At 40.6% G+C, this 114853-nt stretch carries 128 protein-coding genes and 5 pseudogenes (1 of these 133 cut by a window edge); 33 read left to right on the forward strand and 100 right to left on the reverse strand.

What is annotated here, in order from left to right:
- Positions 1-291: 291 nt before the first annotated feature.
- The 4 genes from comGB to D8792_RS04400 form a co-directional block, all read right to left on the reverse strand.
- On the reverse strand, positions 292-1308 hold the full coding sequence (comGB, locus tag D8792_RS04385) for a competence type IV pilus assembly protein ComGB (RefSeq protein ID WP_125373044.1): 1017 nt from the start codon (positions 1306-1308) through the stop codon (positions 292-294).
- The gene (gene comGA / locus D8792_RS04390; protein ID WP_125373045.1) at positions 1256-2197 is read right to left on the reverse strand and encodes a competence type IV pilus ATPase ComGA; all 942 of its coding nucleotides are present in this window, start codon (positions 2195-2197) and stop codon (positions 1256-1258) included. The genes comGB and comGA overlap by 53 nt, the downstream gene beginning before the upstream one ends.
- 85 nt (positions 2198-2282) lie before the next feature.
- Entirely contained in the window at positions 2283-2654 is a 372-nt protein-coding gene (locus D8792_RS04395) for a DUF1033 family protein (RefSeq protein WP_125373046.1), read from the reverse strand.
- 134 nt (positions 2655-2788) lie between these two features.
- Positions 2789-4057, reverse strand: a complete 1269-nt coding sequence (locus D8792_RS04400; protein ID WP_125373047.1) for a CapA family protein — start codon at positions 4055-4057, stop codon at positions 2789-2791.
- A gap of 103 nt (positions 4058-4160) precedes the next feature.
- Between D8792_RS04400 and D8792_RS11675 the strand changes: the two genes are divergently transcribed.
- A complete protein-coding gene (locus D8792_RS11675) occupies positions 4161-4343 on the forward strand; it encodes a hypothetical protein (protein ID WP_125373203.1) in 183 nt (60 codons plus the stop codon).
- On the opposite strand, the gene comW is transcribed toward D8792_RS11675, so the two are convergent.
- The 34 genes from comW to D8792_RS04570 all read right to left on the reverse strand — a co-directional run bounded on the left by comW (position 4301) and on the right by D8792_RS04570 (position 36186).
- Positions 4301-4528 (reverse strand): sigma(X)-activator ComW, encoded by a 228-nt coding sequence (gene comW / locus D8792_RS04410; protein ID WP_125373048.1) that lies wholly within the window; start codon positions 4526-4528, stop codon positions 4301-4303. The genes D8792_RS11675 and comW overlap by 43 nt on opposite strands.
- A 307-nt stretch (positions 4529-4835) precedes the next feature.
- Positions 4836-5858 carry a UDP-glucose 4-epimerase GalE gene (gene galE / locus D8792_RS04415; RefSeq protein ID WP_125373049.1) on the reverse strand — a complete coding sequence of 341 codons (1023 nt, stop codon included), beginning with the start codon at positions 5856-5858 and terminating at the stop codon, positions 4836-4838.
- A 31-nt stretch (positions 5859-5889) separates the two neighbouring features.
- Positions 5890-6942 carry a glycosyltransferase gene (locus tag D8792_RS04420; RefSeq protein ID WP_125373050.1) on the reverse strand — a complete coding sequence of 351 codons (1053 nt, stop codon included), beginning with the start codon at positions 6940-6942 and terminating at the stop codon, positions 5890-5892.
- A 27-nt stretch (positions 6943-6969) separates the two neighbouring features.
- Positions 6970-8073 (reverse strand): UDP-galactopyranose mutase, encoded by a 1104-nt coding sequence (gene glf, locus D8792_RS04425; protein ID WP_125373051.1) that lies wholly within the window; start codon positions 8071-8073, stop codon positions 6970-6972.
- A gap of 9 nt (positions 8074-8082) precedes the next feature.
- Positions 8083-9495: a flippase gene (locus D8792_RS04430; protein ID WP_125373052.1), complete on the reverse strand. Its 1413-nt coding sequence runs from the start codon at positions 9493-9495 to the stop codon at positions 8083-8085.
- On the reverse strand, positions 9492-10652 hold the full coding sequence (locus tag D8792_RS04435) for a polysaccharide polymerase (RefSeq protein ID WP_125373053.1): 1161 nt from the start codon (positions 10650-10652) through the stop codon (positions 9492-9494). The genes D8792_RS04430 and D8792_RS04435 overlap by 4 nt, the downstream gene beginning before the upstream one ends.
- A 45-nt stretch (positions 10653-10697) precedes the next feature.
- Entirely contained in the window at positions 10698-11660 is a 963-nt protein-coding gene (locus tag D8792_RS04440) for a glycosyltransferase family 2 protein (RefSeq protein ID WP_125373054.1), read from the reverse strand.
- Between the two features lie 33 nt (positions 11661-11693).
- A complete protein-coding gene (locus tag D8792_RS04445) occupies positions 11694-12692 on the reverse strand; it encodes a stealth family protein (RefSeq protein ID WP_125373055.1) in 999 nt (332 codons plus the stop codon).
- 12 nt (positions 12693-12704) lie between these two features.
- The gene (locus D8792_RS04450; RefSeq protein ID WP_125373056.1) at positions 12705-13853 is read right to left on the reverse strand and encodes a glycosyltransferase family 4 protein; all 1149 of its coding nucleotides are present in this window, start codon (positions 13851-13853) and stop codon (positions 12705-12707) included.
- A 3-nt stretch (positions 13854-13856) separates the two neighbouring features.
- The gene (gene cps2T, locus D8792_RS04455; protein WP_125373057.1) at positions 13857-15029 is read right to left on the reverse strand and encodes a beta 1-4 rhamnosyltransferase Cps2T; all 1173 of its coding nucleotides are present in this window, start codon (positions 15027-15029) and stop codon (positions 13857-13859) included.
- Positions 15030-15059: 30 nt separating this feature from the next.
- Positions 15060-16436 (reverse strand): sugar transferase, encoded by a 1377-nt coding sequence (locus D8792_RS04460; protein WP_125373058.1) that lies wholly within the window; start codon positions 16434-16436, stop codon positions 15060-15062.
- A gap of 21 nt (positions 16437-16457) precedes the next feature.
- Positions 16458-17156 (reverse strand): tyrosine-protein kinase, encoded by a 699-nt coding sequence (locus D8792_RS04465; RefSeq protein ID WP_125373059.1) that lies wholly within the window; start codon positions 17154-17156, stop codon positions 16458-16460.
- An 8-nt stretch (positions 17157-17164) separates the two neighbouring features.
- Positions 17165-17860 carry a CspC family polysaccharide chain length determinant protein gene (locus D8792_RS04470; protein ID WP_125373060.1) on the reverse strand — a complete coding sequence of 232 codons (696 nt, stop codon included), beginning with the start codon at positions 17858-17860 and terminating at the stop codon, positions 17165-17167.
- A 28-nt stretch (positions 17861-17888) separates the two neighbouring features.
- Positions 17889-18620, reverse strand: a complete 732-nt coding sequence (gene cps4B / locus D8792_RS04475; RefSeq protein ID WP_125373061.1) for a capsular polysaccharide biosynthesis protein Cps4B — start codon at positions 18618-18620, stop codon at positions 17889-17891.
- Positions 18621-18623: 3 nt separating this feature from the next.
- Positions 18624-20081 carry an LCP family glycopolymer transferase CpsA gene (gene cpsA / locus D8792_RS04480; RefSeq protein WP_125373062.1) on the reverse strand — a complete coding sequence of 486 codons (1458 nt, stop codon included), beginning with the start codon at positions 20079-20081 and terminating at the stop codon, positions 18624-18626.
- A gap of 332 nt (positions 20082-20413) precedes the next feature.
- Positions 20414-21013, reverse strand: coding sequence for an anaerobic ribonucleoside-triphosphate reductase activating protein (gene nrdG / locus D8792_RS04485; protein ID WP_185758397.1), 600 nt, complete (start codon positions 21011-21013; stop codon positions 20414-20416).
- A complete protein-coding gene (locus D8792_RS04490) occupies positions 20979-21524 on the reverse strand; it encodes a GNAT family N-acetyltransferase (protein WP_125373064.1) in 546 nt (181 codons plus the stop codon). Before D8792_RS04490 ends, nrdG begins: the two co-directional genes overlap by 35 nt.
- Positions 21525-21533: 9 nt before the next feature.
- Positions 21534-22040: a GNAT family N-acetyltransferase gene (locus tag D8792_RS04495; protein ID WP_125373065.1), complete on the reverse strand. Its 507-nt coding sequence runs from the start codon at positions 22038-22040 to the stop codon at positions 21534-21536.
- Positions 22041-22049: 9 nt separating this feature from the next.
- Positions 22050-22547 carry a GNAT family N-acetyltransferase gene (locus D8792_RS04500; RefSeq protein ID WP_125373066.1) on the reverse strand — a complete coding sequence of 166 codons (498 nt, stop codon included), beginning with the start codon at positions 22545-22547 and terminating at the stop codon, positions 22050-22052.
- Positions 22548-22602: 55 nt separating this feature from the next.
- Positions 22603-22740 (reverse strand): hypothetical protein, encoded by a 138-nt coding sequence (locus D8792_RS04505; RefSeq protein ID WP_005592063.1) that lies wholly within the window; start codon positions 22738-22740, stop codon positions 22603-22605.
- A 1-nt stretch (position 22741) separates the two neighbouring features.
- The gene (nrdD, locus tag D8792_RS04510; RefSeq protein ID WP_125373204.1) at positions 22742-24937 is read right to left on the reverse strand and encodes an anaerobic ribonucleoside-triphosphate reductase; all 2196 of its coding nucleotides are present in this window, start codon (positions 24935-24937) and stop codon (positions 22742-22744) included.
- A 121-nt stretch (positions 24938-25058) separates the two neighbouring features.
- Positions 25059-26570 carry a heme transporter CcmD gene (locus tag D8792_RS04515; protein WP_376739437.1) on the reverse strand — a complete coding sequence of 504 codons (1512 nt, stop codon included), beginning with the start codon at positions 26568-26570 and terminating at the stop codon, positions 25059-25061.
- Positions 26571-26650: 80 nt separating this feature from the next.
- Positions 26651-26797 (reverse strand): hypothetical protein, encoded by a 147-nt coding sequence (locus D8792_RS11415; RefSeq protein ID WP_185758398.1) that lies wholly within the window; start codon positions 26795-26797, stop codon positions 26651-26653.
- Between the two features lie 299 nt (positions 26798-27096).
- A complete protein-coding gene (gene cls, locus D8792_RS04520) occupies positions 27097-28632 on the reverse strand; it encodes a cardiolipin synthase (RefSeq protein ID WP_125373068.1) in 1536 nt (511 codons plus the stop codon).
- 181 nt (positions 28633-28813) lie between these two features.
- The gene (locus D8792_RS04525) at positions 28814-29311 is read right to left on the reverse strand and encodes an SP_0198 family lipoprotein (protein WP_125373069.1); all 498 of its coding nucleotides are present in this window, start codon (positions 29309-29311) and stop codon (positions 28814-28816) included.
- 60 nt (positions 29312-29371) lie between these two features.
- Positions 29372-30604 (reverse strand): bifunctional folylpolyglutamate synthase/dihydrofolate synthase, encoded by a 1233-nt coding sequence (locus D8792_RS04530; protein ID WP_125373070.1) that lies wholly within the window; start codon positions 30602-30604, stop codon positions 29372-29374.
- Positions 30605-30777: 173 nt separating this feature from the next.
- The gene (locus tag D8792_RS04535; RefSeq protein WP_048763552.1) at positions 30778-31089 is read right to left on the reverse strand and encodes a DUF1292 domain-containing protein; all 312 of its coding nucleotides are present in this window, start codon (positions 31087-31089) and stop codon (positions 30778-30780) included.
- Between the two features lie 20 nt (positions 31090-31109).
- Entirely contained in the window at positions 31110-31529 is a 420-nt protein-coding gene (gene ruvX / locus D8792_RS04540; protein ID WP_005591497.1) for a Holliday junction resolvase RuvX, read from the reverse strand.
- On the reverse strand, positions 31529-31795 hold the full coding sequence (locus D8792_RS04545; RefSeq protein WP_005592119.1) for an IreB family regulatory phosphoprotein: 267 nt from the start codon (positions 31793-31795) through the stop codon (positions 31529-31531). Before D8792_RS04545 ends, ruvX begins: the two co-directional genes overlap by 1 nt.
- Before the next feature lie 167 nt (positions 31796-31962).
- On the reverse strand, positions 31963-32520 hold the full coding sequence (locus tag D8792_RS04550) for an SP0191 family lipoprotein (RefSeq protein WP_045500214.1): 558 nt from the start codon (positions 32518-32520) through the stop codon (positions 31963-31965).
- A gap of 43 nt (positions 32521-32563) precedes the next feature.
- A complete protein-coding gene (locus D8792_RS04555; protein ID WP_125373071.1) occupies positions 32564-33130 on the reverse strand; it encodes an SP0191 family lipoprotein in 567 nt (188 codons plus the stop codon).
- A 108-nt stretch (positions 33131-33238) separates the two neighbouring features.
- On the reverse strand, positions 33239-33637 hold the full coding sequence (spx, locus tag D8792_RS04560) for a transcriptional regulator Spx (RefSeq protein ID WP_005591493.1): 399 nt from the start codon (positions 33635-33637) through the stop codon (positions 33239-33241).
- Positions 33638-33722: 85 nt separating this feature from the next.
- A complete protein-coding gene (gene recA, locus D8792_RS04565) occupies positions 33723-34871 on the reverse strand; it encodes a recombinase RecA (protein WP_015605951.1) in 1149 nt (382 codons plus the stop codon).
- Positions 34872-34929: 58 nt separating this feature from the next.
- Entirely contained in the window at positions 34930-36186 is a 1257-nt protein-coding gene (locus tag D8792_RS04570) for a competence/damage-inducible protein A (protein ID WP_185758399.1), read from the reverse strand.
- A 268-nt stretch (positions 36187-36454) separates the two neighbouring features.
- Between D8792_RS04570 and D8792_RS04575 the strand changes: the two genes are divergently transcribed.
- On the forward strand, positions 36455-36865 hold the full coding sequence (locus tag D8792_RS04575; protein WP_125373073.1) for a helix-turn-helix domain-containing protein: 411 nt from the start codon (positions 36455-36457) through the stop codon (positions 36863-36865).
- Positions 36866-37046: 181 nt separating this feature from the next.
- Here the strand turns inward: D8792_RS04575 and D8792_RS04580 are convergent, their stop codons facing one another.
- From D8792_RS04580 to ruvA, 3 genes are read right to left on the reverse strand one after another with little or no spacing between them, the layout of a single operon-like run.
- Complete coding sequence (locus D8792_RS04580; protein ID WP_125373074.1) at positions 37047-37706, reverse strand: CPBP family glutamic-type intramembrane protease; 660 nt, start codon at positions 37704-37706, stop codon at positions 37047-37049.
- 4 nt (positions 37707-37710) lie between these two features.
- Positions 37711-38265 carry a DNA-3-methyladenine glycosylase I gene (locus D8792_RS04585; RefSeq protein ID WP_125373075.1) on the reverse strand — a complete coding sequence of 185 codons (555 nt, stop codon included), beginning with the start codon at positions 38263-38265 and terminating at the stop codon, positions 37711-37713.
- Between the two features lie 9 nt (positions 38266-38274).
- The gene (gene ruvA, locus D8792_RS04590; RefSeq protein ID WP_125373076.1) at positions 38275-38868 is read right to left on the reverse strand and encodes a Holliday junction branch migration protein RuvA; all 594 of its coding nucleotides are present in this window, start codon (positions 38866-38868) and stop codon (positions 38275-38277) included.
- 169 nt (positions 38869-39037) lie between these two features.
- Between ruvA and D8792_RS04595 the strand changes: the two genes are divergently transcribed.
- Together D8792_RS04595 and D8792_RS04600 are read left to right on the forward strand one after the other, a co-directional pair.
- The gene (locus D8792_RS04595) at positions 39038-39541 is read left to right on the forward strand and encodes a helix-turn-helix domain-containing protein (protein WP_125373077.1); all 504 of its coding nucleotides are present in this window, start codon (positions 39038-39040) and stop codon (positions 39539-39541) included.
- Positions 39525-40046, forward strand: a complete 522-nt coding sequence (locus D8792_RS04600; protein ID WP_185758400.1) for an RDD family protein — start codon at positions 39525-39527, stop codon at positions 40044-40046. The genes D8792_RS04595 and D8792_RS04600 overlap by 17 nt, the downstream gene beginning before the upstream one ends.
- 35 nt (positions 40047-40081) lie before the next feature.
- Here the strand turns inward: D8792_RS04600 and mutL are convergent, their stop codons facing one another.
- On the reverse strand, positions 40082-42025 hold the full coding sequence (mutL, locus tag D8792_RS04605) for a DNA mismatch repair endonuclease MutL (RefSeq protein ID WP_125373080.1): 1944 nt from the start codon (positions 42023-42025) through the stop codon (positions 40082-40084).
- Positions 42026-42209: 184 nt separating this feature from the next.
- On the opposite strand from mutL, the gene D8792_RS04610 reads away from it, so the two are divergent.
- Both D8792_RS04610 and D8792_RS04615 read left to right on the forward strand, forming a co-directional pair.
- The gene (locus tag D8792_RS04610; RefSeq protein WP_125373081.1) at positions 42210-42650 is read left to right on the forward strand and encodes a LytTR family DNA-binding domain-containing protein; all 441 of its coding nucleotides are present in this window, start codon (positions 42210-42212) and stop codon (positions 42648-42650) included.
- Positions 42647-43117, forward strand: coding sequence for a DUF3021 family protein (locus D8792_RS04615; RefSeq protein ID WP_125373082.1), 471 nt, complete (start codon positions 42647-42649; stop codon positions 43115-43117). The genes D8792_RS04610 and D8792_RS04615 overlap by 4 nt, the downstream gene beginning before the upstream one ends.
- Positions 43118-43313: 196 nt before the next feature.
- Here D8792_RS04615 and mutS read toward each other — a convergent pair whose 3' ends face one another.
- Positions 43314-45863 carry a DNA mismatch repair protein MutS gene (gene mutS / locus D8792_RS04625; RefSeq protein WP_125373084.1) on the reverse strand — a complete coding sequence of 850 codons (2550 nt, stop codon included), beginning with the start codon at positions 45861-45863 and terminating at the stop codon, positions 43314-43316.
- 72 nt (positions 45864-45935) lie between these two features.
- Positions 45936-46376: an arginine repressor gene (gene argR, locus D8792_RS04630; protein WP_125373085.1), complete on the reverse strand. Its 441-nt coding sequence runs from the start codon at positions 46374-46376 to the stop codon at positions 45936-45938.
- A 125-nt stretch (positions 46377-46501) separates the two neighbouring features.
- Between argR and argS the strand changes: the two genes are divergently transcribed.
- Together argS and D8792_RS04640 are read left to right on the forward strand one after the other, a co-directional pair.
- Positions 46502-48190 (forward strand): arginine--tRNA ligase, encoded by a 1689-nt coding sequence (gene argS, locus D8792_RS04635; protein ID WP_125373086.1) that lies wholly within the window; start codon positions 46502-46504, stop codon positions 48188-48190.
- A gap of 51 nt (positions 48191-48241) precedes the next feature.
- Complete coding sequence (locus tag D8792_RS04640) at positions 48242-48508, forward strand: MarR family transcriptional regulator (RefSeq protein ID WP_125373087.1); 267 nt, start codon at positions 48242-48244, stop codon at positions 48506-48508.
- Between the two features lie 47 nt (positions 48509-48555).
- On the opposite strand, the gene nrdI is transcribed toward D8792_RS04640, so the two are convergent.
- The 4 genes from nrdI to malQ form a co-directional block, all read right to left on the reverse strand.
- Positions 48556-49032 (reverse strand): class Ib ribonucleoside-diphosphate reductase assembly flavoprotein NrdI, encoded by a 477-nt coding sequence (gene nrdI / locus D8792_RS04645; protein WP_376739435.1) that lies wholly within the window; start codon positions 49030-49032, stop codon positions 48556-48558.
- A gap of 63 nt (positions 49033-49095) precedes the next feature.
- The gene (locus tag D8792_RS04650) at positions 49096-49614 is read right to left on the reverse strand and encodes an ABC transporter permease (protein WP_125370809.1); all 519 of its coding nucleotides are present in this window, start codon (positions 49612-49614) and stop codon (positions 49096-49098) included.
- Between the two features lie 192 nt (positions 49615-49806).
- Positions 49807-52068, reverse strand: a complete 2262-nt coding sequence (glgP, locus tag D8792_RS04655) for a glycogen/starch/alpha-glucan family phosphorylase (protein ID WP_125373090.1) — start codon at positions 52066-52068, stop codon at positions 49807-49809.
- A 39-nt stretch (positions 52069-52107) separates the two neighbouring features.
- A complete protein-coding gene (gene malQ / locus D8792_RS04660; protein ID WP_260470224.1) occupies positions 52108-53625 on the reverse strand; it encodes a 4-alpha-glucanotransferase in 1518 nt (505 codons plus the stop codon).
- Positions 53626-53942: 317 nt separating this feature from the next.
- On the opposite strand from malQ, the gene D8792_RS04665 reads away from it, so the two are divergent.
- From D8792_RS04665 to pulA, 6 genes are all read left to right on the forward strand, one after another.
- Positions 53943-55202, forward strand: coding sequence for an extracellular solute-binding protein (locus D8792_RS04665; RefSeq protein ID WP_005591470.1), 1260 nt, complete (start codon positions 53943-53945; stop codon positions 55200-55202).
- A 145-nt stretch (positions 55203-55347) separates the two neighbouring features.
- Positions 55348-56637 carry a carbohydrate ABC transporter permease gene (locus D8792_RS04670; protein WP_125373092.1) on the forward strand — a complete coding sequence of 430 codons (1290 nt, stop codon included), beginning with the start codon at positions 55348-55350 and terminating at the stop codon, positions 56635-56637.
- Position 56638: 1 nt separating this feature from the next.
- Positions 56639-57481: a sugar ABC transporter permease gene (locus D8792_RS04675; protein WP_125373094.1), complete on the forward strand. Its 843-nt coding sequence runs from the start codon at positions 56639-56641 to the stop codon at positions 57479-57481.
- Positions 57482-57585: 104 nt separating this feature from the next.
- Positions 57586-58398 (forward strand): DUF1189 family protein, encoded by an 813-nt coding sequence (locus D8792_RS04680; RefSeq protein ID WP_125373095.1) that lies wholly within the window; start codon positions 57586-57588, stop codon positions 58396-58398.
- 9 nt (positions 58399-58407) lie between these two features.
- Positions 58408-59391 carry a LacI family DNA-binding transcriptional regulator gene (locus D8792_RS04685; RefSeq protein WP_125373096.1) on the forward strand — a complete coding sequence of 328 codons (984 nt, stop codon included), beginning with the start codon at positions 58408-58410 and terminating at the stop codon, positions 59389-59391.
- A 15-nt stretch (positions 59392-59406) separates the two neighbouring features.
- Positions 59407-61482: a type I pullulanase gene (gene pulA / locus D8792_RS04690; RefSeq protein ID WP_125373097.1), complete on the forward strand. Its 2076-nt coding sequence runs from the start codon at positions 59407-59409 to the stop codon at positions 61480-61482.
- Positions 61483-61611: 129 nt separating this feature from the next.
- Here pulA and D8792_RS04695 read toward each other — a convergent pair whose 3' ends face one another.
- The 30 genes and pseudogenes from D8792_RS04695 to hisS form a co-directional block, all read right to left on the reverse strand.
- Positions 61612-62547 (reverse strand): YitT family protein, encoded by a 936-nt coding sequence (locus D8792_RS04695; protein WP_125373099.1) that lies wholly within the window; start codon positions 62545-62547, stop codon positions 61612-61614.
- Entirely contained in the window at positions 62534-64288 is a 1755-nt protein-coding gene (gene aspS / locus D8792_RS04700) for an aspartate--tRNA ligase (protein ID WP_125373100.1), read from the reverse strand. Before aspS ends, D8792_RS04695 begins: the two co-directional genes overlap by 14 nt.
- A 167-nt stretch (positions 64289-64455) precedes the next feature.
- Positions 64456-64668: a hypothetical protein gene (locus D8792_RS04705; RefSeq protein WP_125373101.1), complete on the reverse strand. Its 213-nt coding sequence runs from the start codon at positions 64666-64668 to the stop codon at positions 64456-64458.
- A gap of 291 nt (positions 64669-64959) precedes the next feature.
- Complete coding sequence (locus D8792_RS04710; protein WP_125373102.1) at positions 64960-65691, reverse strand: hypothetical protein; 732 nt, start codon at positions 65689-65691, stop codon at positions 64960-64962.
- 154 nt (positions 65692-65845) lie between these two features.
- On the reverse strand, positions 65846-66895 hold the full coding sequence (locus tag D8792_RS04715; RefSeq protein ID WP_125373104.1) for a hypothetical protein: 1050 nt from the start codon (positions 66893-66895) through the stop codon (positions 65846-65848).
- The gene (locus D8792_RS04720; protein ID WP_125373105.1) at positions 66892-67920 is read right to left on the reverse strand and encodes a hypothetical protein; all 1029 of its coding nucleotides are present in this window, start codon (positions 67918-67920) and stop codon (positions 66892-66894) included. Before D8792_RS04720 ends, D8792_RS04715 begins: the two co-directional genes overlap by 4 nt.
- Before the next feature lie 146 nt (positions 67921-68066).
- A complete protein-coding gene (ifs, locus tag D8792_RS04725; RefSeq protein ID WP_125373106.1) occupies positions 68067-68954 on the reverse strand; it encodes an NAD glycohydrolase inhibitor in 888 nt (295 codons plus the stop codon).
- On the reverse strand, positions 68955-69122 hold the full coding sequence (locus D8792_RS11420; protein ID WP_446677391.1) for a hypothetical protein: 168 nt from the start codon (positions 69120-69122) through the stop codon (positions 68955-68957).
- A gap of 62 nt (positions 69123-69184) precedes the next feature.
- Positions 69185-69481 (reverse strand): annotated as a pseudogene (locus D8792_RS04730) (DUF6572 domain-containing protein); the annotation flags it as partial.
- Between the two features lie 179 nt (positions 69482-69660).
- Complete coding sequence (locus D8792_RS04735) at positions 69661-70215, reverse strand: alanine acetyltransferase (RefSeq protein ID WP_125373107.1); 555 nt, start codon at positions 70213-70215, stop codon at positions 69661-69663.
- A gap of 13 nt (positions 70216-70228) precedes the next feature.
- Positions 70229-70441 (reverse strand): hypothetical protein, encoded by a 213-nt coding sequence (locus D8792_RS04740; RefSeq protein WP_125373108.1) that lies wholly within the window; start codon positions 70439-70441, stop codon positions 70229-70231.
- 130 nt (positions 70442-70571) lie between these two features.
- The gene (locus tag D8792_RS04745; RefSeq protein WP_125373111.1) at positions 70572-70859 is read right to left on the reverse strand and encodes a hypothetical protein; all 288 of its coding nucleotides are present in this window, start codon (positions 70857-70859) and stop codon (positions 70572-70574) included.
- A 22-nt stretch (positions 70860-70881) separates the two neighbouring features.
- Positions 70882-71076, reverse strand: a complete 195-nt coding sequence (locus D8792_RS04750; RefSeq protein WP_015605984.1) for a hypothetical protein — start codon at positions 71074-71076, stop codon at positions 70882-70884.
- An 89-nt stretch (positions 71077-71165) separates the two neighbouring features.
- Positions 71166-72053 carry an NAD glycohydrolase inhibitor gene (ifs, locus tag D8792_RS04755; RefSeq protein WP_125373112.1) on the reverse strand — a complete coding sequence of 296 codons (888 nt, stop codon included), beginning with the start codon at positions 72051-72053 and terminating at the stop codon, positions 71166-71168.
- Between the two features lie 207 nt (positions 72054-72260).
- Positions 72261-73136, reverse strand: a complete 876-nt coding sequence (locus tag D8792_RS04760; protein WP_125373113.1) for a DUF4299 family protein — start codon at positions 73134-73136, stop codon at positions 72261-72263.
- Positions 73133-73600 carry a hypothetical protein gene (locus D8792_RS04765; RefSeq protein WP_125373115.1) on the reverse strand — a complete coding sequence of 156 codons (468 nt, stop codon included), beginning with the start codon at positions 73598-73600 and terminating at the stop codon, positions 73133-73135. Before D8792_RS04765 ends, D8792_RS04760 begins: the two co-directional genes overlap by 4 nt.
- Positions 73601-73824: 224 nt before the next feature.
- Positions 73825-73938, reverse strand: a pseudogene (locus tag D8792_RS11870) (DUF6572 domain-containing protein); the annotation flags it as partial.
- 58 nt (positions 73939-73996) lie between these two features.
- Positions 73997-74437 carry a DUF4304 domain-containing protein gene (locus tag D8792_RS04770; RefSeq protein ID WP_125373116.1) on the reverse strand — a complete coding sequence of 147 codons (441 nt, stop codon included), beginning with the start codon at positions 74435-74437 and terminating at the stop codon, positions 73997-73999.
- A gap of 68 nt (positions 74438-74505) precedes the next feature.
- On the reverse strand, positions 74506-74982 hold the full coding sequence (locus tag D8792_RS04775) for a DUF6278 family protein (protein ID WP_125373118.1): 477 nt from the start codon (positions 74980-74982) through the stop codon (positions 74506-74508).
- 119 nt (positions 74983-75101) lie between these two features.
- A complete protein-coding gene (locus D8792_RS04780) occupies positions 75102-75443 on the reverse strand; it encodes a DUF2185 domain-containing protein (RefSeq protein ID WP_125373119.1) in 342 nt (113 codons plus the stop codon).
- Positions 75430-75564: pseudogene (locus tag D8792_RS11800) on the reverse strand (ankyrin repeat domain-containing protein); the annotation flags it as partial. The gene D8792_RS04780 and the pseudogene D8792_RS11800, both read right to left, overlap by 14 nt.
- A 41-nt stretch (positions 75565-75605) precedes the next feature.
- A complete protein-coding gene (imm47, locus tag D8792_RS04790; protein WP_015606008.1) occupies positions 75606-76403 on the reverse strand; it encodes an Imm47 family immunity protein in 798 nt (265 codons plus the stop codon).
- 40 nt (positions 76404-76443) lie between these two features.
- Positions 76444-76743 (reverse strand): hypothetical protein, encoded by a 300-nt coding sequence (locus D8792_RS04795; protein WP_218837446.1) that lies wholly within the window; start codon positions 76741-76743, stop codon positions 76444-76446.
- A 160-nt stretch (positions 76744-76903) separates the two neighbouring features.
- The gene (locus tag D8792_RS04800; RefSeq protein WP_306416506.1) at positions 76904-77416 is read right to left on the reverse strand and encodes a hypothetical protein; all 513 of its coding nucleotides are present in this window, start codon (positions 77414-77416) and stop codon (positions 76904-76906) included.
- 199 nt (positions 77417-77615) lie between these two features.
- A complete protein-coding gene (locus D8792_RS04805; protein ID WP_376739436.1) occupies positions 77616-78350 on the reverse strand; it encodes a PoNe immunity protein domain-containing protein in 735 nt (244 codons plus the stop codon).
- A 233-nt stretch (positions 78351-78583) separates the two neighbouring features.
- On the reverse strand, positions 78584-79063 hold the full coding sequence (locus D8792_RS04810) for a hypothetical protein (RefSeq protein ID WP_125373124.1): 480 nt from the start codon (positions 79061-79063) through the stop codon (positions 78584-78586).
- Positions 79064-79124: 61 nt separating this feature from the next.
- Entirely contained in the window at positions 79125-79619 is a 495-nt protein-coding gene (locus D8792_RS04815) for a hypothetical protein (RefSeq protein WP_125373125.1), read from the reverse strand.
- Positions 79620-79810: 191 nt separating this feature from the next.
- Positions 79811-80470, reverse strand: coding sequence for a DUF6572 domain-containing protein (locus D8792_RS04820; protein ID WP_125373126.1), 660 nt, complete (start codon positions 80468-80470; stop codon positions 79811-79813).
- Positions 80471-80575: 105 nt separating this feature from the next.
- Positions 80576-81445 (reverse strand): hypothetical protein, encoded by an 870-nt coding sequence (locus D8792_RS04825; protein ID WP_062004527.1) that lies wholly within the window; start codon positions 81443-81445, stop codon positions 80576-80578.
- 144 nt (positions 81446-81589) lie between these two features.
- Complete coding sequence (hisS, locus tag D8792_RS04830; protein WP_125373127.1) at positions 81590-82870, reverse strand: histidine--tRNA ligase; 1281 nt, start codon at positions 82868-82870, stop codon at positions 81590-81592.
- A gap of 184 nt (positions 82871-83054) precedes the next feature.
- Here hisS and D8792_RS04835 point away from each other — a divergent pair, with 184 nt between their 5' ends.
- Positions 83055-83396: a metal-sulfur cluster assembly factor gene (locus tag D8792_RS04835; protein WP_005591447.1), complete on the forward strand. Its 342-nt coding sequence runs from the start codon at positions 83055-83057 to the stop codon at positions 83394-83396.
- A 69-nt stretch (positions 83397-83465) separates the two neighbouring features.
- Here the strand turns inward: D8792_RS04835 and ilvD are convergent, their stop codons facing one another.
- On the reverse strand, positions 83466-85187 hold the full coding sequence (ilvD, locus tag D8792_RS04840; RefSeq protein ID WP_376739438.1) for a dihydroxy-acid dehydratase: 1722 nt from the start codon (positions 85185-85187) through the stop codon (positions 83466-83468).
- Between the two features lie 252 nt (positions 85188-85439).
- On the opposite strand from ilvD, the gene rpmF reads away from it, so the two are divergent.
- Together rpmF and rpmG are read left to right on the forward strand one after the other, a co-directional pair.
- A complete protein-coding gene (gene rpmF, locus D8792_RS04845; RefSeq protein WP_000290416.1) occupies positions 85440-85622 on the forward strand; it encodes a 50S ribosomal protein L32 in 183 nt (60 codons plus the stop codon).
- Positions 85623-85637: 15 nt separating this feature from the next.
- Positions 85638-85787 carry a 50S ribosomal protein L33 gene (gene rpmG, locus D8792_RS04850; protein ID WP_001265622.1) on the forward strand — a complete coding sequence of 50 codons (150 nt, stop codon included), beginning with the start codon at positions 85638-85640 and terminating at the stop codon, positions 85785-85787.
- A 344-nt stretch (positions 85788-86131) separates the two neighbouring features.
- Here rpmG and D8792_RS04855 read toward each other — a convergent pair whose 3' ends face one another.
- Both D8792_RS04855 and D8792_RS04860 read right to left on the reverse strand, forming a co-directional pair.
- Positions 86132-86584, reverse strand: a complete 453-nt coding sequence (locus D8792_RS04855; protein ID WP_125373128.1) for a hypothetical protein — start codon at positions 86582-86584, stop codon at positions 86132-86134.
- A 6-nt stretch (positions 86585-86590) separates the two neighbouring features.
- Positions 86591-86836: a hypothetical protein gene (locus D8792_RS04860; RefSeq protein ID WP_125373129.1), complete on the reverse strand. Its 246-nt coding sequence runs from the start codon at positions 86834-86836 to the stop codon at positions 86591-86593.
- A gap of 144 nt (positions 86837-86980) precedes the next feature.
- On the opposite strand from D8792_RS04860, the gene D8792_RS04865 reads away from it, so the two are divergent.
- Complete coding sequence (locus D8792_RS04865) at positions 86981-87304, forward strand: helix-turn-helix domain-containing protein (protein WP_125373130.1); 324 nt, start codon at positions 86981-86983, stop codon at positions 87302-87304.
- A gap of 272 nt (positions 87305-87576) precedes the next feature.
- On the opposite strand, the gene D8792_RS04870 is transcribed toward D8792_RS04865, so the two are convergent.
- Positions 87577-88275: a hypothetical protein gene (locus D8792_RS04870; protein WP_125373131.1), complete on the reverse strand. Its 699-nt coding sequence runs from the start codon at positions 88273-88275 to the stop codon at positions 87577-87579.
- Between the two features lie 363 nt (positions 88276-88638).
- Here D8792_RS04870 and D8792_RS04875 point away from each other — a divergent pair, with 363 nt between their 5' ends.
- The 7 genes from D8792_RS04875 to D8792_RS04905 all read left to right on the forward strand — a co-directional run bounded on the left by D8792_RS04875 (position 88639) and on the right by D8792_RS04905 (position 93527).
- Positions 88639-89088 (forward strand): RNA polymerase sigma factor, encoded by a 450-nt coding sequence (locus tag D8792_RS04875; protein ID WP_125373132.1) that lies wholly within the window; start codon positions 88639-88641, stop codon positions 89086-89088.
- A 240-nt stretch (positions 89089-89328) separates the two neighbouring features.
- A complete protein-coding gene (locus D8792_RS04880) occupies positions 89329-89709 on the forward strand; it encodes a hypothetical protein (RefSeq protein WP_125373133.1) in 381 nt (126 codons plus the stop codon).
- A gap of 10 nt (positions 89710-89719) precedes the next feature.
- Positions 89720-90271: a hypothetical protein gene (locus D8792_RS04885; protein ID WP_125373134.1), complete on the forward strand. Its 552-nt coding sequence runs from the start codon at positions 89720-89722 to the stop codon at positions 90269-90271.
- A gap of 3 nt (positions 90272-90274) precedes the next feature.
- Entirely contained in the window at positions 90275-90997 is a 723-nt protein-coding gene (locus D8792_RS04890) for a P-loop NTPase family protein (RefSeq protein WP_125373135.1), read from the forward strand.
- Between the two features lie 337 nt (positions 90998-91334).
- Positions 91335-91919 (forward strand): replication protein, encoded by a 585-nt coding sequence (locus D8792_RS04895; protein WP_125373136.1) that lies wholly within the window; start codon positions 91335-91337, stop codon positions 91917-91919.
- Positions 91912-92172 (forward strand): MerR family transcriptional regulator, encoded by a 261-nt coding sequence (locus D8792_RS04900; protein WP_029178240.1) that lies wholly within the window; start codon positions 91912-91914, stop codon positions 92170-92172. The genes D8792_RS04895 and D8792_RS04900 overlap by 8 nt, the downstream gene beginning before the upstream one ends.
- 89 nt (positions 92173-92261) lie before the next feature.
- The gene (locus D8792_RS04905) at positions 92262-93527 is read left to right on the forward strand and encodes a tyrosine-type recombinase/integrase (protein WP_125373137.1); all 1266 of its coding nucleotides are present in this window, start codon (positions 92262-92264) and stop codon (positions 93525-93527) included.
- A gap of 226 nt (positions 93528-93753) precedes the next feature.
- On the opposite strand, the gene D8792_RS04910 is transcribed toward D8792_RS04905, so the two are convergent.
- The 6 genes from D8792_RS04910 to D8792_RS04935 form a co-directional block, all read right to left on the reverse strand.
- A complete protein-coding gene (locus tag D8792_RS04910) occupies positions 93754-94224 on the reverse strand; it encodes a hypothetical protein (protein WP_057489841.1) in 471 nt (156 codons plus the stop codon).
- A 118-nt stretch (positions 94225-94342) separates the two neighbouring features.
- Complete coding sequence (locus D8792_RS04915) at positions 94343-95461, reverse strand: site-specific integrase (protein WP_125373138.1); 1119 nt, start codon at positions 95459-95461, stop codon at positions 94343-94345.
- A complete protein-coding gene (locus D8792_RS04920) occupies positions 95454-95657 on the reverse strand; it encodes a DUF3173 domain-containing protein (protein ID WP_049508800.1) in 204 nt (67 codons plus the stop codon). The genes D8792_RS04915 and D8792_RS04920 overlap by 8 nt, the downstream gene beginning before the upstream one ends.
- Before the next feature lie 32 nt (positions 95658-95689).
- Positions 95690-95881, reverse strand: a complete 192-nt coding sequence (locus tag D8792_RS04925) for a hypothetical protein (RefSeq protein ID WP_057489843.1) — start codon at positions 95879-95881, stop codon at positions 95690-95692.
- Positions 95874-97202 (reverse strand): Rep family protein, encoded by a 1329-nt coding sequence (locus tag D8792_RS04930; protein ID WP_057489844.1) that lies wholly within the window; start codon positions 97200-97202, stop codon positions 95874-95876. Before D8792_RS04930 ends, D8792_RS04925 begins: the two co-directional genes overlap by 8 nt.
- A 445-nt stretch (positions 97203-97647) precedes the next feature.
- Positions 97648-98055, reverse strand: a complete 408-nt coding sequence (locus D8792_RS04935) for a hypothetical protein (protein WP_235499511.1) — start codon at positions 98053-98055, stop codon at positions 97648-97650.
- 236 nt (positions 98056-98291) lie between these two features.
- Between D8792_RS04935 and D8792_RS04940 the strand changes: the two genes are divergently transcribed.
- Complete coding sequence (locus D8792_RS04940; RefSeq protein WP_057489846.1) at positions 98292-98735, forward strand: helix-turn-helix transcriptional regulator; 444 nt, start codon at positions 98292-98294, stop codon at positions 98733-98735.
- Positions 98736-98941: 206 nt separating this feature from the next.
- Here D8792_RS04940 and D8792_RS11680 read toward each other — a convergent pair whose 3' ends face one another.
- On the reverse strand, positions 98942-99127 hold the full coding sequence (locus tag D8792_RS11680) for a FanG protein (RefSeq protein ID WP_125373139.1): 186 nt from the start codon (positions 99125-99127) through the stop codon (positions 98942-98944).
- Between the two features lie 28 nt (positions 99128-99155).
- On the opposite strand from D8792_RS11680, the gene D8792_RS04950 reads away from it, so the two are divergent.
- From D8792_RS04950 to D8792_RS11685, 3 genes and pseudogenes are all read left to right on the forward strand, one after another.
- The gene (locus D8792_RS04950; protein WP_006152989.1) at positions 99156-99770 is read left to right on the forward strand and encodes a CadD family cadmium resistance transporter; all 615 of its coding nucleotides are present in this window, start codon (positions 99156-99158) and stop codon (positions 99768-99770) included.
- 11 nt (positions 99771-99781) lie between these two features.
- A complete protein-coding gene (gene cadX / locus D8792_RS04955) occupies positions 99782-100120 on the forward strand; it encodes a Cd(II)/Zn(II)-sensing metalloregulatory transcriptional regulator CadX (RefSeq protein WP_125373140.1) in 339 nt (112 codons plus the stop codon).
- A gap of 50 nt (positions 100121-100170) precedes the next feature.
- A pseudogene (locus tag D8792_RS11685) lies at positions 100171-100260 on the forward strand (helix-turn-helix domain-containing protein); the annotation flags it as partial.
- Between the two features lie 463 nt (positions 100261-100723).
- Here D8792_RS11685 and D8792_RS04970 read toward each other — a convergent pair.
- Together D8792_RS04970 and D8792_RS04975 are read right to left on the reverse strand one after the other, a co-directional pair.
- Complete coding sequence (locus D8792_RS04970; RefSeq protein ID WP_125373142.1) at positions 100724-101341, reverse strand: SAP domain-containing protein; 618 nt, start codon at positions 101339-101341, stop codon at positions 100724-100726.
- A gap of 27 nt (positions 101342-101368) precedes the next feature.
- A pseudogene (locus tag D8792_RS04975) lies at positions 101369-101567 on the reverse strand (phosphomethylpyrimidine kinase); the annotation flags it as partial.
- 309 nt (positions 101568-101876) lie between these two features.
- Between D8792_RS04975 and D8792_RS04980 the strand changes: the two are divergent.
- Positions 101877-104663, forward strand: coding sequence for a hypothetical protein (locus D8792_RS04980; RefSeq protein ID WP_125373143.1), 2787 nt, complete (start codon positions 101877-101879; stop codon positions 104661-104663).
- 40 nt (positions 104664-104703) lie between these two features.
- Positions 104704-105876, forward strand: coding sequence for a family 1 glycosylhydrolase (locus tag D8792_RS04985; RefSeq protein WP_125373144.1), 1173 nt, complete (start codon positions 104704-104706; stop codon positions 105874-105876).
- 98 nt (positions 105877-105974) lie between these two features.
- Here D8792_RS04985 and D8792_RS04990 read toward each other — a convergent pair whose 3' ends face one another.
- From D8792_RS04990 to D8792_RS05005, 4 genes are all read right to left on the reverse strand, one after another.
- Positions 105975-106622 carry a Maf family protein gene (locus tag D8792_RS04990; RefSeq protein ID WP_125373145.1) on the reverse strand — a complete coding sequence of 216 codons (648 nt, stop codon included), beginning with the start codon at positions 106620-106622 and terminating at the stop codon, positions 105975-105977.
- The gene (locus tag D8792_RS04995; protein WP_125373146.1) at positions 106619-106846 is read right to left on the reverse strand and encodes a helix-turn-helix transcriptional regulator; all 228 of its coding nucleotides are present in this window, start codon (positions 106844-106846) and stop codon (positions 106619-106621) included. The genes D8792_RS04990 and D8792_RS04995 overlap by 4 nt, the downstream gene beginning before the upstream one ends.
- 2 nt (positions 106847-106848) lie before the next feature.
- On the reverse strand, positions 106849-107451 hold the full coding sequence (locus tag D8792_RS05000) for a DUF3796 domain-containing protein (RefSeq protein WP_125373147.1): 603 nt from the start codon (positions 107449-107451) through the stop codon (positions 106849-106851).
- A 151-nt stretch (positions 107452-107602) separates the two neighbouring features.
- Positions 107603-108463 carry a cation diffusion facilitator family transporter gene (locus D8792_RS05005; RefSeq protein WP_125373148.1) on the reverse strand — a complete coding sequence of 287 codons (861 nt, stop codon included), beginning with the start codon at positions 108461-108463 and terminating at the stop codon, positions 107603-107605.
- A 169-nt stretch (positions 108464-108632) separates the two neighbouring features.
- Between D8792_RS05005 and D8792_RS05010 the strand changes: the two genes are divergently transcribed.
- Together D8792_RS05010 and D8792_RS05015 are read left to right on the forward strand one after the other, a co-directional pair.
- Entirely contained in the window at positions 108633-109154 is a 522-nt protein-coding gene (locus D8792_RS05010; RefSeq protein ID WP_125373149.1) for a TetR/AcrR family transcriptional regulator, read from the forward strand.
- A gap of 76 nt (positions 109155-109230) precedes the next feature.
- Entirely contained in the window at positions 109231-110403 is a 1173-nt protein-coding gene (locus D8792_RS05015) for a CynX/NimT family MFS transporter (RefSeq protein ID WP_125373150.1), read from the forward strand.
- Between the two features lie 103 nt (positions 110404-110506).
- Here the strand turns inward: D8792_RS05015 and D8792_RS05020 are convergent, their stop codons facing one another.
- The 5 genes in view from D8792_RS05020 to dltA are tightly spaced (at most 24 nt apart) and all read right to left on the reverse strand, a layout consistent with a single transcriptional unit that may run on beyond the window.
- Positions 110507-110986: a GNAT family N-acetyltransferase gene (locus tag D8792_RS05020; RefSeq protein ID WP_125373151.1), complete on the reverse strand. Its 480-nt coding sequence runs from the start codon at positions 110984-110986 to the stop codon at positions 110507-110509.
- A gap of 24 nt (positions 110987-111010) precedes the next feature.
- Positions 111011-112282 carry a D-alanyl-lipoteichoic acid biosynthesis protein DltD gene (dltD, locus tag D8792_RS05025; RefSeq protein ID WP_125373152.1) on the reverse strand — a complete coding sequence of 424 codons (1272 nt, stop codon included), beginning with the start codon at positions 112280-112282 and terminating at the stop codon, positions 111011-111013.
- Complete coding sequence (dltC, locus tag D8792_RS05030) at positions 112275-112514, reverse strand: D-alanine--poly(phosphoribitol) ligase subunit DltC (RefSeq protein WP_005591431.1); 240 nt, start codon at positions 112512-112514, stop codon at positions 112275-112277. Before dltC ends, dltD begins: the two co-directional genes overlap by 8 nt.
- 21 nt (positions 112515-112535) lie before the next feature.
- Positions 112536-113780, reverse strand: a complete 1245-nt coding sequence (dltB, locus tag D8792_RS05035; RefSeq protein ID WP_125373153.1) for a D-alanyl-lipoteichoic acid biosynthesis protein DltB — start codon at positions 113778-113780, stop codon at positions 112536-112538.
- Positions 113777-114853: the 3' portion of a D-alanine--poly(phosphoribitol) ligase subunit DltA gene (gene dltA / locus D8792_RS05040; protein ID WP_125373154.1), read on the reverse strand. It continues 474 nt past the right edge of the window; only the last 1077 of its 1551 coding nucleotides appear in the window; its start codon lies beyond the right edge, outside the window — the gene reads right to left on this strand; it ends in the stop codon at positions 113777-113779. Before dltA ends, dltB begins: the two co-directional genes overlap by 4 nt.

Raw genomic sequence — 114853 nt, forward strand, 5'->3', positions numbered from 1 at the left:
AAGACAATGACCCTGCAATCAAACGGCAGAAAAGAAAAGAGGATATGAAGCAAGTCCTAAATACTGACGACATATTAACTATGGACTATGATCATCAAAAATTTATTGTTAGAACTTTGATTAACAAGGTCCAGGTTACAGCCGAGGACATTGTCATTAAGTGGAGAATTTAGAGAATTTTACTAACCATCATTCAAATCAAGGTGTCTTGTTATCTTACATATTGAAGAATTTTACTATCCATCATTTCCACCAGAGTGAAGGCTTTGACCTTCAAAGCTTTTAATTTTTTCATAATTGAATCTCCATATTTTGATAAATTGGCAGCAACATAGCTGCATAAAGTAAAACGATAACAAGGGCGACAAAGACAAAAACGAGAGGCTGAATCAAATTCATAGCACGATTGATTCTCAGGAAAAACTCTTCCCAAGTCTTTTCGGCATACAGCTCCAATTCATCACCCAATTTGGACTTGACCTCGCCGTATTCGATGATGAGAGCCAGCTCTTTCTTAAAGAAGGGATAGGTGCCGACCTTCTCGGCGTAGCCTTGACCCGCACCCAGAGCCGTCTCCAAGTCTCGTCCCAGCTCCTGAAAGAGCTGAGAAGGCTGGTCCTGCATGATGAGAAAGATCTGGCTCAATTCCAGCCCTTGCCCAATCATATTGCCCCATTCACGCGCATAGTAGGCCGTCAGATAGGCTCGCACTAAGGCGCCAACAAAAGGAAACTTGGCCAAACGACTGAAAAATCTCATCTTAGAGCTCTTGCGATAATAGAACCAGCCACCGCAAATCAGCAAGCAAATCACCAAAACGCATCCCAGAAAGATCTGCGGTAGGTAATGAATGAACTGAGTAGCCATATTTTGACTATCCAGCTGAGGCAGGAGATAGTTACGCAAGCCCAGCATAATCAGCACTAGAAACCCAAGCAGCATCAGGGGATAAGTCCCCACCTCAATCAATTTCTTACGGACCTTGGATAGATTTTCCAGATAATCTTCGATTTTACCCAAACTAAGATTTAGATTCCCATGCAACTCTGACAAAGATAGCTGGGTAACCACATTATCGGAAAAGCCCAAACGCTTCATAATCTGAGAAAATGACTGACCCGCAGCCAAACCCGAACGCATTTCTGCGACATAGGCCTCTTCTAAAAGGGCACTCCGCCGCAGGAAATCAACAATCTCCGCCAGATGAAAACCACTGGTAAAGAGATTGCGGAACAGCTCGATAATCTTCTTTTGCTTAGGCGTAGATAATTTTTTCCGCCTGCCTTTGATCAGCTGTGATATGTCCATCTGCAAAAAGCTGGTCAATCTGCTGGTTCCAGAGACTGGCTTCATGCTGTTGATAGTCTTGGTTGACAAAGTCGATCACACCTCCTCCCCCGATTAAGCGCTGATAACAGACGCCCTGTAACACCATGCGCAACTCATCCTCACTGACACCCAGCTCCAGCAGGCGCTCATACACTCCGCGAATGCTCTTAGCATGAATGGTCGAAAAGACCGTGGCTCCTGTCAAACTAGCTCTTACCACCGCACGAGCCGTTTCTTGGTCGCGGATTTCTCCGATAATCAAGAGATCCGGCCTGTGGCGCAGAGACAGCTTGATGAGGCTATCGTAGGTCATGCCGATGGTTTCATTCAGCTGAAGCTGGAGCATATTTTCCTGCTTGATTTCCACAGGGTCTTCGATAGACATGACCTGTTGCTGCCCAAATCTCATCTGGGCCAGCTGGTGCATCAGCGTCGTCTTTCCACTGCCAACTGGCCCTGAAAACAAATAAAGGCCACGAGAATTTACTTTTTTACGAAGATCAGGCAGATTGTCAAACCAGAAACGCAGCTCACGCTCCTCATCGTGTAGTAGACGAATAACCAGGCTCTCATAGCCACGGTAATCGCCGACAGTTGATAGACGAAGCGAGACCGTCACATCTCCACAATCATAATCGCAGGAGCCTAGCTGGCTACGCCTCTTCTCCCCGACATTCATCCCCGAGACAAACTTAAAATGGCTGATGACTGACGATAATAAATCAAAATCATAGGTCTGAATGAAGCGCCTCTCATCACCCACCCGCATATAGAGCTCGTAACAGGAGCTCTTGGGAATCAGATAGACATCTTGAGCTGCTTCCTGCCTGGCCAATTGAATCATTTCCTTTGCAATTTTTTGAACCATAAGTCCTCCTCACCTTACTATTCGCACAAAATGAGAAAAAATAAAAAAAGAATGAAGAAATTTTCTCCATTCTTTGACTTTTATCCTACCTAGCCCGCACTTTAATTTTGCAAATACGGTGTTTTTCAGTGGCATTTTGTTTGCGGTAGCCTGGACGATACTTGCTCTTGGGGATCTTACTTTCATTTTCTAACAAAAGCAGGGAGTGGTATTGCTGAATATCTTCATTGCACTCCTCACACCAACGTTGATCGGCCGGATCCCAGAAAATCGTCATAAGATCACTGCGGCTTTTATAAAGTGGCGATGCTTGAGACATCTCTAGCCAGCGGTATTTATAGTATTTGAGGGCGGTATAATAATCATCGAAATACCTTTTTTCAATGATATCGTCCTCCCAACCGTCTAAAAACCACCAGGGCTCATAATCGCCATACATTTCTATTACGCTGTACATACCTGTCCCCTTTTGTATCCTATATTATATATAAAATTCTTTGATAATGAAACTATTTTGCTCGTCGGCTCTATAATAGTTCGTTTTCCATCAAAGAAAAGCAAAGAAACAAAAGGGAGTGTCGCTTTTTGTGCTTATTTCCAATTCAGATGCACATGCTCTTTCATTTCCTTATAGGCCGTATCAATCCGATCTTTGGTCGCCTGATCCAGCTGATTGCGATATTTTCCACCCTCGATGAAATCTTCCAAGATCAGGGTTTGATAAGTGTAAAGCGGGTAACCCTCTGGTGAGTAAGTTCCCTTTTCCACACGGCTAACCCAGCTTGGATGTGCCTGAGCTGTTTTGATAATGGTCCCCTTATCCGTCTTTTCAATGGTCACATCCATCAAGACACCACGCTCGGTCCACTCAGCCGTATCCACACCAGCCATGGTTTCAATCCGCTGATTGGAGATAAAATTCCCCATGGAATAGATAATCAACTTCTTCTGCCCATCTTTTTCAAGAATTTCTGAAGGTTGCACCACGTGCGGATGCCCACCAAAAATGATGTCCGCTCCCCAGTCCACCATCTTGTGGTAGAGCTCTACCTGCTCCTCATTTGGCTCCAGCTGGTATTCGATTCCCGTCTGTGGCATGACTACTGTAATGTCCGCTTCTTTCTCCGCCTGCTCAATCTCTGCCTTCATCTTGTCCTCATCAAAGGTCGATAGGTGATGATCAATCTCCTTCTGACTGAGATTGGACTCCAGGCCATTAAAACCATAGGAGTAAGCCAGAATCGCAATCTTGATACCTTTTACCTCTTTGATCAGGATAGGCGATTTATCCCTATTCTTGTGAGTATAGACACCGACTGGGCTAATCCCGTGATCCTCAAAGGCTTTGGCAGTCGTAAAGACTCCCTCAAGCCCTGAGTCTAGGATGTGATTATGGGCCAGATCCACCACTTGGTAGCCAGCATCTTTGATGGCGGGCACAACAGCCTCTGGAGCATTGAAAAGCGGATAGCCTCCCAAAGGATAGTCTGAGCGAATGGTCCCTTCAAAATCTCCCAAGACCAAATCTCCTTGCTGGAGCCAGTCCTTGACATAGGTGAAATTTTCCGAAAAATCATAGCTACCATCAGCTTTTTGGGCACTCATATAAAGCCCATCATGGTACAAAAGGTCCCCATTAGCCATAATGCGAACCGTTTTCGAGTCGGTTTTCTTTCCTGATAGCGAGGAGGATTTAGGAGCATCTTTAGCAGCATTCCCACTGCTTCCCTTTGGCATCCCCATGATGCTTTGGAAGAATAAAATGACAGTCGCTGATACAAATACCGCTCCCAGCAGGGCAAGGATAAAGGCACGGTTACTTGGTGCTGCTTGTCGCTTGATTTCAGATCTTTTCTCCATTTTGCCAACCTCCGTATTACTTATATTTTATCATAAATTATTCCCCCAAGGGAATAAAAAAAGAGTCTGGGACAAAAGTCCTAGCCTCTCAATTGTCTTTGGGTTGTCGAGCAAGACGCAGTGGTCGAGTGGGCTCTACTACGCTGATTTCATCAGCTTTTACAGCCCTACTCAACTGTGCGGAGGTGGGACGACGAACTCGAATTCTAAGCAATTACCGATTTCTGTCCCACTCTCTAAATATCAGGCCGAGCTCGGCATCAAGGACTGCAAATACCAGCGGTAGGCCGCCCGATAATGATAGGCATTAAAAAACTTCATCTCCCCGATATCGTAGCGCATCAGGTAGTAAATCAGATAGCGCAGATGCAGGCTTTCCCACTCCGTGCTAGCCTTTTGACAATGAGCATACTCAGCCTCAAGCTCCCCATAGTAATCTCTGAATTGATTATAAATTGCTTGAATTTCCATTATAACTCCAATCTTTTTGCTTTAACACTAGTTTAACGCAAAAAGAAGAGTATTAGGGGCAAGAATCGTATCCTGTCTCATTTAAGAGCCAAAAGGTAGAGCACGTCACTAGGAAATGACATTTCAGGGAATATTTTTGACATTTGGGAGTTTTGGGAAGTAACCTTTTTGATAATCATTTACGATTAAATACTTTACTATGTTGAAATTTAGAAGTAGCTAATATTTTAGGGCGATAATGAAATACAATCGCTCTAACTCATAACTTGAAATAAGAATGACTTATTAGACAACCTAACCTCTCACTCTACTTTTTTACTTCATAACCATTTGGATTTAGTCTTTGCCATCTCCATGAGTCCCGTACCATATCCTGTAGATTTTTTTCGGCTTTCCATCCTAAGACAAGATATGCCTTATTAGGATCTGCATAACAAGTAGCCACATCTCCAGGACGACGTTCCTTGATTACATAAGGAATCTTGACTCCATTTTCACATTCAAAAGCCTTAACCATATCCAAAACGCTATAGCCAGTCCCAGTTCCAAGGTTGAAAACAGCTGTTCCCTTATGTTCTAAATTATGCTTCACAGCTAAAACATGACCTTTTGCTAAATCTAACACATGAATATAGTCTCGCACACCTGTACCATCATGTGTATCATAGTCATTACCAAAAATACTAAGTTCCTGCAATTTACCAACTGCAACCTGAGTGATATAGGGCATCAGATTATTAGGGATTCCATTTGGAGCCTCCCCAATTAAACCTGACTCATGGGCTCCAATAGGATTAAAATAACGAAGATTCGTCACAGACCAATCTGGATTTGCAGCAGCAACATCTGTTAGAATTTGCTCCATCATCAACTTCGTATATCCATAAGGATTTGTCGCTGAAGTCGGCAAATCCTCTGTCAATGGTGAAATATTATCCATTCCATAAACTGTAGCACTAGAACTAAAGATAATATGCTTTACATCATATTTCTTCATCACATTGAGAAGGGATATAGTACCACCAACATTATTGTCATAATATTTTAGTGGTTCTTGCACAGACTCACCAACCGCCTTATAAGCCGCAAAATGAATCACTGCATCAATATGATTTTGCTCAAATACCTGACTCATAAACTTTTTATCTGCAATAGAACCTTGATAAAAAGGAACCGTCACACCTGTAATAGTTTTTAATCTATCTAAGACCTGAAGCGAACTATTTGAAAAATCATCTACAACTACAACATCATAACCACTTTTTAATAACTCTACTACTGTGTGGCTACCGATATAACCTGTACCACCTGTGACTAAAATTTGTGTCATAAGTTTATCCCTTCCCTTCGTAATACCAATCTTACTTCAATTTTGATAATGCAACCCTCAAATATTGCCCTTGCCGAAGTCTACTACCAATCTGTTTAGCATTTTCTAACATTTCTTTGTATTGCTCTTCTGACAAGATATCTAAATTTTCTTTTAAATCAGAGAGAGAAGAAACAGCTAGACCACACTGTTTATCTATCACAAAGTGAGCCAGAGCTGACTCTTCCCAAACAACTACAGGGAAGCCTGCCGCCAAGTACAGCGAAGCCTTGTGTGAGTTGTTAAAACGCAGATAATTTCCGTAAGAACCTTGGCAGGTCTCAGAGCTATCCCCATCCCACACCAAACCAAAACTACCTTCAAGGGCAGCTGGAAGGTCATCTGGCATAAAGGAGCCATAGTAAGTGGTGTTTTCTAGAGCGCGACTTTCATCGTAGCCAACTCCGTACAAATTGTAGGCTGGCTGATCAGGCAAGTTATAAAGATAACCCGATTTTGTTGGGATCAAATTTCCAGCAACAATTATTGCTTGTTCTTTTTGAGGTGCTGCTTTTTCCTCAAAGTTTGGAATCAAATAGTCAAAAATCTCTAAACTGACCATCTTATCTGCTGGTATACCTTGGCTTGTCAAAGCCTTTTTCATGATATCGTTATGAACGATAATTCCATCTGCTGACATTAGAGCTCTCTTTTCTTGGAGAAAGTTTCTTAAACGATGTCTCCATTTTACATTCGAACCTGCTGCATGACGCAACGTTTCAACATCATGGATCAAAAGATAGAATTTGGCTCCTCTTTTTTGCGCATGCTTGATGAGTTGCGAAATGAAAAATGTATGGTGAATAATCGGGAACTGGATCACCAATTCATCCCCAGAGCTCAACTGATCAAACACAGCCTTGGTTGCAAAATATTTGTATTGCTGTGCTTTAAAGAAATTCATCTTATACCAATTTTCAACCTTGAGCTCCAATCCCTTATAACCTTCTGAAATCAGAATGGCTTCCACGTCATTTCGTGCCTTATTCCCTGCATTCTTTTCGTGTGCATTATGCAGAAATGAATCCTTCAGATAATACTTCACCTTTTCTCCCCTTTACCTGTGTTCTTCTTAGATACTCCCTAGTTCTTCTTCTACCACATCCAATGCACGTTCAACAGTAACATGCATATCGTAATATTTATAATCTGCCAAGCGGCCACAGAAGATAACGCGGCCATTTTTTTGGGCTTCTGCTAGATACTGCTCATAGGTCGCATTGTTTTTGGCATCATTAATTGGATAGTAAGGTTCATCGTCTCGTTTCCAATCTGCTGGATATTCTCTAGTAATAACGGTCTTGACCTGAGTCCCAAACTCAAAATGTTTGTGTTCGATGATACGAGTATAAGGAATATCACGCTCAGTATAGTTAACTACGGCATTTCCTTGATAATTCTCCTCATCCAGAATTTCATGCTCAAAGCGGAGACTGCGATACTCTAGTTCACCAAACTTATAGTTAAAGAACTGATCAATCATCCCTGTAAAGACGATTTTAGTTGCTGAAGCCTCCAAGTTCTCACGATCCGCAAAGAAATCTGTATTGAGCTCTACTTCGATTCCTTCCAACAACTTTTCAATGATAACATTGTAACCACCAATCGGTATTCCTTGGTAACGGTCATTGAAATAATTGTTGTCATAGGTCAATCGGACAGGCAAACGCTTAATGATAAAGGGTGGCAGTTCAGTGGCAGAACGCCCCCATTGTTTTTCGGTGTAGCCCTTGATCAGCTTTTCATAGACATCAGTACCAATCAACTTAATGGCTTGTTCCTCTAAGTTTTTTGGCTCAATATCTTGCATGTGAGTAGTCTGCTCAGCAATCTTTTCCTCGACTTCTTTTGGGGTCTTTGTCCCCCACAAGGCGTAGAAAGTGTTCATATTAAAAGGTAGATTGTAAAGATGGCCTTGATAGTTGGCAATCGGGGAATTGATATAATTGTTAAACTCTGCAAACTGATTAACATAATCCCAAACTTTTTTATTGGATGTATGGAAGATATGAGCCCCATACTTGTGAACATTGATTCCTTCAACAGATTGGCAATAGATATTCCCACCAATATGTTCTCGTTTATCAATCACCTTAACCTTCTTGCCGCGTTTGTTAGCTTCGTGGGCAAAGATTGCACCTGACAAACCAGCACCGACAATCAAATAATCGTACATAAATTCTCCTTACTTCTTTAAAACATTTTTTAGTTCTTGAAAATCCAAAACACGTAAAACTAGAACTAGCCCTCCATAAACCATGAATCCAAGTACAGCATAAATTAATACATTCACTACTGATGAGAAATTTATGAAGACTTGTATAGAATACAAGGCAACGTACATCAAGAGTGCTGCTATGGAGATTTTTACCATGGATGGCAGAATTTTGATCTCTTTTAGATAAGAACTAGTATAGTAGAGCTGAATTAACCAAACTAAACCTTCTGTTGCTACTGATACAATGGAGGCTCCTATATAGCCCAAAGGTGGAATCAGTAATAAGTTCAATCCAACACTACAAATAGCTGGGATAGTTGTTGATAACATAAATTCACGATTGCGATTATGAGGTATCAGAATCTGGATCCCCATAATATTGGTCCAACCGATGAAGAACATCCTAAATACCATGATAGCAATCGCATAGCGAGCATCTTGAAAGTCTTGCCCCAAGAAAAATTGAACAAAATCTTTGTTGACTATCAAAATCCCTGCAATCATTGGGAAGATAACTAAATTATAAACCAAGAAAGACATTTCATGGAGCTTGTTAACTGCTTTTTGATTTCCTGATGAGAGGAGATTGGAGACCCGAGGTAACATGACGCTACCTAGCGAAGTTACCAAGGTCAACAAAATATTCAATAATTTCAGGGCTTGATCGTAAATTCCTACATCCTTGGTCGAAGACAAGGCCCCCAACATAGTCCGGTCTAGTGTGATATAGAGTGAAATCGCAATCTGTGGAAGAAATAAGAGAATTACCGGTTTAATATGTTGCTTCACATAGGCTAGGTCCAGATGTGGTTTACTAATATGTTCTCGTGCAGGAATCCACATGCTCAATTGCCCTAATAAATCGTAAACGACTAAGAGAGTGATATACAAGTATAGGTCAGATGGTTTTTTTACAAATATAAATATGGAAGCCACGCCTACAAGTTTGACAACTGTATTGCGAGCTGTGATTTTTTTGAAATCTTCAAGGCCTTGAAAGAGCCAAGAAATATCAAAACCACGAGAAAGTAAACTTAAGCCTAGAATGTAGGCAATTGGGTTGTTCATAGAAGGAACAAACAAACATACAACTATATAAAGTGTAACCGCCAAACATGTTGCTAATACTTGTAAACTATATATCCCCCAGAATGTATTCCCAACATCCTTACGATGTCCTGAAATTTCCTTTGTTCCATAGTTAGCTACGCCAAGTGTTGCCAATAGAATAAAATATGTCACAATAGAATTATAGTAGCCATATGAACCCAAAGCCTCAGAAGAAAAAACTCGAGTCACATAGGGGGTTGTAATCACTGGTAGCACAATGACTAGCAACTGATAAGAAAGATTATATAAGTAATTTTTTAATACTCTCACATAGAATCCCTCATTTTAGCCTTCTTTGATTCAAATTCAACTGTAGGCACCAGCGCAAAAAGCACAAACATAAATATATTGTAGGAAGGCCGAAGCCAAAAAGCTTCAAACATACAGTTGGCAGCAATCAAAGACAAAGTAGTAAGTAATAGATAATTCTTTTCACGATAAAGAGTCCAAGATCTCATCATATATAAGCAGACCAATAAAAGTACTGGAAGTATCCCATAGGTAAACAACATCTGAACATAGGAAGAATCTACATAATCATAGCTCAAAACAGATTCTGTACGTCCTCCATAACCGACAAATGATATTCCTCGAGTTCCAAACAATTGCAAAGTGTATTTTTTTAATGCTTCATGTCCCAAATGCAACCGCATACTAAAAAAATTATTGAGCATAACATACATAGGACTCGACCATGTAAATTTGCTAGATAGATAAATCATAACCGAAGATGCCAAACCAGCTGATAAAGGAAGTATAGAAAAAAATCGCGACTCCTTATCTTTCTGGTAGTAAAAATAGAGATAAATTAGCGCCATGATAGCAATGGAAGCAGCATTAAGCCTAGCATCGCAATAGCGGATAATGAAATAGGATAATCCGAATCCAAAAAAAGTCCGTAAAATGATGAATCTATTCCTAAATATATAAGAAAATGCCGTATAAAGATAAAAACAGTGGGAGGCAAAATCGGTCGGATAAATAAAACCAAAAGAATTTCTCACTATAACCCCCGCAGAGCGAGACTGAACGAATTGCAAATTTGGAATGGCTCCAATAAAAGATAACAGGACAATCAGCACGACAAAAAACAGACTTACCCCCACATATATTTTAAGTATGCTTTCCATCTCAGCATTATAAAGAAAAAGAATCAACATTATATACATCAATGCATTGAGATTTCCTGTTTTATGATAAATCATAAATCCTATAAACAGGAAAATCGGTGCAACTATTAAATAAACGAAAGAGTAGTGTTGGATGTGAAAAAATCGTATTACTAATAACCCAACTGCAAAAAAAGGAATTAAACTTGGAACCTTTGGTAAAATAGGCGATAACATAGATGTATTGATCATATCTATAGAGATTACCAGTATTAGAACTGCTGCTATTAGCAGTTTATCGCGTTCTATCTTCAACATTTTCTTTTTCCTTTTCTAATCTCTGAATTTCTTTCATTCAGTTGCTTATTTCTTCCACTTTTTAAAGTAAAAATAAAGGCGAGGATGTTTACTTATCAATATATAGAGAATCTTACGCTTCTTACTAACTCTAGAATTCTTTAACACAAGTGACAAATAAGGTTTTGTCCTCTCCTGAATTCTCTTGAATTCTGCTATATTTCCATCTCGAATCATGGTAAAAATAAGGAGGCTTCCTGTAAAAAAGCGTGAAATGATTGCTTCTTGTAATTCTAAACTTTCTTGATAAGTCTCTTTCACTACCTCTTTTAAATGATCAATTGCTTCGTAAAACTCGTATTGTTTTGGCGTGAAAGCTGAGGCAGTAATGCTACCAGGTCTATGGTAATAATGGTAAATCGGAAGATGGTACAAGGCCACAGATTGGACTTGGTTGAGATGCTCACTGATAACATAGAGGTCTTCGTAGATGCGCCCCTTGGGGAAGGGAGCTTTCTCAAGAAGTTCTTTCCGATAGAGCTTACCACAAGCAGAGACCGTTACAAAGTCTCCGTAAAGCATCTCAGTCAGAGCCTTTGCCTTATCATAGACCTTAACCTGGTCTAAATCAAGCTGTTCCACGTGAAAATTTTGATAACGATGATAGTGAGCTGTTGGCTCTACTTTACCACTAACCATATCTGCTTGGTTACGATTTTGTAGCTCTGCTAGCAGTTCCAAGGCGCAAGGTTCCAAATAGTCGTCCGGATCAAGGAAGGTAATCCAATCACCCTTGGCTTTCGATACCCCATAGTTACGAGCATCAGACAAGCCACCATTCACCTTGTGGTAGCTAGTCACCCAATCATATTGCTGAGCATACTGGTCACACAAGAGTCCTGAACCATCACTTGATCCATCATCAATCAAGAGGACTTCCATATCCTTGTAAGTCTGACGTTCCAAACTCTCCATGGCATAATGAAGGTAGTCCTCCACATTGTAAACAGGCACAATTACCGAAATCATATTTTCTTTTCTTTCTCTTACTCAGTTAGATATTCAAAGCTCAAATGAACTTTTTTCTGGAAGCAGTTGGTCCATGGCCTTGATAAAGTCTGTCATCACCTGCTCCTCATCTTGGACATTAAATCCATCATTGATACACATAATTTGGTATTTGCCAGAATTTAGTATCTTCCAAAAATCTGGTCCGGCATTGTCCAAAGAAAAGAGTCCCCCCAACTTAGGATTTCCGATAGCATATTGACCACTGGCAATCTGCCAATACTTAAAGAGCCAAACATTGGTGTCAGATGGAGCTCTAAAACGGCTAGCTGAGGTTCTTTCCAAGACAGCTTTTTCCTTTTCCCATACCAAATCCATCGTTGATTTTAGTAGAGGATAGGGCAGATGACTCTCCCAGAAACCACAGATAAACTGACTATTTCTATATAGTAGCGACTTAACAATACTTTTTAATCCCTGCTTAGGATCAAAGAATTGGCCATTCTTCAAAATTTCATTTCGACTGAAATAGCTAGTGACAATCTCCATGTCATTTATCTGAAAATTTCCCGTCCCATATCTTTCAGGAATAATCGGTGAAAGAGCCGTATTATATTTGGGTAAACCATCCTCTGAGAAAAAATCTGTCGGCTCGACTGGAGCTGTCAAGTACATGTCGTCATTAAAAAAGACAAAGTGCTCAGAGAGTCCATGAATCCGATGGATATTGCTTTCGATAGGATTCGCAGAAAAAACTGGTAGGTAGTCGTTACAGATAATCTCTGTATGATCTACCAACACCAATTTTTCACTATTAATATCCAACCAAGCTGGTTTTTGCTGATCCGTAACGAGATAGACCTTGTTTACCCAAGGAGCAAACTTTTCAATTCCTCTAAACCAGTATTTGAAGGTTCCCCATTCTCGGTAAGCTTTGACCGAGTTCATACTTTGTTTAGAAGTATTGACCGAGCCATCATACCTTGATTTTTTTTCTTGCCATACAGGATCATTCCCATCGACCCAAGTAACAACAAAATCTATTTTATTCATAACTAATCTTTTCTATCTGTTTTTATACAATCCCGAGAAGTTTTTGATATAACTATCCAAAGAAAATAATTCTCTTTGTCTTTTTACCGATGCCTCACCAAATTGAAATCGTTTCGCTGAATCAGAAACCAACTCCAAAATCGCATCCGATAGTTTTTGTGCTTGTCCTGGGCTTGCCAGTAAGCCATTTGTACCTTCAGCAACCATTTCACAGACACCACCATGACGGTAGCCGACTATTGGCTTACCACAAGCCATAGCCTCTAGTACCACTGTTGGTAGTGGATCAGGATTGGTGCTTGGTAAGACAAAGATATCAAACATATTATAAAGCTCAGTCGTATGCTCATAATAGTCAATTCGTTTGATTTGTGAGACTACACTTGATTTGGCAATCTTAGACTCTAATTCTTCAACTCGCCACTCTTCACCAGCAAAAGCACTTCCCGCCAGAAAAGCTATGGCATTCGGATTATGCTCCAAAATCGGTGTCACAGCTTCTAGGAAATCTCCTTGCCCCTTCCAAGCGTTGACACGCCCAACCATACCAATGACGAGAGCGTCTTCTGGGATGCCAAATTTTTCACGCACTGCGCTTGCCTGCATCGGATGATAGACCGCATTATCCACTCCGTTATAGATAACCTGGATCTGACCCTCTTTGATGAAGGGAGACTGGTTGACATGACTAGCAACAGCTTGAGATACTGTTACAATCTTATCTGCATAACGCCCCATCAAGAAGTTGATAAAATCTGAAATAGCCTTGGGCTTAACAATAATCTCATGAACGTGCCAAATCAAGGGAAGTTTCACCTTTCTTTTGAGATATATTCCTTCCAAGACAGCTGTTGTATTGTTATGAACAAGATCTATCCCATTTTCACGCACATATTGGGCAATTTTTTGGGAGTAACAACGATAAGATTTCAGATATTCCACAATCCCCTTAGGATTAAAGTATTTTCTACGTAAAATCGGATAATGCAACACGCTAACCTGAGCGCCAACCTGGCGTAAGGCTTCGACTAAAACACCGTCATTAGGCAGGATAACATGAGCTTCAAATTCTTGGGGATTTAATCCTTTGACCAATTCCAGTAAAACCTTATCTGCTCCATACATTTCTGCACCAGCATGTAAATATAAAATCCGTTTCATTCTTTATCCTTTAAACACTTCCTCATAATCCGACACAATCTTTTCCCACGTAAATGCATCCGCAATTCGTTGGCTAGACTTTTCGTCTAATTCCAAAATAGCACTTTCATCAAATTGTTCCACTTCTTCGATTACATGCGCTAGCTCATCTTTTTTCCAATAAATGGCTCCATCCTCACCAACTTCACGGTTAAAGCCAACATCTAACAACAAATTAAGCTTTGTTGAAGCAAGAGCTTCTAAAAGCGATGGGTTTGTCCCACCAACTTCATGGCCATGGAAGTAAGCAAAAGCATTCTCTCGGATGTACTTGAGCAATTCTTGGTCATAGACAGTCCCAACAAATTTGACTCTCGGGTCTTTGTTGAAGCCTGTATCCTTGAGCAACCGATCATAAAACTTATTTTGTTCTACATTTGTAATGAGAACAAAGTCTTTTTTAGAATTAGACTTCATAAATTCACGAATCATGGTTTCATAGTTGTTTTCGGGAACGAATCGTCCCACAACTAGATAATATTCGTTTTCAGCAACGCCTTTTTCCCGATACCAATTACGAACTTTTTCGTCTTCAGATTTTAATACAGACTTACTTGTATCTGTCCCGTAGGCGATGTAAGTCGTCTTTGGCTGATACTGTTTATAGTCTTCTTGTATATATTTTTCGATATTTTTACTATCGCAAACCAATAAGTCCGCATGCTTGACCATAAGTTGCTCTGAGTATTTCCAATACTTACGGACAGGTAAACTCCATTTTGCTCGGAGCCACTCATGTCCATCAGGATTGACAAATAAACTGCCTCCGATGGCTTTGATTTTCTTCTTAAGTCCAGCGATAAAAGGTCCAATACGACAAGCTAAAATATAGAAAATAGGAGCTTCATCCTTATTTGCTTTAGCGATTTCAATCGCTCTATTTACAGCAGCAATATCATAGGCAATGGCTCTAGCTGGTCCAATATTAGGCACATCAATATTGAAACAAATTGCCCCATTATGCTCAAATTGGTCATCCGTGATTCCAGACTTAGCCGAATTTTCGCGCATACAGGCCACATAGTACTGTATATTCCTATCTTGCTGATATTCTGTTAATTTCTCAACAAAGGTTTCAAACCCCCCATACTTTGCAGGGATTCCTTTTGAGCCTATGACATAAACCGACTTCTTCATCTTTCTCCTATCAAGGGAGCGAAGTCTCACTTACTTCGCTCCATCTTTCATTAATACGACTTTAACAGTCTTTAGTAAAATTTTAATATCTGACCAGATAGTCCAATCATCAATATAGGACACATCTAGTTTTACAACATCATCAAAATTCGTGATTTCACTGCGGCCGCTGACTTGCCAGAGACCTGTGATACCTGGCTTGAAACTCAAACGTTTTTTCTGCTCAGGCGTGTATTTTTCATACTCATCCACAGTTGGCGGACGCGTACCGACCAGACTCATATCGCCTTTGAGGACATTCCAAAACTGAGGCAACTCATCCAGACTTGTCTTGCGAATAAAGTGTCCAATCGGCGTGATGCGAGGATCATTATCGACCTTAAACATACCATCTGACATCGTATTTTGCGCCATCAGCTCTTTTTTGCGCTCTTCAGCATCCACAGCCATAGAGCGGAATTTATAAAATTTAAAGATACGACCATTCTTCCCAACTCGATCTTGAGAAAAAATAGCTGGACCACCGTCTTTTTTGATCTGAGGCACTAGGAAAATAGCAGCTATCCCACAAAGCAGTAAGCCAAAGAGGGCACCAACAATGTCTAGAAGTCGTTTCAAAAGGACATGGTAATAACTATAGAAGCGGGTCGAAAACGTCACGATATTAAAACCAGCTACATTGCGAATGCGCTTCTCGCCATTGGTTGGAAAATCTAGGGCATTGATATTAACATTGACATCGATTCCCATATGCTCAAACTGAGAAATCAAATCTTCCAAACGATAAAGATCGCTAGGTAAGTTGATAAACACCTCATCCACTACTGACCGGGTTGCGTACTCGATCATATCTTTTTCCAGCACCACATCAAAAGCAGAGCTTGTAAAAGAAGGATCATCCACTACTGTAACCGCCACTATCTGACCGGCAAAGTCTTGGGCTTTTTCTATTTGAGCAAAAAACTTTTCTATCCTAGAACTTGTAGTAATGACAAAAACCTTTGTACTGTTTTTTGACCGAGCATGAATAGAAGAATAGTAGTTTTTAAACAAAATATTGGCCGCGTAAACTAGTAGACCATTTAGGAGAATAAAATAGATGAGCCCCCGGCGCGAGATAGAGAAGTGTTCCTCCATGATAAAGGAAGCAAAAGTGACAAAGAGAGCATAGAAGGCACTGTATTTTAAAGTTTGGATGAACTCTACAAAGTAACCTCTACGGAAAAAATGATGAAAATAATTGCTGATGTAAAAAGCAAGAATATGAAGCAAAGAGAGGATAAAGACACTTGTCCTTGTCAAGTCAGAATTAGAAATAAGGCTCACTAAAACCGCTGCTAGCATAGACACTAGCAGTTCCAATACAGCTACTCCTAACTCTTGGATTTCCCTTTGCTTCCTAAACATATATTCTTTCTCGCTTTTCTACTATTCTTTACTCAAATTATCCCCATAGTGTCCATAGGAACCATAGAAACCATATTTATCCGCTTCAACATTGTATTTATTTAAGACTACACCAAGGAACGGTGTAGATGATTGTTCTAACTGCATTTTAGATCTTTGAACCATCTTCCGCTTAACTTCTTTTGGTGCTACAACCAAAAGGCTAGCATCACAGACCCTAGAAATAAGAGTCGCGTCTACTACCATACCAATCGGTGGTGTATCCACAATAATATAATCATAGTGACGGCGTAAAACGTTCATCATCGTTGCAAATCGATCACTCTGAAGAAGTGCAGTCGGGTTAGGGGAGATTTGCCCCGAAGAGACGACGAAAAGATTTGGCTCATCAGTTTCGCACAATCCTTGAGATAGATCTGTAGTCCCAGACAGATATTCTGTCAACCCAGTGACTTTTCCATCACTCTTAAAGACCCCACCTAACATTTTAGAATTACGGATATCTGCATCAACCAAAAGTGTCTTGTGACCCGCCTTAGCAAAGGTCAGAGCGAGATTGGTTGAAGTTGTTGTCTTTCCTTCCCCTGGGAAAGTAGAACTAACAGCAATTACTCTGATATTCTCGCCGCTAAGCTGGATATTGGTTCGAAGAGCATTATAGTACTCCTCTACCCGTGAAATAGAAATCTTTTTCTTTTTTGCTAACTCTAGTATTGGCATTATATCTCCTAACCTACCTTACTCATATCTGGAACGACACCAAGCAAGGTCATTCCTAGGGTTTCTTCGATATCTTCTGGCTTCTTGACACGGTCATCAAGGATCTCAACAATTACGACTAAAATGACCATCAAGACACCACCCGCAAGCACTCCAATAATAGTATTGCGACGGATGTTCGGAGAAGACGGTGTTTTGGGCGTTTCTGCTTCTTCCAGCGTTGTAACATCGGATACCTTGGTAACAGCGATGATTTTCTCAGCAGCAACTTCACGTAAGGTATTGGCAATACGGCTAGCTTCTGCTGGATCCGCATGCGTAACCGTAATTGACACAATCCGAGTATCTGTCGGTACGGTCACAGTTACCTTAGATGCCAAGTCAGATGGCGAACCTGACAGTTTCAATTCTGAAATGACGGATGCCAAGACATCCTGAGATAGGATAATTTCCTTGTAGTCCTTTACCAAATAAGAACCAGCTTGTAAATCTTGGTTGGTCAAGGTAGGATTTTCACCCTGCTGGCGATTGACAACGTAGATACGTGTCGTACTCTTATAAGCAGGCTTAGCAATAAAAACGCTATAACCTAAGGCTAAAATACCTGTCAATAAGGCAGTTAAGATAATTAAAAATTTCCGTTTCCAAATTGTCTTCAACAGAGACAACACATCGATTTCGATCATTTGATTTTCTTGATTCATGTATTTACTTTCTCCAGAGTTTGATTGATTAAATAAACTCGTTACTTAATAAGATTTCTTGGTTTGTCTTAAAGAGTTCTTCCGCACGCGCAGCTCCATATTTTTTCGCGACAATCTGATAGGCCTTTTGCATATAAGGCGGTCTGTCATCGAGATTGTGCATGTCGCTGGCAACGAAATGAACTAAGTCCCGTTCCAGAAAGAACTGAACACGCTTTTTCATAAATTTGTAACGATCACCAAAGAGCTTGGGTTTCAAAACATTTGAACTATTGACCTGCATATAGCAGCCCATATTGATCAATTCGCTGACCCTGTCTTCATCATTTTCCAGACAGTGATAGCGCTCGATATGGGCCACTACCGGAGTCATACCGAGGCGAATGACATTACCCAAGGCGGAATGAATATCCTTGTAGGGTGTATTCATACTAAACTCGATTAAGACATACTTAGTGGCACCTAGACTGGGAAATGTCCCCTCTTCTAGCTTTTTCAAAATATCACTAGTATAGTAAATCTCCGCTCCATATAGCACGGTCAAGTCGTCAGCAACTTGCTTGGCCAAGTCCTGCACTTGCTTGAAGTTTGCTGCAATCTTTTCTTCAGGCGTTTCAAACATACCCTTTCGGCGATGAGAAGTAGAAATAATGGTGCGAACGCCCTGACGATAGCTTTCTTCGAGCAGACGTCGGCTATCCTCTAGTGTCTTAGGACCGTCATCCACATCAAAAATGATATGCGAGTGAATATCAATCATGCTTTACTTCCCTTCCATCACTTCTTGGATCGCTGCTTTGGCTGCTGCCAAGCTATTTTGATCAATTTCCATCATGTAGAGATTGGCTTCTGGCATCGCATGAGAAGGCAGACCTGTGTTTCCAGTTCCGGTCAAGGCCTGAGAAGTCACATTATAATTTCCGCCTGACTCCAACTGAGTATTGATCAGATTCATCATTGTTTCCAAACTCATATCGGTCTGAACAGAATCCTGCAGTCCTGAAAGAATGGCATTGTAATTCTTCAGTGCATCTGTCGAGGTCAGTTTCTTAATGACCGCTGCAATGACCTTTTCTTGGTTCTTACCACGATCATTATCTCCACCATTTAGGGAATAACGCTCACGGACGAAGCCTAGAGCTTGGTCAGAGTTAAGATGGACCTTACCTACAGGGAAATGGTAATTACCGTGCAGGCTGGTAAAGTCTTGGTCGTTCTCAATATCAATCCCACCCAGCAAATCAATCAACTTGAGGAAGGAAGTGAAATTTAGCCGGACATAGTAGTTTAAATCAATGCCGTAGAGATTTTCCAAGGTATGAACTGAAGCGTCCACTCCGTAAATACCTGCGTGAGTCAGCTTATCCGGCTGATTAAGACCGCCGTCCGCAATTGGAACATAGGCATCGCGTGGTGTCGTCGTCAGCAAGACTTTCTTGGTCTTACGATTGACTGTCATGATAATGTTAACATCCGAGCGTGACACAGAAGAAATCGGTCCATAAGTGTCAATACCACTGACATAAATATTGAAGACCTCTGCATTCGGATCTTGCTTGCCAATAGCTGTATCGATCTTCTTGCTTATCTTGTAAGTATAGATTTTTTTAATTTTTGAAGCATAGTCAGGATCTTCGCCACGAATCGTATCTTCAAAGACACTATTCAGAACTATAGCCTTGGCTTCACCAGAAGTCAACGACTTATAGGCAGCGAGATAAGAAGATGCTGTGTCCACTGTCAGTTCCTGTCCTTGTGTCTGACTGATATTTTTCATCAGCGCTTGGACATTGTCTTGATCATTGCCTGATGGTGCTAAGACATTTGTCAACTGCTTGAGGTCCTTAACATCACTATCTGCCGGCACCACGATACTCATCTCATACTCAGAGTAGTTGGAAGTGGAATTAACGCCAGCCGATAAGTCAACCAAGCCCTTTACAGCATACATAGACACAGACCCCACAAGCAGGGCTACTATTAGGATAGCACTAGTGGTTTTGCCTGCCTTACCCTTGAAAATCAGGAATCCTGATAGGACTGCCACTGCTAAGATGAGGGCTGTCACTAAGATATTCACATAGCGAAAAGCTAGAAAATGATAGCGGAAAATTGTGAAAATCAAGAAGGCTGCTAACAAAGTATAAACACCCAAGAGGGTGCTATTAACTATTTTTAATCGATCGCTTTTCTTTTTAGACTTTTTTGCTCTCTGATACATTCACCTTACTACTTTCTGTGCGAAATTACTCTAGTCTATTATAGCATAAAAATATGGCTTTTTTAAGAAATTCTTAAGAATATTACATAATTGTAAAAAAATCCTATTCTTTTGTCAACGACTTCAACTTTGAAATCGAATTCAAGCCAAAACACAGAAAAATAAAGCGATACCAAGGCATTGACACCACCTTATTCTGGTAGATAAGATAGATCTCCGCTCATGAAATTCAGAGAGCGGCTAGCACATAGTAAGGACATTTTAAGAATTGTGGACAAAGTTGGACTAAATGTTCTATTTTTATACTGAAAGTTTTGCTCCAATCTAGACGATTATAACAAGCCATCTCGATCAACTTGCTCATAGGCTTGCAAACCATCATTGAGCTTGTCCCAGATGACTACCTGGCCAGACTGAAGGGACTTCTGCACATCGATGATCCGCTGATTAGAAGAACCGCGGAATTGCAGCATGAGATTCTTCTTTGTGATATCAAAACGGCCATCCACTAGGATATCAATCAGACCCAACAACTCCAGCTTATCCTCCGTTTCCAGCATCATCTCCTCCCAGGTGTAGCCCGTCCAAGACCAGATATCCTTGTCCGGTAGCTCTCTCCGAATCCGCTTAACCAAGGGCAGGAGAATGCCTGTATTGAGAAAAGGCTCGCCGCCTAGGAGGGTCAGCCCCTGCACATAAGGCTCCGCCAAGTCTTTCATAATCTGCTCCTCCAACTCTTGCGTATAAGGAATGCCAGCGTTGAAGGACCAAGTTGCTGCATTATAGCAGCCCTCACAGTGAAACATACAGCCACTGACATAGAGGGAGTTACGGACACCTTCGCCATCCACAAAGTTAAAGGCCTTATAATCAATGATTTGCCCCTTACTCAGCTCCTCACTCTTCCATTCTTGAGGTTTGGGATTGTTCATCGTCATCCTCCAAATCTATCCAGTAGCGCTGACTTCTTTCGATTGTATTTTCGTAAACACCGCCAGCGGAGAGAATCGTGCGTCGGCTAGCTTCGTTGTCTTCATCGCAGGTAATCAGCACTCGTTCTAATCCTTGCTTGCGAGCCTCTGCTAGTCCTAGCTCTAGCTGCAACTTGGCCAAGCCCTTTCTGCGTTGACTGGGCCGGATAGAATAGCCAATATGCCCACCCTCCACAAATAATTTGTCATTTAAGGACAAGCGCAGAGCTAAAAAGCCCAGAGGCAAGCCAGTCTCATCAAAGGATAAAAATTTGATGGCAGGAACCCAGCCTACTGGTAGGTTGGCAGCATCCTCCTGCTGCTCTACAATTCGCAACCAATCCTCATAATCCTTTGCTTGCTTCCAAGCAGAGCCCATGCCACCGTGCATATAGGATTTTGCTGCATCGAACTCAGCAATCATCTCTAAAATTGCGTCTTTATCTTCCAAAGTTGGTCGTCTTAGATCCATGTTCCCTCCTTAATTGACATCAATCCAGTAGCGCTGACTTCTGTCGATCGTATTTTCGTAAATACCGCCAGCAGAGAGAATGGTGCGACGACTGGCTTCGTTGTCTTCATCGCAGGTAATCAGCACTCGTTCTAATCCTTGCTTTCTAGCTTCTGCTAGCCCTAGCTCCAGCTGCAACTTGGCCAAGCCCTTTCTGCGTTGACTGGGCCGGATAGAATAGCCAATGTGACCACCCTCCACAAATAATTTGTCATTTAAGGACAAGCGCAGGGCTAAAAAGCCCAGAGGCAAGCCAGTCTCATCAAAGGATAAAAATTGGATGGCGGGAACCCAACCTGCTGGCAGATTCTCTGTATCCTCCTGCTGCTCTACAATTCGCAACCAATCCTCATAATCCTTTGCTCGCTTCCAAGTTGAGCCCATGCCACCGTGCATATAGGATTTTGCTGCATCGAACTCAGCAATCATTTCTAAAATTGCATCTTTATCTTCCAAAGTTGGTCGTCGTAACTTCATAAACTATCCTCAATCTATATCAATCCAGTAACGCTCTTTACCAGCTCGAATATCCTCTAAAGCTCCGCCATTAGCCAAAATCACTGCTCGACTGGCAGCATTGTCACTATCGCAAGTCACTAAAGCACGTTTGATATTTTTACTTTTGGCTACTTGCAAGCCTTGTCGCAGCTGCTCTTTGGCCAATCCTTTCCCACGCGCAGACGGACGGATACTATAGCCGATATGCCCGCCTTCTTGGAGTAAATGGTCATTGAGCCGCAAGCGCAGATTGAGAAAGCCCACTGCCTGACCATCCGCAGCAAAAGAAACTAGTTGGATGTAAGGCACAAAACCTTGCGGCAAGCCTAGACCTGCCTCAGCTAGCTGAATCGTCTCCAGCCATTCCTCATAGACAAAATCCGCTCCGCCAAAGAAGCCGTCCTGTCGGCTACCAGCTGCTTCAAAGTCAGCCAGCATCTCTAAAATCTTTTCCTTGTCTTCTAGTTTCGGTCGTCTTAGCTCCATAGTGCCTCCTGATACGAAGAGAGTGAGACCGCCTTGCGCCCCACTCTGACTTCTATTATTTCTTGTTTTTTTCTAAAAATTGCTGACGCAGTTTGGCTAATCGCTCTTTTTTGCCATTGCCTCCCCGCGAATGTTTTTCATGGAAACGCTGCACCTGAGCCTTTCCTTTGTCGTCCAATTGATATTTTCCCATCTTAATTTCCTTCGTACTTAATAGTTGAGCCATTCATGTGCTTGACCCGAGCTGATATTTCCTTGTGTCGGCCATTGACCATCGGACGGGCTTGCGGATTCCCTAAGTAACCGCAGGTCCGCTTGACCACGTCGACCGTCTTGGGATCGCTGTTGCCACAGTTTGGACAGGTGAAGCCCCGCTCGGTTGGCGTAAAATCTCCCTCAAAGTTACACTTATAACAACGGTCAATCGGTGTATTGGTTCCCAGATAGCCGACCCGATCATAGGCATAGTCCCAGACAGCTTCCAGAGCCTTGGGATTTTGCTGCAGCACAGGATATTCACAGTAGTGGATAAAGCCGCCTGAGGCTCCTACTTCAGGATAAATCTTCTCAAAGTCCAGTTTCTCAAAAGGTGTTGGATTCTTACGCACATCGTAGTGGAAGGAGTTGGTATAATATTCCTTGTCAGTAATGTCTGGAACGACCCCAAACTTCTCTGTATCCAAGCGACAGAAACGGTCGGTCAGACTTTCAGATGGCGTCGAGTAAACAGAGAAATGATAGTCATACTGATCTGACCACTCTTCCACCCGGCGTTTCATATCTTTGACAATAGCAATCGTAAAGTCCTTGGCTTCAGGATTGGTCTCCCAGTCGCCGCCGTAAAAGACTGCTGCCACTTCATACAGACCGATATAGCCTAGGGAAACCGTGGCACGACGGTGAGTAAAGAGCTGGTCTACCTGATCATACTTACCCAAACGTTGGCCAAAAGCCCCATACTGATAAAGAATCGGCGCATTGGCTGGACTGGCTTCCTTGGTCCGCTCCACTCGGTAGACCAAAGCGTCCTCAGCGATATTCATCCGCTCATTAAAGAGTTCCCAGAATTTATCCAAATCCCCCTCGGACTCAAGCGCAATCCGCGGCAGATTGACAGTAACGACACCTAGATTCATACGGCCGGAGTTGACTTCCTGACCATTTTCATCCTTCCAGCCTTGTAGGAAAGAACGGCAGCCCATCGGTACCTTGAAGGATCCAGTCAAGTCGATAATCTTGTCATAGGAAAGGACATCTGGATACATGCGCTTAGTGGCACACTCCAGAGCTAGTTCTTTAATGTCATAGTTAGGCGTCCCTGGCTCGAGATTAAGCCCACGCTTCAGGGTGAAAATCAGCTTAGGGAAAATTGCTGTGCGGTGCTCGCTTCCCAGTCCCTTGATACGGATATTGAGGATGGCCTTTTGAATTTCCCGCTCAAAACGATTGGTCCCCAGACCAAAGCCCAGCGAGGTAAAAGGAGTTTGACCGTTAGAGGTAAAGAGAGTATTAATCTCATACTCCAGCGACTGCATGGCATCGTAGATGTCCTTCTTGGTCTTCGCCCAGGCGTATTCTTCCTGCTTATCCAGCAAAACCCACTGCTTCGCATCCTTGAGATGCTTTTGATAGTTAAGCTCAGCATAGGGCGCCAAGACTTCGTCAATTCGGTCGGCCGAGCAACCTCCATACTGACTGGAAGCTACATTGGCAATGATCTGCGAGATTTGCGCTGTCGCAGTCTGGATAGACTTGGGACTCTCTACTTCTGCATTGCCAATCTTGAAGCCATTTTTCAGCATGCCGTCAAAGTCAATCAGACAGCAGTTAGTCATCGGTGTATATGGGCTGTAGTCCAAATCATGGTAGTGGATGTCCCCCTTCTGGTGGGCATTGGCCACATGAGGCGGCAGCATCTTAAGCCCAATGGACTTGCCGACAATCCCTGCGGTCAAATCCCGTTGGGTATTGAAAACATCGCTGTCCTTATTGGCATTCTCGTTGACTACCGTGCGGTCTTTGTTGAGAAGCTTGTCAATGGTAAAGTTGATATCAGTCGCTTTTGAGCGCTCAAAATCCCGTTGGGTACGGTAAGTGATGTAGTTCTCCGCAATAGCGTATTCCTTGGCATTTAAAAGTTCATGCTCAACGATGTTCTGAATCTCATAGATTTTGACATACTTAGCGAAGCGACTGCTGATTTCTGCCACAATGCGGTCTGTGATAGCTTCTAGCTTGGCTTCCAGCATCGGATTCAGCGGACCGACTTCCTGAGCTGCCCGCACCATAGCCTTATAGATCTTAGTCACATCAAAAGCTACTCTCCGGCCGTCTCGCTTCTCAACGTAGATGGTAGGCGCTGTATCAAATTTTGCTTCTCTTAAAATCATCACAAACACTTCCTCTTCTCAATTAATCATCTACCAAACATTATATCACTCCAAAACAAAAAATCAATATGTTGTGGCAAAAATGTCATTTTTTTATTTTACACACAACATATTGATTTGATTACTTGATTTGATAAAGCTTGAAGTGATTGAGTTCTAGGTCCACTTCTTCATAATCTTGAGAAATTTTCTTTTTCACATCCGAAAAGAGTTTCACATCTTTATTGACTAAGATAAATTTTGGACTCGCTTCGTTTAAAGCATTACGCAAGAAAATGCGATTTTCCTCCGTTCCTGTATAAAGCGACGGACTCAGTAGAGAAACAGCGGATAAACGTTGCGCTTTTTTATAGAGGCTAGCTGTATTGTCCCAAGCATAAATGCTATCCTTGCTAGTGCTGTTTTCACGGATATGTTGAGCAGCCAGATTTCTCTCTGCTGAAACTCCGTTGGATAGAATATACTCATTTACAAACGGATAAGCTACGAGATAAAGCATCACAAGCAAAGGTAGAAAGAGTTGCTTACCCAAATAACGATTCCAGCTAGAAGTCTGGGTAGGCTTACGGTGGCGTCTTTCATGTCCATCCCTGTCTCCACCTGTATCCAGCCACAAGGCTAGTAACAGTAAAGCAAAAGGCAGAGTTGTCAACAATTGATAAGCGCCCTTCTCTGGCAGGCCTAGAACACCAACAAAGCTAATAGGGAGGCCTAGTAGCCCAATAAAGCGCATGCCACGCGCAGCAGTTGGCTCTTCTTTGAAAGCAAAAGCCGTCATCAGCGCTGTCACAAAACCTAAACCTAGGAAGAGCAAACCATAATAGAGCAAATGATCTAATAAATAGCTGCTATTGAGACGAAAAACCTCTAGAACATAAGTCACTTGGCTAATCGCCACACCAAAGGAACCATTCAAAACTGTATAGTAGCCCAGTGGATAAAAGACTAAAGAAAAACCTAATAGAACTGCTAGCAATTGATAAAAACCACGCGCTTTTCGCTTGTCAGCGATATTGTACAGAAGCAAAAACAGCGTCGTCAATGAGTAAAAGAGCAGACTAAAAGCTGGCTCGATTAGAAAAGCCAGAGCCCCAACCATCCCAAAACGAATAAAAGACTCATCGCGGACACGCCCTTGTAAGTACTTCACGAGATGGTACAGACTCCGAAAGATAAATGGGAAAGCAAAAATAATAGAATAGGTTCCGCCAAATCCCAGTGTCACTACAAACAAATAGAACAGGATTGTAATCTGGCGAGCTAGACCACTTCTAACCGTTATTTGTGAAATTGTCTGGAAGAGATATATTCCTGCCAAGGTCAAAGCCACTACTTGGAAAAGTAAAAACAATAGCTGACCCAAAAATAAATTCCCCAACCAGCTTACCAAATAGTAGAGGAGACCGCTGGTGCCATAAATATTTGCATAGGCAACTTCTCCCTGAGTCAAGGCCCAGCCAGCATATAGATTTTGCGATTGCAAATTGGTGGCTAAGTTGGTTAGTAGAGGATTGATGACACTGGTCAAACTGACCAAGACGCTCCAAAAAAATAGTTGTAAGGAGGGAACTGGCTCGATTATTTTCTCTAATCGCCGTCTCTCACTCGTATTTTGCCAGGTTTCTGCGGACATAGATACTAAAATTTCCACGTTTTCCTGCTGATTTCTTTCATTCATAAAAGTTCTCCTTGATTTCCATACTCTATAGTATATCAAAAAGCACTCTTTCTGTCAGCCTTATCTTGGCTCCCTTTCTTTTTCTGGCCCTTCTTTGCCAAACGCTCCAAATCGCGAAATCTCAGGTAAATTGGCCATTTTTCTGGACAAGGAAGCCGATAAATTATTTTTGCCATTTCCATCTTTAATCCTCCCTTGATTCTCTGCTCCCAATTTACTATTCGTAAAATAAAGGCGAGCGTCGTCAGAAAGTGTCATTTATAGCTTCTCCAGCGAATCCTCTCAGCAAAAAACAGAAAAAAGAGGCTGGAACAAAAGTCCTAGCCTCTCAATTGTCTTTGGATTGTCAAGCAAGACGCAGGGGTTGAGTGGGCTGCTCTACTAGGCTGATTTCATCAGCTTTTACAGCCCTACTCAACTGTGCAGGGGTGGGACGACGAAATCGAATTCTAACCAATTACCAATTTCTGTCCCACTCTCCTTAAAGTAGCGGAGCAAATAATTGCATGATTTCCTTCAGTAAACGCTGGTACCAGCTATTCTGAAGGGTTTCAAGGGAGATTTCTTTGGAAACGTCAAACAAGCCTTCAAAATCCTGCTTAATGTCCGCAATCGTTTCTGTCTGATACATAAGGACGGCATTTTCATAATGATGCACCAGACTACGGTAGTCAAAATTAATGGTTCCGACCACGGCTAACTCATCATCCGAAATAACGTTCTTACTGTGGATGAAACCAGGAGTGTACTCATAAATCTTAACACCAGCCTCCAACAAATCTGGATAGGCACCACGAGTGACTATCTGAATCAGCTTTTTATCAGGAATAAATGGCGTTACAATGCGAACATCCACCCCTCTCATGGCTGCGTTTTTGATATCCTCTGTCAAATCATAGTCAATAATCAAATAAGGAGTCGTAATATAAACGTAATCGATGGCTTGATTGATAATATTCTGGTAGACAGCCTTACCCACCTGTTCCTTATAAATCGGCTTGGGGCCACTACCATACGGAATATAAAGCCCTTTGCCTTCCACTCGCTGGCTATCAAAATGATAACGATCAAAGTCCGTAATTTCCCCACGATTGATGTACCAATTCATCAAGAAAAGACGTGTCAAAGCCTTCACTGCACTACCTTCCAGACGGACACCTCCATCTTTCCAATGCCCGAAACGCACGATATGGTTGATATACTCGTCTGCCAGATTAATTCCGCCTGTGTAGCCGACTTGTCCATCCACCACCAAAATCTTGCGGTGATCACGATTGTTATAGGCCACCGTCATCCGCGGAATCACTTTATTAAACTTATGGGCATCAATTCCCATTTTGCGCAGCCTTTTCGTATAATCTCCTGGTAGAGTCGCCATACAGCCAATGTCATCGTAGAGCAACTTGACCTCAACCCCTTGCTGGACTTTATCTACCAAAATCTCAAGGATACGATTCCACATCACACCTGGATCAATGATATAAAATTCCAGAAAAATGAATTTCTTGGCTGAGCGCAAATCATCCAGCATGGCCTCAAACATCTCTTCACCAAGGGAGAAATACTGCGAAGCCGTGCCATCGTAGACATCTGCATTGTGATCCATACTCAGCAAGGACTTGACAATGCCAAAGGCTGATTTGTTTTCCTGCTTGAGTTCGACTCGCAGGTCATAGCTGTTGTCCTCTCGAAACTTCATTGAGTCCATTTTTTCCAGCTGCTGAATTTCTTTTTTGGAAAGGCGCCGCTCACCAATCATCAGATAAAGCAAGAAGCCAAAAACGGGCACAACTGCAAACAAGAGCCAAGTCACCTTGCTTTCGGGAGGCATATTCCGATTGACAATCGCCAAGATAGTCCCAATATATAAAGAAACAATGACAAGGGCTGACAACCAGTTAGGCACCAACTGATTAAAATAGAAAAAGGCCGCAAAAACAAGAAATAATTCCAGTAACATGATAATGATGCTGAATCCATACTTGGACATCAGCAAACGAAACTTGCCTAGATTCATCCTAATCCTCCCTCGTCTCATATTTCATCTAGTATAACAATAATTAGCAGCAATTTCAAAACTTTTTCAAAGAAAATAGTCTCTAGTCCAAGATTAAAGAAAGCCCTAGCACTCCATTATCCAAACACACAAAAAGCTGGAGCATCTGTCCAGCCTTTTGTAGGATATTCCTTTTTGAAAATTATTGCTTGGTGAAGACGATTGTGTCGTCATCATCGTTTTCCTGCGATAAATCTTCCAGAGTCAATTGTTTTCCCTCTACTCGATAACGCTTAACGTCATCTCCAACGATCATGGTTTGATTAGTTGGATCAACTTGCACCTGTTCAATTTCCTGTTCACCGTCGCGTTCGACCTTGGTCAGTGTTCCTTTATTTCCAGAAACTTCTAGGGTTAAGGCATCGCCTTCATGAGTCGCCTTATAGGTCCCATCTAAGTCACTAGCAGCTGTTTGACTGGAAGTAGAAGCCTCTGAACTACTAGTATTTGTGCTATTGTTTGTATTGCTACTTGCCTTGCTATTTGATGACACTGTCTCAGATGACTGAGAAGCAGAGGAACTCGCTTGAGATTGAGCTGCCTGATTAGAGGGATTTTGACCAGAATTGCCACAAGCTACCAATACAAAAGCGGTCATAGCCGTAAGGGCTGAAAGAACTAATTTTTTTGAAACTTTCATTTTGTTTCTCCTTTCTTTGTTCCACTTCTATTTTACCAAACAGGGCTTTCTATGGTCAACTTATACACTCTGGAAGTAAGCTCGAACCTCTGCAATAAAATAAAGTGAGCCCGTTACAAAAAGAACTTGGTCGGCCGTCTGCTTTTGTTTGAAATTCTCGATAAAGGCTCTGTAATCCGCCACATAGTCAAAGTCCGCAGCTTCTGCCTGCCCCACAGATTCCCCGTAGTCAAAGCTGGTCACCGTCACCTGAACCTCCGGCAGAGCCTCCTGCAAATAGGCCAGCATACCGCTGTAATCCTTGCGCTTCAAAGCTCCAAACAGCAGGCTGCATGTCTTGCCCTTCTGCCCCTTGATAAACTCGACCAAACGCGCCAGAGCTGGCAAATTATGGGCACCGTCCAGATAGATATTCGGGCTAATTTCCTCTAGCCGCCCCGCCCAATGGGTCTTCTGCAAAGATGAAGGAAGCAGAGAAAAATCAATTTCCCAGCCCATTTGCTTCATAAAAAGCAGAAAAGCCTGCAAAGCCAGCGCTGCATTTTCTTCTTGGTAACTACCTTGTAATCCCAAGACCAAATGCGATAAAAGAAGGTCTATATTCTTAAAAGAACGATCCGAAAACCAAAAATCTCGCCCGTATTCATACAAATCCAAGTCCAAACTTGCTGCCCGCTGTTCACAGACCCGACGAGCCTCCTCCGGCAAGGGACCGATGACTGCGGAACAACCTTTTTTGAATATGCCAGCCTTCTGCTCTGCAATCGCTGTGAGGGTCTGCCCCAGCGTCTCCTGATGATCCAAGCCCACCGATGTCACCACTGCAACTTGCCCATCCAAGACATTGGTCGTGTCCAAGAGTCCGCCAATTCCCACTTCGATGAGAGCCAGATCAACCTGCTCCTCTCTGAAATAAAGAAAGGCTAGCAAGGTCAAGATTTCAAAATAGGATAGCTGGTCGTGCGTCTGAACCAATTCTCTCTCCATCTCCTGAATCTGCCGCCCCAAGCGAACAAAATCAGCATCCGAAATCGGCAGGCCATTGATACAAATACGGTCATGAACGCTGATCATATGCGGCGATGTAAAGCTGGCTACCTTTTTCCCCTGATCGGCAAATAGATTCCGCATAAAAGCAATGGTAGAGCCCTTGCCGTTCGTTCCCGTTACATGAATGACGGGGTAAGCCCCTTCAGGATTCCCCAGCAAGTCTACAGCTCTCTGCATCCGTTCCAGACCTGAACGAAAGTTCAGGCCAATGCGACCGTTCAACCATTTTTCAATTTCATTCATCACTTTTCCTACATAAAAAGAGAAGCGAAGCAGACTTCAAAGGTGAATCGCCACTCGCTTCTCGCTTTTCTATTCTTTGTAAAGAAACTAGCTATGTCCGATCTGAGATAAGTTCTCCAACTGGCTGATTTTCTAGTTTCTAGGTTCGGGCTAAAAAGGTCCCCCGGACCTTTTTACTCCTCCATAAAGCTGTTGAAGACTTCTTCAATCATATCCCACTCTGCATCAGAGTCTTCTGGGATTGGCTCCAATTCGCCTTCTGTTCCGTCTTCATTTTCTGTAAATGAGTAAGCTTGGATTTCAACTTCGCCGTTCTCATCTTCTTCAGCATTGACCGGTACCAAGAGTACATAATTTTTTCCAAACTCTTCTTTGCCATCAATGGTCAAAAGAATTTCAAACAAATTCTCGTTTCCTTGCTCATCTACCAAGGTAATCAACTCAGGTTTTTCCTGTTCGTGGTCATGGTTATGATCGTGTGCCATAATAATTTCCTCAATTCTTTCTAAAAGTTTCTATCTAGATAATTCTGTAAAATCAGCTGAGCCGCCAATTTATCAATCACTTTTTTGCGCTTGCTGCGGCTGACATCTGCCTGTTCAATCAGCATGCGCTCAGCAGCCACTGTCGTCAGACGCTCGTCCTGATACTCGACCGGAATTTGGAAAAGCTGGGCAATCTTCTCGCCATAAGCCTTACTCGCTTCCACTCGTGGACCGCTGGTATTGTTCATATTTTTAGGGAGGCCAAGCACAAACTTGTCCACCTTATATTGCTCGACAAGCTCCGTCAAACGCTCAAAACCGAACTGCTCTTTCTCTTCATCAATCTGAATGATTTCAAGTCCCTGAGCGGTGAAGCCAAGTGGATCGCTAATCGCAACGCCCACTGTTTTCGAGCCAACATCTAGTCCCATAATTCTCATCAGAGGTCAATACCTTGCCCTTTCAGATAATAACGCACCAGTTCTTCTACGATTTCATCGCGTTCGTATTTACGAATCTGATTTCGAGCATTATTATAACGAGGCACATAAGCAGGATCTCCACTCAGCACGTAACCTACGATTTGATTGATTGGATTATAGCCCTTATCATTGAGTGACTTGTAGACATCGGTCAAAGTCTCGCTAATTTCTTTTTTGTTTGAATCATCAAGATTAAAACGTACAGTTTCGTCTGTAAATCCCACAATTACACCCTCTTTCTCTAAGAATACCATCATTATAGCATAATTACAGCAGTTTCACAAACTTAATCCATGTAAATTTTCTACTTTTTCGACATTTTTTCAACTATTTACCGCTCCTTCCCATCAAAAAACTAGCCTTTTTCAAAGACTAGTTTTCATCAAAAATATTAGGACGGATTGCTAATTTCCTTGCCCCCTTCATCTTGGAAGGACTTGATAAATTCTTCTGGAGTCTGAGACTTCATTTGGCTAAAGATTGGCCCATAGGTCGGTACTTTAGAAGCCGCATCATAATCAAGATTTGTCGGATCGATAATAAAATCAATATCAACAGTGCCTTTTTCGGTTACTTTAACATTCACTTGAATACCTTTTACTTGTTCAAGTTTATCCACTCCTGAACTTTGCTTGAAGCTCTTGCTCACCTCTTCTTGCAGAGAGGACAAGTCTTGACCAGCTAAGGCAGACTTAGCTTCCTCTGGCAAATTTTGTGAAATAGCAATATTCACCTTTTCATACTTCTTGCCCGCGTAGGTAACTGTCAAGGTCATCGTTTGATCAAGGCCTTGTACCTTTTGATTTAACTGGTAAGACTTGGTAACCGATTTATCTTTTGCCTTGCTTTGGACAGACTGGTTGCTACCTGCTTTTCCACTATGTGATTGCTGTCCACAAGCTGTCAACACCGCCAAACTAGCCATTAAAAGTACTACTGATTTTTTCATTTCTTTCTCCTTTTTGGTTTTCTATGATTGACAAGAAGCTTCCTTACTGTTGCTCCTCAGCCCCGTTTATCAATAAATTATTGATATATTCTTCAGGTGGCATCTTTGTCATTTCTTTTAGATTGCTATTTTTAAAATAATTTAAAGTGAGTGCCTTTTCAATATCCAAATTGTCAAAATCGTAGGTTGAAGTGATTTTTAGTTCGTTTTCATTGAGAATCTGAACGGTTCCGGTGAAACCAGCAACCGTTTTTGCTTGAGTATAGTCCGTATCCTTTTGCATTGATTCATCCAAAAGTCGCTGAGTCTCCTCCAGCCCCACTTCTTTAATCGCATTTTTGATACTATCATCCGTTGGAGTAATTCTCTCCATAATCACCTTGATAAAACGTTTCCCTTGATAAGTGATAATTTGGCTAGATTGAATTCCTTGCTCATCTTTCGGGAAAACTAGTTTCTTGGTGATAACTTCCTGCTTTTCAGCCTGACTGATAATGGGAAGATTAGTTGTAATTTCCTCTTTTTTCCCCTTTGGCTTGTCCGCTTTCTTATGAGCGCAGCCAGTCAATATTACAGCTGCTAAGCCAAAAATTAGTAAAAATTTCTTCACGTTCCGTCCTCCTCAGAGATATTGTATCATAGTTTAACCGCTTGTCAATCATTTTTAGGTAATGATACAGAAAAAAGGCAGCCTAAAAGGCGCCTTTCCTTATCTAAATTATAGAGCTGCTCGTAAGCGAGCCTCTGTATTCTCAACATTGCGCACTGCACGAGGCAAGAAGGCACGGATATCGTCTTCCTTGTAACCAACTTGGAGACGCTTGTCATCCACCAAAATCGGACTTTTCAGAATCCGCGGTGTTTCCATGATGATGTCAATGACTTCGTTTACACTCAAATCTTCAATATCAACACCGAGTCCTTTTGCATAACGGTTTTTTGAAGATACAATGCTGGCAATGCCATTTTCAGTTTTTGCTAAAATATCAAGAATTTCTTCTTTGGTAATTCCTTCCTTACCAAGGTTTTGCTCCTTGTAAGTCAATTGATGGGCGTTTAGCCAGGTCTTTGCTTTTTTGCAGCTAGTACAACTTGAAACCGTATAAATTGTGATCATGCAAGTACTCCTTTCGCTACACGATACTACTATCGTAGTATATTATACCACAAAAACCATCGGTCTTGCGACCTATTTTGAAAAATTATTCCTCAATGTCAAAGGCATCGTCTAGATCAAGAGTCACTTCTTCCAACTTTTCAATAGGAGCCTCAGCCTTACCCTTGGCAGTTTCTGCTGCCTCATCATCTTCAATCAAGCCGTATCGTACACGGACTTGACGGTCGATTTCGTCAAAGACTTCTGGATGATCAGCCAAGTATTTCTTAGCATTCTCAGAACCCTGACCAATTTTTTCATCGTTGTAGGAGTACCAAGCACCCGCTTTTTTGATGATATCCAAGTCAGTTGCAATCTTAATCAGCTCGCCCGTCTTAGAAATACCTTCTCCGTACATGATTTCCACAAAGGCTTCCTTGAATGGTGGAGCCACCTTGTTTTTAACGACCTTGATTTTGGTTTCCTTACCGACATTGGTGTCCTTCGCATCGCCTGTACCCTTGATTTGAGTATTGCCACGGACATCCAAACGAACAGAAGCATAGAACTTCAAAGCACGTCCACCTGGTGTTGTTTCAGGATTTCCAAACATAACACCAACTTTTTCACGTAGCTGGTTAATGAAGATGGCAATCGTCTTGGTTTTGTTAATAGAAGCAGACAGTTTGCGCATGGCTTGGCTCATCATCCGAGCCTGCAAACCAACGTGGCTGTCACCGATATCTCCATCGATTTCTGCACGAGGTACTAGGGCCGCAACTGAGTCGATAACGACCAAATCAACTGCACCAGAGTCAATCAATTTTCCTGCAATTTCAAGACCTTGCTCGCCAGAGTCAGGCTGAGACAGCAGCAACTCATCAATGTTTACACCCAGAGCTGCAGCGTAGGACGGATCCAAAGCGTGCTCCGCATCGATAAAGGCTGCGATACCACCTTCTTTTTGGGCTTGAGCCACTGCGTGAAGAGCAACGGTTGTCTTACCAGAAGACTCTGGGCCGTAAATCTCAATAATCCGTCCCTTAGGATAGCCACCCGCACCGAGGGCGATGTCCAAAGCCAGAGAGCCTGAACTCATGACTTGAACTTTTTGCTCAGCTCGCTCGCCCAGACGCATAATAGCTCCCTTACCGAAGTCTTTTTCAATGTTTTTTAGGGCGTTGTCTAAAGCTTTTTGGCGTTCATCTCCAAATTTCTTTGTAATTTCATCCAAATTTTTCTGTTTTTTTGCCATTTATTTCTCCTGTTTTTTTCTAAAATGTCTTTTGGCCATCTGTTTATTATACCAAAAATCAGTCCTTTAATAAAGTTTTTCGTACGAGGTTGAAGGCGTGCATGACGGCAATCTTCCGCACATCCCGTCGGCTGCGACCAGCAATATTGACCTCAATCATTTCCGTTCCTGATTCACTCGCTAAGCCGATAAAAACAGTTCCAGCTGGATGGCCTTCCAGTGAATCTGGGCCAGCCACACCTGTCAGACTGACAGCCAAGTCGCTCTGAGTCAGCTTTCTAGCCTGCTCTGCCATTTTCCCAGCCGTAAAAGCGGAAACGACGCCATACTGCTCCAGATCTCCCAATGGAATATCCAGCATCCGACTCTTTTCCTCCATACTGTAAGTGACAAAGCCACCTGAAAAAATGGAGGACGCCCCAGCAAAATCCGCTAAGGTTGCTTGAAAAAGACCAGCTGTCAGACTCTCTGCCGCCGAAATTGTCTTCCCTTGACTCTTTAGCAACTCAAAAGCCACCTGTGCCAAGGAATTGTCATCCCCATAACCATAGAAAATCTCTGACAGTGACTGTCCTTCAAAAGTCTTATGTGCCAAAATTTCCTTTTCCACAGCCTCAAACTTAGCATCCGCTTCTGCCTGACTCAGAGCCTTAGTGGACAATCGCAAAGTCACTTCGCCCGTCTTTGCATAAGGTGCAATGGTCGGATCACTTTGTTGATCAATCATCTGAGCCAAAATAGTCACCAACTGACTCTCGCCAATATCGAAGAAGCGCAGCACCCGTGAATACAATTTCTGGCCTGTGGATAAGAGGGGAACCAGCTCGTTATTAACCATAGGCTTGAGCTCACTAGGCGGGCCTGGCAGGACCACATAGGTCGCTCCATCAACTTCTAGTAAGCCGCCAACGGCCAGGCCTGTCGCATTTGGTAGCGGAGTCGAGCCTGTAACCAGCTGGGCCTGACGCTCATTGTTGGGCGTTCGAGCATAATCTGGTCGACTGGCAAAAAAACGGTCCAACTTTTCCACAGCCGCTGGGTCGAAGCTCAAACCTCGACCTACAAACTTAGCCAAGGTCTGCTTGGTCAAATCATCCTCTGTTGGCCCCAGCCCCCCTGTCAGGATAATTAAATCACTGCGCTTTTTGGCAATTTCTAGGACAGAGAGAAGACGGTTTTCATTGTCCCCCACTGCTGTCTGAAAATAGACATCAATCCCTAGACTAGCTAGCTTTTCAGATAAAAATTGGGCATTGGTATTGACAATCTGACCTGTCAGAATCTCGGTGCCCACAGCAATAATTTCTGCTTTCATAGAACCTCCTACCTTACTATTCGGAATTGGCTTTATTTTATCACAAAAAAGGGCAAAAAAGTTGATTTTCATGTCATGAAATAAAAAGAACTGTCAACTTATTGACAAAGTTGTCAACATCCTGTGGATAACTTTTGGAATTCTGTTTGTTATGGAGAATAACTGGATCGTTAGGCAGATGCTATTGGCAAAGGAGACTTTTCTTTTTATAATAAACATGAAAAGGACGTAAAAGTAATTTATTCATTTCGTTAGAAAGGGAACCATCATGAAAATCTCTCAAGTTCTCAAAGACATTCGTCAACATCATCAGCTCACTCAGGAAGCCTTGGCTGAAAGACTCAAGGTTTCCCGCTCTGCCATTGCCCGCTGGGAAAGCGAAAAAGGTATCCCTGATATTGGAAATCTCATCGCCATTAGCCGCGAGTTTGATCTCAGCTTGGACCAGCTCATCAAGGAGGATGGGCGCTTGGAGAAAAAGGTCATCGAAGACAGCAAGGCCAAGAAATGGCACTATTTGGTCATTTTCTACCTCTTCTCCGTTTTGGTTGAAATCGCCATCTTTGCTTATTTACACCATATCTTTATGGCGGGCTTCCTCGTCTCAACTCTCTTTATGCTTTTCTTCGAGCTGCGCATCTTTATCAAGGAAAAGATTTGGATGCAGAAAGGGGAATAAGAGAGTAGAGATAACAAAAAGAGTTTGGGACAAAAAGATTTCAATTTTTAAAAATCTCAATTATTAAGCCCTTCAAATCTATAATTAAATGCGAAAAGCGAACAAAGCAGAATTCTGATTACCAGAAAACTAGTTTTGTTCGCTTTTTATATTTGAGGTCGGACTTTTGTCCCAGACTCTTTTATTGATTTATAGTCAATAAGGTAATCACAAAAGCAATGATATTGTTGCAACAATGGAGGACAATTGGATACCAGATATTTTTGTCCTTTCTCAGATATAGGAGCGAGAGAAGAAGACCCCCGGCAATGTAGGAAATAGCTGTCACCCACTCTGACAAGACCCAGCTGTGCATATGCAGGGTAGCAAATAGAAAGGTGGTTAACACAATACCAAGCCAGTTAGGGAATTTTGCCATGAAGCTGCCTAGGAAAAAGCGACGGAAGAAAAACTCTTCAACTATTGGCCCAATAAAGCAGCCGACCACCAAGATTAGAAAGGGATTTTTCAACAAGGCACCTTGAATATTGGCTTCATTCTGTCCCTGCAGTGGCAAGCCTAGACTGTGTTTAATCAGAGCTGAAAGCAAGTTGCAGGCAATGGACAGGAGGAAAACAAAGACCATATACAAGGAAATCGTTTTTAGAAATTCCTTCTTCTTGGTCAGAATCAAGGCTAGCTGCTCCTTTAATTCTTCACGATAAGCTAAGATTCCCAAGATAAATAAAAGGAAATAAACTGGGTAAATCAACCAATTTATCCCAATCAACTGCAAGCCTCTACCTAGGAATAAGATCGTATAGAGGGTGATAAAAATAAGGAGAAATTTTCTTGTTTTCATTGTTCTACTTCCAATCACAATCATTTTCATGGTCATTGATAAGGCCAGCTGCTTCTAAGAATGAATAGACACAAACTGGACCGACAAATTTGAAGCCTTGCTTTTTCAGCGCCTTGGACATAGTTTCTGACAGCTCTGTCTTAGTAGGTGCTTCCTTGTAGTTCGTAATTTGATTGTCAATCATTTTGAAATCGACAAAGGACCAGATATAGTCATTAAAAGAGCCAAACTGCTTTTGAACAGCCAGAAAAGCTTGGGCATTATCCCTAGTTGCATAGATCTTCATCTTATTGCGGACGATATTAGGATTATCCAAAAGAGCATCCAAGTCTGCATCCGTCATCTGGACAATTTTCTGGGCATCATAGAAATGAAAAGCTTCTCGGAAGGCTTGGCGTTTATTCAGAATGGTCTCCCAAGAAAGTCCAGCCTGATAGGTCTCCATACAAAGCAATTCAAATAATTTCTGATCATCATGGAGGGGCTTGCCCCACTCCTCATCATGATAGGCTACATACAAAGGGTTATTCATTTTTACCCAGCCGCAGCGTTTGGTCATATCTTCCTCCTATTTCACCAACATCTTAAGGGCAGACTTGATATAGTTTTCCGCCGTATCAGTCGTGCCTTCAAAGAATTTCTTGATTTTCTTGAGTTCAGCGGCTTTGTAGCCCAGAGCCAGCATGGCTTCCATGGCTTCTTCCAATTCTTGATTTTCATTGCTAGCTTGTACTGCAGCCTTGGCAGGAAGTTCGTCACCAGCTACTGCCACTTTTCCTTCCAAGTCCAGCACCATCTGCTGGGCTGTCTTCTTGCCAATTTTAGGAAACTTGGTCAGGTAGGTGATGTTTTTCTGCTCAATAGCTTGTACCAAGCCAACATTATCATCAGCTGCAATAATAGCCAGGGCAGACACTGGGCCAATACCTGAGACTGAAATCAAGCTGAGAAAGAGTTGCTTCTCCTCCTCGGTTGCAAAACCATATAAGAGTTCCGCATCTTCTCTTACCACCTGGTGAACATAGACCTTAGCTTCCTGATGGAGATGTCCTGAGTAAGCATAAGGGTTGGCCACATGAAGAATATAGCCGATAGAGTTGACTTCCAATACAATATACTTGGCTGTGATTTTACTGATGATTCCTTTAAAATATTCGTACATAATCTTCCTTCTTTTTGTATCATTTTGCTTATCTAGTATATCATATTTTTGGTCTAGAAACTGCAAATAGAAGTGCAACCGGTGGTTGACAAAATGTACAGGAAGCTGTATTCTCAAGATAACTAAAAGCTGTTAGGATAGAGTCAGCAAAGAAAAGGAGGCTGTCACGATGAAACTCGCTGATAAATTATTTGAACTAAGAAAAGAAAAAGGCTGGTCACAAGAAAAACTGGCTGAACAGATCAATGTCTCTCGCCAGAGCATTTCCAAGTGGGAGTCTGGCCAAGCGCTGCCAGAACTGGAAAAAATTGTAGAGCTGAGCAAGATTTTCCAGGTGACGACAGATTATCTACTTTTAGAAGAAAGTGACAAGCCGGAAATAAAACCCGTCCTCTCAGAAGACGAAAAAGACCGCTACTATCAGCAAGTAAAATCTTATGGCTTCTGGCATATTTTGTATATTCTTGTATCAGCCTTGGCTATTTATCTCTTTTCCGCAGGTTCTATCTTTCCAGCAAAATTCACTGCCCTAGTCTGGTTAACTTTTTTCCTCCTAGTCGCATCAGCAATGGCTATTAACAAGGCGCTAAAGATTAAGGAAAAGTATCTGGACAAGGTTATCGGCTTTGATGATTCTAAAAAAGAAGATGCTCAAGATGAAACTAAAAACTGACAATCCCCTACCTGTCAAAACTCGTCTGAAAGAGCTGATTGGAGACTGGCTCTTCATCTCAGGCTACCTCATTGCTCTTTTTTTACTAGCTATGGGCTTTTACAATCTGGTTCTAGGAGGCATTCCTGTATTCACTGAAGCCCAGAGCCAGCTTCTGGCTTTTTCTAGCTCAGTCCTGCCTCTAACTATTATCTTTGCTTGGTTAGACTATAGAAAAGGCAGTTTTGGCAAGCGTTGGGCAGGTTTACAGTTAGTTTACAAGCATAGGAGCTTTGCTCACAGCCTTTTGCGCTCTGCTATCAAGTTTGTCCCTTGGCAGCTGGGGCATATGGGAGCTATCCGTAGTGCTTATCAAGCAGATGCCCTGTCAATTTTCTTGTCAACTTCAGCAGGGATTTTCTTCCTGATCTTTTTGCTGATGGGACTACTTCGCAAAGACAAACGCCATCCAGCTGATTTGCTTGCTGGAACGCAAGTTCAGCTCAACAATTCAAAACAGCTCTAGTTCGATGACTAGGGCTGTTTGATCTTCTATACAGTTTAGTATTTCCCTAACTCCCTCAGGCTAGTATGATTTTCCTGAATGCGGCGGAACATTTTTTCCATATCCGACTTGGTAAAGTTGACCAAGACCGGTCGGCCGTGTGGGCAGTTGTAAGGATTATCACACTGGGACAGCTGAAAGAGCAAATCACGCGCAGAATAGTCATCCAGACTGTGATTGGCCTTGATGGAGCGTTTGCAGCTCATCATAATGGCTAGCTCTGCTCGATATTTCTTGATAGAAACTTCCTTGGTCAGGAGAAGCATATCACACATTTCATAGATGCCGGCCTCAATCTCCTCTTCTTTGAACCAAATCGGATGTTCACGAAGGATAAACTGATTGGCTCCGTACTCTTCTAAAAAGATGCCAGCGTCTTCTAACAGCTCCATCCGCTGCTTGATTCGCAGCATATCGTCCGCTGGAAATTCAAAGATATAAGGCACTAAGAGTTGCTGCTGGCTATTGTCCACATCCCCAATCTTCTCCCGATAATACTCATACTTGACCCGCTCTTGGGCAGCATGCTGGTCAATAATGTAAAGACCGCCCTTGCCCTGAGCAAAGAGATAGGTACCATGCATCTGCCCGAAGTATTCTAACTCTGGGAAGCTTGACTTCTCTTCCTGTTCTAACTTATCCACAGCCCGCTCCAGACTAGCCTGGTCTAGCTCGGGATGGTCTAGTTGGTCATAGCTGGCCAGCTTTCTCTCTGCGAATTTGACCGAAGTCGGTTGTGGCTCTGCTTTTTCGTCAGTATTTGCCTGAACAGGTTCTGATGTTTCTTCAAAGGATAGTTGCTGCTCGGCCACCTGTGGCTTGAGGAAGAAGTCATTCTGCTCCTTATCGTAGTAGAGGCGATTTTCTTTAAGAGGAAGGCTGGTCTGCTCAGGCTTATTGGCACGCTTAACAGTTGATTTGGCAAGATTTTCCAAAGCATCCGGGATAAGATCCTGCTCCTTGAGACTGGTCGCAATGGCTTGCGAAATCAAAGCCATGAGTTCCCGTTCTTTAGAAATCCGCACCTCTTGCTTGGTCGGATGGACATTGACATCAGCCAGATAAGGGTCAATCTGAATATTGATGACCGCGAGTGGAAAGCGGCCTACCATAAGCTTGCTGCCGTAGCCGTCCAAAATAGCACGATTGAGCAGGAAATTCTTAATATAGCGACCGTTGATAAGGATCGTAATATAATTACGATTTGCACGAGTCAGCTCGGGCAGACTGACATAGCCGCTCACCTCAAAGTCCAGATCTGAAGCAGAGATTTCCACCATTTTCTTAGCTGTTGCCAGACCATAGATTCCCGCAATAGCCTGACGTAGATTGCCACTACCGGCAGTCCTTGTCATTTCGCGGCCGTCGCTGACAAGGGTGAAAGCCACCTCCGGATGGGCCAGACTGAGCCGATTAATCACATCAACGATATGGGACAGCTCAGCCTGCTGGCTCTTCATATACTTGAGCCGGGCTGGAGTATTGAAGAAGAGATCTTCTATCTTGATTTTCGTTCCCACCGGGCTGCTAGTAGGCACATGCTCTTCAATCTCACCACCTTGGGCAACCAGCAGAGTCCCGTGCTGGCCGGCTTCCGTCGCTGTCTCAATAGTAAAACGCGAGACAGAAGCAATAGAAGGAATGGCCTCGCCACGAAAACCCAGTGTCCGAATCCGAAAGAGATCCGCCTGCTTCTTGATTTTACTGGTAGCATGGCGGCGAAGGGCCAGAGGGACATCTTCGTGGTCTATTCCCTCGCCATTATCCGTCACCTGAATGCTCTTGAGTCCAGCCTCTTCGATTTCGATGGTAATCTGGCTGGCACCCGCATCAATTGAATTTTCCACTAGCTCCTTGACCACGCTGCTAGGCCGCTCAATGACTTCACCGGCCGCAATCTGATTGGCTAGAATTTCTGGAAGTTCGATAATTTTTGACATCATTTTCTCCGTATTTGTTCTGCTATCTATTATAACACATTGGGCTCTTTCTATCAGAAGGCAGCCTTTTCTTGACCATTCTGCCCGCCAGCCAAACCATATAGACACAAATAGCTGCCACATAGACAAAAGGGCTTGTTTTCGCTGCTAAGTTGCGGTTTAATAAAGGTGAAAGGAGGAAGTTATGAAAGTTAAGCTAAGAATCGATTCTCAAGTTACCGAAGACTCCGTTAGCATTGAGGCTCGCCTCATGACAGAAAGTATTCAGGAATTGGTCCACTTTGCTCAACATCTAGGCAAAGAAGACAAGATTCATGTCAAAAAAGAAGATGAAATCTATCTGCTGGATGCTAAGGAAATCCACCGAATCTATACAGAAAATCGCCAGGTTCAGGTTCGAACGGCAAAAGACGGCTATCGAGCTCAACAAGCTCTTTATCAGTTGCTGCAGGTCCTGCCGGAGTATTTCCTGCAGATTTCTCAGTCGGAGATTATCAACAGCCGACAAATCAGCCACCTCAAGCTGACTCCAAATGGTCTGATTCAAATATTTCTGAAAAACGGCGACCAGACATACTCGTCCCGCCGTTATCTCAAATCTATCAAAGAAAGGTTGCAATTATGAAAACTCGTCTTAAAGAACTCTTTTTCGGAGGGATTGGAGGGATTTTCATCGGTCTCTTCTTCTCCATGATTGTTTCTTATTTTTACAATCCAGCTTATCTACCGCTGCACCCTCGCTCCCCTATCGGTCACTTCTTTTTGAGCCAACATGTCCATGTTTCCCTCATCATGCTCTACTGCATGCTTGTCTGGTTTATCATGGGAGCTGTTTTCAGATGGAGTGGAAGCTTCTTCCAAAGAGACTGGAGCATCGTGCGCTCCATCGTCAGTCACTATAGTGTGATGATTCTGACCTTTGCACTTTTAGCTAATCTAGCTGGATTTTTCCCAAGAGAAAAAATACTCAGCCTGACACTGACTGCCGTTGGGGAATTCACCCTCATTTATCTGATTATTTCAGCTATCATCTACTATCGCACCTACCGCAACATTCAAAAAATCAACAGTGGTTTGTCTAGCAAATCGTGAGAAACAAAAAGAGCGAGAGTGGGATAGAAATCGGTAATTCGTTAGAATTCGATTTCGTCGTCCCACCTCCGCACAGTTGAGTAGGGCTGTAAAAGCTGATGAAATCAGCGTAGTAGAGCCCACTCAACCACTGCGTCTTGCTCGACAATCCAAAGACAATTGAGAGGCTAGGACTTTTGTCCCAGCCTCTTTGTTTTTACAGCTTTTTCTTGAGCTCGGCCACTGCCGCCATAACTTCCAGGGGGGTCATATTGTAGATGTCCAAGTCTCGGAGTTCAGTCAGGACTGGATTTTCCGTTCCTTCTGCAAAAAGAGACATCTGCTCCGCCACTTGCGGCTGCTTCGATCTGGATGCAGTAGGAAACTCTGAGCCTAGTCCTGTATCCTGACTCTCCAAATGGCTCAAAATGCTATCCGCCCGCTCCAGTAATTTCTCAGGAAGTCCGGCAATCTTCGCTACATGGATTCCGTAGGACTTGTCAGCCGGACCCAGCTCAATCTTATGCAGAAAAGTCACCTGCCCGTCCTTTTCCAAGGTTGCCACATGGACATTTTCCAAATGCTCCAAACTATCCTCTAAGGCTGTCAGCTCATGATAGTGGGTGGCAAAGAGGGTTTTGGCTCCAGTATAGTGATGAATATGCTCGATAATAGCCTGAGCCAGCGCCATCCCATCGTAAGTAGCCGTCCCACGGCCCAGCTCATCAAAGAGAATGAGCGAACGCTCGCTGGCCTGTCGAATGGCCCGATTGGCCTCCATCATCTCCACCATAAAGGTGGACTGCCCGGACACCAGATCATCTGCTGCACCGATGCGAGTGAAAATCGCATCGAATAGCGGCAGACTGGCAGACTGAGCTGGCACATAAGATCCCATCTGTGCCATAATGACGATGATCGCCAGTTGGCGCATATAGGTCGATTTCCCGCTCATATTAGGTCCGGTAATGAGCTGGATGTCCGTTTCCTGGTCCAGCAGAATACTATTTGGAATATAGCTCTGGACTCCCATGACCTTTTCCACGACAGGATGGCGGCCTTTTTCAATTTCCAGACGGCGATCCCCAGTAAAGACAGGGCGCACTAAATGCTGCTGTTCTGCCACCGCAGCAAAACTCTGCAGGACATCTACAGCTGCAAGCGTTTGTGCCAAGGCCTGCAAGCGCTGGATGTATTTGCCAGCTTCCTCGCGAATCCGCATGAAAATTTCGTATTCCAGATTAGCAGATTTTTCACGCGCCTCCAACATCTCTCCCTCAATTCGGGCCAACTCCTCCGTTCCGAAACGCTCCGAATTTTTCAGGGTCGCCTTGCGGAAGAAATGACTGGGCACATGAGCCAGCTGGGAATTGGTCACGTGGAAATAGTAACCATCTTTTTTATTATAATCAATCTTCAGATTGCTGATGCCGCTGTTAGCACGTTCTTTGACTTCCAGCTCCGCAATCCATCCGGTCCCATCCCTCAGCACAAGCCGATACTGATCCAAGGTCTCATCAAAGCCTGTCCGAATGATATTACCCTCGGTGATGATATGGGGCGCATCCGGCGAAATAGCCGAGCTAATCAAGCCCGCCAACTCTGGAATAGGATCCAGGCCCTCAATCAAACGAGCTAGATGCGGGCTGCCGATTCCTTGCAAGATAGCCTTAATCTGAGGCACATTGCCCAATGTAACTGCCAGCTGCAGCAGATCCTTGGGATTGGTCTTGCCAAAAGAAACCCGACTAGCCAGCCGCTCAATATCATAGACTCCCTTGAGGCTCTCCGTCAAATCACTCCGCTCAAAGAAATGATTCAGAAAAACCTCGACGACATTCTGCCGCTGGCTAATTCGCGCTTCATCAATCAGCGGACGCTGAATCCAAGAGCGCAGCATGCGGCCGCCCATGGCCGTCTTGGTCTCGTCCATCAGCCAATAAAGACTGCCGTGCTTCTTGCCTGAACGAGCATTTTCTGTCAAATCCAGACTCGCCTTGGTGGCATAGTCCATTTGCAGAAAGTCCTTGATTTCATAATGCTGGGCCTTCTTTAAATGGCTGAGCTCCCTCATCTGGGTCTGGTGCACATACTCCAGCAATTTCCCTGCTGCCTGACGTTCCATAGGAGACAGCTCCTCGCCCAGCAGCTGGACATCGTCCAAGGCCGTCTGTACATAGGACAGTAAAAGATTCATCTGTCCAGCCAACACCTGCTCCTCAGCTTCTGGCAAGGTATAGCCCAGCACCACTTCCCTAGCCTTCAAATTGCGAATTTCCCCGCAGACTAGGCTAAAGTCCTCTAAACTAGTCACCTGAAACTCACCGGTCACCAAGTCCATATAAGCCAGACCATAGAGGCCGTCTGAGTAATCCAGAGCCACCAGAAAGTTATTAGCAGAGTCCGGCTTACTGGAGTCCACTACCGTCCCCGGTGTGATAACCTGAACGACCTCCCGCTTGACAACGCCCTTGGCTTCCTTGGGATCTTCCATCTGCTCCGCAATCGCTACCTTATAGCCTGACTCGACCAAAACATCAATATACTGCTGTGCCGAATGATAGGGAACTCCAGCCATGGGAATCGGATTTTCTGCATTTTTATTGCGGCTGGTGAGGGAAATCTCTAAAATCTGGGCGGCATTGACCGCATCATCATAAAACAACTCATAGAAATCCCCCATCCGAAAGAGCAAGAAAGCATCTGGATAGTCCTTTTTGATATCCAAATACTGCTGCATGCCTGGCGATAACTTTTCTACTGCCATCTCTATCCTTTCTAAAAACAAACGAGGTCAGGACTTCCGTCTCAAACCTCTCCGTCAATTCTAAGCTTTTGGCTATTCCATGCCTTCTTTGACACTCGTTTCGATTTCTCTAGCCGCATCCTGATCCCGGCAAATCACGAGCAAGGTATTGGCCCCTGCAACGGTTCCTAAAATCCGACTATCCAGCGAACCATCTACCACATTTGCCAAGACCGTCGCTTCGCCCAGCCCTGTACGGAAAACCAGCGTGAACTCCGCTCTAGAAACAGCCTGAACATGACTGGCCAGAAATCCAGCCAGATCCAATTCCTCTGCTTCATGAGCCAGCACATAGTAGACTTGCCCGTCTTTCTTCAGCTTGGTCAAGCCAATCTCTCTTAAATCCCGCGAGAGGGTTGTTTGGGTCACAAATATCCCCTCGTCTTCCAGTCTTTTTTGAATATCCTTTTGTGTTCCTAACTTTTCTTCCTTGATCATCCATTTAATAAGCTGATGACGCTCACTCTTTCTCATACTCGACCTCATTGACTGAATATTTATACTCTCAATTATATCAAAAAATCTATCTTATACCAAAAAAATTGAAGATTCCTCATAAAATATGATAGAATAGTAACAAAAGACCCAAAGGAGCAAATATGGATAATAAACAATTAATCGCTAGCGAGTTGGCCAAAGTTATTGACAGCTTGGACCAAAGCGCTATCTCTAACCTACTAGAGCAACCGAAAAGTTCCGATCTTGGAGACATTGCCTTCCCAGCTTTCTCACTTGCAAAAGTAGAACGCAAGGCTCCTCAAGCTATCGCTGCGGATATTGCTGAAAAGATCGACCCAAGTCATTTTGAAAAAGTTGTCGCAACTGGACCTTATGTCAATTTCTTCCTCAACAAAGCTAAAATCTCTGATCAAGTTATCAAAGAAGTCATCAAGGAAGGCGCTGACTATGGTCAACAGAACGAAGGTCAGGGCGAAAATATTACCATCGACCTTTCCAGTCCCAACATTGCGAAACCTTTCTCTGTCGGTCACTTGCGCTCAACTGTTATCGGAGATGCCTTATCCAATATCTTTCGCAAGATGGGCTACAATACCATCAAGATCAATCACTTAGGTGACTGGGGCAAGCAATTCGGTCTTCTCATGGTTGCCTACAAGAAGTGGGGCTACAAGGAAGCCGTTGAAGCCAACCCAATTGATGAACTCTTGCAACTTTACGTCCGCATCAATGCTGAAATCGAAAACGATCCAGCCTTGGACGACGAAGGCCGCCTCTGGTTCAAGAAATTGGAAGATGGCGATCCAGAAGCAACAGAACTATGGCAATGGTTCCGTGACGAAAGTCTCGTTGAATTTAACCGCATCTATGAATTGCTCGGCGTTGAATTCGATAGCTTAAACGGAGAAGCCTTCTACAATGACAAGATGGACGAGGCCGTGAAAATTCTGGAAGACAAGGGTCTCCTGAAAGAATCAAAAGGCGCTAGCATTGTGGACTTGGATGATGTCAACCTTCCACCAGCTATGATTAAAAAATCAGACGGTGCTACGCTTTACATCACCCGTGATATTGCCACTGCTATGTACCGTGCACGCACTTACAACTTCGTCAAGAATGTTTATGTCGTTGGTCAAGAACAATCAAACCACTTCCGTCAGCTCAAAGCTGTCCTTAAGAAGATGGGATTTGACTGGAGCGATGATATGATCCACGTGGATTTTGGTCTGGTTACGAAGAATCGTCAAAAACTTTCAACACGTAAAGGAAACATCATCCTTCTGGAACCAACTCTGCAAGAAGCGATCAGCCGGGCAAAAGCTCAAATTGAAGAGAAAAATCCAAATCTGGAAAACAAAGAAGCTGTTGCCCATGCAGTTGGTGTTGGTGCCGTTAAATTCTACGACCTTAAAACTGACCGTCGCAATGGTTACGACTTTGATTTGGAAGCAATGGTTTCCTTTGAAGGTGAAACTGGACCGTATGTGCAGTATGCCTATGCACGTATCCAGTCTATCCTACGCAAAGCAGACTTCAAGCCAAGTCTTGACGCTAACTACAACCTCAACGATACTGAAAGCTGGGAAATTATCAAACTGCTCCAAGACTTCGCTCGCGTAGTCAAACGTGCATCCGATAACTTTGAGCCATCTCTGATTGCCAAATACGCGATCAGCCTAGCTCAAGCCTTCAATAAATACTATGCTCACACTCGCATCTTGGATGAAACTCCGGAACGTGACAGCCGTCTAGCTCTTAGCTACGCCACTGCTGTTGTACTGAAGGAAGCTCTCCGCATGCTTGGTGTAGAAGCACCAGAAAAAATGTAACCCTACACAAACCTTCCAGTTTTGGGAGGTTTTCTTAGGAAGAGATATTTTATGAATGAAACTGCTTATATTTTAGTTGCCCTTAGCTTGGTCATTCTCTTTTTGTACAACAAAAGAGAAAAGGTAAAGTTGCAGATTTTGCTGCAGCAGGAACTCCTAAAAAGTGATCATTTTCGACAAGAACTCCAAGAAAAAATGGCCACTAGTGAAAACCAAAATGACCTTATTGCTTACGTTAACAAAAACTACCGTTTAGGAATTTTATATTCAAAAGAGCTGGTCGAAACTATCACCGGCGAACAAGCAAGTCAAGAATAGAAACAAAAGCCGCTCAGTCAACAACTGTTGACTGAACGGCTTTTTTCTTATGCTTTTATTCCGTACAATTCCTCGATAATGCCAGCTACTTTTTTAATATCGCCTAACATACCACGCATTTCAAAATCAGCTAAAACCGGGAAGCCAAAACATTGGCTGTATTGTTTAGCAGTCAGGCAGTACTGATTATTAAAGTTACGGTTGCCACTTCCGATAACTCCAAAACACTTGCTAGCATTTTGCCCATAGGCAATAAAATCGGCTACATCCGTCGTGAGAATTTCGACATCGCCATTATCCACACCATTACCACCTTCTAGATAGGTCGGTAGAAAAGTGATGAAGGGGTTAGTCATTTCAAAGAAAGGCCGTCCCTCTTTAACCAAATCTTTGATGTGAATTTTCTCAATCTCTAAACTCGGATGCTGCTCTAACAAATAGTCGCTCAAACGACGGACAAAACTCTCTGTATTGCCACTCAAGCTGATATAAACTAAGGAAACTTTCATGTTTATTTGCTCCATTCCAAAAAAATAACATTTATCCGCTCATCTAGCTTATCAGCAGTAAATGTTATTTGCTAAATCTTAATCTTCTTCAGCTACTTCTACACTCTCAGCTTCCTTTTGCTGCTTGATCAACTTAAAGATAACGATGGAAAGAAAGATAAGACTAACAACAACAGAGAAGCCAATAGTAAAGTTCAGGCCTAGTATCTGAGATGAGAGTAAGGATGGATCTGAAAAAGAAGACGTTGCAATCCCTTTTGCTACCACATAACCGTACGCTGTTCCAATCAAGCCAATAAGAACGTTCGCGATGTAAATAAGATTTGCTTTGAAAATATCTTTCTTAAAAACAAAGAACCAAGCTGCAATCAAAAGAAGCAAGCCAACATAAAAGAAAATATTATTTATTAGCGAACCTGACAGTTCAGCGCTCTTACTAAAGTAAGTTGCATACTGAGATTTTGCTGGCTCATTAACCCCTTTTAGCAAGGTTTCCACGGCATCATTTGAAGAGGAAAACTTCGAAATAAGCCCCCACAAAGTGCCTACTGTTTCTAACCCCAGTAAGACATAGAGATAAATTGGTTTCTTTTTCATAACAACCTCCTGTAAAGAAATACTTTTTCTTATTATACACCCAAAAGAAAAGACTGACAAGAGACAAGGTCTGCTACGATTTTAAAAGCTCCACTACCAAAAAAACTTATCTTCCAAGGCTACTTACTCGAGTCTTCTAACAAGAGAAAAGCCAAGACAGGACTGTCTAGGCTTTTTAAGTTATTCAATTTATTAGTTATCCAAATGCCATACTTCGTCATTGTATTGTTGGATTGTACGATCTGCTGAGAAGAAGCCAGCTTTTGCAATGTTAACGATCACTTTATCCAACCATGCATCGCGGTCTTCGTAGTCAGCAAGCATTTGCTCTTTGACTTTGATGTAGTCTTCCAAGTCAAGAAGCGTCATGAACCAGTCTTTGTTGATCAATTCATTGTAAAGACGTTCCAAGCGTTCTTTCTTACCTACTGCAAGAACAGCATCGCTGATGATAAAGTCAACCAACGGTTTGATAGCTGGACGAGCGTAAAATTCGCTTGATTTGTAAGCTGCTTTTGCGTAAAGGTCGATAACTGTTTCTGAATCTTCACCAAAGATGTAGATGTTGTCTTTGCCAACCAACTCAGCGATTTCCACGTTAGCGCCGTCCATAGTACCAAGTGTCAAAGCACCGTTGAGCATGAATTTCATGTTACCAGTACCTGAAGCTTCTTTAGAAGCAAGTGAAATTTGCTCAGAAATATCACCAGCTGCAATCAAGAAGCTTGATGCTGTAACGTTATAGTTCTCAACCATAACCACTTGCAAGTATGGTGCCACTGCTGGGTCATTCGCGATGATTTCTGACAAGCAAAGGATCAAGTGAATGATGTCTTGGGCAATTGTGTAAGCAGGCGCTGCCTTACCACCAAAGAAGACAGTGATTGGGCGAGCAGGAATGTTACCAGCCTTGATGTCCAAGTATTTGTGGATCACATACAATGCATTCATTTGTTGGCGCTTGTACTCATGAAGACGCTTGATTTGGATATCAAAGATAGATTCTGGATTGATTTCCACGCCTTGAGCTTCCTTCAAGTGACGAGCCAATTTACGCTTGTTGTGAGACTTGATGCCTTCTAGCTTTTCTTTAACTTCTTGCTTGCCGGCAAAGTCAAGTAGACCTTCCAACTTAGCAGCATCATGGTGCCAATCGCGACCAAGAAGTTCATCTAAATAGCTAGACAAACGTGGGTTTGCGTGCATGAGCCAACGACGGAATGTGATACCGTTTGTCTTGTTGTTGAATTTCTCTGGATAAATATCGTAGAAAGCTTTCAACTCAGAGTTCTTCAAGATTTCAGTGTGGAGTGCTGCAACCCCGTTAACGCTGTATCCATAGTGGATATCCATGTGTGCCATGTGAACACGACCACTCTCGTCAATGATTTGAACAGCTGGATCTTTGTATTCTGCTTTGACACGACGATCCAATTCTTTGATGATTGGTACCAAGTGAGGAACCACTTCTTGCAAGAATTCAAGAGGCCATTTTTCAAGGGCTTCAGCAAGGATAGTGTGGTTTGTGTAGGCAGTCATGCTACGCACGATTGAGATTGCTTCATCAAGCTCGATACCACGTGCAGTCAAAAGACGGATCAACTCAGGAATAACCAGTGATGGGTGAGTATCGTTGATTTGTACAACTGCGTAGTCTGCAAGGTCATGCAAGTTGCTTCCTTTTTCGATCGCTTCATCGATGATCAATTGTGCACCGTTTGAAACCATGAAGTATTGTTGGAAGATACGGAGCAATTCACCTTGCTTGTCGCTATCATCTGGATAAAGGAAAAGAGTCAAGTTGTGAGCGATATCTGTCTTGTCAAATTCGATTCCCTCTTTGATGATTGAAGAATCAACTGAATCCAAGTCAAACAAGCGCAAACGGTTTTTAGTTGCTGTCTTATAACCTGGCACATCAATATCATAAAGAGTAGATGTCAAAGTGAAGTGAGCAAATGGCACTTGGTAGCTACGGCTTGAACGAACCAACCAGTTTTGCTCTGTCAACCAGAAGTTTGGAATAGTTGTTTGCTCATTGTTTTTAAGAACTTGTTGGAAAAGACCGAAGTGATAGTTAAGACCCACACCGTCACCATTGAGACCCAAGGTTGCAATAGAGTCCAAGAAGCAGGCTGCCAAACGGCCTAAACCACCGTTACCAAGAGATGGTTCCAATTCCACTTCTTCTACTTCGATCAGGTCTTTGCCTGCCGCTGCCAATTCATGCTTAACATCGTCATAAAGACCCAAGTTAATCAAGTTGTTTGACAAGAGTTTTCCGATAAGAAACTCAGCTGAGATGTAGTAGAGCTTCTTTTTACCAGTATTGACTGGTTTTTGAGCACTAGCCAATTTTGTGTAGTTCAAGAGAGCCAAGTAAAGCTCTTCATTGCTACAATCAGCAATTTGCTTTTGATAAGTATTTTGGATATATGTTTGTAAGTTTGACATGATTTCTCCTAGTATTAGAAAGTATTGAAATTTATTGTCTTATGAAAGTAAGTCCGTATTCAGACGACGATAGACCTTAGTCAAATGATAAAGCTGACCTTCTACAATCGGGTTAAGCTCTTCAGCCGTCATCCGCCATGCCCAGTTACCACCAATTGTAGAAGGCAGGTTCATGCGGGCAGAGCCATCTAGCTCTAGCAAATCTTGCATCGTTGCGATAGCCATGTAGCTAACGGAAGCAAAGATTGTACGAAGCATTGCATGTGGCACCGTTTCGTATTCTTTGCGGTTAGTGTACTGAGCCATGTATTCACGGGTTGGATCATCGATCTCATCCTTATACCAGCCCAATACAGTATTATTGTCGTGAGTACCAGTGTACATCACAGAATTATGTGGCGCCAAGTGTGGACTATCGATGCTTTCATCATCTGGGTTGAAAGCGAATTGAAGAATCTTCATACCTGGGAAGCCAGTACGCTCACGCAATTCAATGACTTCATCTGTCATGAATCCAAGGTCCTCTGCAATGATGTTCAAATCACCCAAAGCTTCTTTCACTGCGGCAAATAGTTTATAACCTGGTCCTTTGACCCAGTGACCAGTAGCCGCTGTATCAGACTCAGCTGGCACTTCCCAATAAGACTCAAAGCCACGGAAGTGGTCGATCCGAACAATGTCATAAATCTTAAAGCTTTCGCGAAGACGCTCAATCCACCAAGCATAGCCATCTTGATCCATGGCATCCCAATTATAAATTGGGTTACCCCACAATTGGCCAGTCTCCGAGAATTCATCTGGTGGGCAGCCAGCAACCTTGACTGGGCGACCTTGCTTATCTGTCTTGAAGAAGTGAGGCTGAGCCCAAACATCTGCGCTGTCAGCAGCTACATAGATTGGCATGTCTCCAACGATTTCGATGTGATGGTCATTGGCATATTTCTTGAGTTCTAGCCATTGTTTAAAGAAGAGATATTGAGTTACACGATGGTACTCCAGCTTGTCTGCCAATTTCTCACGATAGCTAGCCAAACTTTCTGGTTGGCGACGACGAATTGCTTCATCTGGCCATTCTGTCCAAGCTTTCAGATCAAAATGCTCTTTAACAGCCATGTATTCCGCAAAAAGCTCCAACCAAGCTGCATTTTCCGCAACAAAGTGACGGAATTTGTCAAGATCGCCAACTTTAAGGAAACGAGCAACCGCTTTTTCCAAAAGAGGACGACGTGCTTCAAATACTTTTGCATAATCCACAGCTTTTGGATCATCACCAAAATCAACACCTTTTAGATCTTCTTCTGCCAACAGGCCTTCGTCAATCAAGAAATCCAAATCAATAAAGTGAGTATTCCCTGCAAAGGCTGAGAAAGACTGGTAAGGAGAGTCCCCGTAACTAGTCGTTCCCAAAGGCAAGATTTGCCAATAACGTTGCTTCGTTCTAACTAAGAAATCCACAAAATCATAAGCAGACTGACCAAAAGAACCAATCCCGTACTTGCCTGGCAAAGAGGAAATGTGCATCAATACACCACTTTGTCTCGCTTTCATATGTAACACCTCAAAAATTTTTTCATGCTTGTTTCCTACTTTATTTAGCGAAAACGTTTGCGTTGCTTGAATTATAACCTATTTTTTTTTCAAGTGCAAGCTTTTTAAAAAACTTTTTTATTTATTATACCATAGATTTCCATTTTCTTTCCTTATATATCATCTAAATTAACATTCTTTCCTTAAAAATTTTTTAAAATTTTCTTAAAAACGCTTGCAAGCGTTTACCTTTTGTGCTAAAATTATTTTAAGTTCAAGAAAACGTTTGCGCTATGCAAGCGTGTTCTTAGATGGTATTACACTTTTATTCTTTAGGAGGAATAATCATGAAAAACAAAATGTTGAAGAGCGTTGCTGTTCTCGGTACTGTTGCTTTAGCAGGTTTTATTTTGACAGCCTGCGGTAGCAAATCTTCTAAAAAAGAAACTGCTGCAAGTAATGAGCTCACTGCTTATGTAGACCCAGGCTACAAGAGCTACATGGAAGAAGCTGCCAAAGCTTACGAAAAAGAAACCGGAACAAAGGTCACTATCAAAACTGGTGATGCTCTTACAGGTCTTGATAACCTTTCACTTGACAACCAATCTGGTAAATCTCCAGATGTCATGATGGCACCATACGACCGCGTAGGAAGCCTAGGTGCTGACGGACAACTTTCAGAAGTTGAGTTGGGTAAAGATGCAAAAGCTGACGATACTACTAAATCTTTGGTATCAATCGACGGTACTACTTACGGTGCTCCTGCTGTTATCGAGACCTTAGTAATGTACTATAACAAAGACCTGATCCAAAAAGCTCCTACAACATTTGCTGAACTTGAAGAATTGGCTAAAGATAGCAAGTACGCTTTTGAAGGAGAAGACGGTAAAACAACTGCCTTCCTTGCTGACTGGACAAACTTCTACTATGCTTACGGTCTCCTTTCTGGAAACGGTGCTTATGTCTTCGGTAAAGATGGTACAGATCCTAAAGATGTAGGTTTGGCTAACGAAGGTGCTATCAAAGGAATTGAGTACGCTAAAACTTGGTATGCAAAATGGCCTAAAGGTATGCAAGATACAGAAGGTGCTCCTAACTTGATCCAAACTCAATTCCAAGGTGGAAAAACTGCAGCAATCATCGACGGTCCTTGGAAAGCTGCATCTCTTAAAGAAGCTAAAGTAAACTACGGTGTAGCAACTATCCCAACACTTCCAAACGGCAAAGAATACAAAGCCTTTGGTGGTGGTAAAGCTTGGGTCATCCCTGCTGGTTCTAAGAACGTTGACGGCGCACAAAAATTCGTTAACTTCCTTGCATCAACTGCACAACAAAAAGCTCTTTACGATGCAACAAACGAAGTTCCTGCTAACACAGAAGCACGTGAATACGCTGTAAGCAAGAAAGATGAATTGACAGATGCGGTTGTTAAACAGTTCAAATCTGCAGAACCAATGCCAAACATCTCTGAAATGAGTACTGTTTGGGATCCAGCTAAGAACATGCTCTTCGATGCTGTAAGCGGCAAGAAAGATGCTAAAACTTCAGCTGAAGATGCTGTTAAATTGATCAAAGAAACTATCGATCAAAAATTCGGCAACAAATAAGCAAGTTTAAATAAAGGGGTGGGAATTTTCCCTACCCCTTGTTTGATAGAATGAGGATTTATTCTATCTTCTAATAAGAAAAACTCAGATTAGGACTTGTACTTGCTGCACTTCCTCAATCTTTCTCGTATCTAAGGAGACTACAATGACAAAAAAAGATCCCAAACAAGCCATGTTGCGCTCCCTCATTCCAGGGTTGGGGCAAATCTATAATGATCAAAAAGCCAAAGGATACATCTTTCTTGGGGTTACAGTTGCATTTTTAGCTTATTTCGTAGCTATTGCCCTACCAGAAATTGAAAATCTCATCACTCTTGGTGAAGTCCGTGGGGACAACTCACTCTTCATGCTGATTCGCGGTGCCTTCCATCTCATCCTTGTGGCATTTTTCCTGATTTTCTATGGATTTAACTTGAAGGATGCTCGGACGGTTGCTAAACAGTGGAACAATGATTATCCTGTTCATACTACCTTGAAGGAAATGTTTGATGGAATCTATGAAAATGGCTTCCCTTACTTGCTGATTATTCCTTCTTATCTGGCGATGACCTTTGCCATCATTTTCCCTGTATTGGTAACACTCTTGATCGCCTTTACAAACTATGATTTCAAACACTTGCCGCCAAATAAACTCTTGGATTGGGTTGGCTTTACCAACTTTGCTAACATTTGGCAATTGAGCACCTTCCGTGCGGCCTTTGGTTCTGTCTTGACTTGGACTATCATCTGGGCACTGGCAGCCTCTACTTTGCAAATCGTAATCGGTATTTTCACCGCTATCATTGCCAACCAGCCATTCATCAAAGGAAAACGCATCTTCGGTGTTATCTTCTTGCTTCCTTGGGCAGTTCCAGCCTTTATCACTATCCTGACTTTCTCAAATATGTTCAACGATAGTATCGGGGCCATCAATACTCAGGTTATCCCACTTCTCGGCAAGGTTCTCCCTTTCTTAAATGGACATCTGATTCCGTGGAAGACTGATCCGACTTGGACTAAGATTGCTCTGATTATGATGCAGGGTTGGCTTGGATTCCCTTATATCTACGTCCTGACCCTAGGTATCTTGCAGTCTATTCCAAATGACCTTTACGAGGCAGCCTACATCGACGGAGCCAATGCTTGGCAGAAATTCCGCAACATCACTTTCCCAATGATCTTGGCAGTTGCGGCACCAACTTTGATCAGTCAATACACCTTTAACTTTAATAACTTCTCAATCATCTACCTCTTCAATGCAGGTGGTCCTGGTAGTGTCGGTGGAGGAGCCGGTTCAACTGATATCCTGATCTCTTGGATTTATCGATTGACCACAGGTACAGCACCACAATATTCAATGGCGGCGGCCGTTACCCTCATCATCTCCATCATCGTCATCTCTATCTCTATGATTGCCTTCAAGAAACTACACGCATTTGATATGGAGGATGTATAAGATGAATAGTTCTGTTAAATTTAAACGTTTTATCAACCATAGTTTGACCTATCTCTACCTTGTAGTGCTTTCCGTTATCATTCTCTACCCGCTCTTGATCACGATCATGTCTGCTTTCAAGACGGGGAATGTCGTGGCCTTCAAGCTAGACACAGACATCAACTTCAGTCTGGAAAACTTCTCTCGTCTCTTCTCAGAGACTCTATATGGTACTTGGTACTTTAACACTATTATCATTGCCGTCTTGACAATGATTGTCCAAACCAGTATAGTTGTACTTGCAGGTTATGCATACAGCCGTTACAATTTCATCGCAAGAAAGCAAAGTTTGGTCTTCTTCTTGATTATCCAAATGGTGCCAACTATTGCAGCTCTGACCGCCTTCTTCGTTATGGCGCTGATGCTCAATGCCCTCAACCAAAGCTGGTTCCTCATCTTCCTTTATGTGGGTGGTGGTATCCCAATGAATGCTTGGTTGATGAAAGGATACTTCGATACCGTTCCTATGTCTCTGGATGAGTCAGCTAAATTAGACGGTGCTGGTCATTTCAGACGTTTCTGGCAGATTATCCTGCCTCTCGTTCGTCCAATGATTGCTGTGCAAGCTCTCTGGGCCTTCATGGGACCTTTCGGAGACTATATCCTCTCTAGCTTCCTTCTTCGTGAAAAAGAATTTTATACGGTTGCAGTTGGTCTTCGTACCTTCGTCAGTGATGTCAAGAATCAAAAAATTGCCTTCTTTGCTGCCGGTGCGATTCTCACTGCCCTTCCAATCTGTATTCTCTTCTTCTTCCTGCAAAAGAATTTTGTATCTGGTTTAACAAGTGGTGGAGACAAGGGATAATCTTGTCCCACCCTGTTTTTGATTTAAAGACAATTATAGTTATATGGCAGCCAATAAGTTCTTTATTGGCCACCACCTGATTATAATTTTAGAAAGAGGCAGCTATGTTACCTTATCCTTTTAATTATTTTTCGAGCTTGATTGGTTTTAGAAAAACTTTCGCCAATCGTCGCATGCTCAGCTGGTTCCAGCTCATCTTTACCAGTATCTTTTTGATTTCTCTGTCTTTGATTCCTGTGGCTGTTCAAACAGCATCTTTGACGAGCTATGCTCTGGATACTTTTGTCGATAAGGCTTTTGACACTTTGGATGAAGACGTGATGATTGACTTGGACCATCATACCCAGATAAAAGACCATATGTTGGCCACTGAAAATCCTGAAGGGATTCATCACAATACCGCTGGGACTGTCATTATTGGCCATCACGATGAGCTCAAATTAGGCAAGGAGCTGACCCTTTACTTCGACAAAGAAAATCTCAAAATCACTAAAGAAGGAAAAGAACTGGCCAATATCCGCTACCAAGCCATTGATCAGAAGGCTCTGAAAAGCAAAGAAGCCCTGACCGAAGCCATTTCTAAAGACTGGTTCCAACAAAACCGCCTGGTAATCAGCCTCTTTCTAGTCCTCTCCGCAGGTTTCCTCTTTAGCATTAACTTTGCCTTTCTAGCACTCGGTGCCTCCTTCCTGCTCTATCTGACCAAGAAATCACGGCTATTTTCTTTTAAAACCTTTAAAGAATGCTATCACTTTATCCTCAACTGCCTAGGATTACCAACGATTATCGGTCTTATCTGCGGCTTATTTGGGCAAAGCCTGCCTACGATCATCACCGTCCAAAATATCTTGTTTGTTCTTTATTTGGTGATTATTTTCTACAAAACACATTTTCGTGATGAGGATTTCAGAAATTAGGAGGTTATTATGCGCGTTACGATTAAAGAAGTAGCGAAATTAGCGGGTGTGTCTCCCTCAACGGTGACACGCGTCGTACAAAACAAGTCTACCATCAGTGATGAAACAAAAAAACGCGTCCGCGCTGCTATGAAGGAGCTGGACTATCATCCAAATCTCAACGCTAGAAGTCTGGTCAGTCAGTCTACCCAAGTCATCGGTCTGGTGCTGCCCGATGATTCGGATGTTTTTTACCAAAACCCATTCTTTCCAACTGTCTTGCGGGGGATTTCGCGCATCGCATCTGAACATGACTATGCCATTCAGATTAGCACCGGACAGGACGAGGAACACCGCTTAGAAAATATCAAACAAATGATTTTTGGAAAACGTGTCGATGGTTTGATTTTTCTCTATTCTAAGCCAAACGATCCGCTGGTTGACTTTGCGATTAAAAACAAATTTCCTTTCTTGATTTTAGGGAAAGCAGTGTCACCATTTGTTTCTTTGGTCGATAATGATAATATCAAGGCTGGCTACGATGCAACCAAATATTTCCTAGATCAAGGTTATAAAAAAATTGCCTTTCTGGCTGGGAATAAAGAGCTTGTCGTATCCCAAGACCGCTTTGCCGGCTACAAACAAGCCTTGGAAGAAGCAGGCATCCCTCTCGATGAAAATATCGTCAAGTTTTCTTTCGGTTTCCTCTTGGAAGATAGCAGCTATAAGATTATGGAAAAGATGCCTATTCAGGAAATTGAGGCCTTTGTGACATCGGATAGTATGGTTGCCGAAGGGGCTCTCCACTATCTCAAAGACATTGACTACCGCTTCCCGATTATCACTTTTGACTCTATCAAGCCACGCATCGACGTGGATGCCTATATTAATATCAACACCCTCGAGTTGGGGAGGGAATCTTTCCGTACCTTGCTCCAAATCATTAAAGATAATAAGGATGACAAGCATACTTGCTATCGCCAAGTCATCCCCCACAGCATTCTTACTCGTTAGTTAAGGAGAAATTTCATGGTTTATCGTATTTTCCAAGCCTACTTAGATGATGAAAATAGCATCACTATCGAATTGGAAAAGTCCTTTGATGCTTATTCTATCCATTTCACTCTAGAGGACAAGCATAGCTCTAGTCCTTTAACCATCAAAAAAATTGAGAATCAAGAACATCAGATTATCTATACCCTTTCTGCCAATGATCCGATTGATTTGACTGAATCCTACACAGTCTATGATCAGGATCGCAATCACACCATTCTCCAGTATCGCCACATTGTCCAAAAGCCAATTTTTGATGAATTATTTAGCTACCAGGGAAGAGATTTGGGAGCTAGCTATAGTCCTCAGGCAACAGATTTCAAACTGTGGGCGCCTATTTCGGAAAAAGTTTTGCTGCATCTGGAAGATCAGATCATCTCCCTCCAAAGGCAAGATAGAGGTGTCTGGCATACGCAGGTCCTTGGGGACTTAGAAGGCAAGGCCTACTACTATATCCATAAGGTGAACGGAAAATGGGTAGAAGTACATGACCCCTATGCCCTCTCTTCAGATGCCAACTCTGGCCATAGTTATGTCATTGACCGCAAAAAGATTAGCAAACCTATTCAGCGCGCTGCCAGCCAAGTAAAGCCTACAGAAGCCGTTATCTATGAAATGAGCGTGCGAGATTTCTCTATGCAAAAGGAAGCTGGTTTCTCACAACCTGGTAAATTTGCTTCTCTATCCGAATCTCCAACCGTACACGGCCACACTTTTGGTCTAAAATACTTGCAAGATTTAGGCATTACACACGTTCAGCTTATGCCTGTCTATGACTTTGGTAGCGTTGACGAAAAACACCCCGAACTCGTTTATAATTGGGGCTATGATCCCGTCCAGTATAATGTTCCTGAAGGCAGCTTGTCAAGCGACCCACACAATCCTTATACTCGTATCTTTGAACTACAAGACGCGATTGCAGCTTATCACCAGGCTGATATGAACGTTATCATGGATGTCGTCTACAATCACGTCTATGAAGCAGATGCCTATGCTTTTGAAAAAATTGTCCCAGGCTACTTCTATCGTCTCGATGAGCAAGGCCTACGGACAAATGGCACCTTCTGCGGAAATGATGTAGCCAGCGAAAAAGCTATGGTGCGCCGTTATATCCAACAATCCGTCCAGCAATGGGTTAGCCTATACGGCTTTGACGGTTTCCGCTTTGACTTGATGGGCATTCTCGACATAACCACCATGAAGCAAATCGCTCAGGAGCTAAAAGCCATCCATCCAAATATCTATCTTTACGGAGAAGGTTGGCAGATGCCTACTGGTCTTGATAGCAACCTTCTAGCTCACCAATTCAACGCTGAGCAACTACCTGAGTATGGATTCTTCAGCGATCATTTCCGTGATACGGTCAAGCAAACCATCGTCCAAGGTAGCCGACTGGACAAAGAGCATACGACTAGCTGGCTAGAAAATGTTCTAACAGCCAATGTCGGCCTGACAGGAGAGCCTCATTTCCTAGCGCCTCATCAGGCGATCAACTATGTAGAATGCCATGACAACGCAACGGTATTTGATTATTTTGATATTCAAAATCCAAATATCAGCCTCCGTCAGCGCCTAGCTAGCTCTCGTCTAGCACTGCATATCGTTCTCTTAGCCCAAGGGGTTCCTTTCCTCCACAGCGGGCAGGAATTTTATCGGACCAAGAATCTGATTGACAACACCTACAACCTGCCTGATGAGATCAACAAGCTAGACTGGCTGCGCTCACTTCACTACTCCGAAGATATTGAATTTTTGAAGCAACTCATTGCCTTTAGAAAGGCTCATCCGCTTCTGACTCTGACAACTAGCTCTGCTATCCAAAAAGCTTGTCAAGTCAAATGGCTCAGCCCTAGCTTCGTTGAATATAAGATTCAAAAAGATAAACAAGCGCTGACCATTTTGATTAACTTTGGTACTGAAGCAGCGACTTATGAAAACAAAATGAAGCAAAGCATCCACCTTCAGTATCCGCATATTAACGCTAAAAAACCAATCGCCCCGCTAGCAGACTCTTATACAGTTCCTGCTAAGCAAGTTTTGGTTCTGAAATAAAGTAAAAATATAAAAAGGAACAGGTTCTTTTGGGATGGAAAGACATCCAGCTGAACTTGTTCCTTATTTTATGTATAGATGGAAGCATTACGTTTGAGTAAGATCCACTAACAATGCCGATAATCGAGACTACTCTTCTACAAATCTTCCTAAAATATGTACGTTGTCAGATACGGAGACAAAGGCGGTCGGATCCGTCTGCTTCATGATGTACTTAAATTCGCTAAACTCAGCACGCGTAATGACTGTAATCAGCACCGCCTTTTGCTCGTGATTGTAAGTTCCCTCCGCTCCATTGATAATGGTCGCACCGCGGTGGAGCTTGTGGTGAATTTTGTTAATTACTTCGTCAGGATGACTGGTGATAATCATGGCCTGCATCCACTTTTGCTTAGTAAAGACAGCATCCGTCACACGGCTGGATACAAAGATGGTAATCATCGAGTAAAGAGCGTATTCCCAACCGAAAGTCAGACCAGCAATTAGCATAATAATACCATTTACAATCAGGGAGATACTGCCTACGTTGCGGCCAGTTTTCTTGCGAATGGTCAAGCTAACAATATCTGTCCCTCCACTTGAAATGCTTGACTTGAGGGCAAAGCCGATCCCTGTCCCCATGACAGCTCCTCCAAACAGGGCGTTGATGATAGGATTGGTCGTCAATGTCACTTCTGGCACAAAATGGATAAAAAGCGAGCTCATCGAAACAGTGATAAAAGTAAAAACAGTAAATTTATGCCCGATTTGGTACCAAGCCAAAATCATCAGTGGAATATTGATCGCATAAAAAGTAATGGAAACTGGAATGGTAAAGCCGATAAAGCGGCCACTCAAAGCCGAGACAATCTGCGCCAAGCCTGTTGCCCCGCTTGAGTAAACATGCCCTGGTTGAAAGAAGAAATTGACCGCTACTGCTGAGAGAAAGCCATATACCAGAGAGGCTGAAAATTTCTCATCATATTTTTCACGCGAAATACTTTTCAGGACTTCTAGCAACTTGACATGGTAGGCAAAGCGACGAAGATAATAGCGAAAAAGTTTCCGCAAACTAGTCTTTTTCATGTGATTCTACTTGTAAACTTAATTCCTCTAATTGTGCTGGAGCAACCAAGCTTGGTGCTTGCGTCATTGGGTCAGAAGCCTTGTTATTCTTAGGGAAAGCAATGACTTCACGAATATTTTCTTCCCCAGCCAAAAGCATGACGAAGCGATCCAGACCCAAAGCCAGACCTCCATGTGGTGGGAAACCATAATCCATGGCTTCTAGAAGGAAGCCGAACTGGTCTTGCGCTTCTTCAGCTGAGAAACCTAAAGCCTTAAACATCCGTTCCTGAAGATCTTTTTGGTTGATCCGTAGGCTACCACCACCTAGTTCATAACCATTGAGTACGATATCATAGGCAATCGCGCGAACCTTGCTCAGGTCTCCTTCCAGCTCCTGCTCAGAATCTGTTTGAGGCAGGGTGAACGGATGGTGAGCACTCATATAGCGGCCTTCTTCTTCAGACCACTCAAACATTGGCCAATCTACTACCCACAAGTAGTTAAACTTAGCAGGGTCAATCAAACCTAATTCCTTGCCTAAACGGACACGAAGAGCGCCTAGAGCTGCGTTGGCAACATCCAAAGTATCTGCCACAAAGAGAACCAAGTCGTTTTCTTCTAATTGTAAGGCAGTTGTCAACTCACTTGACAGATCTGTCAAGAACTTGGCAACAGGCCCGGCCAATTCTCCATCAACTACTTTCACCCAAGCAAGTCCCTTGGCTCCATACTGCTTAGCTTGCTCTGTCAGCTTATCAATGTCTTTACGCGAGTATTTGTCGGCTGCATTCTTAACGACAATCGCCTTGACAGCTGGTGCCTCAGAAAAGACCTTAAAGTCAACGTCCTTGACAAGCTCTGTCAAGTCCTGTAATAACATGTCAAAGCGAGTATCTGGCTTGTCGCTACCATAGAGAGCCATGGCATCGTCATATTTCATCCGTGGGAAAGGCAAGGTCACTTCAATGCCTTTGGTTTCCTTCATGACACGGGCAATCAAACCTTCTGTGATGTCTTGGATTTCTTGCTCAGATAGGAAAGAAGTTTCCAAGTCCACCTGTGTAAACTCTGGTTGACGGTCTCCACGTAAGTCCTCGTCTCGGAAACATTTGACAATCTGGTAATAACGGTCAAAACCAGCATTCATCAAAAGCTGCTTGGTAATCTGTGGGCTTTGAGGCAGGGCATAGAAATGACCTTGATTGACACGGCTCGGTACCAAATAATCACGCGCCCCTTCAGGCGTTGACTTGGTCAAAAACGGTGTCTCTACATCTATAAACTCCAGCTCATCCAAGTAATTGCGGATGGAATGGGTCACTTTGGCACGTAACTTGAGATTTTCTAGCATTTCGGGGCGACGCAGATCCAGATAACGGTAACGCAAGCGCGTATCATCATTGGCTTCGATCCCGTCCTTAATCTCAAAAGGAGTGGTTTTAGCAGTATTCAGTACTGTCAGACTGTCCACGTGAAGCTCTACACTTCCTGTTGCCAGCTTGTCATTGACCTGTTCACGCGCGGCTACCCTACCAGTCACTTCAATGACAAACTCGCTGCGCAGACTCTCAGCCGTCTTCATGACCTCATCTGAAACACTCTCAGGGTTAATAACTAGCTGCATAATGCCTTCGCGGTCACGCAGATCAATAAAAATCAAGCCTCCCAAATCGCGACGGCGGGCAACCCAACCTTTCAAAGTAATTTCCTGACCGACATGCTCACTACGAACACGTCCCGCATACATTGAACGTTTCATCTTTACTCTCCAAAATTTTAATTCTGTTACTATTTTACCACAAAGAGCCTAGGAAAGCCCCCCTACCTGTCCTTTTTCTGAAAAAAATTAAAAGTCTTTATTTAAAGTACCCACTTTTATAAAAAGGTCTGGAATCAATATTCCCAGACCTGCTAACGCTATATAGATTATTCCTTTTTCTTCCCATCCTCATAAAGACTAGGAGCCAACGTTTTTGTCACCATGGCCGTCAAGAAGCGAAAGGCTCCCGCTGCCAGACCAAAAATCGGCGCCAAAGCACGGAAGAAAAAATCCCCTCGCATAAAATAACAGAGCAGACCCGTTATCACAAATAAGACCACTCCCTGCACCAGCGCTACAAACCATACTTTTTTCATCATTTCCTCAACTTTCCATAGACTATTATAGCATATTATGCAGTGCAACAACTTTAAATATCTCATTAGATAAAAAGCAGCAATATAGTCAAACAAAACACTTGCTATATCTTGTTCTAAGGTGGTTTATTCTCCTGTTCCAAGGAGAATAAACTTTTAAATGTTATTCTCCATGCGTAGATAAGGATTCTATTTTTCAAGTGTCGTATCACATAGATTGGCAGATTTAGGACGGGCAGTGTATTCCAAGACTCACAAATCTGTTGTCAAGCAATTTGGATTTTTACAATATTTTTAATCTAATTCATCACTATCAAGGTGCTTTTTTACATAAATAGCTGCATAAACCGCATCTACCATAACAGCTGTCAGCGTCAAGGTTAACAAAATTCCCAATAAAATACCGAAGGCATTCTGAATATAACCCGTTAGGAGGGAGGGAATGATTGTTGCCCCCGCAAAAGCTACTGCAACATTATTCCACCACGTTTTCTTTCTATCTCCCTCTTTTACTTGATTAAAAGCCCAGACTTTCCCCTGATTCTTTGGGAGATAGTACCAAGCATAGAGGCCACAAGCAAAGATAAAAAGGAACATCATCAATATTACATAAAATGGAGTGAGAGGGGATTGATATATTCCCTCTATACTTTTTGAATCTCCTACTATTGCAAACATCATCATTCCGATAAAATTGATCCAAACTAATGCGCTCCAAGTAAGCAAAGCAATCAGAATATAGGTTAAAAATTTAAATCGATTGATTAGAAACTTAGAAAAAGCAAATAAAATACTTACCACATTAAGAATGATGCAAGTCAAAAATAGAATTTTAATCCATCCCTGACGACTTCCTGTTTCACCTATAAGGGCCCAGTAAAAGAAAAATGAGCAAAATGGTAAATTGATCCAGGGATAAATCTTAATGTATCCTAAACTGACACCATTTGTAATCAAAGGACCATGGTATCTTTCTCTTTCTGTATCAATAATCTTCGCTTTATTTTTTCTATTTCTCTTTGCCACTAACTAAACCACCCTCCTATTGTTTTTATTAAGGCATCCTTAGCTGCTGTTACAGAAAGCTCTATCAAACTAGAGCTCTTCTATTCTACCACTCATACCTCAAAACTATGCTTCATACTTTATATATGTTCTGGTAATATTCGTTTTTGTCCCATCATTCTTCCTCCGTACTGGATTTATAATATTGTAAGAACTCTTCTTCGCTTTGAACCAAATGTTCCTGTCCATCTTTCGAACTAGCTGCTGGAATGGTGATATCCTTAAAAATATTTGTACCCTCTGGAAGAACCAGCTTTAAGAGAGAGATTTCAAAACGAACATCTTCTTCTCCAAGAAAATCTAGTTCAGACAACACCCCTTTGCTTAATATATCAAACACCTTTGGATATTTGCTTGATAAGGACGGGTATTGGGATTTTTCTACTGGTTCTTTAAAACCAAAGTTAGAAAAGACAAAGGCAAACTTTTCGCTTGAAAATTTATTATTCGAAATAAGAATATCATCTAACTTCGGTTTGTATGATTCTTTCTTATCGTTATAAAGATCTTTGGAAGTTTTACCAGATGGAGTAGTTGCTACTATCTTTCCATCCTCTATATCAATAAGCCCATTTTCCATTTTCATTTCTGGCTGTTGACCAATAGCCATACTAATTGGTAAGTAAGTTTTTCCTTGTTCCGTATACAAGAAATAATTAACGTCACGAACTCTTCTTGGAATATAATCCTTATTATATTCTCTTACCATCTTAAATACGTCATAGGTTTTTTGTTTGATTGTCCCATCTTTCGTATCATAGACGTCTAACAACCAGTACTCTCCCTGCTCTGGAATATTACTTTTCAAATATGGAACCGCATCCTCTTCAAGAATCCAATACTTATACGTAGCCGATTTTAACTTATAACTTTGCTGAATAATATAGCGTTCTCCATTAACTCTCGTCATTTTTTCTACATTGACACGCGAATCATATTTTTTAGCTTCTTCTGCTTCCTTTAATTCTGACTCATTATCCCACTCAATTGCTACTGCCTTGTTATCATTCATAAATTCATAACTTGCAATTTTAGCCCTTGGACTCCACATAACAAACTGAGTAAGTTCATGCCTACGATATGCCTGATAAGCAAAGTATAGGCCTATGATAGTGAGTGCAAGAAGTATGACTTGAACTAATTTTGATTTTATCAGTCTTTTCATTCTTCCTCCGTACTGGATTTATAATATTGTAAGAACTCTTCTTCGCTTTGAATCAGATGCTCCTGTCCATCTTTCGAACTAGTAGCTGGAATGGTGATATCTTTAAAGATATTTGTACCTTCTGGGAAAACGAGTTTTATCATATCTATGGACGTTTGCAAATCATCATCAGATGCAAGTTTATATATATAGCTTGTTTCGGGATTTTTAGAAATTATTTCCATAGATTTCGGGTATTTTCTATTTAAGAGCCAGTGTTTTGTATTATCTCCAAGTTTCCAAAAATGAATATCATCATCGCTAACATAAAAATCATGATCTTCAAATAACTGTGAAAAGGCATCTATCGAACTAAGTCCAATTTTAGGCGAACTCTTTATTTGATTGTTCGGGTCAATATCTACAATCTTTCCTGTTTCTAAGTCTATCAATCTCTTAAGTAATTTTGATTCGCCTCTAACATCAGTGATGGTATCTCCTTTTTTCCTTAAAGAAATCGTTAGATATTCCTTACCATCTATACTGTCTATCGAATACTTATTTAATATAAAAGCAGGATAATAGTTCTCATTATAATTTCTAGTGATCTCAAATACATCCAGCACTTTCTTGTCTAACTTTTCACCTTTAGTGTCATAGACATTTATTTTCCAATATTCCCCCTTATCTGGATAATTTTGTTCCAGAATAGGAAAATCATCTCGCACTTCATTCCAGGCGGATTTTGCTTTGAATCGCGCCGCATAGGAAACAAGGAAACGTCTGCCAGCTATGCGCCCTGGAGATCCAAATTTAGGTTTTTTATCAAGAACTCTCACTTGTTGATTGACTTCCTTTTTACTGTGCCAATCAACTGTGATCATTCTCCCATTTTCAATAAATTCATAATCCGTAATTTCTGTATCTATAATCCAATATTCATATTTAGATAAGTCTTGTTTTTCAAACTCTCGAATACCAAATATAAAAAGGCTACATACACCAATTAAAATTAGAAAGATAGCACCAATTTTTTTAGCTTTCAATTACCCATTCTCCTATCATTAGACTAGTCGTCCATCTACCTTGTTCCATTATACCATATTGAATATTGGACATTGAGCGCCGGTGGGAGGATAAGGTCTGTCGCAAAAAAGAGAAGATACCGTCTCCTCTAAATTCGCTCTCTTTATCACTCTGGCAATTCGATCTTCAAACTCATATCTATATTCTGCAATACCTTCTGAGCAGCTGCTAGGAAGGCTAGGCCATTGTCAGATGGAGAATACTGGAATGTGATATGAATGACTTTTTTATCAAAGTTATCGCCATATCGTGTCACATACTGCTTGCTTTCGAGGAAATAAATATAGTTGTTGAGTTTTTCTTGAAGCTTCAACAAATGTTCTTCTTCTAATGACTCTATCCATTTGTTTTCATCAACCAACAACAACTCTAGATGGTCATCTGCAACACCCATCGCATCAATACTCGTAACATCTAGTTCAATTTCCTCAACTGTTTTAATGGTTTCTACTACCTTAGGGGGATTGTAGTATTTTTCCTTGAATTCCTTAAGAATCTTCTCCACCTTTTCTTCGTCACACTGTCTGTATAATGGACTACGGTCTAATACATTACATAGTCTTTCATAGGTATAAGTACGTTTCTGTTCATCTGATAGTTTTGAGATACTTTCTATAATATTTCTTACTAACTCATCAGTCTCAATGACAAAGGGAAGATTAGAATATTCAGTTAAAAACCAATTTTGAATAGAAATATAATCAGTCACCTTATCTAATTTGACTAGGTCAACCGATAAGCTAAAATCTTTTAAAATATCAAAAGTTCTTCTCACTATATCCCTATCACCTTCTGCATACAGAGGGAATAAGCAATATTCTATTAATACACTAATATCTGTACTATTCACTTCATAAGAATCCCGTTCTCGTATACGATATTTTGCATCTGTGCCTAAAAAGGCTTCTTCCTCTTTTCCTTCGTCCATCACATTACGATAAAAATTAATAAAAGATTGATAATCTTTAGGCTCTGGTAATTCATATATTTTCATTTAGTTACTCCATTGATTTATTCTAAAAATCCCCTCAACTTGCTCAATTTTATTAGTACCTGGTTCATAGACGAGTGGATTTTCTATTTCATAATAGCCTTGGCGTTTAATCGCAGATAGAGACTCATCGTAGGAATGCCCCTTCATATCAATTGACGGCATAAGCAGTTCGCTATTTAGAAATATAGTCTCATTATATCATAACAAAGAGAGCGCTTCCGCTCCCTTTGTTACTCCGGCAATTCTACCTTCAAGCTCATATCCGTCGGTTGCAATACCTTCTGAACTGCAGCGAGAAAGGCTAGTCCATTATCAGATGGAGAATATTGGAAAGTGATATGGATGACTTTTTTAACAAAGTTATCGCCATACCGCTTCACATACTGTTTGCTTTCGAGGGAATAGATATAGTTATTGAGTTTTTCTTGAAGTTTCAAGAGATGCTCTTCTTCTAATGACTCTATCCATTTGTTTTCATCAATCAATAACAACTCAAGATGGTCATCTGAAACACCCATCGCATCGAGAAGGGCATCCTTCACTTCTTTAGGTACATTTTCAAATACTTTAAGAATATTTTCCTCAGTTAAATCTACCAGCACTTCATACTAACGGTATGCTTGATATCCCTCAGGATATGGCAAATCTCTAGTATTAAAATATTGTAAATTTTACAAAGCTGAACTCGATAGCCCTAGTTTAGATTTTAGTATGCTAAACCAAATTTTGTCCATTTTCTTGTATCTAGATCTAATAGAAAATTAAAACAATCACGACCGTAGGAATCTCGATTATCCTCAATAACTGCATCGCAAACAACTTTTATTTGGTTACTAAGAACATCTGTGACATAGACCATAGTATAACCCTCAGGAGATTTAGCTTGATAAATGAGATTACCATATAAATCCAATATTTTCATTTCAGTAACCGAAGTCTGTTCAGACGAGATTCTATAAATAACTAAAATCAGTTTTTGATTGGGGTAGAAAGAGACTGATTCTTTATTAGGAATCTCTATTTCATGTTTTTTATTATAGCCCCAGGAAATAATGTCAGTCGACTCATGATATTGGAGTATTAACAACCCATCTATAGAGTAATAATAAAAATCTGATGCAATAAAATTTTTTCCAATTCCAATAAAAATAACATTTTTATCTTTATCAAAGTCTGCAAATATTATATTTTCTATGTAAATTTCTATAGTTTCTCCATTATTCTCCCACTTAACACTTTGGTCAGTATATTTAACCCTCATGTAAACTATCCTCTCAATATTCTATATTACGAATTCCAATTATCTCTAAACGTTTCATTTTTTCTCTCCCCATCAACATTTCAATCTGATTGGGTCCACCTGGCAAATACATGTTGATTTCCAAATCTATTTGAGGTCCGATAGGTCCTACATTTGCAGGGATTTCACTCCCTTCTTTGACTCTATATTGAACAACTCTATCAATATCTTGAAAACCTCCTGTCATCTAGGACATTGTATAATTGCCATTTTCTCCAGTTATAATAAACCCATTTCCTTTTATTTGATTCATTTGGTAATACACCCTTTCCCCTTCATATAAGTATGCTCAATGAAAAATATGTGACTGTTTCTAATCAATCGATTTCTGAATCATCTAACTGAATTGGAGTTTCTTTTATCCAAAATGTTGTTTTTATCAAACGATAAAGTCGATTTATTGCATCACTTTCATTTTTAAATTCGTTTCTTATCCAGGTATCTTGGCGTTCATTAACTTCATAAACTTTATACTTCCTAGACTTATCATCATAATAATATCCCAAAGTAAATTGACCTTCAAATCGTTCATCAAGCGCAATATGAAATGCCCCTATCTTATCTCTATGTTTATTAATAAAATTTACTAGTTCTTGTTGCGTCATTTTAAATTTTCCATGGTGTTTCCTATAGTTTCACTACCTTAAGTGGATTGTAGTATTTTTCCTTGAATTCCTTAAGGATCTTCTCTACCTTTTCTTCATCAGTTTCATTAGTGCCAGGCTTATATACACGTGGATTTTTTATTTCATAATAGCCTTGACGTTCAATCGCAGATAGAAAATCATCGTAAGAATACCCTTTTGTACCAATCGTTGGCATAAGTAGTTCGCTGTTTAGAACTGTTAAATAATCTTTTTATAAATATAGTCTCATTATACCACAAAAAGAGAGCGTTTCCGCTCTCTTTATCACTCCGGTAATTCTACCTTCAAGCTCATATCTGTAGGTTGTAAGACTTTCTGAGCAGCTGCTAAAAAGGCTAGACCGTTGTCAGATGGAGAATATTGGAAAGTGATATGGATGACTTTTTTAACAAAGTTATCGCCATACCGCTTCACATACTGCTTGCTTTCGAGGAAGTAGATATAGTTGTTGAGTTTTTCCTGAAGCTTCAACAAATGTTCCCCCTCCAAAGCTTCTATCCATTTGTTTTCATCAATCAACAACAACTCTAGATGGTCATCTGCAACACCCATCGCATCAATACTCGTAACGTCTAGTTCAATTTCCTCAACTGTTTTAATGGTTTCTACTACCTTAGGGGGATTGTAGTATTTTTCCTTGAATTCCTTAAGAATCTTCTCCACCTTTTCCACCTCATAATACTTGAAAGAAGGAATTGATTTAATATTTCCAATTAATCGAGCATAATATCCACTAGTTTTTAACTCGTTAGGAAGTTTTTCTATTGTATCAAGTATAAGAGGAACTAATTTTCTTGTATCAATTTCAAAAGGAAGGGGTTTATATTCCGCCAGAATGAAATCTTGAAGCAATAAATATTCCGTAACTTGCCATATTTTCTTTTCATCAATGCTTAAAGAAAACTCTTTTAATATCTCAAATGTCCTTCTCTCTATATCCTTATCACCTTCTATATATAGAGGGAATAAACAATATTCCAGCAACACCTGAATATCAGTGTATTCTGTTATCATTGAGTTTCGTTGTTGAAAACGATACCTAATATCCTCTCCAAGAAAAGCTTCTGCTTCTTTTCCTTCTCTCATCACTTCTAGGTAATGTTTGACAAAATATTTATAATTTTCTTTATTTTTCAATTTATACGTCTTCATTTATTTACTCCNTTGATTTATTCTGCCTATTTCTAGGTATTTACTTGCACTATTGTTGAATGATGGTATTAAAACTTTGTCTTATTATAGCATAAAATAAATACAGAAATAATAAAATGGGGAACTTAAGGAAAAAGAAAACCACCTGAAAAACTATCAGATGGTAAACTTTTCAGCCATGAACGGACTAATAAGCTTCTAAGAATGTTAGTTTTGTGATAACTTCTGCAACATTTCAGGAGAAATTGGGTCTACAAGAACGTATTTGGCATCCAACATATAGATACCCTCGGTCAACGACTCTAAGAACTGTCGATAAGGAACCTCGGCTAGTTTTTCTCCATCGGCTGTCATGATAAATAGTCGTGCGACTGCAACCTTACTTCCTCGATACTGTTGCAAATATTGAGGTTCTAGCTCTGGTTGAGCCGGTAAGATTGTTCGTCCTTCACTATTTAGATAATTGATAGGGATAATGATGTCCTCACCATTTTGCTCTACTTTAAAAACTTGCTGCTCAGAGTAATAAGCATTTAGCTGTTGGGTAAATCGCAAACGCTGGTCATAACTGTTTAAGAGTTGCTCGTCCGGAACATGGATAATCTGCCCTAGGTAGAGTTCATTGATGTAAATGGGACGTTTCACTCCCATAATTTCCACGATGGGATGAACTTTTACTTCCTTAGTCAATTCTGAAAGAGCTGATAAGAAAATATCTGTGAAATGAAATTCTAGAATAGAATCTTTATCATACGCCACACCATCATGTTCACATACAGTTACGTCTAAGAGAATGAGCAAGGTTTTCAAGAACATCAAGGCCCCAGTCCAGTCAGAAGCTGTCGCCAAATCTGGAACAGATACCTGATAAGCTTGACCATCAAAAGATAGACGGAACCCTAAACTAGACTTCTCTTTGACCCCAAACTGAACAGAATGGAAATCCGAAATAAGAGAGTCCGCAGATGGCTTTAATCCTGCATCCTTAGCGGAAACGCTGTAACATTCAAAGAGTTCTGCTTGAAGCACCTCACCAATTCTTAGTGATTGGTTGCTTTTTATTGTAAAATTAACTGATTTCATATTTTTCTCCTTCGGTCTACTGGCAAATTCTTTCTACGACGTAGAATCGTTACTTCGCTGACAGGGATTTTTCCTGATGCATACGTAATATGACCGTACTTATCATCCATCAATGACGCACCATCTGCTATATTGTTTTCATTTAAAAATTCTTTATCAGAAACCAATATTTGCACATAAGAATCGGGTGCTGTAAAATCATCATCCCCATACTTGTGACCTGCGATTTCAAATTCATGATCTTTATACAAGACACTATCACAAACCAAATACCTTTGACTAACCTCACTATAAGGCACAAGCTTCCCGTATAGACCTTCTTCTTCACCATCTACATAGGAACTATAGGGGAAATAGCCTTCTTTCAACATTGCCGGATCTTCTGAAAGAAGGATATAGTCATTTATATAATTCACAAAATTAGAATATACTTTGTTTTGGTAAACTAGAAATTCTTTACGCATACTAACCCTCCACATATTCCATTATACCATCTTTATTTACTCTACCAACCAAGACTTCCTCTCCTCCGACATTTAGATACAATTTAGAGCCTTCCTTGAGTCTACTTCTATCTGAATGACGATATTCTGGAACCAAAAAATAGGTCTCAAACTCTTGTTTTAAAGGCTTTTCTATCTCACTTGGTCAATATTTAGTCAAAAATTTCGCTTACTTTTTTTCCAACTCACTCGGGCAATTCTACCTTCAAGCTCATATCCGTCGGTTGCAATACCTTCTGAACAGCGGCGAGAAAGGCTAGGCCATTGTCAGATGGAGAATGCTGTAAGGCGATGTCAATATTGTATACTCCTGCTGTTTTAAAACTTCGCTAGAAATCTTTTTGAATTCTGCTTTGTTCATTTGTAGGCGGAATCTAAATATTCCTTTACTGTCAAAGGGAGTCTTCGTTTTAAGTGAGGATACATTTCCAAATAATCATCAATCCCTTTCTCAAAGGCTGGTTTAATAAACTTCTCTGTATTCTCTAAAATACTCTCTGAAAGACTTTCCTTCGTCAGATCAGACAGTTTATAATCTCCAATCATTTTGTCGTTATCATTGTAAACAAAGCGACCTCCAAAATCTCCAAAACCATGACTTAAACTCTCTAATTTTTCATGAAGCTTTTTTATAAAAAATCCGTAATTGATATAGAAAGAGTTCTCAAAGTTAGATTTTTGAAAAGCAACAAAGACAATCAATTCTTCGTTTTCAAAATAATATTGCTTATTTTTATATAGAAAACCTTCTTGTTTTAAAACTTCACCTACATTTTTTTTGAATTCTGTATTATTCATTTTAATAATCCTCTCATATTCACCTGAAACATTTACCTAATAAGTAATTAAACGACGCCAAAAATAACTTAACTCTCTTCAGTTGGAAGATGGTCTAGATTGATTGGTTTAGGATTTAAACGTTTCAACACTAACTCATAAAAAAAATTATTATTTAGCCTATTCGGTGAACTTAAAGTAAAGTTATTCATAATTAATAACGGAATAAATTCCGAACCAATTGTATTATAACCCGTCAAATACTCTAACCCATAATTTAAGTTTTTCGGATTCTCAGTGCCAACTTTCCAGTAGGCTCCTTTGACTTGTAAGCGAAAAACCTCACCAAGATAGACCCAGCTATTAAAGAAATCGTCAATATTTTCAGGATCATTTTTGACATCATTCTCTCGAACGAATTGCGCCAAATCTTTCAAGCTCTCTAAGCTCATATCCAGATGATAACCTTGCTGGCTGGCTTTTTGCCTTATATCAGCCAAGGTATCATCAATATAAAACATAAATTCCTGAAAATTTTCCTGTATTTTTTCTTTATCTAATGCCATTTAAAACTCCTCAATTGCTCCAGCATTCAGCTTGCGATTTTTTCAAAAAGCTATTCTACTTTAGATGACAAATTCTCTTACTCTAGATTATAAAGGCTTAGACGAGATACAAATGATACTCAATTAACGATTTCCTCGATAGTAGTCTCTCTATCTCTCACCAAATCATAAAATCCTACATGAACGCCCTCCTCATGTAGCCAGCACAAGTCGGTGCCGTATGGGGCTTCAAAAATTTCCAGCATAACAGGAGCAATTTTTACAATGCTATTTGCTCCTAAAATTGTGAAATTTTTTGAATTAGCTAGGTAAGCTTCATTATCTTCGATTGATAACAGTGTCCAGCCATTTAATTGTGGAATAGCAGATTCCTCGCGATAGGAATAGCGAATAGCTTTTCCATCAAGAATATTGTTTGAAACAACGAAACCACCAAAATCATTGTTATTAATTTCTACCATCTTCATACTCCTTTATTATATCAAGCAGACTACTTCTCCAAGAATATTCTTCCGCATAGTCTAGACACGATTTCCCAGATTTATTTTTTAACTTATAATCCGAACCAGCCTCTAGTAAAAGATTTCGGGATAAAATATTTTACAATCTTTTCTCCAACACTTCTAGTTTTCAACAGGATGACCATAAAAATACTTCATGCCTTCTACCCAAAGTTTTTTGATTAGACGATCAATATAACTAATCATTAAATCAATTTCATCTCTTGAAATTACAACATTAGTGTCAACTGGAACTTTTTCGCCCGAATAGATAGACAAAAGTGACGATTGAAGATATAAATGATATTTTTCTTTCTTTTGAGCAGCGATGTGTAGAGCAGTCATAATTTCTTGTGTAAACAAACCAGGAAAAGCAAGAGAAGTATTATAATAATAACAATCTAAGTTTTTAGTTTTTACTACATCTATATATAGATTTCCTACTTCCTCTAACGTTGCGTTCTCTGATAAAACCGAGCGATATTCGAGAAAAGAATCCAACGCATCCTGTATAGCAATTTCTAAATCATTATCAGAATCTTCCCATTCTTGCCACAGCGTCAAAAGATATGGAATAACTTGATATGACATTGTTTCAACTGCACCAGTAACGAATGTAAAAGCTCCAAATTCCGATACAGAATCTAAAAAACGAAAATTATTAACATCTTTTAAATCATCATTTGTACACACTGAGCAAAATAATCTGATACATAAATTTAACACAGCTTCATCTTCTGTTTGATTCATTAAATCAATTAAAAGATTTTTAACGGAAAAATCTCCCTTTTTCATTATTTCAACAATTAACAGTATGCACTCACGCTCGTCTTGTACCGAAAGCAAGCTATTCTTTAATTCATCCAAACTTAATTGGCTTACCTCGCCATACCAAATTCCAGGCAGTAATACTTCACTCATCTATCAAGCTCCTATCTTAAACCTTGCTGTCTTTGCCATCTCAATACTTCATTTTGGAAATTAGTGACTTCAGTATGATTTGGATTATTTCCAAATACATATAGTCCACTTCTCTTTGATGTATTTTCAAAACCTTTGGATCCTTTTTACCATAATCATTTTCATGATAAAAACTAGTATCTAATCCTTCTAATTCTGAATGTCTAATCGTTGTTTCTCCAGTAAATTGAATATTTTCCGGAACATTCTCACCACCAAACGCCAACCCTTGTCTATTGTATCCTTTTGGCAGTTCACCTTTTCTAAGCATCTGTTGATAATGTGAGCGCGCTTTCTTCAACTCTTCTCCAGCGACAATCCTAGATGCATCAGGATCAGCCTACCATTTCGGATTATCTACATGACCTTTAACCGCTTCTTTGTAATACGGAACATAGACTTGTTGGCTTTATCACTGTCAATTTGTGCTTTTAAACTAGCATCACTCATTTTCTCCCCTTCTATTCTGCTTGCTGCTCTCCAGAATTTTGCTGCCTCAAGTCTTGTAAGGATTTATCAACCACCTTCTTAATCGTCTCGTCATCAGCTCCAGGGATATGGTAATGAGAGTTACTATTATCACTACTGGAGCTTTCCGTTTGAGCACTTTCTTCAATGGCAGTTGACGAATTAGACATAGAAGATGTTGATGTGGTAGATGTTCCCTCATTAACCTTGAGTGCATCATTTAGCTCTTTATAATTAATCTTCTGCTGCTCAACAGGTCTATAGAATACTGCAAAGGAGAGAAGCAAAGCTAAAGTTGCACCGATATCTGCTAATGTCCTTTTATTAGCCTCAGCCGTAGGAATCTTTACTCCTTTTGTACTAAGATCTTTCCATTCAGGATGCTCTTCTTCTATCGCTTTTTTCTGTTGCCAAAAAGGAACAAGCAGAAAATGATTGACAGGTATGACAGACGCCATGGCTGTTGCTAAAAATGGGATAAATCTGGAAGAACTAATTATTAGCATACAATCTAGTATGGCAAATAAAATGAAAAGGAAAATCACTAAAGCAAGACGAATTCTATACTCCTTTTAACCTGTAAATATTTCTCTTGGGACATCTTAAAACCTTCCTTATTTTTAGTTTCATTTGTAATTTTTAATAGAGATAGTCAATATTTCTGTAAATCGTTAATGCTATCACTTAATTATCTCTTAGTATACTTTAGACTTCTGCACCTTCAGCAACCAAATCATAAGGGAAATACTGAAGTCCTTCTAACTGTTTGTAATCCAATCCCTTAAGCTTGCAGAGGGCGCCTGATTCAAAGGACCAGTAACCATAATAATTATCAATATTCTCTTTATGCAGGTCATACCAACCTGTATCCCTATGTCCTGGATACCATTTCTTAGTTACATATTCTTTGAGTAGTTTGAGTGCCTGTTCAGCATTCTCTTCTTCAATAATTTTCCGAGTAAAGCCATAAGGTCTTGGAAAATTATAGTTTATCCGAATCTTCCAATCTGGATGACGTGATTGAATCAAGTAATCAATCAAATAATCCTCTGGATCATCCTTTTTGACCAAATCAACTAGCTGATCAAAAATCTCATCATTAATCTCCAAAAGAATCCCAATGGAAAGGGCCCAGATCATTTCATCATATCCCGAATTACTAAACCAAACAGGGAGAAGGCTATTAACAAATTTAAGGTACTCTTCTCTGAATTTCTCAATAGAGTAGCCTGCAGTGTAGGTGGCTATCATATTCTCTTTTTGGCAAACAGAATTATCAAGTTGTACTGATCTGATAACTTTTTCTATCGGACGCTTGTAGGGATTTATACCTTGCTTTAATTTTTCCAATTCTTCAACCAACTCATCAATTGATAAGTTGTTAATTTTAATTAATTCATTAATTTTTTCTTCTATAAATATATTATCTCTTTTCACCACTTATCCTCCTACGGCCATAAAGCGCCTTCTTTTATGTTAATGAATTTTCAGCATATTACCAGTTTTATTGATTATTCTGATTTTCTTCCATTCAGGATGATCCTCTTCTATCGCTTTTTCTCTTGCCAAACTGGGACCAGTAGAAAGTGATTAAAGGGAATAACCGTACCCATAACTGTTGAGCGGAGTCTCTTCCTTTGTTTATTTCCTTCTATTTCTTTATTTTCTTTACTCTATTCACTTGTTTTATTTTTGTCAAACACATTTTCCCCTATTTCCGTCCAAAACCAATATTCTCTTGGAATTAAATCTAGGAAATATTGATATTCCCCAATCCATGGAGCTGATACATACTCTTCAAAAGAAATAGACTCTGCGTAATTTGAGTACAACAACAAATTGTCCATATCAACAAATAAAGATGGGGCGAAATCATAAATAGCGTTCAGTTTATCCCTTTTATACTCATTAGCAAAGACTTTCTTTAACTCTGAAAGGTCGCAACTATATTTTTGCATATCCTCTAAAAAATAGAGGACATTCTCGGGCAATAAAAACGGGGAGCGCAACCTCTCTTTATCAATATGTTCTACACTATATCTCGCTTCTTCGTAATTAATATACCACAGCTCCAAGTCAGAAATATACCAAGAATACTGATTTTTGTACTTAAAAGCGACAACAATATTTTCACCATATTTTGCTCTAATCATTTTTCTCCTTATTCAAATAAGTCTAGTTTTATAGCACTCAAGGAAATAGACTTTTGGAGCGCTATTCAAAACTATTTTTTAAAATTTCATATTCATGACATGCCAGTTCTACGAGCAAGATGCTCACGAGTGTTCCATCTTGAGAAAATCCTAATTTTACTCTCCCATTAGTCAGATACATAGTTTCCTTAGGATTAAGCAACTGTATTTTCAAAAAGTCTTTAGACAAAAAGACATCAAAGGACCGCCTCCTATCATGTAGTCCATTTGTAAACATGACAGTATCACGAAAAACAGGAATGCCTTCTATCTCTTCCACTTCTTCTAGACTCATGTCATCCATTAAAGTCACATTTGATACCTGGACAAGTATCATATTCATCAATCGAAAAGAATTTGGATTTATCCCAATTTCAAGTAGGCTATTATCACCTACTAAACGGAAGTAAGCTTTTCGTATATATGAGGGGAAACTCGAACATTCAATAGTAAGAGGAGTATAATAGTCCACCTCTACATTGTAGGTATCTTCAATCACATGGCTTAATGTTAACATAGTCGACCCTCTCAATTTTAAATGATATGAACTAAACTGATAGAATAGTTCTCTTACTATATCAAGTTTTTTAGCCATTAATCAGAAAGCACTTTTTTACATTATACCATATTATAAATCTAGTCCAGAAAAGATTGCAAAGGCTTTTGAAGATTAGAAAAGAGAAGGCAAACGCCTTCTCTTTTTCTAACTTACTCTGGCAATTCTACCTTCAAACTCATATCTGTAGGCTGCAACACCTTCTGAACCGCAGCGAGAAAGGCTAGGCCATTATCAGATGGAGAATACTGGAAGGTGATATGGATGACTTTTTTAGCAAAGCTATCGCCATATCGCTCCACATACTGCTTGCTTTCGAGGAAGTAGATATAGTTGTTGAGTTTTTCCTGCAGAATTTCCAGATGGACTGCTTCTATCTCTTCCTGCCAGCCGACTGGATCAACAAGGAGTAACTCTAAATGATTATCAACTATACCAATAGCGTCAAGTTCGCTAGGTTCCAGTTCTGAAACAATGGCTTGGGTGACGATTTGGTTAAATTCCTCTGCTGTGAAAAGACGACGGCTATTTTCAGGATTTTTCAAAATAAAGGAAGGATGGTCTTCGATGAAGAGCTTACCAGACTCATCTTGTGTATATTGCTTTTTAGATCTCCAAAAACCATATTGCGCATAATTCATCAACTCTTTGCCAGTATGTTCTCCCGACATATAGCTATCTGCAGCTTCTTTGGGGATTTCTCTAACCACTTCTGGGCAGGTAATATTAAAGGTTGGATAACGCAAGAAATACTTGTCACCATCTTGACAGATTTCCAACATGTCTTCTTTGCTTAAATAAATTGTTTTCATTCATATCCTCCGTCAATTCAAGCTAGTTGAAAAATAAAAGTCTGAGACAAAAAGCCCCAGACCCGTTATCTATATAAATGAGATCCTAAATCTTATTTCAAACTATTAGATCTTTGATTTATCAGAAGATGAAGAGGAGCTTGAGTCAGATTTAGAGCCAGAATCTGTTGATTTGTTTCCTTTACGGGTTTCTGCACCATTTGCTGAATACTCATTTACAAAAATTGATTTACGCAATTCAATAAAGTTTTCGTCATTGAGAATATAGCGACCCTCTTTTGTCTTCGTTAACTCCATTGTAAACTCACGCGGCGCAATGTAACCAAAGTCTTCATTCATACGATCAAAAGCATAGTAGAAGAGGAAGTTATTTACCAAAGCCAAACGCTTCTCAAGATCTGGATCCGTTGAGTCTTCCAAGGCTTTTACATCTTCAATTCCATTTTCAAACAGACTAGCTTTGGTCATATTGATTAAATTGGCCAAATCACGTGTTGCAATCGCACGGCTCTTAAATGTTACCGTTGCTGTTTCTCCATCGTCTTCAACTTTAGTAATTTCAAAATCATCGCCAATCGTAGCTAAGACTTTAAAACGTGCTTGGTCAAATAACTCCAAGATTTTTGATGGAGGGAATTTTTCTGTCTTCAAGTCAAGCGTATAGTTTTCTTCTGGCGTATATTTAGACAGATTTTCATCAACGTAAGACTGAGTAATACCTTTCTTCCATTTGTCAACAGACGTTCCCATCAAGGTTGTGAAACCTGAAGAATGATCTGTAAAAACTGCACGCAAGATAATATCTGCATCTTTCTCAATCCGCTTTTCATTGGTTTCTTTTTCTGATGTAGAAGATGAAGATTGCTCTGTCTTCACGTTTTCAGCGTTCTTCTTCTGTGGTTTTGGCAGGGCCGAACATGCTCCCAACAAAAGAATACAAGCCGGCAATACGCCAAATTTCATCAATTTTTTCATTTTTTCTCCTTTATTTATGTAAGAGTATAACCATTATACCAAAACATTATCAATTTGTTACAGTATTTGCTCGCCGTGTAACAAAACTGTAATATCCCGAGATTCCTTAAAGAGTTCGGTCTTTAAGAAAGAATAAGTTTTTCTCTAACAACCCAATTCTTCGAGAACAGCCTGATAGTTTTCTTGAACTTGATCCAGTCCAACCACCACTTCTTGACGAGTCGCATTATTCTTCACAGTGACTTGGCCGCTTTCGATCTCACTTTCGCCTAAAGTAATGATGGTTTTCGCTCTAAAAGCATCTGCTGACTTAAACTGAGCCTTGAGCTTGCGATCCAAATAGTCTCGCTCGACCGCATACCCTTGATTGCGGAGGGCCTGCACCAGCTCCAAAGCGCTGCGATTGGCAGCTTCACCTAGAACGGCAATATAGGCATCCAAGCCTGTCTCAAGTGGCAGAGCTACTCCCTGTTTTTCTAAAATCAAGAGGAGACGCTCCATTCCCATACCAAAACCAAAGGCAGGGGTTTCTGGCCCACCGAAATAGTCAACCAAGCCATCATAACGGCCACCCGCACAGATAGTTAGTTCGCTGCCTGCCACATCAGTCGTAAACTCAAAAATCGTGTGATTGTAGTAGTCCAGACCACGCACCATGTTGGTGTTAATGACATAAGGAACGTCCAAAGACTCTAGCATTGAGCGGACAGCCGCAAAATGCTCCTGGCTCTCCTCATCCAGAAAGTCCAAAATCGAAGGCGCCTGCGCAACAGCTGCCTTATCTTCTTTTTCCTTCGAATCCAGCACCCGCAGCGGATTTTCCTCCAAACGACGCTGACTATCCTTAGAAAGACTGTCTTTCAGCGGAGTCAAATAATCAATCAAGGCCTGACGGTAGGCAGCTCGACTCGCTGCATTCCCCAAACTATTCAGCTGCAGCGTCACCTGCCCAATTCCAATTTCCTTGAAGAACTGAGCCGCCATAGCAATCGTTTCTGCATCTGTCGCTGGATTTTCAGAGCCAAAGCACTCCACCCCGATTTGGTGAAATTCGCGCAAGCGACCAGCCTGAGGCCGCTCATAGCGGAACATAGATCCCATATAATAAAGCTTAACTGGCTTTTGAACCTCTGGTGCAAAGAGCTTGTTTTCGACATAAGAACGAACGACCGGTGCAGTTCCTTCTGGCCGTAGCGTAATATGACGGTCTCCCTTATCGTAGAAATCATACATTTCCTTGGTCACGATGTCTGTCGTATCTCCAACAGAACGACTGATGACCTCATAGTGCTCAAAAATCGGTGTCCGAATTTCCGCATAGTGGTATTTTTTAAATGTCTTACGAGCAAACTCCTCCAGATACTGCCATTTAGCAGATTCCTGAGGGAGGATATCCTGAGTTCCTTTAGGTTTTTGTAATTTCATTTTCTAATCCTCTGCAACTATATAATATCTATTATTTTACCATAAATCAGATGTTTTGAGGAGTTAGAGCAGAAAAATTCCCTCCAAGAGACTAAATCCGTTTTCATTCGCCAGAATTTCTTGAAAAATTGTCAGAATTATGAGAAAATAAGACCACTATTTTATAAAGGAAGAAGGACAGAAGATGAGAGACGATATCAAAATCAATGACCGAGCCGCAGCTATCCAAGAAGAATTAATTAAGAAACTCGAAACGATTTACGATCCAGAGGTCGAGCTTGATGTCTACAATCTCGGGCTCATCTATGAAATCAATCTTGACGAGACTGGCCACTGCAAGATTGTCATGACCTTCACAGACACAGCCTGCGACTGTACCGAGACCGTTCCCATTGAAATCGTCGAGTCCCTGAAGCAAATCGAGGGCATCGAAACTGTCTCCGTTGAAGTCACTTGGTCGCCCGCGTGGAAAATCACTCGTATCAGTCGCTTTGGACGAATTGCGCTGGGGATTAGTCCTAGATAAGATGCTGAACATTCATCTAAATTAATAAACCCGCTAGAAAAACTAGCGGGTTCTTTTGTCATATATAGGCTATTTTTTACCTGTTTCTTCTGGCTTCCAGAAGTCGGTAACAGCACCTTTAGCAGCAGAGGATACCATATGGGCATATTTACCAAGTACACCGCGGCTATAAAGCGGTGGAATAGTTGTTTCTGCTTTGCGTTTTTCAAGTTCTTCTTCAGAAACTGCCATGGAAATTTCCTTGGTATCTTGGTCAACCGTGACCATATCGCCTGTACGAAGATAGGCAATCGGGCCACCATCCTGAGCTTCCGGAGCGATATGTCCGACAACGAGACCGTAGGTACCACCTGAGAAGCGGCCGTCTGTCAAGAGGGCTACCTTATCTCCTTGCCCTTTCCCTACGATGATAGAAGAAAGTGACAGCATTTCTGGCATACCAGGCCCACCCTTTGGACCAACATAGCGAACCACGACTACATCGCCATCCACTACTTCATCGGCCAGTACCGCATCAATAGCGGCTTCTTCTGAGTCAAAGACCTTGGCTGGTCCGACGTGACGACGAACCTTCACGCCAGAAACCTTGGCAACTGCACCGTCTGGAGCTAGATTCCCATGCAAGATAATCAATGGACCATCCGCACGTTTTGGATTTTCAAGCGGCATGATGACCTTCTGACCTGGTGTCAGATCAGCAAAGTCAGCCAAGTTTTCCGCCACCGTCTTACCTGTACAAGTGATGCGATCGCCATGTAGGAAACCATTTGCCAGCAAGTATTTCATAACCGCTGGGACACCACCGACATTGTATAGGTCTTGGAAGACATACTGACCAGATGGTTTCAAATCCGCCAAATGCGGCACGCGCTCTTGAATGACATTGAAATCATCCAAGGTCAGCTCCACATTGGCCGCATGAGCAATGGCCAACAAGTGCAGAGTAGCATTGGTAGAGCCGCCCAGAGCCATGGTCACTGTGATCGCATCTTCGAAGGCTTCGCGCGTCAGAATGTCAGACGGCTTAAGCCCCATTTCCAACATACGGACAACTGCTCGGCCAGCTTCCACGATATCATCTCTTTTATCTTGAGATTCTGCTGGGTGAGAAGAAGAGCCAGGCAAGCTCATACCTAGAACTTCAATAGCCGTCGCCATAGTATTGGCTGTGTACATACCGCCACAGCCACCAGGGCCAGGGCAGGCATTACACTCGATGCGGCGCACTTCCTCAGCAGTCAAATCGCCATGGTTCCACTTCCCGATGCCTTCAAAGACAGAAACTAGGTCAATGTCCTTGCCATCCAGATTTCCCGGTGCAATGGTTCCTCCGTAAGCGAAAATGGCTGGAATATCCATGTTCGCAATGGCAATCATAGAGCCAGGCATATTCTTATCACAGCCGCCGATAGCGACGAAGGCATCCACATTATGTCCGCCCATGGCAGCTTCGATAGAGTCTGCGATGATGTCACGTGAAGTCAGAGAGAAGCGCATGCCCGGTGTTCCCATGGCAATCCCGTCAGCGACGGTAATCGTACCAAACTGAACAGGCCAAGCACCTTGTTCTTTTACTCCTTCCTTGGCTAGTTTACCAAAATCATGCAGGTGAATATTACAAGGCGTATTTTCAGCCCAAGTCGAAATCACTCCGACAATCGGAGTCTCAAAGTCCTTGTCCGTCATCCCTGTCGCGCGAAGCATGGCACGGTTAGGAGATTTGACCATACTGTCATAAATCTTACTTCTGTGGCGTGTATCTAATTTATCTGTCATGTCTTTCCCTTTCATTGTAGTCATCTTTGTGCTTTATTATACCACACTTAGGCTCTGTTGGACAGAAGAAAATTTTTAAATTTTCAGAATATTGGAATAATAAACCTCAAAATAGATGCAACTGCTAAAAAGCTTTGCTATTGTCAAAAAGAAAATCAAAAATTTCTGTCAAGTAACTTTACTTTACAAAAAAGTTTTGTTATACTGTTAAAGTTGATGAAAATCATGAGATTGCATCGAATTACATTCTAAAAGGAGAAACAAACAATGGCAGTACCTGCACGTCGCACTTCAAAAGCGAAGAAAAACAAACGTCGTACACACTACAAAGTAACAGCTCCATCTGTAAACTTTGACGAAACTACTGGAGATTACTCACGTTCTCACCGCGTATCACTTAAAGGATACTACAAAGGACGTAAAATCGCTAAAGCTGCAGCAGCTGAATAATAGAAGGGAGATACCATGCGCGTAAATATTACACTTGAACACAAAGAATCTGGTGAACGCTTGTACCTTACTTCTAAAAACAAACGTAACACTCCAGACCGTCTTCAATTGAAGAAATACTCACCAAAACTTCGCAAACACGTTGTGTTTACGGAAGTGAAATAGTGGGTCATTACGTTTCAGTAGAAACGAAAAAACCTTGATTTAACGCAATACATTGAAATTTCGAATTTCAATGTATTGCAATAAAAATCACCTGAATGACTACATTTTTGACTACATTTTTTGTGAAATAAATTTAGAAATTCGGATATACAAAAACATCCCAATCGCCAACGATTAGGATGTTTTTTCTGTATCCAGCTACTCTCTTTTTGGTATCTAGACCTACCTGTTAGATTAGTTTTAAATACGAACACATGTAACGGGTTACTATTCTTGAATAAAAGAATAGTAAATTTTCTATGGTAGTGTAGCAAATTATACTCTCTACATACCTCCACTGAAAATCAATATTTAAGGCTTGTGATATTTCCATTATAATCCACATCAACGTCTAGAAAATTATCTTTATTCTTATATGAGTTACCCCAATGAATTCCATTGCCTTTCTCTTTGATTTTTATATATCTATCAAGATATAAGACATCTGTATAATCATTATAATATGTTCGGAAATATTCGTATGTGTTACCTTTATATTCGATTCTATTTTTAAAGTTATTTCGGACTAGTTCTTCTAAAAGATGACTCCCATTTTTATCTTTATAGCGAATTGAGTCTTCGTATGTAAAGTTAACATTATGTATTTCTACTGTCTTCCCTTTAATATATGTATGGTTTTTTGAAAATAAACCACTATTACTAAGTATAACTAATAAAAGTAGCAGAGTAGTTATAACACTAATAATTATAAGCCATATAGGAGAAAATATTTTTTCTCTTATTACGTACAATCTCAAAAAGACTCACTCCTTTTTTCTAGATTCTGACTCTTTTAGAATATATTTCAATAAATAATATCCACCAGTTATTACAAGTGTTATTCCAATTAACCACAATAAAACTGTAAACACTCCAGCTAATAATGTAATAATACCATTTATAATGGATTCTCTAAATAGGTATAGAATAACTATAGGTATTGCAATACTGATACACCCACAACCAGCGCATCCAGGTTCTTCTGTAACTTCCTCAATTAATATTGCCATATTTAACAATCTCCTTTCATAAATAATTTTACCATCGTTTTAAATGATTGTAAATGTATATCGATAAAATTATACAATATTGTATATATTTTTAGAGAAATTATTTATACAATAGTTAAAAATAAGTATGTGAAAGGATAAATATTGAGTATTTTATCAGTTGGTTCTCAGATAAAAAAACATCGAGTAAAACGAGGTTTTACACAACAAGAACTCGCCAATTTAAGTGACTTGAGTTTACCTTTTATAAACCTTGTTGAAAATGAAAAGAGAAATCTATCAGTTGACACACTAATAAGAATATTGAATGCTTTAAATGTAACACCTTCCGAATTTTTCTTACCTTTTTCAGACAATTATACTAACGATTTATCCAATCTAATAAGCTCATTACAGGTTAACGATAATAAAGAACGTTATATTAATCTCTTTATAGAGATAATAAACCTAGGCAAGATTGAAAAGTGAATACTCCTACATATATTACCTAAGATAAAGAAATTGATTTAAACTAGTTCTGAAGTTTCAATATATTGCAACAGCAATTGGCTAAATAATTATATATTTAAGAATTCATATACATAGGAAATGCCCTAACCATTTGGTTAGGGCATTTTTTAGCTCACACTATCAAAAATACAATTTCTATATGACCTTGTACAAATTAACTGCTAAATTTTTTATAGCATAGTCAATAAAACTCCATCAACAACACCTCCAAAATAAGAGGGTGTTTTCTTTTATCCAAGATAATAAAATTCCGCAATAAAATAATACTCAGCTAATTCTTTTTGTAACTGTTCATGTTCGCTATCTAGTTTTGATATGTTAATTTTCTTACTGCATAGTTTCTTGGTAAGTCGTATAAGTTCTCCGTCCATAAGTTCTCCGTCCAACGGTTGCAACTTCCCTATATTTTCCTCACTGGTTCCTAAAAATTTTGAATAAGTTTTCAAATCATTGATTCCAGAAAAATAAAAAAAGGATTCCGAGTCATTTTTCTCTCCTATTAGCATATATCGAAAGTTTTTCTTAGTTGGAATGACATGCCATAAAATCTTCCTTAAACGTTCTTCTATTTTATCTCTACGAAAAGACTCTAGGAAATTATAGTTTTCACGCTCCTTCAATTTCTTAATCTTTTTAATCGCTTTTTTTAGACTTTCTTGCTGATTCTTTGATACGAAATATGGTTCAAATAATTTTAAAGATTTTTCAAAGTAGTCCTCACCATCTACTTTATCAATACCCAAAAATTTTTCAAGTCCAATTTTTCGTTTATCATAGTTATCAAAAAGCTCATGTAATTTCAAAATAAGTATCTTCTCTTTTAAGCTTAGTAATTCTTCAGTTTCATTACTCTTGATGTATGTTTTTATCTTCCGAAGCTCGATATTTTCAACATAGCGTAAATAGTAATGAATTGGTTTATATTCCACTTTTTTTCTCTCCATATTCTAAAATTCTGTCAAGGTTTTTCCATGTCTTTTATATTATATCATGAAACTTTAACCAGTTCATCCTATATAGTTAAGTAGAATATCCTTGCTATAGTCTGTAGAGGCATCTCTGTGATCTAATACTATTATAACGATATTATCTAATAACGTTATAAAAATACATTGTCCTATATGATGCGCATCAAATGGACGGATTGAAACAAATATGATGATATGACAATACGGTCATATCGTGCATAGAATTGTTTCGCCGTTTATTTGGTGTGCCTTTTGCCATACTCGGCGTTCAATGCTCGCTCATATCGTTTCTTTCCGTCTAAGGACGAGAAAGGAAGTACTATTATGAGTAACAAAGTTACCGAACGCCGTGAGCGTAAGATTGAAAAAGCTGTCAAAACTGGAAATTGGAAAGAGGTTGACCGTCTCCTCCAGCAGAAACAAAGCAACGCAGAACGTCGTGACCGATACCACCATAAACGAAGTATGGAAGAAAACATCTCTCGGAATGATGGTAAAAGACGTGAACGCTATGAAGTAGTTGCAAGTTCTGATTTGAATCCCGAAGAAGCCTTAATCCTAGAGGAGTTAAAACAAGCTATTCGTGAAGCTAAAGCATCCTTATCAGCAATTGACAGTAAAATTGTTGAAATGATAGCAGAACAAGGTTCAAGCTATAAAGAAACGGCTCGCTATATCACTGAACATTACAAGAAAATGAGTGATGTAACTGTCAAATCTCATTATTGTAAAGCACTAAAAAAATTAGCTCCTTTATTAAAAAGTTATCGCTAATACCTCAAATCCAGTGTCCCTGTCACTGGATTTTTTATAAAAAAATTAAAAATTCAACAAATAACTTTGCGTTTAGCTGTCTCATTCTCCTTAGTAATGAGGAGGTGGTCAGATAACCTAAAAGACAAAGTCCAGCTCATGACCCCAACCGAGCATTTACTTTTACTCAAAATAAATAAGCAAGTAATCAAATTTTCTTATTTATTTATTTTATGTTTGCCAGAAAAAGGAGATAAATAAATGGCATTAAAAATTGGACTTTGCGAGAGTCCTAAAAAATTCGCAGAATTAGTGGCTTCAGTAGTTGAAATTCCTTCTACCATCACGGTTGTTGATTCGTCAACTGGAGTGTTAAATGAGGGAACGGAAAATCAACGTCCTTGGGGAAATCTTATAGGCGTTAATAGCGAGCTTTATGATAAGCTTGCGAGCATTGGACAAGAGAAACTTTGCCCAACCTTTAAGATAAAGCTGAAAAGCTATAGCGGTGAAGTTCTAAACACCTACATAGGTTGTGAAATATCTTTTAGTAATTATGAAGTTGCTTTTATTCTTGATAAATTCAAGCAACCTATCGGTTTGTCACTTGTCCTCGAACTATCAGATATTTCAGTAATTTAAGGTGAAACTTATGAAACAAATTAAACAAATACTTGAAAAAATCACTTCTCTAAAATGGTACTGCCAACTACTTATAGCTTTAGCTATTATAGTATCTGTATTTGCCCTTTATAAGCTACTATCTTGGATTTTACCTTTTATCTTAGGTGGGTTGCTGTTAATCGGGTTATTTACAGAGGGAGAAGCATTCTCTATGATGTGGAATAGCTATAAACAGAGCAAGCGAGTACCTGCAAACCCTCTGTATGCTAACATCTATCATTGGCTAACTGAAACAGGTGTTAACGAACTTCCAATCGCTACCCTTAAATTTACTCAAGGTGTGGAATTCCCTGATATTACTCAAGGTATCTTCTACATTCATCTTGAAAAATCAGTTAGCGGTCAAGAACTAGCAGATTTCGAAATAAAAGCAAGGCAAACTGTCAAAATGATATCTAACGGCTCCGTTGATTGTGTTGTTAGTGTTGCAAAACACGACCCGTTCCTTGCTATTAAAGTTCGGTTGATTTCTGCTAATGAAATGCTAAGTCAAAACCAGCATACGGAGGAGGACTTTTAGAACGTGATTCATAATGTTTGGGAAGTCAATCATAGGGGGCAACCAACCCCCTTCTCTATTGACATTAACCGATATTTTGCTTGGATAATTGCTGGTCCATCAGGTTCAGGAAAATCTACCTTTCTACATAGATTATTAGGTCTTATTGCAACCCACGATAAGACTGCTGAAGCTTGTTTTATGGATTTTAAGGCTGATGATGATTTGTTCACTATGACAGGAAATCATGTAGCACGTGGCTTTGAATGTCTTGATATGTTCGAAAGCATTTATAAACGCTTTGAAGACAGATTGCGTAAAGCGGAAACAAACGACCACAATCTATATCTAATTTTTGATGAATGGCAGGCATTTCTAGCCTATCTTGAACAAACTGACAAGAAAAAACATAAAGAAATATTGTCTAAAATGTTGATGATGAATAGCGTGGGAAGAAGTCTAGGTTTTAGGTTAATCTTATCCAGTCAACGTTTTTTAATGGCAGACTTACCTGGTCGATATAACTTTAATTGTGTCATCAGTTTATCAACTAGCTTCTTGAATGCGACCAACAATAGACAATTACTTTTCCCCGATATGGAAAAAGATGAGGTTATCGTCAAACCTAGAGGATATGGATATTTTCAAATAGAGGGGGAGCCTGTAAAAATATTTCGAACTATCCCAATTAAGAATCGGCAAATATTGGAACAACGAATTCAAGAGCTTTTCTCGAGGTATGAATAGCGGTTTTCCTGCTATGCTTGTTTTGACGACAGTAGCCCTTTTTGAGCTATCTCATCGGTATAGTGTCGGCACGACCTCCCCAGCAGGAAAATGACAACTTGCAAGGGCTTGAGGGGTGGAGATTTTTTAAGCGCAACGATGCCGATAGGCAAGAAGTGAAGCGCCAAAAAATACTACCCCGTACCTTGGCCAAGTTGGCAAGCATATTCTTGATGCGGTAGGATTTCATCGGGCAGAAGAGGCTGGGGGTTGGGGCAAAGCCCCAAGTGAGGATTTATTGGGGTTACTACGACCCCCAATAAATCAATAATCAATAATCACAGAACGGAGGAGAAATATGATAAAAGAAAAGCGCTCAAATAAATGGGCCTTCCTGCTTTATCAGGATAGTGCTCCTAAAAATTATCTAGACATACTTGAGGAATTACACATTCCCTTTGTATTGAGCCCATGGCACGACAAAGACATCAACAAGGAAACGGGAGAATTTAAAAAAGCTCACAAGCATGGAGCGTTATATTTTGATTCACTCAAAAGCTATTCTCAAGTTTCCGAATTACTAACTAATAACCTCAATACACCTGCCCATGTAGAGCCTGTTATGTCACCAAAAGGAATGTATGACTACTTCACTCATGCAGAAAACCCTGAAAAGACTCTATATGATATCAACAAAATTGAAACTGGTTGTGGCTTTGACCTAGATAAATTTCTTATCAACAACAACAGTGACGAATTTCTTTCAATGGTAATTGATATCATAGAGGAACGTAATTTTACCGAGTTTAACAATCTGGTTAGGTATGCACGAACTGAAAATCCGTTGTTACTTGATTTAATAATTGATAAAACTTATTTCTTTGCGAAATATCTTGACTCACGTCGTCACTCAGGCTATGGAAAGGACAACGATAATGACTAATAATGAATATGCAAAATTAACCCAAATTGAGCAATTGTTAAATACCTTATTAACCATCATTCAACATCAACAAGAAAAACAGAAAAGCTCTAACATCGTCACTCAAAAGGAATTGTTGTCAATTCTTCAGATTTCTCCTAATACCTTAAAATCGTGGGAGAAAACTGGTCTAAAGAGGCTTGAACCTCCTATAGAAGGAACACGTACAGTCTATTACAAAATGGAAGATGTTATAAAATACTTAACTCCTTAATTCAAAATGTGCTAAAATAAGACTATCACAATAAATACATGTGAGGTTGTTATTTTAGCCTTTTATATATCCGAAATAAGAAGGCTACTATGCAAAAAGAAACTATCATTCACAACAATCGAAAGGTAACAAAAACTACAAAAAACAACGGTACAATCAGCTACACTCAAAGAGGTGTTTATATTGGGATTGATGTTAAGACTGGTAAAAAAGTCACCTCATCCATCACTGCCAAAACTTTACGAAGTCTTGACCGAAAAATCATGCAGGCTAGACTAGACTTTGAAGAAAAAGGGGCTACCTTAAAAGAGACTCTTGTCATCAATAATTTTGAAGAACTAGCAGAAGCGTGGTTCACTAGTTTTGTAACATGGGTGAGCTCACAAAATACTATCAACCGTGTTAGAGGATACTTAGATACTTATATCATTCCAAAATTTGGTACTTATAAGCCTGAGGAAATAAAATCTGTTGATATTCAAGTATGGGTGAACAAACTTGCTCAACAATCAAAGAAATCTGTGGAATCAGGCGCTAAAAAGTCTAAAAAAGGACATGCCAAAGATTTTGGGGCTGTTATCTATAAATTAAGTGATATTTTCGACTACGGTATTACCAACTTTGAACTCTCTTATAACCCAGCTAGAACAATAAAAATCCCGCCTAAACCAAAACCATCTAAAGAGCGTATTATGGTGTTACATGAAGATGACTTAGCAACTTGGCTGAACTATCTAAGTAGCTTACCAAATACACGGGCTAATAGACGTTTTAAGGTCATATGTGATACCTTGCTAGCTTCAGCTTTGCGTATCAATGAACTGCTTGCAATGACCGTTCATGACCTTGATTTTGATAACAATGAGCTTATTGTTACCAAAACACTTATGTGGAGAGCTGCCAATAAAAAGCTTGGTATCAAGGGGGAAGTTGTCTGCAAAAATAGCGCTAAAACAGACTCAGGAAATCGCAGGGTCGCCGTTCCTAAAAAAACATTGGAAGACCTTAGAGATTTTCATAATGAGATGAACACTTACTTTGAAAAGCACGATTTACCCCCTACAGACTTTATTTTCCCGACTATCTATGGGAATTATATGTGCGATAGAAACGAGCGTACAACGCTTAAAAAGCGCCTCTCAGAGCTTGGCTTACCTAATTATGGTTTCCATCTGTTTCGTCACACACACGCTTCTATGATGCTTAATGCAGGTGCAAACTGGAAAGAGCTCCAAATCAGAATGGGGCATAAATCAATCAAGACAACCATGGACACCTATGCTGAACTAGCACCTAAGAAAAAGTCTGAGGCTGTTGATATTTACCTCAAAGAAATTGCCAAACTTACATCTTAATAAAATGACTACATTTTTGACTACATTTTATTAGATATGAACTCAAAAACGTTGATATAACAACGTTTATAGCATGCTGAAATAACACTAATAAACCTTTACAGAGGTTAAATAAAAGTTTAATTAGTAAAAATAGCTTAAAATCAATGGTTATCGCCATTGATTTTTATTTTTGGAAACAATTCGGCAACAAAAAAGACAATAACAAGCGTTATCATCATTTCTATCAATAATCTTCATCAAAAAAATAGTCAATATCCTCTTGATAATTTATATCTAAAGTACGACTAATACAATATAATTCTGTCAGTTCTGCAATAGATAATTCCGATTTACTTTTAGAAGTTAATTCTCTTGAATACAAAAGAATATGCCCTTTTTGAAACTGTCTATACTCATACTGCGTTGTATAATTCGTTTGCTCCTGGAGCCAACCCAACTCTATTAAAATAATATCTTCTCCAAAAATATCAGCAAAGGACAGATAAATCTCTCCATAATGCCAAGAAGTTCCCGTAGAAAATTCATCAAAACTAAAAGCAAATTCCAAACGAGTATTTTCTGATAGCTTATCCGACAAACAATAAGAACCATAAAGATAAATTGATACTAAATTATATTTTTTACCAATAGCAATTACTTTTTTTCTTATGCCTTTTATATTTTCCATTATTACACCATAGTTAACTTCTTCCATATCAATCCTCCACTGAATTTCATTCTATCAAAAAACACAGCAAAAATAAATTTTACTGTGTCGAATCTGCGTTTGTGTTGGTCAGACTACGCTAGACAAACACAAGCCACGATTACAATTAGTTAATTTTTATTTGCCCCTCTAACTTGTCTGCTACCTCTTTCATAGCTGTAGGACGTAGATGAGAATAGACACCTAGTGTCGTCTGAATACTAGCATGCCCTAGGCGATTTTTAAGTTCTAAATCATTCATACCCAAAGAAAGTAAAAGACTGGCATGAGAGTGTCTTAAATCATGTATTCTAATCGTCTTAACACCTGCTAGTTGACTATGAGCTACAATAGCGTTATTGAGCATAGTTTTTGTAATCGGTAAACAATTATAAGAAAAAATAAAATCAATCTTTCCTAATTTTTTCTGATGTTCTCTCCATTCTAATAGATTAGAAAGTGTCATACCATCAAGATAGATAAGTCTATTCCCTGAAAAGGTCTTTGTAGGGTTTATCTGCCATTTGTTCTTGTTTTGATAAAACATAGATTTACTAACAATCAAGGACTTATCTATAAAGTCTATATCATCCCAAACAAGCGCTTGGAGTTCACTAATTCGTAAGCCAGTCATAAACAGAACAAGGCAAGTTATAAATTTCAAATGCTCTAAAACATCAGATTTATCAAAAGTTCTAATAAATAACTCGAATTCTTCCTTAGTCCAAAAATCAACTCTATGTTTTGTCCTACTTACATTACCAGCTTTTCTAACAGGATTTTCACTAACCACCCCCAAAGATATAGCCATATCAAAAATTTCTTTCATGCATTGATGTAGATCTTTCAAATAATTGTTTGAAAGTCCTTCTTCAAGAATTTCTGTATGCCATTTTTTGATATGGAGAGGTTGAATATCCACCATTTTCATCTTAAAAAAGGGTTTAAGACGTTTCAACTTAGAAGAAAATGTTAAAAATGTCCTATTTGATACCCTATTTCTATAATCTGGTATAAAATAATTATCAAGAAACATCTCTACAGTCAAACTAACTCCATGAACAATATATTTACGAGAATGCTTTAACATAAATTCATCATACCACTTTTTACACTCTGCCTGTGTTTTAAATCCTCTTTTTTTCTTTTGCATTCTCTTGCCGGTTATTCTGTCAAATCCAAGAGAAGCTACTGCATAATAAGTACCAGTAGCTTTGTCGTAATATACATGTGGAATCTTAGGCATATTCTTCCACTTCCTCAAAATTCAATTTCGTACCTAGAATTTCTTCTACCGCTTCAACAGGTACACGGCCTAACCCCTTAGAGTTATAGTAGGCAAATCCCTTTTGTACCATCAAAGCCTTAGCTTGTTTAATCAAACTATACGCTTGATAATTTCCAAAACCCAATTTTTTTAAATCATCTTTTGTTACGAACATAGCATTTTTCTCCTTTTCATGTTATAATATGACTAGTTGTTTTTATATGTGATGCGGTTTGCCGACTGCATCATTTTTTTTATTTCATAATACCGAGCTTTATCCCTTAAAAAAACATATATATCAGGGAGATAGTTCAAAACCCTAGACTTAACAATAACTTCTACAGGCTCTTCTTGACCATAATCTCGACATTTTGTTATTACAATTATCTTTTTAGTCATTTGTCACATCCTTTGCTTTCTTTGGCAATATTCTAGGATAGATACAATCTTCAAGCAATTTACGAATAAAATCGTCCTTATCTTGCGAACAAAACAAATCTTCATAGTCAAAGTTCAAAACGACGCTAGAGCCATCAGGACGTTGAAAATGCCCATTTTCTCTATTCTCTCGAACTTCTGAAACACTATAAAATCTTTCTTCCATTCCATGTTTTCTAGCAATTTCAGAAGAATAATTGACCCGTCTTAAATACTGGTTTATATCTTCTTCCTGAATTTGTCCGAAAAATTGTTTTGGAGACATATAAGCAGACATAATAACCAATCTCGGAACTACTAGCTTATTTCGATAGCGTGCCGACATTCTAGCCGAGTTAATCGGATCAAACAGCTTCAACCAATCCGCAGGAGCTAGGCTATCCTCTCGTAAGTCATCTAAAATAAGGATTTCCTCTCCTGAGTAATTGTCAAATGGATTTTTTGAGCTTGCAGAATATGAGCCACCTCTTAAACCTACATTTTCAAGTGCTCCTTGCACCTCTAAAGCAATATCTCTAGCAAGTGTAGACTTGCCAATCCCAGGCTTACCTTGAATATATAGGACAGTCAAATCATACTCCCTATTTTGCAAGGCTTCCAGTCTTAGAACGCTTTCACGCTCTCCGAAAATATCAAAGCCTTCAAGGAATTTCTGACGATTGTTTGCCATCAGATAATACAAATTATCGTCTTTCATAATATCAAAATAAGTCAGTTCCCCTTTATATACTTTAGACAATACCAAATCTAGACTTTCATCTGATTTCTCACGTTTTTTTGTAGCTGCATATTTCTCAAAGTCTTCCTTATTTTGATTGATAAATGTCTCATAATCAAGCGTATCGAAGGTTTCTACATCACTGATAGAATACTGGTATTTATCCTTATCTTTAGCATGGATAAGATATGCTAAAGCGTTAATACGTGTGTAAGCTCGACCTCCTTTTGATTTTGGGGTTTCAATCCGTTCACGTTCCAAGCCTAAAGCACTAGCAACTTTTGACAAATCAATTTGCTTAGGAAAATCAATATAGGCATGTATATGAGGTTCAACCAATTTTGTACCATAAGACACATCTTTATCATGCACCACTATAGCAAATTCTACAAATTCATCTTCTTCCACTAACGTTCTTACTCGGTCAAAGATAGTTCTAAAAATTTGTGTCTTATTATTTTCCCAATCATCAAGTAATTGCTTGTCTTGAATAGACCAATCCCAAAATTTTGACTTTAGTTGTTGCTCGAATAAGAATCGTCTGTTTCTAATTCTTTTTGTCATTTCTTCTCCTCTCCACATCATGAATTTTTATATATATATTCTGTTTTTAAGTATATATATTCTTTTGTTTTGGCATTATACTCCTTTTTTTTGAGAATAATGCCATGTATAATGCCAAGTATAATGCCATGATTTTTTGCTGTTTTCTTCCCTACCGCGTACGCTGGACCGTTCCGATGTCCCACGGAGAAAGGCTTTCAAATCAAGGGTTTTCCTTGTTTTGCACCATTCTATCGTCAAGTCCTAGAATGGTGCCCGCGCATAGATTTGGCATTATGTCACTATACTATGCCAAAAAACTCTTGAGCAAAAAAATTATGAATATTCTTCCACTAAAAATACGTAAAAATTCGGGTTGGGCGGTGTAGACGGGTTATACGGTCGGGGCTACGCCTTTCCCGACCTAACCCTACACCTAACCCTGCTTTTTACGTATTTTTAGTTGTTACAGCAATTTCAGACCACTAGCAACCAATTTCAACCCCTTGTAACCGGGATTACGACCATCAACCCATTGAGCCATTACACGAGTATCTAGTAACTCTACAAAAGTTAATTGAGCGCCTGCCATGGCTTTTTCAATTTCATCAAAGCTTCCAAGTACTTCGATCGTGATTGTCTTGACGTCCTCCATATCAATCAAACCTTGTTCTACTGCTTGAGCTGTCCGTTCATCAATGCCACTAAGCATATAGCCCTCTACAATATCAGTTGCCTTACCGTCTTTATATTTATTACGTGGGCGAACTTGTGTAAAGTCAACTTTTACCTTTTTAGGAATATAGAATTGTGAGCTCTCAAGAGCCATATCTTTTAAAGATAATTCCGCCGTTAGTTTAATCTTATTTTTCACTATTTTGTTCCTCTTTTCTAAAAAATATTATATAATCTAGTTAGTTGTTTTTGACAAGTCTTTGAAGAGTTCTGCTTTTCAAAGACTTTTTTTATACAATCATAGCCATGTCCTCCTTGAAAAAATTCCACAAAATATGATATACTTATTTTGTATCATATTGATACATCTATTATAGTTTCATTTTGATACATTGTCAAGAAAAAAGTATCGTTTTGATACAAGAAGGAGGATTTATGTCAATTTTCTCAGATAGACTAGCTGAGCTTAGAAAAAAACGAGGGCTAACACAGCAACAAATAGCAGATGAACTTAATGTCAATCGCGTCACATATACAAACTGGGAAAAAGGTAACAGAGAACCTAGTTTTGAAAAACTATTATTATTAGCCAAATATCTTGAAACAACAACAGATGACTTATTAGGTCGAAGTGTTTTAAGCATTGACACCGTACCTCTTCCAATCACTAGTTTTGACTTCTCGCAAATAGAAAATATACCATTAGAGCAATATCCAAATTTAAAACAAGCTATTGTTCTAGAATATATGCGACACGGCACAAGAAGTACACAATTATTACAAGAAATAACTAAGAAATATCATTTAAACAAACAGCAAATAAAATTACTAAAAGAAATCATAGAAGATACAAAAAGTGCCTTTGTTAATGAATTCTAGTTTCGGCAACAATTTGGAAACAACCGATACAAAATACACCTATTTTTAGTAATCAGATTTTTATTAAAATACAATAAAACGTGATATTTTGAATACCACGCAATACATAGTTTATTGAGGTTAAGTAAGGGTTTCAGTACACGTCAATAGACGTCAAAATATTGATTTTAAGTAATTTTTGATTTTTTGAAACTCATTATATCGCACTACAAATCAATAAAAACTCTACCTTTTACTCTACCTTTTTTAGATAAATATATCATCTGGATATTGAAGTTAAGCCCTGCTATCATTTCGATGGCAGGGCTTTTTAATATTTGGTACACTAACTTCTTATCTATATTTTGGTGGATTTTAAGTTGACATCTACAAAGTTTAATGTTAAAATACATTCAAAAATATATTTGAATGAGGTGTTTTATGGTTCAAAATGTTGTTACTTCAATAATCCTGTATTCTGGGACAGCCGTAGACTTACTTATTATCCTAATGTTATTTTTTGCCAAAAGAAAAAGCAGAAAAGACATTATTAACATCTATTTAGGACAATTTCTAGGCTCTGTTAGTCTAATATTGCTAAGTTTACTTTTTGCATTTGTCTTAAATTATATTCCTAGTAAAGAGATTTTAGGTTTGCTCGGTTTGATTCCAATTTTCCTAGGACTCAAAGTTTTGCTTTTAGGAGATTCTGATGGAGAAGCTATTGCAAAAGATGGTTTGCGCAAAGATGATAAAAACCTGATTTTTCTAGTCGCTATGATTACTTTTGCAAGTTGTGGTGCTGACAATATTGGTGTTTTTGTCCCATATTTTATTACCTTAAATTTAGCGAATTTGATAGTGGCTTTACTTACTTTTCTAGTCATGATTTACCTCTTGGTTTTTTCTGCCCAAAAATTGGCACAAGTCCCTTCTGTTGGAGAAACTTTAGAAAAATATAGCAGATGGTTTATTGCCGTTGTTTATTTAGGATTGGGGATGTATATCCTGATTGAAAACAACAGCTTTGACATGCTAAGGACTGTGTTCGGCTAGGAGAAAAAATTATGAAAAAAGATAGTATATGCCAAGTGAATATTATAAATCAACAAAATGTTACAACCGCAACGAACTACCTTGAAAAGGAAAAAGTCCAAAAATCACTTTGTATTTTATCAAAGTTTACCGATAATAAACAGATAAATATCATCTTTTATCTTCTTGCTGTTGAAGAACTCTGTGTATGTGATATAGCCTGTTTACTAAATCTCAGTATGGCATCTGCCTCCCACCATCTTCGTAAACTAGCCAATCAAAACATCTTGGATACTAGAAGAGAGGGGAAAATTATATATTATTTTATAAAAGATGAGGAAATCAGAGATTTTTTTAATCAACTAGGATAACAACTATTTTTACTACTTTATACTTTTCCATGATTATAGGGGGATTATATATGAAATTTTTTGAAGAAAATTATTCACAAGAAATACCTACTCGTATCAAAAATTTAAGAAAAAAATACAATATTACACAAAGCGAACTATGATGACACGACAAACGCGTAAAGAGAAAAGTTCCAATAAATTTTTGAAATACAAAAGATTTGAAAGATTAATTCCATATTTTTCTGAAAGACGCTTTAAGCTGATTCCTTGTTTCCTTAGTTCATAGATTTGAACTTTAGCTTCATAACGCAATTTCATTATAAAACACCCCAATGTTAGATTTTTTCTGTCTAACTTTTGGGGTGCAGTCCATTTCAAGCGTTATTTCTTTTTCTTGAATTCAGTACATCGCAATATAAATCAACCGAATCACTACTTTTTTCACTACCTTTATTTGAAATGAGAATATCGATTCGGACAATCAAAAGTAAGAGGAACTTCATTATGAGGCTCCTCTTTTTCTATGCTTGCTCCAACATCTATTTTATTATTGTGTTATGCTAAAATAGCATATAAATTAATGCCGTCCAGCTTTATTCAGCTCGACAAGCTGAAATCTGTTTACTTACGGTATTCCTCTACTTTAGATTCATACTTTTTTAAAAGTTCCCGTGAGTAAACTTTTTCATGTGTCGAGTTTCTAACTTCTTTCCAGAGAATAGCTGCAACTTTTAACTTATTAGAATAACAATCGCTCAATTCATCTAAACAAAAGTCTTTTAGAAACTGATTCCATTGGCAAGCCGAACTATCATACTTGGCATAATCTGACTCACCATAATATATTTTAATCATATCTTGAATAGTGAATGTTATATCTTTATCCCTTTTTACTTTTCGCCAAGCCGTTGCCATATCAGCACTAAATTTAAACGGACTAATCCCTGTTACAGCTGAAAAATAATCTCGAAATTTTTGGTTAAAAGAAAAACCACAGTTAAGTAACGGAGTCTCCAAGGTTATCACTTCGACTTGACTTTTGTTTCCTGTCTTCAAAAATTTTTCTACTTTATTTCCCCTAAAATATTGTTCGATAATATAGTTCAATTCTTGCTTCGTACATCTATACTCTAATCCAAGGGACTTACAAATTTGTGAAAGTTCTTCTCGATACCAATAGTATCTATTAAATTCTTCAAATGATTTTATATCTCCAAAATCAGGTCTTTTTTCTTTCATATGCACACCTTAATAAATTCAAATTTGTCAGACAATCAATTTACTTGCTAACTTGTAAACTCGTCTTATCACTTTACTTTCTAAGTTCCAGCTATCGAGCTCAATTTTAAGCAACTCTGGAAATTTCTTACTAATATCCCCCCTAAAGCATTTCCAACCGCTTTTCTCACATATTCGCTTGCATCTTCTTTTAAGTTTGCAATCTTTCAATAGCTTCATTCGGATTTCCTTAAATTATGATCTACTCGTCTATACTCCTAACCCCTCTATGACTGCTCTCCTTGTATTAGGATTGAATAACCGGAATACAATCATAACTTCTCATATTATATCATTATTTCTAAAATATTATTTCTATCGACTTCAAATCCTTCAAAAAAGAGAAGAGAAATGGATAAAATTCGGCGAAAAACTCTTATAAAATTCCAAGAAAACCCTTACTTTTGAAAATCTTCATTTTAATGCAATAAACTTTGACAGATGCTCTACTAGCCTTTATAATAGTATTATTACTAAAATTAGGGAGAGTATGTCCATGCCAAATAATGAAGAGAACAAAGGTATGTTTCGTAATTTTTTAGGTGGCTTTAAGCGTCTTATAAAAGGTGAAGAGGACGAATCATCCACTTCTGCGGTTCATAACAATGAAGGAAGTAACCCACAAGTCAATGTGAACCCAGAAGATAGAGAAAATTTCCTCATTGAGAAAGCTTTGGAGTCGATCCAATACTACGACCGCTTGGATGTTATGAATATCGGTGGAGAAGAAGTAGACGAATCTCCAGCTGTAGAAAGTGAAGCTAGTCTGGAGCAGGAAAAAATGGCAGCGAAAAGCCAGGCAGCCAGCACGACAGAATCTGCTGAGACAAGCATTTCTTCAGATTCTATGAAAAAGAGGGGCTTGAAGAGCACTGCTGATTCAATATCTCTATCATTAAGTATAGAAAGTAAAAAGGCTTCTCGTAGTTTAGAAGTAACCGAATCACAAACACAAAGTTTGGAAGTTGGGCAATCTGACAGCAAGGAAACGGATACTTCTGTTAGCTTGTCAATTGCGCAAAGTCATGCCTTCGAGCAATCAATCCTTGAAGAAAATAGAGCGTCGCTTAGCTTATCAATTTTTGAGTCAGTATCTCAAAGCATGGCCGCTGAAGAGTCTCTCAGTGCGGACAACGAAGTATCACTGAGCTTGTCCGTGGCTGAATCTGTGTCTCAAAGCATCGCGATTCAAGAATCGATCAGTGCAGAAATCGAAGCGTCTAAGAGTTTATCCGTGGCTGAGTCTATTTCTCAGAGCGTTGCCATCCAAGAATCGATCAGCGCGGAATTCGAAGCATCTACCAGCTTATCTATAGCAGAGTCCGTTTCTCAAAGCATCGCGATCCAAGAATCAATCAGCGCAGAAATCGAAGCGTCTAACAGCTTGTCTATTGCTGAGTCTGTGGCGCAAAGCATTGCCATCCAAGAATCGATCAGCGCGGAATTCGAAGCATCTACCAGCTTATCTATAGCAGAGTCCGTTTCTCAAAGCATTGCTATCCAAGAATCCATCAGCGCGGAATTCGAAGCGTCTAACAGCTTATCTGTAGCTGAGTCTGTGTCTCAAAGTATCGCGATTCAAGAATCGATCAGCGCGGAATTCGAAGCGTCTAACAGCTTGTCCGTGGCCGAGTCTATTTCGCAAAGCATTGCTATCCAAGAATCTATCAGCGCGGAATTCGAAGCATCTACCAGCTTATCTGTAGCTGAGTCTGTGGCGCAAAGCATTGCTATCCAAGAATCGATCAGTGCGGAAATCGAAGCGTCTACTAGCTTGTCCGTGGCGGAGTCAGTTTCGCAAAGCATTGCCATTCAAGAATCCATCAGCGCGGAAATCGAAGCGTCTACCAGCTTGTCTACTGCTGAGTCTATTTCGCAAAGCGTTGCTATCCAAGAATCAATCAGTGCGGAAATCGAAGCGTCTATCAGCTTGTCCGTGGCAGAGTCTATTTCTCAGAGCGTTGCCATCCAAGAATCTATCAGCGCGGAAACGGAAGTTTCTCTGAGCCTTTCTATCGCTGAATCTGTATCTCAAAGCATCGCGATTCAAGAATCAATCAGTGCAGAAATCGAAGCGTCTAACAGCTTGTCGATAGCTGAGTCTGTGTCTCAAAGCATCGCTATTGAAGAATCAATTAGTGCAGAGAACGAAGCATCTACAAGCTTGTCCGTAGCCGAGTCTGTGTCTCAAAGCATCGCGATTCAGGAATCCATTATCGCAGAATTGGAAGCGTCTAGCAGCTTGTCGATAGCTGATTCTGTGTCTCAAAGCATCGCTATTGAAGAATCAATTAGTGCAGAGAACGAAGCATCTACAAGCTTGTCTGTTGAAGAATCCCAAGTCTTAGATAGAGCTATTGAACAGTCTATTATGACAGAAAACGAAGTGTCTACGAGCTTATCTATCGTAGAGTCTGAAGCACTAAGTCAAGCGATCGAATTATCAATTAGCGCGGAAAATGAAGCGTCTATCAGCCTATCTGTAGCGGAATCCGAAGCCTTAAGTCGGGCAATTGAACAGTCTATCAGTGCTGAAAACGAGGCATCGCTAAGTCTATCTATTACTGAAAATGAAATTCAAAGCACCGCTATTGAACAGTCTATCAGCCTAGAAAACGAAGTATCTACTAACCTGTCTATGGCGGAATCCCAAGCGAAAAGCGTGGCCGTAGAGCAGTCTATCAGCTTGGAACAAGAACAGTCACGCAGTCTGTCTATCGCAGAATCGCAATCACAGCATGCGGCGGTGGAACAATCTCGCAATCTGGAACAGGAATATTCATACAGTTTGGCAGCTGCGGAATCTAGAGCGAAAAGAGATACTATTGAGCAGTCTACCAGCTTGGAGCAAGAACAATCATTTAGTTTATCTACTGCAGAATCTAAAATCCTCAGCAGAGCCGTTGAACAATCAATCAGCGTCGAACAGGATCATTCATTCAGCATTTACCTTGCCCAATCTGAAGCCCAAAGTAAGATCATCGAGCAGTCTATCAGCTTAGAGCAAGAACAGTCACGTAGCCTGTCTGTTGCTGAATCACAATCACAAAGTATCGCTATTGAGCAATCAATGAGCGTGGAAAGAGAGCGTTCAATCAGTCTATCTATCGCTGAATCGCAATCACAAAGAATGATCATTGAACAATCAATCAGTGCAGAGAGAGCCCATTCGATCAGTCTGTCTGCTGCCGTATATCAATCGCAAAGCATGGCTTCTGAGTTCACTACTGTCACACAGAATCTATCAACCTTGGCCATGATTACTAAGAGACATAAAAAATAAGCTCAGAACAAGCAGCGAATGAATACTGAAAGGAACTAATATGATTAGAAATATTCTATCAAGTAATGGTAAAAGTCTAGGAATCACCGACATCCTGCCCCAGTATGGTGAAGACTATCGTCTCTCTGTCATGGACGGAACAGTTGACTATCGAACAATTCCCCTAGGAGCCTACGATTTATTCAAACAAGGCTATAGTAAACAGGATTATCTGGCAGATATTGAAAAAATTAAAACAATGGGCTTCAATACCTACCAGCTATCCTTTTCATGGACTCGTCTCTTCCCGACTGGAGAAGAGCGGAGACCCGATGCTAAGGTCCTTGCCTTCTATGAGTCAATTATCGATGCACTGCTCGAAAATGACATCGAACCAATTGTGAGCCTGTCTCATTTTGACTTCCCGCTTCATTTGTATGAAAAATACGGCGCATGGAAAAGTCGTCAAATGATTGCCCTATATGAAAAGTATTGCGAAGCCGTTTTGACCCACTTTAAAGAAAAAGTCACTTACTGGATTACCTTTAAAGAAATGAGCGCTCTATCTTATTTGCCATTCTTAGGCGCTGGGCTACACTTTGACAGCACGGAAAACCAAGAGCAACAAATTTGGCTGGCTGCTCATCATCAGCTAATCGCATCTGCAAATGTGGTTAAGCTCGGCCAAACCATCAATCCAACCTTCCAATTCGGTAGTCTGATTACCATCAATAGTGATTCCCACCAAGAAAATCACTCAGCTACCGATGCCTTGGGCCATGAGCTGAACAGACGTAAAAACTACATTTTTACAGATGTGCAGACCAAGGGCCACTATCCAAACCACTTCCTTCGCTACATTGAGCGAAATCAGCTGGATCTGGGCATTACGGAAGAAGATGTCTTCGCCTTAAGAGAAGGCATCGTAGACTTTGTTGCTTTCTCACATTATGCGGCAGAGAATATCCAAGATTTGTTTATCAACAAATATGTCCGCAAAAATGTAGAAACTTGTCTTGCACAACCTGTCCTTCTTCGCATTGCCATGTCTGAGCTATACGAGCGCTACCACAAGCCTCTCTTGGTCATTGAGACTTGTTCTGAGGTCTCTGACCACCCGCAATTAGCTAAAAACATTCAAGACAACGTTCAAGAAATTATTAAATCCGTTGAAATTGACGGTATTGAGTTACTTGGCTACACACCATTTAGCTGGAGCGATGTAAATATCTAGGATCCAGTCCCAAGCTCAAAACATAGAAAAATCTCCCCGAGAAAGTAAATAATCACTTGTGGGGAGATTTTTGATGTTTTAGAATAGAAATCAAAAACCTAATCTTTTCCTTTGCTATCTCTAAAAATCCGATAGCTGGTCTCAGCGACAGGCAGGCCGATGATGGTGTGCATATCGCCTGTAATTGAGCGGATAAAGCGAGGATCCAGCTCCTGAAAGCCGTAAGCACCCGCCTTATCCAGGGGACGCTTCTCATGCAGATAGGCCTCGATGACAGGCTCTAATTCTGGGTAATAATCCACAAAGTCCACCTGCGCCAAGGTGTAAAAGACTTCTAGAAAACCCTGCATACGTAGACAGACCGAAGTCACTACATGGTGGCTCTTGCCAAAGTAAGAGCGAAACATCCGACTGGCTTCAGCTAAATCCTGTGGTTTATTGTAAATCTGATCATCCACTACGACGATGGTATCAGCCGAAATATAAAGGGTTTCAGCTTCCAAGTCCAAATCGGACTTGGCCTTGGAAATCTCGCAACAAATCTTGGCTGCCTTGGTCAGAAAGTCCTGATCATCGATGGTTGCCATGCAATGCTCTTCAATAGCTCGCTCGTCCACTTCTACAGCCTGAATCTCTGGATTCAAAAAGCTCAGCAATTCCTTGCGTCTAGGCGACATAGATAGCAGGACAAAGCGGCGAATCTCTCCTTTTTCACCTTCCCTTTGGTAGTCAAAAACCGTCTTCATGATTGTCCTCCTGTGTCCTTTAATTGAAAGAGTTCTTCCACCCGCAAATCAAAAACCTGAGCGATTTTTAAAGCCATCTCTAGCGAGGGATTGTAGCGATTATTTTCCAAATGCAAGATCGTTTCGCGCCGCATTCCAATGCGGTCAGCTAACTCCTGCTGGGTCATGCCTCTGGATTCGCGGACAGATTTGAGATTGGTGATAATATTGCTTTCCTTGGCCATTTTTAACCTCTCTTTTCAAATAAAAAGAAGACAAAACCAAAGAGCAAAACTAAGACACCAATCATGATGAAAAATATTACGACATTGACTGTGATGGATCCTATATTAGCACTAATCCCTGCAAGCACCAGTAAAATTGCTATACAGACGGCAAACATCAAAGTCGCTGCTTTTGCCAGATTGGCATAAAAGCGCTCGTCTGCTCTTTCTTTGACTTTTTTCAAGGCAAAAAACAGAAGAAAGAGAAACTGGATAGCGAGGAGGCTTCCCAAAGCAATGTGCTTTATAATGGGCGGATTGGTGCTCGGAGTCCACAACCAGATTCCGACAGTATAGATAGAGGTTGCCGTAAGATTCAACAGATTATAAAATTTCATGGTCAGATCATAGACCTGCTTTTCTTGAACTTCTTTCATCCTCTTAGGCCATGGTTTCATGTGAAACCAAGACCAGATGCTTATAAGCTGACCTATACTTACCAAACCGACAATCATCCACTTGGCTGACCAGCTGAGATTGCTGGGAGCAAGGAAAACAGTAAAATCAATAAAGAGAGCGGTGGCAACTATCAAAATGAGGCCTCCCATTTTTTGACTTTTTTTCATGATAGACTCCTTTCGTAGTGTTAGAAATATTTAACACCTTTATGTTATAAATATATCACATACAAGAATAAAAGACAAGCACTTATGTGCTGTTTGGGAAAATCTTTTATTTCCGCAAACAAAAGCCCCAGAATTTCTCTGGGGAGCTGGCTTATTCTTTACCAATACAACATTCTTGGTGCTCTTGCAAGCTTTCATCGGTCTGAATGGTCACTTTGGAAATGCCATAAGATAAAAGCTTTTGGCGTAGGAAAATCTGCGTTTCAGCCAGCAAATTGGGATTTTCCAAACAGATATGAAGCATGGCAAATTTTTCCAAGCCATCCGTCGTCCAGACATTGAGCTGGGTGATGGCTCGCACATTTTCCAGCTCTGCTAATTCCTGATAAAGCTGACCGAGGTCCACATCACTGGGCACATGGTCTAGGAAAATCTGGATATTTTCCCAAAACTTTGGCAGAGCCTTACTGAGAATAAAGCCTGCGATGACAAGAGAAAGCAGCGGATCTAGGAAATACCAATCGGTGAAGCGCAAAATGAGGGATACGAGGATAACCGCTAGCCAGCCCAAAATATCCTCAAGAAAATGCAGGCTGAGAATGGATTCATTGTGGCTATGCCCATGACTGACCACTCGGCTGGCTACTGTATTGACGACGATGGCGACAATCCCCAAAATCAACATGCCATCATAATTCACCTTCTCAGGGGCAAATAGTTTAGGGACATTTTCCACGATTACCAAGGTCGAACCGACCAGCAAAATCACTGAGGTCAAGAGGGCCCCCAGCAAGCTGTAACGCTTATAACCCAAGGTATATTCTCGGTCTTCTTTTTTTGTGGAAATCTTTTCAAAAAGAGTCGATAGACCAATAGCCAAAGCATCTCCCGTATCATGAACCGCATCCGCTAAGACGGCGCTAGAATGAAAGAGAAGCCCAAAGATAAACTCAATAATAGCAAAAGAAAAGTTCAAGAGAAAAGCGATTGTCATATTTTTACTGGATTTCATCACAACCTCCTTATATATTTGCTTAAACGAATACTATTTATGGTATAATCTAATCAATACCGAACACTCTGTTCAATTATATTATCTCCTATTACTAGAAAGGAAACAAGAGCCAGTTCATGCCCTTTGTCTCTTAGCAGACAAAAAACTCTTTTTGTACGGAATTTCCATGGATAGACGAGTAAAAAAATCACGCGCAGCCATTTACCAAGCCTTTATCAGCCTGCTCAATCAGAAAAGCTACGAAAGCATCACCGTTCAGGAAATCATTGATCTGGCAGATGTAGGCCGCTCCACCTTCTATAGCCACTTTGAGACCAAAGAAACCCTGCTGGAGGAACTCTGCCAAGATCTCTTTCAGCATACCTTTATCGAGCGCTCTGAAGGACGCGATTTATTTGAAGCGACAGCCCATATTTTCCATCACTTTCGGAAAAATCAGGATCGGATAGCCACCCTTCTCTTGGCTAAAAATACTTACTTCATCAACCGCCTGAAAATCGAGTTGGAACACTATCTCTTTCCCATGATCCAGCAGACATTATTGCAGAAAAAAAGCCATCTGCCGGACAACTTTTTAAAAAATTATGTGACGTCAACTTTTGTGGAGACGGTCAGCTGGTGGCTGCAGCAACGAAATCCGGTTGACGAAGGCACGATTTCCCACTATTTTCTGGACTTGATGGACTAAGCCGCAATTCACCTATCATTTTCTAAAAAGATATGGTATAATCGTTCCTTGATGTGCGAAAGGAGATTGACTATTTATGAAAAAAGAACACTCACCATTTTTAATTCCAGGTATAGTGATGATCGGGATAGCACTACGGGCTCCTTTTACTGTTTTGCCTATCGTTCTGACAGATATTGCAGAGGGGCTACAGGTCCCAGTTAGTTCCCTAGGCCTCTTGACTAGCCTGCCCTTGATCATGTTTGCCCTCTGCTCGGTCTTTGATCCGCGCTTGGCGCAAAAGATGAGCTTGGAAAAACTGTTTGCTCTTGTTTTACTCGTGCTAACTCTAGGCTCACTGATTCGCGTGTTTAATCTTCCCTTACTCTATACGGGGACTATTATTTTAGGAGCGGCTATTGCTGTCTTAAACGTCCTTCTTCCGAGCTTGATTCAGGCCAATCAGCCACATCGTGTCGGCCTTTTGACAACTCTTTATATCACATCAATGGGGCTGTCGATTACGATTCTGTCTGCTTTGGCTGTTCCCATCGTTCAAATGAGCTCTTGGCAAGGTCTCATTTGGATATCAACCCTGATTTGCTTTGTGATTCTCCTGGTTTGGTTGCCCAATGTCAAATATAGCCATCGCTTGGCTAGTAAACAGCAAGGAAAGCAAGAGCACGGATCTCTTCTAAAAAATCCAAGAGTCTGGGCCTTGATTTTATTTGGTGGCTTACAGTCACTACTCTTTTATACTAGCATGACTTGGTTGCCAACCTTGGGGCAGCAAGCTGGCCTTTCTACTGATACGACCGGACTACTAGCAGCGGTCTTTTCTCTGATTAGCCTGCCCTTTTCAATGACAATTCCTAGCTTGACAGCGCGCTTGAAAGCTCGTCAACGTCTGGTCATGATTAGCTTGGTTTCCGCAGCAGGCCTGATTGGTATTGCCATGCTCTTGATTCGGACAGATGCCTTTGCTTACTGGCTGATTCTTAATCTCCTCATTGGTATGTCTGTCAGTGCCCTCTTCCCCTATCTCATGGTGACCTTCTCCCTCAAGACCTCTACGCCTGCGCAAACGGCTCAACTATCTGGACTGGCTCAAACTGGAGGATACATCCTAGCCGCCTTCGGCCCGAGCCTCTTTGGCTACAGCTTTGATTTGTTCCACTCTTGGACACCAGCCATCCTCATCCTCCTCGGACTGACCGTCATCATGACTATGAGCCTCTTTTACATAGAAAAATTTGATAAGATTCTATAAAACTTCTGATTCTCCATCAGGAGTTTTTTGTTGCCAAGTTTCTTGGTCAGCCAGTAGCTTTTTCTTGGAGATCAGCAAAAAATCTGCCCTTGAGCAGATTTTTTTATTGATGGTAATCATAGGCAAGGCGAGGGCTGCCATCTGGCAAATAAATCGTGCCACATTGGCTAAAACCGTAGCGGCGAATGGCTGCCTGCATCGGATGGTTATCCTCATGCGTATCAATGCGGAGATAGGAAATTTGCTGCAAACAAAAGTCAAAACACTGGTAAGCCAGACCCTTGACTTGTCCATTTGAAGCGATACGATGGATTGTACCGTAAGGCTCTGAAAAATGCCAAGCACCTTCAATCTCTTGGTAAGTTGGATCTGGTCCGATGATGAACGCAAAAGTTCCAACAATTTGCCCAGCCTCTTCAAAGACATAGCTGTGACCTGCCCGAATATCTTCCTCTACTAACTGACGATTTGGATAGGAAGTCGTCCACTGATTTGGATTCCCATTTGCCCGCATAAACTCCCTAGCCTGCTCAAAAATTGCTAAAATTGCTGGGACATCTTGCATTTCCGCCAAGCGAATCATGTCTTCTCCTTCCAGCTTGCATTCTTATTTGACAAATTCCTCGTAGTTACCCGTGTAATTAGCCCACTCCTTACTGAAGAATTTTTCATTGATCTGATAATTCGGAGCAGGTTGAGGATTAGACACAAAAGGATCGACAGCCTTGTCGAAGGCCAGCCAGCCATTCCAGCCCATGTGGATTGTGTCCTGCATAAAGTAAGGCTTGTCGCCGTCCTTAGAAAAGTCTGCAATATTTGTAAAGCCTTGACTCTCCAGCTGGAACTTAATCTTCTCAACTGTCCGCTGATACATCTCTTCACTCAACCCAGTATAGGCCATCCATTTGGCATTGACCGGTGGAATGACAAAGATAACATTGGTATGGGATTTGGCAAATTGTTCCAAAACTAGCTGCAAATCATTGTACTCAGGAGACTTTTCGTAAGACTGCTTGGATTGGAATCCTTTGAACTTCTTGATTTTTCTAGCCAAACGCTTCTTATAAAAGTCATTATCGATGCCTAAATCATTGTTATTGGTCTGCTTGACAGCATCTGCCGTAGCCAGTTTTTCCAATTCTTCATAGGAGAATTCATCCGGAAGACGGGAAAGCTGAGGTAAAATCTTCGTGTCATAGTTGCCATTATTACCAGCAGCAAATGTACTGAAAAATGCATCCTCCCGCTGATAAATCCGGCTCATAGTGTTGATATACTGCTGCTCAAAAGAAGTCAGTTGGCTTCCATCAGCCACTTTCCTGACAATATCCCCCATAGCAATGTTGGGATAGAGCTGCAAAAGCCGCTGGGCTGCATACTGAGCGCCTACACCACCGTCCTGCCAGCTAAGAAAACCAGCTAGCTGATCGCTATTGAAATACTGCTGAAAAGCCGCCGCATCATAGCCCTTTTTGGTAAACCATTGGGGAGAAACGACATAGACAGCCGTCTTATTTTCCAGCTCAGAGGTCATCTGCTGCATTCCAAAATATTGGTTGAGAGAAGCTGCCCCCCGCTGCCCTAGAAAATAAGGTCGGTAATTGCGGTCATACTTCTCAGCCAAAACAGCTGGGTGCATACTGTCAAAACGCAGCCATTCGCTGGAGCCAAAGTAGGGCACAAAACGGGTATCTTGATCTGTCAGGGCCGTCATTTTTTTGCTACGGCTTTTGAACGTTTCTGCTGTAAGGGTCACAGCTGCCCGCTTCTCTGTTTCCACATCATGCTTTTTCTCAAGCGGATAGAAGAAAAAGAGCAGGGCGACCATGACCAAGGCGCAGAAGACTGGCCCCAGAATCAGCCAGAGTCGTTTAAGCATTACGAAGCTCCGTTACGCCTTCAACGATTTTATTGGCTGTATTCCAGTCATCGCGGCCAAATTCTGACACTGGCACGCGGATATCAAAACGGTTCTCCAGCTCAACAATCAGCTCCACCGTTCCCATACTGTCCAAAACGCCAGCATCAAACAAGTCCTCGTCCATCATGTCCGAAACATCTTCCATAAATAATTCGTCAATAATTTCAATTACTTCTGCTTTTACATCCATTATAGTTTCCTCGTTTACATTTTATTTTTTAAACCAAAGGTCATTCAAAAATCCTGAGAAGATCAAGAATGAGAACATGACAACATGGAAGGTGATAACAACCCCCAGCGCTTGGGTCCACTTGTTGTCAGGCAGGGCTGGTAATCCCTTGCTTTTACGCTCTTTATTGATGGTCTTTTTCTTACGTAGCCAAGCGTCATTGACCACCAAGCCCAGACCGTGGAAAAGACCATAGGCGATATAGTACCAGGTCACACCATGCCAGAAGCCCATGACCAACATATTGATCAGATAGGCCACACTGGAAGTCGTATTGCGGTTTTTAAAGACCTTGTTGCGCATGAGCACCATGACCAGGCGCATAAAGACAAAGTCACGGAACCAGAAGGACAGGCTCATGTGCCAGCGATTCCAGAATTCCTTCAAATCGCGTGAAACAAAAGGTTTGTCAAAGTTGATAGGGCTCTTGATGCCCATGAGATTGGAAATGGCCACCGCAAACATCGAATAACCGGCAAAGTCAAAGAAGAGATCCAGACCAAAGACATACATGACGCCTAGCGTTCCCAGATTGAAGAAACCGCCAGTATAGAGAGCATAGGTCTTGACATGCCCTAAAATCATGTGGCCAAAGATATGAGCTAGGACAAACTTATAGAGAAAGCCCAGCATGATATACTTGACCGACTGCTCCAGCATATCTAGAAGCTCATCGCGCTCTGGAATTTGGAGATAATTTTCATTGAAACGCTTAAAACGATCAATGGGACCACTCGAAAAAGTGGGCATAAAGAGCATAAAGCGGAGGAATTCCCAAAGACTGAAATCAGTCAGCACACCATCCCTCAGCTCAATAATCATCCCAACTGAGCGGAAGGTCAGATAGGAAATTCCCAGAAAGCCAAAGAGTGATTGATGGCCACTGATAGCTGGCTCGACCTTAACCCAGAATAAGGGCAGAACCGCCAATGCTGTATGCAAATAAAATATCCACTTGCTGTCCCGCTTTTTGCGGTAGAATTTATAAGAATAAACCCAGACCGTCTGCCAGACGACATAAAAGAGCAGGGCATAGAGCTGCGCCAGACTAGGGCCCGTCAGCATCAAGACAATAAAGGCCAAGCTGACTAAGGCTTCGTAGACTGGGAAGCGTTTCTTAAAGAAAAGTCCGATAAAGATTGGCAAAACAGCCAAGATAAGATAAAGAAAATACTGTGGGTCTCCGTAAGGCTCCAGGTGAGGAAGCTGTTTCAAGAAATCCATCATGACTTGTTGACCTCACTAATCAGCCCCTTGATATCAATCTTGCCGTTTGGTGTTAGAGGCAGAGATTCCCGATAGAGGAACTTCGATGGCATCATATAAGACATCATGATATCCTGTAGATCCTCTTTGATAGCCTTGGTAATATCGATTTCGCGGTCAAATTGCTCTGCAACACCGTCTTTCAAAATAACGTAGGCCAATAAGTTTTGAACCTTGTGGTCCTTATTATAACGTGGCACTGCTACTGCCGCCTCGATATACTTGGATTTGTTGAGGTTTTGAGATACGTCCTCTAGCTCGATGCGATAGCCGTTAAACTTAATCTGGAAGTCCATACGACCGCCGTAGAGCAAGAGACCTTCATCAGTCATCGTCCCCACATCGCCTGTATGATAGGCTGGTAGCCCTTCAAATTCAAAGAAGGCTTCAGCTGTCTTTTCAGGATTGTTGAGGTAACCCTTAGATACAGCTGGTCCGCAGACAATGATTTCACCCTGCTGACCATTCGGCAATTTTTGCCCATTTTCATCGATGACAAAGGTTGGTGAATCCTCCTTGGTATAGCCGATTGGCAAGCGCTTGAGGGTCGCTAGCATCTCATCCGTGATGGCAACTGCAGACAAAGCCACCGTTGCCTCAGTCGGACCATAGGCATTGATAATACGAGCCTCAGGAAAACGCTCCCGCAATTTCTGAGCTGTCTTGACCGTCAGCTCTTCTCCGTCAAAGTAAAAATGCGTAATGCCTGGCATCTTTTGGCTGTTAAAATCTTCCGAAAGCATGGCCATATCCGCAAATGACGGTGTAGAAGTCCAGATTGCTACAGGCAGGCTAAGAATCGCTTCAAATAACTGTTTGAAGTCCTGAGTCAGACTAGACGGTAGGGCATAGAGAGTGCCTCCTAGTGCCAAAGTCGGTGCCCAGTACATAACTGACAAGTCAAAAGAATAAGGCGGTTGCGCCAGCATTTGCGGACGGCTCGGTGTCGCAAATTCCTTGTCTGTAATCATCCAGTTGGTAAAGCTAAGCAGGTTATCATGAGAGATTTGCACACCTTTAGGTTTACCAGTCGT

The sequence above is a fragment of the Streptococcus cristatus genome (assembly GCF_003943505.1).
GTDB classification, from domain to species: domain Bacteria; phylum Bacillota; class Bacilli; order Lactobacillales; family Streptococcaceae; genus Streptococcus; species Streptococcus cristatus_E.

Excerpts from the sequence above, each read along its gene's own strand:
- D8792_RS04995 (WP_125373146.1), bottom strand. The coding sequence starts at position 106,846 with ATGGCCAAGGAAAGCAATATTATCACCAATCTCAAATCTGTCCGCGAA.
- D8792_RS04675 (WP_125373094.1), top strand. The coding sequence starts at position 56,639 with ATGAATAGTTCTGTTAAATTTAAACGTTTTATCAACCATAGTTTGACC.
- D8792_RS04860 (WP_125373129.1), bottom strand. The coding sequence starts at position 86,836 with ATGGCAATATTAATTGAGGAAGTTACAGAAGAACCTGGATGCGCTGGT.
- D8792_RS04990 (WP_125373145.1), bottom strand. The coding sequence starts at position 106,622 with ATGAAGACGGTTTTTGACTACCAAAGGGAAGGTGAAAAAGGAGAGATT.
- D8792_RS04515 (WP_376739437.1), bottom strand. The coding sequence starts at position 26,570 with ATGTCCGCAGAAACCTGGCAAAATACGAGTGAGAGACGGCGATTAGAG.
- D8792_RS04665 (WP_005591470.1), top strand. The coding sequence starts at position 53,943 with ATGAAAAACAAAATGTTGAAGAGCGTTGCTGTTCTCGGTACTGTTGCT.
- cpsA (WP_125373062.1), bottom strand. The coding sequence starts at position 20,081 with ATGTATCAGAGAGCAAAAAAGTCTAAAAAGAAAAGCGATCGATTAAAA.
- comW (WP_125373048.1), bottom strand. The coding sequence starts at position 4,528 with ATGGAAATTCAAGCAATTTATAATCAATTCAGAGATTACTATGGGGAG.
- spx (WP_005591493.1), bottom strand. The coding sequence starts at position 33,637 with ATGATCACAATTTATACGGTTTCAAGTTGTACTAGCTGCAAAAAAGCA.
- pulA (WP_125373097.1), top strand. The coding sequence starts at position 59,407 with ATGGTTTATCGTATTTTCCAAGCCTACTTAGATGATGAAAATAGCATC.
- D8792_RS04395 (WP_125373046.1), bottom strand. The coding sequence starts at position 2,654 with ATGTACAGCGTAATAGAAATGTATGGCGATTATGAGCCCTGGTGGTTT.
- argS (WP_125373086.1), top strand. The coding sequence starts at position 46,502 with ATGGATAATAAACAATTAATCGCTAGCGAGTTGGCCAAAGTTATTGAC.
- dltB (WP_125373153.1), bottom strand. The coding sequence starts at position 113,780 with ATGATGGATTTCTTGAAACAGCTTCCTCACCTGGAGCCTTACGGAGAC.
- D8792_RS04640 (WP_125373087.1), top strand. The coding sequence starts at position 48,242 with ATGAATGAAACTGCTTATATTTTAGTTGCCCTTAGCTTGGTCATTCTC.
- D8792_RS04685 (WP_125373096.1), top strand. The coding sequence starts at position 58,408 with ATGCGCGTTACGATTAAAGAAGTAGCGAAATTAGCGGGTGTGTCTCCC.
- D8792_RS04460 (WP_125373058.1), bottom strand. The coding sequence starts at position 16,436 with ATGTTTAGGAAGCAAAGGGAAATCCAAGAGTTAGGAGTAGCTGTATTG.
- ifs (WP_125373112.1), bottom strand. The coding sequence starts at position 72,053 with ATGAAGACGTATAAATTGAAAAATAAAGAAAATTATAAATATTTTGTC.
- D8792_RS04650 (WP_125370809.1), bottom strand. The coding sequence starts at position 49,614 with ATGAAAAAGAAACCAATTTATCTCTATGTCTTACTGGGGTTAGAAACA.
- D8792_RS04980 (WP_125373143.1), top strand. The coding sequence starts at position 101,877 with ATGCCAAATAATGAAGAGAACAAAGGTATGTTTCGTAATTTTTTAGGT.
- D8792_RS04745 (WP_125373111.1), bottom strand. The coding sequence starts at position 70,859 with ATGACGCAACAAGAACTAGTAAATTTTATTAATAAACATAGAGATAAG.
- glgP (WP_125373090.1), bottom strand. The coding sequence starts at position 52,068 with ATGTCAAACTTACAAACATATATCCAAAATACTTATCAAAAGCAAATT.
- D8792_RS04815 (WP_125373125.1), bottom strand. The coding sequence starts at position 79,619 with ATGTTAACATTAAGCCATGTGATTGAAGATACCTACAATGTAGAGGTG.
- D8792_RS04715 (WP_125373104.1), bottom strand. The coding sequence starts at position 66,895 with ATGAAAAGACTGATAAAATCAAAATTAGTTCAAGTCATACTTCTTGCA.
- D8792_RS04920 (WP_049508800.1), bottom strand. The coding sequence starts at position 95,657 with ATGTTCGTAACAAAAGATGATTTAAAAAAATTGGGTTTTGGAAATTAT.
- D8792_RS05005 (WP_125373148.1), bottom strand. The coding sequence starts at position 108,463 with ATGAAATCCAGTAAAAATATGACAATCGCTTTTCTCTTGAACTTTTCT.
- D8792_RS04940 (WP_057489846.1), top strand. The coding sequence starts at position 98,292 with ATGTCAATTTTCTCAGATAGACTAGCTGAGCTTAGAAAAAAACGAGGG.
- D8792_RS11680 (WP_125373139.1), bottom strand. The coding sequence starts at position 99,127 with ATGTATTTTAACATTAAACTTTGTAGATGTCAACTTAAAATCCACCAA.
- D8792_RS04915 (WP_125373138.1), bottom strand. The coding sequence starts at position 95,461 with ATGCCTAAGATTCCACATGTATATTACGACAAAGCTACTGGTACTTAT.
- D8792_RS04615 (WP_125373082.1), top strand. The coding sequence starts at position 42,647 with ATGAAAACTCGTCTTAAAGAACTCTTTTTCGGAGGGATTGGAGGGATT.
- comGB (WP_125373044.1), bottom strand. The coding sequence starts at position 1,308 with ATGGACATATCACAGCTGATCAAAGGCAGGCGGAAAAAATTATCTACG.
- D8792_RS04950 (WP_006152989.1), top strand. The coding sequence starts at position 99,156 with ATGGTTCAAAATGTTGTTACTTCAATAATCCTGTATTCTGGGACAGCC.
- D8792_RS04495 (WP_125373065.1), bottom strand. The coding sequence starts at position 22,040 with ATGAAGTTACGACGACCAACTTTGGAAGATAAAGATGCAATTTTAGAA.
- D8792_RS04550 (WP_045500214.1), bottom strand. The coding sequence starts at position 32,520 with ATGAAAAAATCAGTAGTACTTTTAATGGCTAGTTTGGCGGTGTTGACA.
- ruvX (WP_005591497.1), bottom strand. The coding sequence starts at position 31,529 with ATGAGAATTATGGGACTAGATGTTGGCTCGAAAACAGTGGGCGTTGCG.
- rpmF (WP_000290416.1), top strand. The coding sequence starts at position 85,440 with ATGGCAGTACCTGCACGTCGCACTTCAAAAGCGAAGAAAAACAAACGT.
- cps4B (WP_125373061.1), bottom strand. The coding sequence starts at position 18,620 with ATGATTGATATTCACTCGCATATCATTTTTGATGTGGATGACGGTCCT.
- cps2T (WP_125373057.1), bottom strand. The coding sequence starts at position 15,029 with ATGAAGAAGTCGGTTTATGTCATAGGCTCAAAAGGAATCCCTGCAAAG.
- ilvD (WP_376739438.1), bottom strand. The coding sequence starts at position 85,187 with ATGAAAGGGAAAGACATGACAGATAAATTAGATACACGCCACAGAAGT.
- D8792_RS04600 (WP_185758400.1), top strand. The coding sequence starts at position 39,525 with ATGAAACTAAAAACTGACAATCCCCTACCTGTCAAAACTCGTCTGAAA.
- D8792_RS05000 (WP_125373147.1), bottom strand. The coding sequence starts at position 107,451 with ATGAAAAAAAGTCAAAAAATGGGAGGCCTCATTTTGATAGTTGCCACC.
- D8792_RS04925 (WP_057489843.1), bottom strand. The coding sequence starts at position 95,881 with ATGACTAAAAAGATAATTGTAATAACAAAATGTCGAGATTATGGTCAA.
- D8792_RS04500 (WP_125373066.1), bottom strand. The coding sequence starts at position 22,547 with ATGGAGCTAAGACGACCGAAACTAGAAGACAAGGAAAAGATTTTAGAG.
- mutL (WP_125373080.1), bottom strand. The coding sequence starts at position 42,025 with ATGTCAAAAATTATCGAACTTCCAGAAATTCTAGCCAATCAGATTGCG.
- dltC (WP_005591431.1), bottom strand. The coding sequence starts at position 112,514 with ATGGATGTAAAAGCAGAAGTAATTGAAATTATTGACGAATTATTTATG.
- imm47 (WP_015606008.1), bottom strand. The coding sequence starts at position 76,403 with ATGAGTGAAGTATTACTGCCTGGAATTTGGTATGGCGAGGTAAGCCAA.
- argR (WP_125373085.1), bottom strand. The coding sequence starts at position 46,376 with ATGAGAAAGAGTGAGCGTCATCAGCTTATTAAATGGATGATCAAGGAA.
- D8792_RS11415 (WP_185758398.1), bottom strand. The coding sequence starts at position 26,797 with ATGGAAATGGCAAAAATAATTTATCGGCTTCCTTGTCCAGAAAAATGG.
- D8792_RS04880 (WP_125373133.1), top strand. The coding sequence starts at position 89,329 with ATGGCATTAAAAATTGGACTTTGCGAGAGTCCTAAAAAATTCGCAGAA.
- D8792_RS04750 (WP_015605984.1), bottom strand. The coding sequence starts at position 71,076 with ATGCCAACGATTGGTACAAAAGGGTATTCTTACGATGATTTTCTATCT.
- D8792_RS04780 (WP_125373119.1), bottom strand. The coding sequence starts at position 75,443 with ATGGTAGAAATTAATAACAATGATTTTGGTGGTTTCGTTGTTTCAAAC.
- dltD (WP_125373152.1), bottom strand. The coding sequence starts at position 112,282 with ATGCTTAAACGACTCTGGCTGATTCTGGGGCCAGTCTTCTGCGCCTTG.
- D8792_RS04435 (WP_125373053.1), bottom strand. The coding sequence starts at position 10,652 with ATGTTGAAGATAGAACGCGATAAACTGCTAATAGCAGCAGTTCTAATA.
- D8792_RS04450 (WP_125373056.1), bottom strand. The coding sequence starts at position 13,853 with ATGAAACGGATTTTATATTTACATGCTGGTGCAGAAATGTATGGAGCA.
- D8792_RS05015 (WP_125373150.1), top strand. The coding sequence starts at position 109,231 with ATGAAAAAAGAACACTCACCATTTTTAATTCCAGGTATAGTGATGATC.
- D8792_RS04670 (WP_125373092.1), top strand. The coding sequence starts at position 55,348 with ATGACAAAAAAAGATCCCAAACAAGCCATGTTGCGCTCCCTCATTCCA.
- D8792_RS04530 (WP_125373070.1), bottom strand. The coding sequence starts at position 30,604 with ATGAATGAAATTGAAAAATGGTTGAACGGTCGCATTGGCCTGAACTTT.
- D8792_RS04525 (WP_125373069.1), bottom strand. The coding sequence starts at position 29,311 with ATGAAAGTTTCAAAAAAATTAGTTCTTTCAGCCCTTACGGCTATGACC.
- D8792_RS04505 (WP_005592063.1), bottom strand. The coding sequence starts at position 22,740 with ATGGGAAAATATCAATTGGACGACAAAGGAAAGGCTCAGGTGCAGCGT.
- D8792_RS04735 (WP_125373107.1), bottom strand. The coding sequence starts at position 70,215 with ATGAGGGTTAAATATACTGACCAAAGTGTTAAGTGGGAGAATAATGGA.
- ruvA (WP_125373076.1), bottom strand. The coding sequence starts at position 38,868 with ATGTACGAATATTTTAAAGGAATCATCAGTAAAATCACAGCCAAGTAT.
- D8792_RS04760 (WP_125373113.1), bottom strand. The coding sequence starts at position 73,136 with ATGAAATCAGTTAATTTTACAATAAAAAGCAACCAATCACTAAGAATT.
- hisS (WP_125373127.1), bottom strand. The coding sequence starts at position 82,870 with ATGAAATTACAAAAACCTAAAGGAACTCAGGATATCCTCCCTCAGGAA.
- rpmG (WP_001265622.1), top strand. The coding sequence starts at position 85,638 with ATGCGCGTAAATATTACACTTGAACACAAAGAATCTGGTGAACGCTTG.
- D8792_RS04770 (WP_125373116.1), bottom strand. The coding sequence starts at position 74,437 with ATGAATAATACAGAATTCAAAAAAAATGTAGGTGAAGTTTTAAAACAA.
- nrdD (WP_125373204.1), bottom strand. The coding sequence starts at position 24,937 with ATGATTTTAAGAGAAGCAAAATTTGATACAGCGCCTACCATCTACGTT.
- cls (WP_125373068.1), bottom strand. The coding sequence starts at position 28,632 with ATGAATCTAGGCAAGTTTCGTTTGCTGATGTCCAAGTATGGATTCAGC.
- ifs (WP_125373106.1), bottom strand. The coding sequence starts at position 68,954 with ATGAAAATATATGAATTACCAGAGCCTAAAGATTATCAATCTTTTATT.
- D8792_RS04885 (WP_125373134.1), top strand. The coding sequence starts at position 89,720 with ATGAAACAAATTAAACAAATACTTGAAAAAATCACTTCTCTAAAATGG.
- D8792_RS04910 (WP_057489841.1), bottom strand. The coding sequence starts at position 94,224 with ATGGAAGAAGTTAACTATGGTGTAATAATGGAAAATATAAAAGGCATA.
- D8792_RS04695 (WP_125373099.1), bottom strand. The coding sequence starts at position 62,547 with ATGAAAAAGACTAGTTTGCGGAAACTTTTTCGCTATTATCTTCGTCGC.
- nrdG (WP_185758397.1), bottom strand. The coding sequence starts at position 21,013 with ATGAACAATCCCAAACCTCAAGAATGGAAGAGTGAGGAGCTGAGTAAG.
- D8792_RS04970 (WP_125373142.1), bottom strand. The coding sequence starts at position 101,341 with ATGAAAGAAAAAAGACCTGATTTTGGAGATATAAAATCATTTGAAGAA.
- comGA (WP_125373045.1), bottom strand. The coding sequence starts at position 2,197 with ATGGTTCAAAAAATTGCAAAGGAAATGATTCAATTGGCCAGGCAGGAA.
- D8792_RS04875 (WP_125373132.1), top strand. The coding sequence starts at position 88,639 with ATGAGTAACAAAGTTACCGAACGCCGTGAGCGTAAGATTGAAAAAGCT.
- D8792_RS05020 (WP_125373151.1), bottom strand. The coding sequence starts at position 110,986 with ATGATTCGCTTGGCGGAAATGCAAGATGTCCCAGCAATTTTAGCAATT.
- D8792_RS04595 (WP_125373077.1), top strand. The coding sequence starts at position 39,038 with ATGAAACTCGCTGATAAATTATTTGAACTAAGAAAAGAAAAAGGCTGG.
- D8792_RS04895 (WP_125373136.1), top strand. The coding sequence starts at position 91,335 with ATGATAAAAGAAAAGCGCTCAAATAAATGGGCCTTCCTGCTTTATCAG.
- D8792_RS04905 (WP_125373137.1), top strand. The coding sequence starts at position 92,262 with ATGCAAAAAGAAACTATCATTCACAACAATCGAAAGGTAACAAAAACT.
- D8792_RS04810 (WP_125373124.1), bottom strand. The coding sequence starts at position 79,063 with ATGATTAGAGCAAAATATGGTGAAAATATTGTTGTCGCTTTTAAGTAC.
- D8792_RS04765 (WP_125373115.1), bottom strand. The coding sequence starts at position 73,600 with ATGCGTAAAGAATTTCTAGTTTACCAAAACAAAGTATATTCTAATTTT.
- D8792_RS04985 (WP_125373144.1), top strand. The coding sequence starts at position 104,704 with ATGATTAGAAATATTCTATCAAGTAATGGTAAAAGTCTAGGAATCACC.
- D8792_RS04705 (WP_125373101.1), bottom strand. The coding sequence starts at position 64,668 with ATGATGAAAAAAGTATGGTTTGTAGCGCTGGTGCAGGGAGTGGTCTTA.
- D8792_RS04445 (WP_125373055.1), bottom strand. The coding sequence starts at position 12,692 with ATGAATAAAATAGATTTTGTTGTTACTTGGGTCGATGGGAATGATCCT.
- D8792_RS04610 (WP_125373081.1), top strand. The coding sequence starts at position 42,210 with ATGAAAGTTAAGCTAAGAATCGATTCTCAAGTTACCGAAGACTCCGTT.
- D8792_RS04825 (WP_062004527.1), bottom strand. The coding sequence starts at position 81,445 with ATGAAAAAATTGATGAAATTTGGCGTATTGCCGGCTTGTATTCTTTTG.
- D8792_RS04465 (WP_125373059.1), bottom strand. The coding sequence starts at position 17,156 with ATGCCAATACTAGAGTTAGCAAAAAAGAAAAAGATTTCTATTTCACGG.
- D8792_RS04585 (WP_125373075.1), bottom strand. The coding sequence starts at position 38,265 with ATGACCAAACGCTGCGGCTGGGTAAAAATGAATAACCCTTTGTATGTA.
- galE (WP_125373049.1), bottom strand. The coding sequence starts at position 5,858 with ATGACACAAATTTTAGTCACAGGTGGTACAGGTTATATCGGTAGCCAC.
- mutS (WP_125373084.1), bottom strand. The coding sequence starts at position 45,863 with ATGGCAGTAGAAAAGTTATCGCCAGGCATGCAGCAGTATTTGGATATC.
- glf (WP_125373051.1), bottom strand. The coding sequence starts at position 8,073 with ATGTACGATTATTTGATTGTCGGTGCTGGTTTGTCAGGTGCAATCTTT.
- recA (WP_015605951.1), bottom strand. The coding sequence starts at position 34,871 with ATGGCAAAAAAACAGAAAAATTTGGATGAAATTACAAAGAAATTTGGA.
- D8792_RS04490 (WP_125373064.1), bottom strand. The coding sequence starts at position 21,524 with ATGGATCTAAGACGACCAACTTTGGAAGATAAAGACGCAATTTTAGAG.
- D8792_RS04575 (WP_125373073.1), top strand. The coding sequence starts at position 36,455 with ATGAAAATCTCTCAAGTTCTCAAAGACATTCGTCAACATCATCAGCTC.
- D8792_RS04535 (WP_048763552.1), bottom strand. The coding sequence starts at position 31,089 with ATGGCACACGATCATAACCATGACCACGAACAGGAAAAACCTGAGTTG.
- D8792_RS04835 (WP_005591447.1), top strand. The coding sequence starts at position 83,055 with ATGAGAGACGATATCAAAATCAATGACCGAGCCGCAGCTATCCAAGAA.
- D8792_RS04580 (WP_125373074.1), bottom strand. The coding sequence starts at position 37,706 with ATGAAAACAAGAAAATTTCTCCTTATTTTTATCACCCTCTATACGATC.
- D8792_RS04820 (WP_125373126.1), bottom strand. The coding sequence starts at position 80,470 with ATGAAAACAATTTATTTAAGCAAAGAAGACATGTTGGAAATCTGTCAA.
- D8792_RS04740 (WP_125373108.1), bottom strand. The coding sequence starts at position 70,441 with ATGACAGGAGGTTTTCAAGATATTGATAGAGTTGTTCAATATAGAGTC.
- D8792_RS04800 (WP_306416506.1), bottom strand. The coding sequence starts at position 77,416 with ATGCTAATAATTAGTTCTTCCAGATTTATCCCATTTTTAGCAACAGCC.
- D8792_RS04900 (WP_029178240.1), top strand. The coding sequence starts at position 91,912 with ATGACTAATAATGAATATGCAAAATTAACCCAAATTGAGCAATTGTTA.
- D8792_RS04680 (WP_125373095.1), top strand. The coding sequence starts at position 57,586 with ATGTTACCTTATCCTTTTAATTATTTTTCGAGCTTGATTGGTTTTAGA.
- D8792_RS04930 (WP_057489844.1), bottom strand. The coding sequence starts at position 97,202 with ATGACAAAAAGAATTAGAAACAGACGATTCTTATTCGAGCAACAACTA.
- aspS (WP_125373100.1), bottom strand. The coding sequence starts at position 64,288 with ATGAAACGTTCAATGTATGCGGGACGTGTTCGTAGTGAGCATGTCGGT.
- D8792_RS04570 (WP_185758399.1), bottom strand. The coding sequence starts at position 36,186 with ATGAAAGCAGAAATTATTGCTGTGGGCACCGAGATTCTGACAGGTCAG.
- D8792_RS04470 (WP_125373060.1), bottom strand. The coding sequence starts at position 17,860 with ATGAATCAAGAAAATCAAATGATCGAAATCGATGTGTTGTCTCTGTTG.
- D8792_RS05010 (WP_125373149.1), top strand. The coding sequence starts at position 108,633 with ATGGATAGACGAGTAAAAAAATCACGCGCAGCCATTTACCAAGCCTTT.
- D8792_RS04775 (WP_125373118.1), bottom strand. The coding sequence starts at position 74,982 with ATGGCATTAGATAAAGAAAAAATACAGGAAAATTTTCAGGAATTTATG.
- D8792_RS04440 (WP_125373054.1), bottom strand. The coding sequence starts at position 11,660 with ATGATTTCGGTAATTGTGCCTGTTTACAATGTGGAGGACTACCTTCAT.
- D8792_RS04400 (WP_125373047.1), bottom strand. The coding sequence starts at position 4,057 with ATGGAGAAAAGATCTGAAATCAAGCGACAAGCAGCACCAAGTAACCGT.
- cadX (WP_125373140.1), top strand. The coding sequence starts at position 99,782 with ATGAAAAAAGATAGTATATGCCAAGTGAATATTATAAATCAACAAAAT.
- nrdI (WP_376739435.1), bottom strand. The coding sequence starts at position 49,032 with ATGGAGCAAATAAACATGAAAGTTTCCTTAGTTTATATCAGCTTGAGT.